We start from the raw sequence: 115,343 nt of genomic DNA, 5'->3' as shown, positions 1-115,343 counted from the left end.
GAAACTTCGGAACAATGTGACATATAAATTTATGCAAATAACGTATTTGACCGAAATTTAAACAAGTTCTTATATTTTCACCTTTTTTAAAAAGTCAGCCCGATAGGTTTCACTTAGACTCAGACTGGTATTTTTGTCGTTTTCATCTAAATGATGCAACACCATTTCGTTGTGATTGAAAAATTTTATCGCTTTTACGGCAACAATTTCTTTTTTGTTGATGCGGCAAAAATCAGCTTCGGGTAATTCATCCAAAAGCGTGTCGAATTTTACATTTTTTAAATTCAAAAAACGACCATCAACCAGCAATACGGTTTTATCACGGCTGTCGCCCAAAGCGGTTTTGATGTACAAAATTTGATTAAAATACAACAAACTTTTTCCTTTATCAGTATTCAATTGCATGAATTTCTTAGCATGAGCCGTATTTTCAAAACGCTCTACAGCTTTTGAAATGGCTTTTTGCAGACGTTCTAATTTTACCGGTTTGGTGATATAATCAACCGCATCAATCGTAAAAGCATCAGCCGCATAATCTTTGTATGCTGTACAAAAAACAACTAATTTGTCTTTTAACAACTCCGCCAGATGCAAACCATCGATTCCGGGCATTTCGATATCTGAGATTAATAAATCAAAATCGAGATTGGGAATTTCAGTCAGCAGTTTCTCCGGATTATTAAACGTTTTTACGATTTCTACTTCGGGAATTTGTTCGCACAACATCTTCAGGTACGTTAATCCCGGCAACTCATCGTCCAACAGTAAACATTTCAGTTTTGTATTCAAGCAAGTCAATCTTTAAATGAGCAATGTAAATATCGTTTTCTACAAACTTATCGAGCTTAAAATTATTTTTATAAATAATTCGCAAACGCTGTTCTAAGGTAGCATTCCCAATTCCGCTTCGTTCTTTTTTCAGTACTTTCTTATCGGAAATTTTGTTTGAAACCGTCATCGAAAAAGCATTATTTTTAAACTCAAAAATAACCGAAATAAAAGCATCAGGATTTTGCAAATCGGCATGTTTAAAGGCGTTTTCAATCAAATCTATCGAAATTAAAGGTGCCAATAATGGTTCTTCATACAATTTGTCTTCCTTATCAATATTGGTTTTTATCTTTAATTCAAAAAGCGGACTGATTTTAATTTTGTTAATTTCGATTAAATTCAGCGCAAAATCAATTTCTTCTTTTGGAGTAACAAATTTTTTCTTGCTTTCGTACAAAATATAATCCAGCACATTGGCTAATTTATCCAATGCAAAGTACGTTTGATAGGCATGTGACTGAATCGAATTTAAAATATTCTTGAAAAGATGCGGATTCAATTTTGACTCTAAGGTTTCCAGTTGCAAATCATTGACTCTTCTTTCCAGCGTGTAAAAATTACTTTCCAGTTCTTTTTTTTCTTTTTTGGCCTGCATTAAATGATACAATACAAAACCAATAATCGCTGTTAAAAGCAAAATAATGAGACCTAAAATATAGCCAATATTACTAGTTTCCTGCATACTATTGAACTTGTCTGTTAATTAATGAGCAGACACAAACTTCAATCCGATAATCGAAGCAATAAGTGTCATTAAAAAAAACAACCTCCAGAAACTGGCCGGTTCTTTGAAAACAAAAATACCAACTAAAACAGTTCCCACGGCTCCAATTCCGGTCCAAACGGCATAAGCTGTCCCGATAGGCAAAACCTGAGTTACTTTGTACAACAAAAACATACTTACCGACAGACAAACAAAAAAACCAATCATCCAATAGGTCGAAATAATTCCGGTTGTTTCTTTAGCTTTCCCAAGGCAGGAAGCAAACGCTACTTCAAACAGTCCTGCAATAACCAGCAAAATCCAATTCATTTTTGTACCATTTTTAAATAAAATACAAATATGAGAAAAGCTACCATAGGAATTATAAAAACCCCGAAGAATTAGCACCCCTTCAATGGTAATTTTTTGTTAACATACAGTGAAAGCTAGGGTATTATTTATGATTCCGGGCATTATTCACTACATTTGCGCCCGTTAAATATTCATTATGATCAAGTGGTTCAGTTTAGGATTCTGGGAATTAATTGCCCGTGTGGTCCTTCGAAATAAAATTTTAATGTTATCGATTATTGTTGCGATAACCGTTTTTCTAAGTATGCAATGGAAACATATCCATTTCACATTCACAGAAGCCAACATGTTACCAGAAGATAACATTGCTAACGTTGAATACAATGCGTTCTTAAACAAATTTGGCGAAGAAGGAAACCTGATTATCATTGGAGTAAAAGACAATAACTTTTTTACACCAAAAGCATTTAAAGCCTGGAACACTTTGATGAACAGCATCAAAGAAGACAAAGCAATTGATTTAGTTGTTTCAATAAATGACTTAAAAAAACTGCAAAAAAACGATTCTCTTCAAAAGTTTGAATTAATCCCTTTTGTTGAACAAAACAAAACAGCTGACAAAGCCTATCTTGAAAAAATCAGGAAAGAACTGTTTAATGACATGCCTTTTTACGAAGGTTTGTTATTTAACAAAAAATCAGGAAGTATTCGTTCGGCCATTTACATGGACAAGAAGATTGTAAATACCAAAGCCCGTAAAGATTATATTCTGGAAAAATTAGTTCCGGCAATTGAAAAATTCGAAAAAGAAACCAACATCGATTTGCGTGTTTCGGGTATGCCTTACATCCGAACTTTAAATGCAAAAACAATTACTGACGAAATCAGTCTTTTCATTGGCGCTTCGTTATTAGTAACTTCATTGTTATTCTTTTTCTTTTTCAGAAGTTTCAGAGCCACTTTAATCTCAATTGTCATTGTAATTATTGGTGTAATGTGGTCTTTTGGTTTCTTAGGATTATTCAATTACGAAATCACGGTTTTAACGGCCTTAGTACCTTCGTTAATTATTGTTATCGGGATTCCAAATTGCATTTTCCTGACCAATAAATACCATCAGGAATACAAGGTTCACCGCAATAAAGTCAAGGCTTTGCAAAGGGTAACTACCAAAATTGGGATGGCTACCCTAATGACTAATGTAACCACAGCCATTGGTTTTTTTACCTTCATTTCCTCAAACAATCAATTACTTATAGAGTTTGGAAATGTCACTTCCATCAACATTATGGCTTTGTTCTTCTTGTGCATCATAGTAATTCCTGTTTTCCACAGTTATATTCCTGCACCAAAAGACCGTCACATTGAACATCTGGATCGGGGATCGGTAAAAAGATTCATGGATTGGATTCTGCACAATGTAAAACACAGCCGTTTTTCTATTTATGTGGTTGCAGTTTCCTTGCTGGTTATCAGCATTATCGGAATTTATAAAATGCGTATTTCAGGCAGTTTGATTGAAGACATGCCTAAAAAAGAAGCTTTCTTCCAGGACATTGTTTTCTTCGAAAATGAATTTGACGGTGTGATGCCACTGGAAATCATGATTGACACCAAACGTAAAAAAGGCGTAATGAAACTCTCTACGCTAAAACGCATGGACGAATTAGAACAGGCAATTGATGAAATTCCGGAATTATCAAAACCAATCTCGATTGTTAATTTGGTTAAATATTCCAAACAGGCCTACTACAACGGAAATCCTGAATATTACGATTTACCAACTTCTCAGGAACAGGGATTTATTTTGTCTTATGCTAAAAATGCCACTAAAAATTCCAAAGAAAACCTGATGAAAAGTTATGTTGATTCAACGGGTCAGTTTGCCCGAATCACCACTTTTATGCGCGATGATAACGGCGGAGCTATTCAAAAAATTGAAGCCGAAATTCGCGAAAAAGCCGATAAAATATTCCCTGCTGATCGTTACAAGGTAACCATTACCGGAAAAGCATTGGTTTTTCAAAAAGGTACAGGTTACTTACTGGACAACTTGCTATCGTCTCTGGTTTTTGCCTTTTTCTTAACAGCACTTTTAATCGGATTTATGTTCCGTTCGTTCAAAATGATTTTGGTTTCTATCATCCCCAATTTACTTCCGTTATTGTTAACAGCAGGAATTATGGGCTTTTTAGACATTCCGTTAAAACCGTCCACCATATTGGTTTTCGGGATTGCATTTGGACTTTCGGTTGATGATACTGTTCGATTCCTGGCACAATACCGTGAAGAATTAAAGAAAAACAACTGGAAAATCCGCAAATCAGTTTACGCTACTTTCAACGATGCCGGTTTGAGTATGTTTTATACTTCTATTGTATTGTTCTTTGGATTTTCGGTATTCATGCTTTCCAGTTTTGGCGGAACCATAGCATTGGGCGGATTGATTTCGCTAACACTCTTATTCGGAATGTTATCTAACCTGATGTTATTACCTGCTTTAGTACTGACCCTAAACAAAACATTGGCAAACGAACAGGAATTTATCGAACCAAAAATTGATATTATCGAACACAGTGATGAAGAAATCGACGCTTTGAAAAAAACGAAATTATTATAAAAAACAATTAAAATGTTAATCGATCAACAAGTTACACTAGTAAACAAGTACATTGAAAAATCAATCGATTTTGGTTTTGAATACGCACCTAAATTAGTCGGCGGAATTATCGTTCTGGTAATTGGTTTGTGGTTTACCAAATTAGTTACCAAAGGAGTTGGAAGATCATTGGAAAAATCAAAAATTGACCAATCCCTGATTCCGTTCTTACGAAGTTTAACTAACATTACACTGAAGGTTTTAGTTGCCATTACCGTAATGGGTATGATTGGCATCCAAATGACATCGTTTGTTGCAATCCTTGGAGCCGCAGGTCTTGCAGTTGGTATGGCATTATCCGGAACATTACAAAATTTTGCCGGAGGTGTTATTATTTTGATTTTAAAACCATTTAAAATAGGCGACACTATCGAAGCTCAGGGATTTATTGGAACTGTAAAAGAGATTACTATTTTTTCAACATTACTTAACACCGCCGATAAAAAATTAGTGATTATACCTAACGGACCACTTTCAACAGGTGCATTAACCAATTTTTCTACTGAGCCCACTCGTAGAGTTGACTGGATTTTTGGAATTTCTCACGGTGATAATGTTGAAAATTTCAAAAAAGCCATTAATGATTTCATTGCCGAAGACAACCGAATCCTAAAAGAACCAGCTCCATTTATTGGATTAGCCTCTCTGGGGACTTCGGTTAATTTTACAGTAAGAGTATGGGTTAACGGAGCTGATTACTGGGGTGTTTTCTTTGATATGAATGAAAAAGTATATACCCGATTCCCTGATTACAACCTGAATATCCCTATCCCAACTACAGATAATCCAACTATTCCAAAGAAATAGAAAACAATTTCTAATCGATATACAACTTCCTGCCTTAAAAAAACAGGAAGTTTTTTGTTTAAAAAAAGCTTTTTCTTACAATTTATTTCGAAAAATGAATACATTTGAAATAGCTTAAATTATAGACCAATTCTAAAATGACCAAACCTTTATCCTTTCTTCTCTTAGTAGTTAGCTTTATTTGTCAGGCACAAAACACAACTAGTCAAGAAAAAACATATAAAACCACTGAAAATGACTCGATTTATATTTGTCCTTTTCCCAACAACTGTGGTTACTACAAAGGCGAAATAACCGAAAATAATGGAGTTAAAGAAGCAAACGGCAAAGGTAAAGCAAATTTACGAGGCGGAATTGCAGATGGGCAATGGGTAAAGAACCAATTAAATGGACAAGGAACATACAAAACCAAAGATGGTTCCGAAATTTCTGGCGAGTGGAAAGATGGCTTACTTAACGGAAAGGGAAGTAAAATATTTAAAAATGGAATTAAATATATAGGTGAATTTAAGAACCATAAATTTGATGGAAAAGGAACAATAACATTTGACAATAATGATAGTTATACTGGAGAATTGAGAGAAGACAAAATAGATGGTCAGGGAACCTACACTTTTGCTAATGGAAATAAATATAGCGGAGAATGGAAGGACGGTAAATTTAATGGTCAGGGGACGATGACTTTTGTAAATGGCATCAAATATATTGGTAATTGGAAAAATATTAGTTTAGATAGCATTGGCACTTTTCACACTCCAAATGGAGATAAATTTATTATCCAATGGAACGATGAAAACAAGAATAAACCAGAATTAAGAACATTTTCTAAAGACCCAAAATCCCCTAAAAAGTACAAGTTAGTTAGTCCATATTTCAATGGCAACGGAATTCGATTACACCAAAATACCCGTATTTACATCGGAGAATTTAAATTAGGAAAACAAAGTGGACAAGGAACACTTCTCTATCTAAATGGCTCCAAATATAGTGGACAATGGAAAGACAACCAATTTGAGGGCAAAGGTACACTCACAGATGTTTCTATAAATGAAACCTATATTGGAAATTTTAAGAATGGTAATAAGAACGGTTTGGGAACAATTAACTATACTAATGGTGAAAAATATTCCGGCGAATGGAAAGACGGAAGTCGAACCGGACAGGGAACTTATAACTGGCCTAACGGTGACAAATTCGTAGGAAACTTTATGAGAAACAGGCAAAATGGTCAGGGAACGATGTTTTATGCCAATGGAGAAAAATTTACAGGCGAATGGAAAAATAGTAAAGAATTTAACGGAATTCTATTCAAAAACAATGGAGAACAAAAATCCAGCTATCGTGATGGCATTTTAATAGAATAAAACCGCTACCACTTCATCAAAAAAAACACTCCTTTTTTTAGAAAAACAAAAAGTTTCTTAACAATACCAACAATTAGACAATAGTGTTTCATCGAATGGGCTATTGTGGAAAAAAATCTTATTTTTACTCATACCCGACTGATAAATTACATTGAAAAATGTTCCTTTGAAGAATCGGTTTTTAGATTTTTAATACCACTAACTAGCACACAAACAATATGGCACACACTAATTCAGAAACAGAAAGATTAGCTGTCGCTAACAACTATAAAAATTGGAAAAAATGGGGACCTTATTTAGCCGAAAGACAATGGGGAACCGTTCGTGAAGACTATAGTGAACACGGAGAGGCCTGGGAATTTATCGACCACGACAAAGCACGCAGCAATGCCTACCGCTGGGGAGAAGAAGGCATTGGAGGTTTTTGCGATTCCCGCGAAATTTTGTGTCTGGCTCCCGCTTTTTGGAACGGCAAAGACCCTATTTTAAAAGAACGTTTATTTGGTTTAACCAACAATCAGGGAAATCACGGGGAAGATGTCAAAGAATTGTATTTCCATCAGGTATCCACTCCTACTCACACTTACAATAAATACCTGTATAAATATCCGCAAAACGAATTTCCCTATAGCGATTTAGTCAACAACAACCGTCGAAGCCGCGACGAAAACGAATTTGAAATTCTGGACAGCAACACTTTTAAAGACAATGCGTATTTTGATTGTTTTATCGAATATGCCAAAGCCGGTATTGAGGATATTCTGATGAAAGTGACTGTAGTAAACAGAGGAAACGAAAAAGCAAAAATCCATGTATTGCCGCATTTTTGGTTTCGTAATTTCTGGAAACACAACAACCGACATCCGCGACCGAATATGGAATCAGTTTCCAATAATGCAATCCTTTCCAAAAGCAGCCGAATTGGTGACTTTTATTTTTACCATGAACATGGCGAGCAATTATTTTGTGAAAACGAAACCAATAACGAACGTATTTATGGATTTGCTAACGAATATGGATACGTTAAAGACGGCATTAACAACTATATTATCAACGGGCATCCAACAGTAAACCCGGAAAAAAAGGGTACTAAAATGGCTATTTGGTACCAATTAGATTTAAATCCGGGAGAAGAAAAAAGCATCCGAGTTCGTTTGAGCAATACTGAACTCGAAAATCCCTGGCATGATTTCGATGCTATTTTTGACCAACGGAAAACAGAATGCGAAGCCTTTTATAAGGAAACCATCAACGAAAGAATCCCTGAAGCTCACCGTGCTATTGCAAAAAGTGCTTTTTCGGGCTTGTTGTGGACCAAACAATTCTATTATTTCAACATCCACAAATGGCTCTTTGGTGGCAACGAAGAATCACCGGCACACCGAACTAATCTGCGCAATTTCAGTTGGCAACACCTCAACAACCGACACGTGATTTCTATGCCTGATAAATGGGAATATCCCTGGTATGCCGCTTGGGATCTGGCATTTCACATGGCATCTTTTGTTGAAATCGACCCTTGTTTTGCAAAACAACAACTGCTGTTAGTTTTACAGGAAAGCTACATGCACCCTAACGGACAAATTCCGGCTTACGAATGGAATTTTAGCGATGTAAATCCTCCGGTACATTCCTGGGCGGTGTGGACAGTTTACGAAAAAGACAAACTCCGTACCGGCAAAGCCGACACCTCCTTTCTGGAAAAAGCATTCTTAAAACTCACCATCAATTTTACCTGGTGGGTAAATCAAAAAGACACCAGCGGTACAGATATGTTTGAGGGTGGATTTTTAGGACTGGATAACATTGGGGTTTTCGACCGCAATCACATGCCCGAAGGGATTAAAAAAATGCAACAGGCCGATGCTACGAGCTGGATGGCCATGTTTTCATTGAATATGCTGCGCATGTCGCTCGAACTGGCAAAAACCAACAAAATCTACGAAGAAGTTTCGGCTAAATTTTTCCGACACTTTTTAAACATCGCCTGGGCGATGCACCATATTGGTAAAAAAGACATTTCACTTTGGGACGACGAAGACAACTTCTATTATGATGTTGTCGAAATGTCAAATGGCAAAACCGAACGTTTGAGAGTCCGTTCTTTAGTGGGTGTTATTCCTTTATTTGCAGTCGAAATCATGCACAAAGATTTGTTCGATCAATTACAGGATTTTAGAAGAAGAGCCAACGAAATCATCAGAACCAGACCGGATCTTGCTTCCTTAATTTCTAATTTAGAAAAAGCCAACCCAGACGGTAACTTCCTGTTTTCTATCATGCGTGGTTTTAGATTAGAGCATCTTTTAATTCGTTTACTGGATGAAAATGAGTTTTTATCCGAATTCGGAATTCGTTCACTTTCTAAATTCCACAAAGACCATCCGTTTGTTTTTAAACACCAGGGTCATCACCAAATTCAGTATGAACCGGGCGAAAGCCGTTCGGCTATGTTTGGCGGAAATTCTAACTGGCGTGGCCCTATCTGGATGCCATTGAATTATATGATTATTCAATCCTTGCGAAAATATTATACTTTTTATGGGCCAACATACATCTATGAATTTCCAACAGGTTCCGGAAACAAACTGAACCTCAATGAAATTGCCAACGAACTGACGAAACGATTAATCAAACTTTTTGAAAGAAACGAAAACGGTAAATTTCAATACCACGCCGACGATCAAGAAAATAAATTTGCTAACGACGAGCACTTTAGAAATGAACACTTTTTCTATGAGTTTTTTGATGGCGATACCGGAAAAGGTCTAGGTGCTTCACACCAAACGGGATGGACGGCACTTATTGCTAATTTGATTCTGGAATTAGAGAAGAATAGTTAAAATTTCAGAACATTCATATTGAAAATCCCGTCTCGTTTTTAGGAATGAGACGGGATTTTATGTTTCTGAAGCAATCCAGTGAGAAAATTCTGTTTTTAAAAAAATGTTTTTTATATTTGAGAAGAAACTGAAAGAAGAGTCTTCTTTTAGCTGGCTTGACATTGGTAGTAATTTGAATTTTATATTAATAATCATTAATTTTTTAAAAATGAAAAACTTCTATATATGTATTATTTTTCTTTTAAGTCTTAAAGGCTATTCTCAAGACTTTAATTACGGATTATTAATTGGTGGAAATTACTATGATATAGAAATTGATGGTCAAATTAGTGGAGGAGCAGCAAATAGTGATATCAATTTAGGGTTATTTGGAGAATATATTATGAATGAAAACTTTGGATTAAAACTATACGGTATCTACAATACAACAAACGAAGTTGCTAGTTACGATACACCCAATGCTGGACGAGTTTTTGAAAGAGTAAGATTAAAAACATTGCAAGCACACTTATTGACAAAATTTGATCTAAATAAAGAATACAACAAAGGATATTATTTAACAGGAGGATTTAGATTCACTTCCATTTTAGATAAAAACGCTCGTAAAGACCAAGAACTTCTTGAGGGCTTTTATAAAAAAACAAATGTAGGTGTTCTTCTTGGAATGGGGGTTAATTTTTCTAAATCTTTAAGTATAGAAATTTTAGCAGATCGAAATTTAACAAATACTTTGAATAGCGAAAATAACACAGCCAAAAATTATGGCTTTTATTTGAATTTACTATTCGATATAAGCACATTGATTTCAAAAAACTAACACCCCAACTACTGCTCGATTTCATCGAGTACCTACTTTAATTAAAAGAAAAATCGTGGCATTTACAACGCGATTATTCAAACCTAATTAACTTTAAATATTATATCCCGTACCTACGGCACTCAAAAATACACCGTCAATTGTGAATGGATTGAAATCCATCCCTACAAAATATATCAAACCTACGGCTCTTACTTTAATTAAAAAGATAATTTACCGAACAGATTCAATCATTTAGTTCCGTAGGAACGACATCTATTATAGCCCCGAAATTTATTTCGGGGTAAATAATTGAAGCACATTACAAAGTCCAATAGAGCAATGTCATTAAGTTAAGGAAGACACTCCCTGTTTTGTCATTCCGAAGAATGAGGAATCACACAAGCTGTTCACGTGATGTGATTTCTCCCTCTGGTCGAAATGACACAAAATACGCTTAACTTAATGATATTGCCCATAAGGACAATATATAAATCGGCAATATATTTTTAAATCTTCATGACGCTCTGTGTTTCCTTTGTGTGTCTTAGTGGAATAAACCTTTTGTTGATGATAAACTATAATTCCACTACACCCTAGCCCCGATAAAAGCGGCATCCTTTTACTTTTTTCTTTAAAAAGTAAAAGATAGAATGTCCCGATAGCTATCGGGAAGCGGGATTAAGCTCCCGAATACAGCCTTCCCAGCAATGGCATTTCCAAACAAATCCTTTATATTTGCAATGGAACACAGCACAATTTTAATGTCAATGCCATATAAAATGAGACACACAAAAGTTAAAGACTTACTAAACAGCACCACGACGCTTGAGGAAGTAAATGCTAAAGGATGGGTGAGAACTTTTAGAAACAATCAGTTTATTGCATTGAATGATGGTTCGACCATCAACAACATACAATGCGTAGTTGATTTTGAAAATACACCCGATGAAATTCTAAAAAGAATTACTACCGGAGCTGCGGTTTCAGTAACCGGAAGTTTAATAGAAAGCAAAGGAGCAGGCCAGAAATACGAAATTAAGGTTTCCGAATTAGAAATCTTAGGAGATTCTGATGCTGAGAAATTCCCGATGCAGCCTAAAAAACATTCGTTGGAATTCCTGCGTGAAAATGCACATTTACGCGTAAGAACCAATGCTTTTGGAGCGATTATGAGAGTGCGTTCGGTATTATCGTTTGCGGTGCACAGCTATTTCCAACAAAAAGGTTTTGTGTATGTCAACACACCAATTATAACAGGTGCCGATGCCGAAGGAGCCGGTGAAATGTTTCAGGTGACTTCGTTGCCATTGAACAATTTGCCAAAAAACGAAGAAGGAAATATTGATTACAAGAAAGATTTCTTTGGAAAACATACTAATTTAACGGTTTCAGGACAATTGGAAGGCGAAACTTTCGCGATGGCTTTGGGACAGATTTATACTTTTGGACCAACATTCAGAGCTGAAAATTCGAATACTTCACGCCATTTGGCTGAATTCTGGATGATTGAGCCGGAAGTAGCTTTCAATGATTTGAATGACAATATGGATCTCGCTGAAGATTTTATCCGCTATGTAATCAAATATGCTTTAGACCATTGTGCTGATGATTTGAAATTTCTGGAAGCAAGACTTTTGGAAGAAGAAAAATCAAAACCTCAGACAGAAAGAAGCGAAATGAGTTTGCTTGAGAAATTGAATTTCGTTTTAGAAAACAATTTCAAACGCATTTCTTATACCGAAGCCATAGATATTTTGAGAAATTCGACTCCAAACAAAAAGAAAAAATTCCAATATAGCATTGACGAATGGGGCGCCGACTTACAATCGGAACACGAGCGTTATCTGGTGGAAAAACATTTTAAATGTCCGGTAATCCTGTTTGATTATCCGGCTAAAATAAAAGCTTTCTATATGCGTTTAAACGAAGACGGAAAAACCGTTCGTGCTATGGACATTTTATTTCCGGGAATTGGAGAAATCGTTGGCGGTTCACAAAGAGAGGAACGTTTTGATGTTCTAATCGAAAAAATGAAAGCCTTAGGAATTAATGAAGAAGAATTATGGTGGTACCTCGATACCCGAAGATTCGGTAGTGCGGTTCACTCCGGTTTCGGACTCGGATTTGAAAGACTGGTATTATTTGTAACGGGAATGACTAACATACGAGATGTAATTCCGTTCCCGAGAACACCAATGAATGCTGAATTCTAAAAATGTTTATAGTTTATGGTTTTTAGTTATAACAACAAACCATAAACAACAAACCATAAACAAATTATGTTAAAACAATTTTTAAATTTAAAATTATCTCAAAAATTATCTCCACAGCAAATTCAGCTGATGAAGTTAATTCAATTGCCTACGCAGGCTTTTGAACAACGTCTTTTGGAAGAAATGAACGAAAATCCGGCTCTGGAATCTGGAAAAGAAGAAGAGGAATACGAAAAAGACGAGTTTGAAAACGATGATTATGATGATTACAATGACTCCGAAAGTATTGATGCCGATGACATTAATATTGACGAATATCTAAGCGACGACGATACTCCGGATTATAAAACACAAGCGAATAATTACAGCGACGACGATGAATCGCGCGAATCGCCACTGGCTGCACCTATCAGTTTTCATCAGGATTTAATCAATCAGCTGAACACCTTTATATTAGACGATCACGAAAGGGAAATTGCCGAATTTCTTGTAGGCAGCATTGACGATATGGGGTATATCCGCCGAAGCATTCCCGACATGGTTGACGATATGGCTTTTACCCAGGGAATTTATACCGATGAATACATGGTAGAACGCATGCTACATGTCATTCATGAATTAGAACCATCTGGTGTGGGCGCTCGTGATTTACAGGAATGTTTATTATTGCAGCTAAAGCACAAAACCCCAACGGATGCTGTTGAATTAGCCGCAGACATTATCGAAAATCAATTTGATGCTTTTACCAAAAAACATTACGACAAGCTGATTCAGAAATACAATATTTCGAATGAACAGCTTAAAAAAGCGATTTACGAAATAGAAAAATTGAATCCTAAACCGGGAGGAGGTTTTACCGGAAATCAAAAAATAACCGAAAATGTAGTTCCTGATTTTGCCATCCGAATTATTGATAACGAACTGGAATTAACCTTAAACGGAAGAAATGCTCCTTCATTGCACGTTTCTAAAGATTATCAGGAAATGCTGCAAACCTATAAAGATTCCCGTGATAAATCAGGGGCTCAAAAAGAAGCGGTTCAGTTTATCAAACAAAAATTAGACTCAGCCAAGTGGTTTATTGACGCTATCAAACAACGTCAGGAAACGCTGTTTGTAACCATGAATGCCATTATGCACTATCAGGAAGAATATTTCTTTGATGGAGACGAAACCAAGTTGAAACCGATGATCCTAAAAGACATTGCCGATATTGTAGGTCTTGATATTTCTACAGTTTCGCGTGTTGCCAACAGCAAATATGTAGAAACTCCTTATGGAACAAAACTGATTAAGGAATTTTTCTCGGAAGCGATGAAAAACGACCAGGGAGAAGACGTTTCGACATTGGAAATCAAAAAAATATTGCAAAATATTATCGAAGAAGAAAACAAGAAAAAACCACTTCCGGATGATCAGTTAGCCGAACTATTAAAAGAAAAAGGTTACCCAATTGCCCGAAGAACCGTTGCTAAATACCGGGAGCAATTGGATATTCCGGTGGCGAGAATGCGAAAAAAGATATAATATCCTGTTTTTCAAAAATTAATATAAAATTCCCTTTGTCAGTCTGAGCCTGTCGAAGACCTCGTTTAACAATACACTGGCACTTCGACAAGCTCAGTGTGACAGAAATATAAAATATAGTACTCGTTTTTCAAAAAAAGAAAGGCTGTTTCAAATCCATGAAACAGCCTCTTTCTATATAAATTCTAAATCTAATTATTCTTTCTTACTATCAATAATAGCACCCGTACCGGCACCAACACCCGCACCAGCCAAACCACCAATAATAGCCCCTTCGCCTTTTTTCTTACTGATAATAGCACCTGTTGCTGCACCTACTCCTGCACCAATAACGGCACCTTTAGCAGTACTACTCCATTTCTTTTTTTCCGGGGCTGCTGGAGCTGGCGCCTGATTATTCACAACCACTACTTCTTTCTCTTTAGCTGCTTGTTGTTTTTCCATTTCTATTTTCATAGAATCGATGGCTTTTTGCTTCACCATTTCCATTTTCATAGAATCAATACTTGCCTGTTTGATAGAATCTACAGTTGCCTGATTATCGTTCATCACGCCTTCCTTATCTGCTTTTTTACAGGAAATAATCATTAAAGAAGCTACTAATACATACATATATTTCATGACCTACATTTTTAAATATTAATACTAAACAAAGATACAGCCAACACCTATCAAAACCTTTTATATGATTCTGCTTATTTTTTACAGAATTTTAATTTTAGCTTCCGGAAAAACTTAATCTTCCTGACTTTTTTGCATGGCTTCAAAATAAGCTCCTCGGCTTAATGGTTCGTATTCTTCGGTTTCCCCTAACAACACTAATTTATCATTGGCTGTTTTTCTAAAGCTGTAATGTGCCAAATTACCTGTTCGGGTACATACCGCATGAACCTTTGTTACATACTCGGCTGTAGCCATCAAAGCAGGCATCGGTCCAAAAGGATTTCCTTTAAAATCCATATCTAACCCCGCCACAATAACACGAATGCCCTGATTAGCCAAATCGTTGCAAACGGTCACAATTTCGTCATCAAAAAACTGCGCTTCATCAATCCCAACCACATCACAACCCTGAGCCAGAATAGCAATATTAGCCGCTGCCGGAACCGGTGTGGAACGAATTTCATTCGCATCATGCGAAACCACCATATCCTGATGGTAACGTGTATCGACTTCGGGTTTAAAAATTTCTACTTTTTGTTTGGCAAATTGGGCTCTTTTTAATCTACGAATCAATTCTTCCGTTTTACCCGAAAACATCGAACCGCAAATAACTTCAATCCAACCAAACTGCTCTTTATGATTTACTGTATTTTCGAGAAACATTTTGTATTTTTCTGACTTAAAAAATGAATAGTTTTTATTACTTTGTAATCGTATAATCGACTTAAGATTTTATACTTTTACACTTTCTCAAAAGTAGAAAATTTTTAGCAATTCGAAGGTTTATGAGTGTTTTATTAAAAACAATCCTTGAAAGCCTTCCGCTATTGAATAAACTTAAAGACATTCGCCAAAATACATACTATAATTTAACTATTATGAAAAAAAGATTAGAAGCCGATTTAATTAGCATTGCCCACAGAATTTTACAACTAAAAGATAAATCCGACATCAATCAATTGTATTTGGAAACCCAAAAACTATATGAAAAACTCTCTGTTTTAAAATTTATAGACGAAAATTATGCCGATGTAAAACCGACAATAGGCAGCTATAGTGAAATTGAAAAAGAAATTGAAACTATTTTTGATAAAGAAACAGCTCTAGCAGAGGAAACTACTGCTGAAAAAACCGAAAATACTATTATTGCAGAAAATATAACCGAAGAAGCTATTGCAGAAACTACAGCAGAACAGGAAGAAGCAATTATCAGCCCGGAAACAGCAATAACAGAAGAGGAAACTATTTCTGAAAAGGAAGAAAATGAAGAGGACGATTTGATTTCGGACGAAGAAGAGGAAATCGAAGAAACCGAAGCAGAATTCAACGAACAGGAAGCTGCAATTGAGGAAGAAGTTGAAAACGAAACTACTGAAAACGAAAAAATAACAATTCCTGCTTTTAAAGCTGCTTTCGAACTTACACAAGAGCCGGAAGAAGAAACTAAAAAACCGGAAACAGTTCAAATTTCGTTTGAAGACTTATTAGGATTAAGCTACAACGAACCTGAATTTGTGAAAGTAGATGAAATCCCTGCTCCTGCTAAAGAAGTTGTTTTTGAACCAATCGAAACAGCTGAAACTCCGGTACAAAAAGCAGTAGAAACTGCCGAAAAGGAAACACCAAAAACCATTAGCTTAAACGAAAAATTCTCTAAAGGAATTGAAATCGATTTAAACGACCGCATTGCATTTGTCAAACATCTTTTTGGCAACAGCAACGAGGATTACAACCGCGTGATGAGTCAGTTAATCACATTTGATAATTTTTACGAAACCAAAAGTTTCATTGACGATATGGTAAAACCGGACTACAACAACTGGGAAGGAAAAGAAGAATATGAAGAACGCTTTATGGAAATCATTGAAAAAAAGTTTCTTTAAAACAAAATAACATTTGCTTTCAAAAAAAGTTAAACACCGATTTCACAAATTGACACGAAATCTAATCTGTTTCAATTACACGAATTTTCAACCTAATAGTTCGTGTAATTTAAATTCGAAGGCCATTACTTAAACTAATTTATGTCAAAATTATATATCGTTCCCACGCCCATTGGCAATCTTGAGGACATGACTTTTAGAGCTATTCGGATTCTGAAAGAAGTCGATTTGATTCTTGCCGAAGACACGCGTACCAGTGGAAAGCTCTTAAAACATTTTGAGATTAGTACTCACATGCACAGTCACCACATGCACAATGAGCATAAAACGATTGAAAATTTAATTTCACGATTAAAAGCGGGCGAAAATATCGCACTGATTTCGGATGCCGGAACCCCAGCTATTTCTGATCCCGGTTTTTTGTTAACCCGTGCCTGTGTTGAAAACGGAATTGCCGTAGAATGCCTTCCGGGCGCAACGGCTTTTGTTCCAGCCTTGGTCAACAGCGGCTTGCCCAACGATAAATTTGTTTTCGAAGGTTTTTTACCCGAAAAAAAAGGACGTCAAACCCGTTATTTAGAACTAGCCGAAGAAACCCGAACGATGATTCTCTATGTTTCGCCTCATAAATTAGTAAAAACACTAGCTGAATTTGTGACTTATTTTGGTGAAGACCGTCAAATATGTGTTTCCAGAGAACTCTCTAAATTACACGAAGAAAACCGCAGAGGAACGGCAAAAGAAGTTTTGGCGCACTTTGAAAAAACAGCTCCACGTGGTGAAATTGTTGTGGTAGTTGCCGGAAAAACGATTGTAAAAGAAGCCAAGAAAAATAAATTTCAAAAAGAAGAACAAGAAGAAGAATAACAATTATACAAAATGAATATAGAAGCTTTTATCTCAAAATTAAAACAAACTCCGGAAACCATCACTTTCCCTAAAACCATTGCAGTAATCGAAGCGAACTACAATTTTACGCCAACGGCTTTTCAGAACGGGAATACACATAACGCAGCAGGAACTAATTCCGGTTCTTGTAAATTATTTGCTTTTGCGCAATTACAAAATTTATCACAGGCGGAAACCTTAGCTTGTTTTGGTGCTTTTTACCGTGATGAAGTTTTAGGCGATCCGGAAGGAACGAATCACCAAAATATTAGAAATTTTATCACTCATGGTTGGGATGGAATTCAGTTTGAAGGGACAGCTTTGGAACTAAAATAAATCATTTATGATTGCAGAAATCTAAAATCTATCCCGATAGCTATCGGGACTAAAATCACAAATCAAATGCGTTGGACTCTTAAACCCAAACCTTCGGAAGACAAAATCAAACATTTGGCGCAGGCTTTAAATGTAGAAAATTTTGTCGCCCAATTATTAGTACAACGCGGGATTGAAACTTTTGAGGAAGCCAAACATTTTTTTCGTCCTTCGCTAGACCATTTGCACGATCCTTATCTGATGAAAGATATGGAAAAAGCAATTGAACGAATAGAAAATGCGATTGAAAATCAGGAACGCATTCTGGTTTTTGGCGATTATGATGTCGATGGAACTACTGCGGTTTCTTTAGTTTCTTCCTATTTAAAAAGTTTTTATCCTCATGTAGCAACTTATATTCCCGATCGTTATGACGAAGGTTATGGCGTTTCTTTTAAAGGAATTGACTTTGCCGACGACAACGGATTTTCGTTAATCATTGCGCTGGATTGCGGTATCAAATCCATCGATCATGTGGCTTACGCCAAAGAAAGAAATATTGATTTCATCATTTGCGACCACCACCGTCCGGGAGATACTTTACCCGAAGCCGTTGCAGTTCTCGACCCTAAAAGAACCGATTGTACTTATCCTTATGACGAATTATGCGGTTGCGGCATTGGGTTTAAACTCATTCAGGCTATCGGAATCAAACGAGAACAAACTATAGAAGATTTAGTACCCTATCTTGACTTAGTTGCCACCGCCATTGCTGCCGATATTGTCCCAATAACGGGCGAAAACCGGGTATTGGCGTATTTTGGTTTACAAGTTATTAACAACAATCCGAGACCGGGGATTAAAGCTTTAGTTCACCAAATCAAAAAGCAAACCTTAGACATTACTGATGTTGTTTTTATCATTGCTCCCAGAATTAATGCAGCAGGACGCATCAAACACGGCAATCATGCCGTGGAATTGTTAAGCGAATTTGACTTTGAACAAGCCCAACAATTTGCTTCTGAAATAGAACAATACAACGCTGATCGCAAAGATTTAGACAAACACATTACCAAAGAAGCTTTTCAGCAAATTGAACAAAACCAGGAACAGGAACATTTTACAACCGTTGTTTTTCAGGAAGACTGGCACAAAGGTGTCATCGGAATTGTGGCTTCCCGATTGATCGAAACCTATTATCGCCCTACCTTGGTTTTCACCAAAAGCGGAGATAAATATGCCGCTTCGGCGCGTTCTGTAAAAGGATTTGATGTGTATAATGCTTTAGAAGCCTGTTCGGAACATTTGGAGCAATTTGGCGGACACATGTATGCCGCCGGAATGACTTTGAAAGCCGAAAATTATGCTGCTTTTAAAGAAGCTTTTGAAAAACAAGTGCAAAAAACCATTCATCCTGACCAATTGATTCCGGAAATTGAAATTGATGCTGAAATTAATTTTTCGGACATTACTCCGAAACTCATTAGGATTTTAAAACAATTTGAACCTTTTGGCCCTATGAATATGACACCGGTTTTCCTGACTAAAAATGTCATCGATACCGGTTATGCTAAAAAATTAGGAGCAAATGAAGAACATTTAAAGCTCTTTGTAAAACAACCTCAGCATCCCGAAACGGAAGGAATTGCTGCGATAGGTTTTGGATTAGGAAACAAAATAGACTTAACTACAAATCAAAAACCATTTCAAATTGCTTATTGCATTGATGAAAACGAATGGAATGGTAATGTTTCAACACAATTACGATTAAAAAGTATTCAATAATGAATTCAAAAAAATTAGATAAAAAAGATCCTTACGCTGCCTTGCGCTACAAAGAATTTAATACTTTTTTACTGCTGCGCTTTGCGATGGTTTTTGCCTGGTCGATGCAGTTTATCGTTATCGAATGGGAAGTTTACAGCATTACTAAAGACGCACTATCTCTGGGAATTATCGGTTTAATGGAAGTCATTCCTGCTGTTTCATTGGCATTATTTGCCGGACATATTGTAGATCAAAAAGAAAAGAAAGGTTTATTAATGAAATGTATCTTTGGATTTTCGGTAATTAGTTTTGGTCTTTTCCTGCTCACCTGGCCTGCCGTAGTTGAAGGTTTTTCAAAACAAATTATATTATACCTCATCTATTTTCTGGTATTTTTAGGCGGTTTGGTCAGAGCGTTTCTTGGTCCAACTATTTTCTCGCTTTTATCCTTAATCGTACCGAAAAAAGTCTATCCTAATGCTGCCACCTGGAGCAGTAGTGTTTGGCAAATTGGTTCGGTTGTAGGACCTGCTGTAGCCGGATTTTCCATTACTTTAATGGGCGTTCACTGGTCATTATGTCTGGTTTTTGCCTGTTCGATTATCGCATTATTAGCCTTATCGCAAATAAGTGAAAAACCCATTTTAAATCCGAAAATTGGTGAGCCTGTAATGCAAAGCTTAACCGAAGGAATCAAATTTGTGTTTAACAATAAAACGGTTTTAGGAGCAATAACACTTGATATGGTTGCCGTCCTTTTTGGTGGCGCAGTTGCACTTTTACCCATTTTTGCTCAGGATATTCTAAAAGTTGGCCCGGAAGGTTTTGGTTTTTTAAGAGCAGCTCCGGCTGTGGGTGCTTTCCTGACCATGTTAATTACTGCTTATGTTCCTTTGAGTAAAAACGCCGGAATGAAATTATTAGGAGCTATTTTTGGCTTCGGAGTTTGCATTATTATTTTTGGACTTTCTACGCTGTTTTGGGTGTCGCTTTTTGCCTTATTTTTCAGCGGTGTTTTTGACGGCATTTCGGTAGTGATTCGTCAAACCATTTTACAAATCAAAACTCCTGACAATATGCGCGGAAGAGTTTCGGCGGTAAATTCTATGTTTGTTGGTTCTTCCAATGAATTAGGCGCATTTGAAAGCGGATTAACCGCCCGATTAATGGGAACGGTCACAGCAGTTGTTTTTGGCGGAAGCATGACTCTTTTGGTGGTTTTAACTACCGGAATTATCTCTCCTACTTTCCGAAAATTAGATTTAACTAAAGACATTGAAGAACACGAAAAAGAAGCATAACAAAAAATCCTGAAATCTTCTTTAATTTAACTATTCTTATTTAGAATTAATAAAAATAAAATAATTATATTTGTTTCTTACATTTTAAATTTATGGAACAAATACACCAAATCTATTTAAATAGTCTGGGAATAGCTTTTTTTTGGGAAAAAGAAGAAGGAAATATCCCTAACAGAGTGCAGTTAATATTCAAGGAAATTGGATTATTTTTCTCTATAAACGAACTCAGAGAGTTTGAGCATTTAATCGATCAGAGCATTACTAAAAACAGCTGCTGCGAAGGTTGTGCGCTAAAAAACAGTAATTGCAAATTTTTACTAAAAACTCCTTTATATCAAATTGATTTATCTGTATCTATGGACGAATTAAATAAGATTAAGGATTTGGTCAACGGAACTTTGTTCAGAATAAATTTAGAAAGTTATTTGAATGGCGAAGGAAAAAATTAATTTTCGAATTTTTTAATTTCAAAATTTTCTCCATCAAAAACACCATAAGTAAAATACGTAATCCAATCACCCAGATTAACATAATCGGAATTTTCGCCTACAGCATGAATCATCGGTAAATGACGGTGACCAAAAACCAGATAATTATAATGTTTGGTTTCTAACTTTCGTTTGGCATACAAAATCAGCCATTCGTTTTCTTCACCTAAAAATTTCACATCTGATTCTCCTGAAATCAACTTGTTTTTAACCGAAAGGTATTGCGCCAAACGCACTCCAATATCGGGATGTAACCACCTGAAAAGCCTTTTCGAAAAAGGATTGGTAAACACTTTTTTCATGCGTTTGTACCCTAAATCGCCGGGACCTTTCCCGTCACCGTGACCAATAAGAAAAGTTTTTCCGTTAAAAGTAAATTCCTGATTATCGTGATAAACCGGAATATTTAATTCTTTTTCAAAATAATCATCCATCCACAAATCGTGATTTCCTACGAAGAAATAAACAGGAATTCCGCTGTCGCGAATTTCGGCGAGTTTACCCAAAACACGCACAAAACCTTTAGGAACAACCGTTTTGTATTCGAACCAAAAATCGAATAAATCTCCTAAAAGAAAAATAGCTTCGGCATCTTTTTTCACTTCGTCAAGCCAGGCCACGAATTTCTGTTCTCTGGGAAAACTCAATTCGGCTGTAGGCGCTCCAAAATGTTGATCGGATGCAAAATAGACTTTTTTCATAGAGAAGTTATGAGTTATGCGTAGGGAATTTGGAATTTAAAAAATTAGAATTTCTACAAATTATCGCTGGCAAACCATTCCGCAAAGGAAGATTCCGTTTCCTGTAGTTTTAAAGAAAAAAGCGTGATTCCTGCCGGTAATCTGCGAATAATTCTTTGAGCAAAATCGACAACCATATTCTCACTGGTAGGCTGATAATCAACTAAAATCACATGATGTCCACGGTTTTTTAACTCCTGAGCCAACTCAACGTGCGGAGTTGTTTCATTAAAAACAGTAGCATGATCAAACTGATCTACAATTTCTTCTTTGACGATTTTTTTCAAATCCGAAAAATCAATCACCATCCCAAATTTTACATCATTTCGATTGGTAATAGGTTTTCCAATAACCGTTACAGACAATTTATAACTATGACCATGTACGTTTTTACACTTTCCGTCGTAACCGTATAAGGCATGACCGGTTTCGAAACTAAATTGTTTTGTAATTCTGATTTTACTCATCGATTTGAATTTTAGGTTGCAAATTTACGAATTAATAACTGTTTAAATAATAAATTCCAAATAAAGAAAAATTCCAAATTCCAATAGTTTTGAGTTTTTTATTGAATTTGGAATTTAAAAATATTGGAATTTCCTTTTTTTATTTCTTAAACTGTTCCAACGCATTTTTAGTAAAATCAGACAACACTAATTTTCCTGTAATCGCGGCTCTTTCTAACAAAAGTAACTCCCAATGCTCCGTTCCTTCCCAAAAGACTTTCTTCATTTCGAATAAAGCTTCTGAATTATACGAAGCCAATTTAGAAGCAAAATCAACAATAGCTTCATCCAAAAGTTCCGGAGTTTCAAAAACTTCAGCATACAATCCTTTTTGCTGTGCCCAAGTCGCCGACTTCCATTCGTGTGCTGCCAAAGTCATTTCGGTCATAGCTGTTTTTCCTATTTTTCTACTCACGGCAGGTTCTATGACAAAAGGACCAATTCCGATAGCTAATTCAGATAATTTTACGGAAGCATTATCTGTAGCAAAAACATAATCGCAGGCTGCCGCAATCCCTACTCCTCCCCCAACAGCTTTCCCGTGAATACGTCCAACAATGAGCTTAGAACAACGACGCATGGCGTTAATTAAATGTGCAAATCCGGAAAAAAACGCCAAACCTTCTTCCTGATTTGAAACCTGCAAAAGCTCATCAAAAGAAGCTCCGGCACAAAAAGCAGCCGTTCCTTTGCTCTTTAAAACAATAACATTAACAGCGTCATTAGCACTTAGATTATCAATTTCAGAAGTCAACAATTCCAATAATGCACGAGGAAAAGAATTACTTGCCGGATGACCAAACTCAACTGTAGCAATTTTATCTTCAATCGTAGTAATTAATGAACCTTTAGTTTCTTGCATATTCATTTTGGGATGGATTATCAGGTAAAGTTATAAATATTCAACAGAAAGAATAGTTTTTTTAAAAAGATGTTTTTTGAATTCTAAAAATACTATATTTGCAGCTCCATTTGGGGCTCTAGCTCCTTTGGCTAGAGCGTCCTGAAAGCATTCGGGAAGGCGACAGTTCAAAACAAAATCAGGGGGATTAGCTCATTTGGCTAGAGCGCTACGCTGGCAGCGTAGAGGCGACCGGTTCGAATCCGGTATTCTCCACTAAACAAAAAACCGCAAAACCTTATTAAAGATTTGCGGTTTTTTTATGTAAAAAGATTTAAAAATAGCTATTTAATTTCGATAATACTTATAGCATAACCACCAGCCGGAGCTGAAAACTGTGACAATGCAGACTTGTTATTGACTTTTATTTTTCGAATAGTATAAGCCTGCGGATTAGTTTTATAATGCGCATCTTTTGCATCAGCATAGATAGTAGCCTCGTATTTTTTGCCTTTTTCAAGGAAATCAAATTTAATGGTGGAAACACGTGAAGTTTCTCCATTTACATTGCCCACAAACCAATTGTTTGTCCCTTTAGCTTTTCTGGCAACAGTAATATATTCTCCCGGTTCAGCTTCTAAATATTTACTGTCACTCCAGTCCACAGCTACGTCTTTAATAAATTGAAAGGCATCAGCAAAACGCATGTAATTCTCTGGTAAATCGGCAGCCATTTGCAACGGACTGTACATAGTTACGTATAATGCCAATTGATTAGCCAAAGTGCTGTTTAAGTGAGAAGTATTCTCCGGATTTAATTTGCTAATATCCATTTCAAAAATACCCGGCGTATAATCCATTGGCCCGCCTATTAAACGGGTAAATGGCAAAATGGTAACATGATTAGGTTTAGAACCACCAAAAGCCTGATATTCGGTTCCTCTTGCTGATTCATTTCCAATTAAATTAGGATAAGTTCTGCAAATTCCTGTAGGACGAATTGCTTCGTGTGCATTGACCATAATTTTATAATCGGCAGCTTTTTCAATTGCATATTGATAATGATTTACCGTCCATTGATTATAATGATTTTCACCACGCGGAAGAATTGGACCAACATAACCGCTTTTGACAGCATCGTACCCATTGTCTTTCATAAACTGATACGCTTTATCTATATGACGCTCATAATTACGTGTAGAACCTGAAGTTTCATGGTGCATAATCATTTTAATCCCTTTAGATTTTGCATAATCACGAATTCCTTTTACATCAAAATCAGGATAAGGAGTTACAAAATCAAAAACATAATCTTTAGAATGACCAAACCAATCTTCCCAACCTTCATTCCACCCTTCTACTAAAACGGCATCAAATCCATTATTGGCAGCAAAATCAATGTATTTTTTCACATTAGCTGTATTCGCTCCGTGCTTACCATTAGGTTTTGATTTAGCATAATTAGTCACTCCCAATTGTACTGTAGAAAAATCATCTGTATAAGCCCAGGAACTTTTCCCAGTAATCATTTCCCACCAAACCCCAACATATTTAACCGGTTTAATCCAGGAAGTATCTTCTATTTTACAAGGATCATTCAGATTCAAAGTCATTTTTGAAGCCAAAATTTCTCTGGCATCATCACTAACCATAATGGTTCTCCAAGGCGAATGATCCGGTGCCTGCATATAGCCTTTGTCTCCATTAGCATCTGGTGTTAACCAGGATTCAAAAACCATATTTTTGTCATCCAGATTCAGGTGCATACAAGAATAGTTGATTAAAGCTGCTTCATGCAAATTGATGTACAATCCATCGGCTGTTTTCATCATCAAAGAAGTTTGAACTCCTGTAGGCGAAAAAGTTTTTTGAGATACGTTTTCGGTAGTGGCCTTTGTAGTTAAACCTCTAATTTCAGATAATTTTGATGTAGTATAATCATATTCCTGAGTATCATAATCACCCGGCAACCAAAAAGCAGTGTGATTTCCCGCCATAGCAAATTGTGAACGCTCTTCTTTGATTACAAAATAAGTCAGATTCTTTTGTGCAGGAAATTCATAACGAAATCCAAGTCCGTCATCAAACAAACGAAAACGAATAATCAACTGTCTTTCGCTAACTTTTTGATTTAAAGTTACCACTAACTCATTATAATGATTGCGAATTGAGGCTACTTCGCCCCATACCGGTTTCCACACCTCATCAAAAGTGCTGGTTTTTGAATCTGCAACTATAAAATTGTTTAATAATGACTGAGCATCATTTTTTAGTTCTAATCCTAATTTACTGGGTTTTACAACAACTTTCCCTTTGTAATTTAAACTGTAAACAGGCGTACCATCACTTTGCAGAGAAAACTCCATTTGGAATTTTTGGTTAGGTGATTTTAACTGCTGCGCAAAAGTGGTATGTACTAATGCAAAACAGCACAGCGTTAATAAATAGAATTTCTTCATTTGGTTATATTAATAGATTAATAATTTGCTTAAAAAAGCATTCGATAACCAAATTTATACTGATTTCATCCGACTAATTTTTATTGATAAAAAATGGTAGTCAAAAACAGCATAAAAACACCACAACTAACTGATTTACTTTAAATTAAACAAAAATTAAAGAATCAAAAAAGTAGTAAATCTGTAGTTTAAAAACCAACATTTATTCTCAAAAAAAGAAGATAAACTATAAGCAAAAAAAGAAAATTACTTATTTGTTGATTCTATACGCATCACATTGGCCTCAAACTCATCGCGAGGTCCTAAAGCTTTATTTCTCAATTTAGTTCTGTAATTATAAATAGTTGATAATGAGTAACGTAAAAATTCAGCTATTTTCACACTGTCTGAAATCCCTAAACGAATTAATGCAAAAATTCGCAGCTCGGTATTCATTAACTCGCCTTGTTTTAATTTAATATCCTCATTGTCAACCAACAAATTATTGAAATCTTCAATAAAGTTAGGAAAAAGTAACAAGAAAGTTTTGTCAAAGTTGTGATAAAATTCTTTTAATTCTTCTTCGATAAATTCTTTCGATTTTATCACTTTTACCAATTCGGCAGTTTTTCCACTGCTGACAATGACATTTAGTTTTCGACGGTATTCGTCTAATTTACTGATATAAACCGAACACTGATCCATATAGCGACCGATGTAAATTTCTTTTACCAAATTAGCTTCTTTGAGTGTATTATTAGTTGCATTGAGTTTTTCATTAAAAAGATGCAATTCATTATTCAACGCAACTAATTGAGCATTTGTCGAACTGATTTCCTGCTTGGCTTTCGACAATTTTTTCATCTGCTTGAACAACAAAAACAAAACAACCATCAGAAACAACGATAAAATACTGGCACTGACTAAAAATGTAATTAATTGATTGCGATTAGTATCATTTTGTTTTTGATAAGCATCATTAATGATGGGCATCATCTTTGAAATTTCGTAGGTTCTTAAACGTGCGTTACAAAAAAGAGCGTCGTCCAGAGAACGTTTGATGTACTTGTAAGCCCGGTCAATGTCACCTTCTTTGTACATCATAAATGCTAACGAACGAAGGGAAATATATTCTTTTTTCTCTAATTGCAAATCGGAAATAGCCGAGAGAATCAACCATTTTTTTTCCTGTTCAAAATCCTTTTTTCTAAAATACGTTTGTGAAATTATGTATGCAACTACTGCTTTATCAGTATTATTATCATCCATTTTAGAAAAATAATTTTCTAAAAGCTTAATAGTTTCATCGTATTTTTCTTTTTCAAAAAGTTTGTTCGCCTGAGTAATAAAATAGGAATTCGAACCAACAGAATCCGACTGAAATGTTGAATCCCGGTACTTCATAGTCAATTCATCATACCTTCTTTTTTCCTGATTTGATGCCGCATATTCAGCCATATTAAGGTAAATAGAACTATTTACGCCATAATACAAACTCTTAATTTCGGGAGTGGACTTGATATCAAACCGATACAATATATCCGTGGCTTCTTTGTACATACCCAAAGTTCCCATTATGGAAGCCAAATTGATCTTTGCCGTATTTATCTTAGTTAAATCTTTCAGAGTATTGGCTACAGCCAGACTTTTTCTGGCGTAATTTAAAGCAGAATCCGATTGATAAAACTTAAACTCCGTAAACAACTTTTCATAAATTTCATACTTATGAACTTCTGTAGAAGTCAGTTTCAACAGGCTGCGAAGCTTATTTATTTCAGCCTCTTTTTTACTATGATAAAATTCACTTTTGTCTATAGTAGCATCTAACTCTTCTAATAATGAGTCTATTCCTGTTTGAGAAAAAAGAAATATTGGAGAAAAAACAATAAGGATGGAAGTCCAAAATTTAAACATTGCAGCGGTTTTAGTTTATGTTAAATTAAAACTAATTTATTAAATATTCCTTATTTTAAGGACTTTTTTTAAGTCAGAAAAAATAGTATTTATAAAAAAATGAATTTAAACTATCTAAAAATATAGGAAACACTAATCGAGCCGTAAAAATAACCGATGTTCCTGTAAAATTTAATTTCTTTTCCTCTGTAAACAAAAGCATACGAAAGGTTCAAATTTTTTCTTCGATACCTTATACCTGTTTCTGCATTGAAGCGAAACGGAATAATATCAAAAGTAACCGGACTGTTATCATTAAACAGACTTCCCTGAATGGTCGCATCGTAAAACTGATAATTAACAGAAGGCGATACATAAAAATACAATTCATTTTCTAATGAATTATTGGTTTTATTTAATGAAGCTCCATAAAAATTAGAATCCGAAAAAGGGACTAATTTCCTGATTCCGATTCTGCTAACAACCCCCGTTGAAAGTGATGTAAATATAGTTCCTAATTTAGCCTCAGACTGCCATTGAAAATCAATTCTTTTACTTTTCATCGAATTAAAAAGCGGCTTTGAAAACATAAAATAAGTTTGAATTCCCAAAGTATTTTTAATTTGATATTCCCATTCTTCAAAAGCAGTATAATTAAACAATTTGTGTGTACCTGATTGTATTTTGTCAGCAAAAGAATTAGGCCCTACATACCCTGCCTGAATATGCTTTTTAAACACCACCCGATTAACATAAAAATTAGTAGTAGCAAACTCCCCAAAAAGATAACCCGCAAAAGGTCTGTCAAACATTTGCTCTTCATCCTTATAGATAAATCTGGGGCTGTACATATACTGTCCTATTCGGATTTCATTGATTTTTTTCAGAAATTGTGGCTTTACCTTTTTAGACAAATACCTATAAAAAACTTCCAAACCATTGGTATAATACTGATCATTTTTAGAAGAAGTATATAAATCATTATCAGTAACCAACCCTATTTCAACACTGGAATCCTGACCCAATAAGCTAATCGGGAACAACAATAAAAAACAGACAAATAGTACTGCTCTCTGTCGCATCTAATATTCGATTTTTCCAACCGTACGCATCACACGCATGATTTTATCCTTCCTTCTGTTAATATAAGAAGACGAACTGGTTGCAGTATATTTTCTGGGATTGGGCAAAATGGCTGCAATTCCGGCTGCTTGTTTTCGCGTTAAATTGGCTGCATCTTTTCGGTACCAGTGTTCAGCTGCGGCCTGCGCTCCATATACGCCATTACCCATTTCGATACTATTGAGATAGACTTCCATAATACGTTCTTTTCCCCAAATCAACTCAATCAAAACCGTAAAATAAGCTTCTAGACCTTTCCTGATATAACTTCGACCCTGCCACAGAAAAACATTTTTGGCTGTTTGCTGCGAAATAGTACTTCCTCCCTTTATTCTTCGGCCTCTTTCGTTGTTTTTGTACGCTTTTTGCATGGCTTTAAAATCAAAACCGTTGTGGGTTAAAAACAAACCGTCTTCGCTGGCAATAACCGCTTTTTGTAAATTGACCGAAATATTTTCTAAAGGTTCCCAATCATGACTGAAATAAACCGGCTTTCCCGCTGCTTTATTTTCTATAGCCCGAATAAGCATCAAAGGAGTAAAAGGCACCGGAACAAACTTAAAAAAGACCACAGAAAACAAAGAAAGCCCAATAAACCACAAAATTATTTTGAACAAAAACACTCTCAATCGAGCCATAAAACCTTGAGATTGTTTTTTCACAGGTCTTTTACCTGACGAATTTGAAGTAATTTTTGTTGCCATTGATCTCTGCTCTTAACGCGGTTTTCTTTAAAAGATTTTAAAACCCTAACACCCAAAATCCATTAGAATTTTATAAGAAGTAAAATTACTTTTTTTAGCTAATCATCCAATAGATTTATGTTTATTTCTAATTCATTTTAAATTAAGTTAAAAAAAATCTGTTGCAATTAAATTAAACTATTTTTATACTTCCAAAACAATAGCAGTTTAAAAACAATGACACAAAATAGAATGACAGCCCAATTATTATGGCAATTAGGACGATTAACCGCTCTGGGAATATCTAATGACAGCAAAAATATTGTTTACAAAGTCAACACGCCTTCGGTAGCAGAAAACAAACAAAATACCAAACATTACTATATTCCTATAGACGGAGGAAATCCAACGGAAATTGAAAATACAGATACCATTTTAAACAATAAAAATATTTCACCGGATGGCAAATACCTGCTTTTGCATCAGGAAGTAAAACTACAAAACATTTTGGGCAAAGATTTTTATCCGGAACTGGAAAAATCCGAAGTACAAATCTACGATTCCCTAAACTATCGTCATTGGGATACTTGGAACGAAGGCAAATTCAACCATGTTTTTTATAAAGAAAATAAAGATGATGCTCCGCAAATTGACATCATGGAAAAAGAACTTTTTGATTGTCCGCAAAAACCCTTTGGTGAAGACGAAGATTACATCTGGTCTCCCGACAGCAAAAGTATCCTGTATGTTTCCAAGAAAAAAACTGGAACAGAATACGCCATTTCTACCAATAGTAATATTTTTCAATACGAATTAGAAACGGCAAAAACCACTAATCTCACCGCTGATAATTTAGGTTATGATGTTGCTCCGCAATTTTCGACATCGGGAATCCTGGCCTGGTTACAAATGCAACGCGATGGCTACGAAGCCGATAAAAATGACATTATCATTCTCAAAAACGGAATAAAAACCAATCTTACTGCGCATTGGGATGGAACTGTAGATAGTTTCCTCTGGAGTGAGAACAACCAAAAAATTTACTTTATTGCCCCAATTGACGGAACCAAACAACTTTTTGAAGTTAATCTTCCTGAAAAAACCGAATCCCAACCTCAAATTCAACAAATAACTGATGGCTATTTTGATATTAGCAAACTCATTGGTTTTAACAACAATAAAATCATTGTTTCCAGAGAAGACACCAACCACGCAGCTGAAATATTTTCTTATGATTTACTGGGAAAAAACTGGCAACAAATCACCAATATCAACACCGAAATTTACAATACTATTGCTTTAAGCAAAACCGAAAAAAGATACGTAACCACTACCGACGGCAAGAAAATGTTGGTTTGGGTCATTTTTCCGCCTGATTTTGATGCTTCTAAAAAGTATCCTACCTTACTTTATTGTCAGGGCGGTCCGCAAAGTGCCCTGAGTCAGTTTTATTCTTTCAGATGGAATTTTCAATTAATGGCCGCCAATGATTATATTATTGTAGCACCTAACCGCCGTGGAATGCCGGGGCACGGAGTGGAATGGAACGAGCAAATCAGCAAGGACTGGGGCGGACAAGTGATGGACGATTACCTTTCGGCCATTGATGCTGTTTCTCAGGAAACTTATGTAGATACAAACCGTTTGGGTTGTGTTGGTGCCAGTTATGGTGGCTATTCTGCATTTTATTTAGCGGGAATTCACAACAATCGTTTTAAAACTTTCATTGCCCACGATGGTGTTTTCAATACCCAAAGCATGTTTGGAACTACCGAAGAAGTATTTTTTAACAACTGGGATTTTGGTGGCACTTACTGGGAAAAAGATAACGCAGTGGCACAAAAAGCCTATAACGAATTCAATCCTATAAATTTTGTAGAAAAATGGAATTCGCCTATATTAATCATTCAGGGAGGCAAGGATTTTCGGGTTCCTATTGGTCAGGCACAGGAAGCTTTTCAGGCGGCACAATTGCGGGGCATTAAAAGTCGTTTTCTCTATTTCCCTAACGAAAACCACTGGGTGCTCAGTGCGCAAAATGCTCAAATCTGGCAGAAAGAATTCTTTAAATGGCTGAAAGAAACTTTATAAAATCAAAAAAACAAATGGGAAGCAAAAACAGTAATATCCCGGTAAAAGTATTTATCAGTTATATGATTCTAGTTGCACTTGTAGCAAGTGTGGGCTGGATTTTATATTCTGAAAACAGAGATTATTCTAAAATTGAAAATAAAATAGCATTCGAAAAAAACAAAGTTTTAAAAGTAAGCCAACTTTTCTCGAATGTGTACCAAACAGAAAGTTTAGCCCGAAAAACCATTCAGTCCAATTCAGAAGCCGACTATAAAAATTACATTCTCGAAACTGATTCTTTACAAAAGAGAATCAGTTCTTTAAAAAAAACGCTTGCAAGCGAATACCAAATTAAATTATTGGATAGCGTGACGGTTTTGCTTACCGAAAAAACGCAAAACATCAAGCAACTCAAAGCCATAAAAAACAAAACATCTGATGAAGCCTCAGTAAACACAGCCATCAAAGAATTAACCCAATTAGAGTTTTCGCTGAGTAAATTAAAACTGGAAGATTTTACCAAAAACCCCGAAAACCTGAGCAGTTACCACCGCAAAGTTTTACAAAACTACATTGACTATCTCAATCAAAACATTCCTGACGACAACAGCAACACCTTAACAAAAAAAGAAACCGATTCTATTTTAGCCGCTTCCAAACGATTGCTGAGCAAAGTAAAACTGGAAACCGAAAAGAAAAAAGAATCCTTAAATATTCAGGAAAGTAAATTACTTACGAATGAACTTTTAATCTCAGACCAACTTAGAAAAGTACTCCGAATTATTGAACAGGAAATCCTGACTTCATCAATAAAAAACAATACCGAGAAAGAAAGATCACTCAAAAAAATCAACCAAATTGTGACTTATGCCGCAATTTTAGGTTTATTGCTTACTATATTCTTTTCGATATTAATTACCAGTGATTTTTCGAAAACACAATCCTATAAAAAACAACTGGAAATTGCCAATTTTAAAACCCAAAACTTACTTAAAAACAGGGAACAACTTATCTCAACGGTGAGTCATGATCTAAAAACGCCTTTGAGTACCATAACAGGTTATGCCGAATTATTAGGCAATTCAACCTTAACCAGCAAGCAGAATTATTACACGAACAACATCAAAAATTCTTCGGAATACATTTCGAGATTAGTACAGGATTTACTGGACTTTTCCCAAATTGAAGCAGGGAAAATCAACCTGGAAAAAAATCCGTTTTCCTTAGCCGAAACCATCAACGAAGTGGCTAAAAATATACAATCGGTGTACCCGAAAAAAAATATCGACTTGCAAATTTCGATAGACAAAAAACTCCAGACTCCTATCATAGGCGATGTTTTTCGTTTAAAACAAGTTTTGATCAACATCATTGGAAATGCTTATAAATTTACCCCTGAAGGTTATATCAAAATAGTCGCCTCAGTAAATTCAGCTGAAAATACAGCATTGATAAGCATCGAAGATTCGGGAATCGGGATTGAGAAAGAAAGTCAGAATTTAATTTTTGAAGAATTTGCCCAAGCCAATGAAAATATTGAAAAAAAATATGGCGGAACCGGTTTAGGATTAGCCATTTCTAAAAAAATCATTACTCTTTTAGGCGGTGAACTGTACCTGAAAAACAGTTCTAAAAAAGGAAGTTGTTTCGAAATAAGTTTAGCCGTTACCTTTGACAAAGAAGCAACAGAGGAACAAATTAACCAATCGATTTACACGCCAATCTGGCAAAACAAAACTATTGTAGTAGTTGACGACGATACTAATTTACTGCAACTCACCACCGAAGTTTTAAAACAATATTATCAGGTAGTTTCTTTTTCAAACGCAGACGAAGCACTGCAAAATTTAGCATTTAAAAATTTTGACGTACTAATCACCGATATTCAAATGCCCGAAAAAGACGGATTTAAACTTATTGAAGAACTGCAAAAAATGACTGCTTACAGCAATCAGCCTCTGATTGCCGTTACCGGAAGAACCGATTTAAGTGAAGACATTTACACCAACGCAGGATTTATTACCGTACTTAAAAAACCGTTTTCACCGAATATATTGTTGCAAACTATTGACGCTGTTTTTGGTAAAACAACACTTCCTATCAATCAAAACGAACTTAAAAACAAGCCAAATCCAGAAGAATTATTCTCATTAACTTCCTTAAAATCATTTTTAAAAAACGACGAAGAAGCTGTAAAAACAGTACTTCAATCCTTTATAAACACTACCAATTCGAATCTTATCCTGCTCGAAAATGCTATTGAAACCGCAGAATACCAGAAGATAAAAGAACTCGCTCATAAAATGGCGCCAATGTTCAAACAGATTGAAGCTACTGAAATTGCTCCCATTTTAGATTTACTGGAAACTCATAATCTTTCCAAAACGGAATTGACTATTCATTTCTCTGATTTAAAAATCAAAATCGAGGAATTATTTACAGCTCTTGAAAAGGAGATTTAATTTATATTGTACAATTTCAATTTGTTGTACAGGGTTTTGCGGGTAATTTTCAACAATTTTGCTGCTTCTGATTTATTGTTTTTGGTTTTGGCCAAAGCATTTTCTATGGCTTCTTTTTCATTTTCTGACAAAGAAAATGGTGCTGTTCTGTCTTTTTTTGGATGAAAAAATTCTGCTGGCAAAACGGCACTTTCAATAAAATCGCCCTGAGTGAGTAAGGTTGCGCGTTTAACACAGTTTTGCAATTCTCTCAAATTGCCGGGCCAATCGTAGTTTTGAAAAATACTCACTACTTCTTTAGAAAAACCAATCACTTCTTTACCTAATTGCGCATTGGCTTTTTCCAAAAAGAATTCAGCAAACAAAATTAAATCTTCTTCCCGCTCATTCAACGAGGGAGAATGAATCGAAAATTCATTAATCCGATGGTATAAATCTTCTCTAAAATCACCATTTTTAACTGCTTGCCGCAAATCTTCATTTGTTGCAGTAATAATTCGAATATCAACCGCTATTTCTTTATTGCTCCCCACAGGTTTTATTTTTCGTTCCTGCAAAGCACGCAACAATTGAATTTGGTTTTCATAGGACAAATTGCCTATCTCGTCCAGAAAAAGCGTACCTCCGTTAGCGGCTTCAAAATAACCTGTTTTATCTGAAATAGCTCCCGTAAAAGATCCTTTTAAATGCCCGAAAAATTCGCTGGCTGCCAGTTCTTTCGGAATAGCACCACAATCTACAGCAATAAAATTATGCTCTTTTCGGCGACTTTGTTGGTGAATACTTTGCGCAATTATTTCTTTTCCGGTACCGCTTTCGCCAATTATTAATACCGACATATCTGTTGGACTCACCAGTTTGATATGCTCCGATAATTTTTTGGAAGCAGCAGAAATACCCTGAACATATTCCGTTGCAACAGTTGATTTTGTTTCCTGAACCGTTTTTGGCTTAGTTATTTTGTCGGTCTTTTGTATTGTAAAAGCATTATTGATAACCGCCAAGACTTCATCTGGATTGAATGGTTTCGAAATGTAATCGGAAGCACCATTTTTTATGGCTTTAACAGCCGTACTTACCTCTGAGTAACCAGTCATCAAAATCACAGGAAGTTGTAAAAAAGCAGCTTTAAACTCTCCCAGCAATTCAATTCCGTCGGCATCCGGAAGTCGTAAATCAGTTAAGATCAAATCAAATGCTTCCGCTTGAATTGCTAAACGCGCTTCGGCTGCTGAAAAAGTAATTCTAACCTCAAAATTATTCTTGATTAGAAATTTCTCTAACAATTTACAAAACGAAATATCATCTTCAATAATTAAAATCTTCAACATTAGACAAGCGCTTTTTGTGCTAAATTAAGGCTAATATTATTGTATTTTCATAAAATTATGTAAAAAAAGAGGCTGCTCTTTCGAACAACCTCTTTAAAAAACAATAAGCTAATTCGCGTGCTTATTTTTTCAACCAGTTTCCATTAACATCCATAAAAACAGTAGCCAATTGGTCTTTAACTGGGATTTCTAAACTTTTATTATTTCTGAATCCATTTTCCGGTTTCGTCAGCATACAAAGCGCCTTCTTTGTCACCCACTTTTACTACTAATTGGTACTCTTTTTTAGCATTTACAGCAGCCTTATTCAATACTGCATCCGGATACGCTTTCTTTAAAGCCTCAGTAACTGCTGCCGGAACTTCTTCTAATTTAATTTCAGTAAAGGCAGCCACATCCTGAGCTACTGCAGCTTGTTCAGCCGGGGCGGCTTGCTCTTCCTGAGCACTCATTGTTGTTAAACCTCCTAATACAATTGCAACTGATAAGATTAATTTTTTCATAATGTATCTATTTAAAATGTTATTGTTATTTATTCTTAATGATGTAATGTTTTATTTCTGAATCCATTTTCCGGTTTCGTCAGCATATAAAGCACCTTCTTTGTCACCCACTTTTACTGCAAGTTGGTATTCTTTTTTCTCGTTAACCGAAGCTTTATTCAATACTGCTTCCGGATACGCTTTCTTTAAAGCCTCAGTAACTGCTGCCGGAACCTCTTCTAATTTTATTTCGGTATAAGTTGGTGTTGCCGGTGTTGCTTGTTCCGTTGTGTTTGTTTCTGCTGCCGGAGTTGACTTTTCTGTCTGTTCCTGAGCACTCATTGTTGTTAAACTTCCTAATACGATTGCGGCTGATAGAATTAATTTTTTCATAATGTGTATAATTTAAAGTGTTATTATTGTTTTACACTTTGGACAATGAAATTATTATACCAGTATTTTTTCTACCCAAACAAACACTATTAAAATACTAAAAAACAGCAACTTACATTGTTTTTGTTTTTTATGTTCTATAAAAAAGTGTGTAAATTGTATCTAAAGTGTATCTTTTTTACACAGTTTAGGGTATAAAAAAAGCCGTCACGAAATATCGGGACGGCTTAATTTTATAATCGAAAGTGCTTTATTCCGGCTCGTTCATTTTAAATGTATCCATAAAAGCAGTGGTATAATCACCCGCTATGTAACGAGGATCATCCATTAATTGTCTATGGAAAGGTATTGTTGTTTTGATTCCTTCGATTACGAATTCGTCTAATGCTCTTCTCATTTTGCTGATTGCTTCTTCACGAGATTGTGCAGTAGTGATCAATTTGGCAATCATCGAATCGTAATTTGGCGGAATAGTATAACCTGAATATACGTGAGTATCTAAACGTACTCCGTGTCCACCCGGCATGTGTAATGTAGTAATTTTTCCTGGTGAAGGTCTAAAATCATTGTATGGATCTTCAGCATTGATACGACATTCAATAGCGTGTAATTGTGGTAAATAGTTTTTCCCCGAAATTGGAATTCCGGCAGCTACCATAATTTGCTCACGAATCAAATCGTAATCAATTACCTGCTCAGTAATAGGATGTTCTACCTGGATACGCGTGTTCATTTCCATGAAGTAGAAATTACGGTGTTTATCCACTAAAAACTCTACTGTTCCGGCACCTTCATATTTAATATATTCAGCTGCTTTTACCGCTGCTTCCCCCATTCTTTGACGTAAATCATCAGTCATAAATGGCGAAGGAGTTTCTTCAGTTAACTTTTGGTGACGTCTTTGTACTGAACAGTCTCTTTCAGAAAGGTGACAGGCTTTACCGTAAGCATCTCCAACAACCTGAATTTCGATATGACGTGGTTCTTCGATTAATTTCTCCATGTACATTCCGTCATTTCCAAAAGCAGCAGCTGCTTCCTGACGGGCACTTTCCCATGCTTTATGAAGATCTTCTTCTTTCCAGATAGCACGCATTCCTTTTCCACCACCACCGGCAGTAGCTTTCATCATAACAGGATAACCTATTTCTTTAGCTACTTTTTGTGCTTGTTCAAAAGATTCTAAAATCCCTTCAGAACCTGGAACACAAGGAACACCCGCTTCGATCATAGTAGATTTTGCCGAAGCCTTATCTCCCATTCTGTCAATCATTTCCGGCGCAGCTCCAATGAACTTAATTCCGTGTTCCTGACAAATTTTTGAAAATTTAGAATTTTCCGAAAGAAATCCGTATCCCGGATGTATTGCATCAGCATTAGTAATTTCGGCTGCGGCAATAATATTTGACATTTTCAAATAAGATAAATTACTTGGCGCAGGCCCTATACAAACCGCTTCATCAGCAAACTTTACGTGCAAACTTTCTGCATCGGCAGTAGAATAAACAGCAACTGTTTTAATTCCCATTTCTTTGCATGTTCTAATTACACGAAGTGCAATTTCTCCTCTATTTGCAACTAATATTTTTTTAAACATCTTTTAAAAGTTAGAAGTTAGAAGTTAGAAGTCCCGATAGCTATCGGGAGAAATCAGGAAAGCAATTGATTAGAATCTATATATTGATTAAAATTCAAATCTGCAATCTAAAATCTGTAATCTAAAATCTTAAATTTATGATGGATCTACTAAGAATAATGGTTGATCAAATTCTACCGGAGACATGTCATCAACTAAAATTTTAACGATTTTTCCGGAAACTTCCGATTCGATTTCGTTAAATAATTTCATTGCTTCGACTACACAAAGCACATCACCTTTTGCAATAGAGCTACCTACTTCAACAAACATTGGTTTATCCGGAGAAGGTTTTCTGTAGAAAGTACCAATCATTGGTGACTTAATAGTGATATATTTTGAATCATCAGTGGCTGGGGCAGCGGCAACAGGTGCAGCAGCGGCAGGTGCAGCAGGAGCCGCAATAATTTGTTGTACCGGAGCCTGAGCTGGCAATTGTTGTACATAAGTCGGTTCCGGAGCAGCAGTTTCTAAAGTAGTTCTAATGGTAATTTTAACATCATCCATTTCTAACTTTACCTCAGCAACACCAGAGTTAGATACAAATTTAATTAGGTTCTGAATTTCTTTTAAATCCATAATATTTGTGATTTTAGTTTAAATTTATTTTTTGTTGTATGCCCATTTCAGATATATAGAACCCCAGGTGAATCCTCCTCCAAATGCAGCAAAAATAATAGTATCTCCTTTCTTAAACAAATGTTCGAAATCATTTAAAACCAAAGGCAAGGTTGCCGATGTAGTATTTCCATATCGTTCGATATTCATCAGGACTTTAGATTCCTCTAAATTCATTCTACTTGCAGTAGCATCAATGATGCGTTTATTAGCCTGATGCGGCACTAAGTAAGCAACATCTTCATTAGTAAGATTGTTTCTTTTCAGGATTTGTTCACTCGCATCGGCCATATTGGTTACAGCATATTTAAATACCGTTTTTCCGTCCTGTCTTATACTGTGTCTTTTCTCCTGAACTGTTTCAATTGTTGGTGGATGTAATGATCCTCCCGCATCAATTTTAAGAAAATCACGACCTACACCATCACTTCTTAAATATTCGTCCTGCAATCCTAAACCTTCGTAATTTGGCTCGAATAATACCGCTCCTGCACCATCTCCAAAAATGATACAAGTTGTTCTATCTGTATAATCAACGATAGAAGACATTTTATCAGCACCTATTAATAATACTTTTTTATATCTTCCTGATTCGATGTAAGCGGCCGCAGTTGACATTCCGTATAAAAAACTGGAACAAGCTGCCTGTAAATCATAGGCAAAAGCGTTTATCGCACCTATTTGGGTTGCAACATAAGCACCGGTTGCTGAAACCTGCATATCCGGAGTTGCGGTTGCCATTAAAACTAAATCAATTTCTAAAGGATCTATATTGGCTTTAGCAATTAAATCTTCCGCTGCTTTTATCGCTAAAAAGGAAGTTCCTTTATCAGCATCTTTTAAAATTCTTCTTTCTTTTATCCCTGTACGCGAAGTAATCCATTCGTCGTTTGTGTCAACCATTGTTTCAAGAACCTGGTTTGAGAGTACAAAATCAGGAACATAAGCTCCAACAGCAGTAATTGCGGCCGTAATTTTATTCATTTTATTCGGATATTTTTCCTTCTGTTTTTACACAAAAGAAAACGTTTAAAAAGGGGTTAAAAGTACAAAAAAAATCTAAACCCTTTATCTTTAAAAACCTCTTATTTAACGAAAATCACAAACAACAAAAAACTCTCACAATGTGTGAGAGTTCTCGTATTATCTATAAAAACGTATTATGCAAAAGTAGCTTCTGACTTATCAATAACCACTTGTCCTCTGTAATACATTTTACCTTCGTGCCAGTAAGCTCTGTGGTATAAGTGAGCTTCTCCTGTAATAGGACAAGTAGCGATTTGCGCTACAGTAGCTTTATAATGTGTTCTTCTCTTATCTCTTCTTGTTTTCGAAGTTTTTCTCTTAGGATGTGCCATTTTACTATATTATTTATCCGTTAATAGTTGCTTTAATTTGTCCCAACGCGGGTCTATGTTTTCTTCTTTATTCTCTTCTTTTATTTCTTTAACCTGTAATTCACTTAATTTATCCAAGACTTCTGTCTTTAAACTTCCGTCTTTGACTCCGGGATGAACTCGTTTTAAAGGCACTGATAAGACAATCATCTCATAGATATATTGTGCAATATCTATCTCAAATTCACCAAAAGGCAAAATCAACAACTCTTCATTATCATTATTAAACACTTCTCCAAAACGTACAATTAATTTCATTTTACCTTTAATTGGCAAATCAAAATCTTCTCCCGTTAGATCACAAGGCACATTAACCGTACCTTTATGCTTGAAATTCAACTCAAGCATATTGCTTTTCTTCTCTAAAACTACAGCTACTTTGATATCTGAATTTTGAAATTCATCATACTCAAAGTTCTCAAAGAACGCATTATTTATTTGATACTCAAAATGATGTTTCCCCAGCTTTAAGCCCACGAAAGGAATTAAAAATTCTTTTGTCCTGTTCATTTCAACAAAATTTTGCCCTATTCCGAAGTTTCGGAACGGGAGTGCAAAGATATAAAATTATTGTAAATCCAATAAGCTTATTAATCTTTTTTTATTTACATTTATTTTTCCTTAACTTTTAGCGGCTTTTCAGTCATTTCTTCATACTGAATCCTTGAACGATAGACATCTAAAGCCAAATACACCGCTTCTTTAAACGAATTAAAATCCGCAATTCCTTTTCCTGCGATATCGTAAGCCGTTCCATGATCCGGAGAAGTTCTCACCTTACTCAAACCAGCCGTAAAATTAACTCCTTTTCCAAAAGACAAAGTCTTAAACGGCACCAATCCCTGGTCGTGATAAGTAGCAACAACCGCATCAAATTTTTCATAATGACCACTTCCAAAAAAACCATCTGCTGCAAAAGGACCAAAAACCATCGTTCCTTTATCAAACAGCCTTCTTAAAACCGGTTTTATCAGTTCCTCATCTTCTTTCCCAATCACACCACCATCACCACAATGCGGATTCAAGCCTAAAACAGCAATTTTCGGATTACTAATACTAAAATCACGTATTAACGATTGTTTTACCGTTTCAATTTTCTTCACAATCAAATCTTCCGTCAATCGGGAAGCCACTTCATTTATTGGCACATGATCCGTCAGCAAGCCTACTCTCAAATCATCATGCACCATAAACATCAAAGCATCTCCGTCCAACTCCTGATCCAAATAATCCGTATGCCCCGGAAACTTAAATTCCTCCGATTGTATATTGTATTTATTAATTGGAGCCGTCACCAAAACATCTACCAATCCTTCCTTCAAAGCTTTTGTCGCCGCAACAAAAGACTTAATCGCATACTCACCCACCTTATCATCATTCACACCCAAATTCAAATCAACACCTTCTTTCCAAACATTCAACACGTTGATTTTCCCAGGAACAAGCTGATCTAATTTATCAATTCCATGCAAAACCACAGCAGATTCGAGATTTCTTTTTATAAAAGACAAAATCTTTACATTAGCAAAAACTACAGGCGTACAAAGCTCCAACATTCGAACATCTTCAAATGTTTTCAAAACCACCTCGCTTCCAATACCGTTTAAATCTCCAATAGAAATTCCAACGATAATATTTTCTGCTTTTTTAATCATATCCCCAAGTTTTTATTGCTAATTTTGAACTGCAAATTTAGTAAAATAAAACAAGAATGTTTACAGGAATAATAGAAACCCTTGGGACTATCCAGGAAATAAAACACGAAAAAGACAATATACACGTAACGATTAGCGCTTCGATTACAAATGAACTCAAAATAGACCAAAGCGTAGCACATAATGGCATCTGCTTAACAGTAGTAACCATAGCAGACAACAAGTACACCGTAACCGCCATTGACGAAACCATAAAAAAAACCAATTTAGGCGAATGGAAAAAAGATGACTTAGTCAATCTGGAAAGGGCCATGAAACTAGGCGATAGACTGGACGGACACATTGTTCAGGGACATGTGGATCAAACCGGAACCTGTATTTCGATTGAAGAAACCAACGGAAGTTGGCTTTACACCTTTGAATACGACGACAAACTAAACAATCTAACCATCGAAAAAGGCTCTATTACCGTAAATGGAGTAAGCTTAACTGTTGTAAATTCTAAGAAAAATCAATTTAGTGTAGCCATTATCCCTTACACTCACGAACACACTAATTTCAAAAAATTCAAAGTGGGCTCAAAAATTAATTTAGAGTTTGATGTTATTGGGAAATATGTATCTCGATTATATGCTAACAAAATTTAAAAACAAAACTGAAACTAAAAAAGAAACGCTCAACTATATCGAGCGTTTCTTTTTTACTACAGAAATATAAATTTTATAAAAGCCAAATAAAAAACATAACATCATTAACATCATCAAACCATTATCAATAGGCAACCCGGGCGGTGAAGGAGGACACACAGGACAAGGAGGTTCATCCTCCTGAGCAACAAGCCCAAACCCTACAAGCAAACAGCTTATTAAAAAAAAATACTTATTTAACATTTCTCTCATATAATGGAAAAAAAATGTTTAGAAACCGTCAATATAATGATTATATAACCGTTTGCAATTCTCACAAACTAAACATCAGAAGCAAAGATATAGTATTTATATTAATTTCACACAAAAGCAAAACCCTTTAAAACGTTAATTTTAAAGGGTTTTTATCGATTATTAAACCACTTACACCGACTATTCTTTATATAAATCCTCAAACACACTAATAATTTCGAAAAAAACAAAAACCAAATTCAAATTCCGCCCCCTCATTCGTCCCCTGAAAAAACAAAAGCCTTACAAACTGAGTGTTTATAAGGCTTTCTAAGTATTAACTGTGGTCCCACCTGGGCTCGAACCAGGGACCACCTGATTATGAGTCAGGTGCTCTAACCAGCTGAGCTATAGGACCGGTTAAGAGTTTGCAATATTACTACTATTTTTTGGTTGTTCCAAATATTTTTAACTTAGTTTTTCAGTACAATTAAACACCAAAACAACTTAAACAAAAAACAAACTGATAATTAAAACACTAGCAGCTTATTTTACACTTTGACATAATTCTATTAAAACCCCATTAGTACTTTTAGGATGCAAAAAGACAACCCACTTATTATCTGCTCCTTTTTTTGGAATTTCATCCAAAACAACAAAACCTTCTGCTTTTAATCTTTGAATTTCATCCTGAATATTTTCAACCTCAAAAGCAATGTGATGAATTCCTTCCCCTTTTTTCTCTATGAATTTCGCAATTGGACTTTCCGGATTTATTGCTGACAAAAGTTCTATCTTATTAGTATCTGTTTTAAAAAAAGAAGTCAGCACGTTTTCGCTTTCCACTTCTTCCAATTTATAAGGAGAAACTCCCAACAATTTTTCAAACAAAGCATTCGAAAAATCCATATCCTTTACTGCAATTCCTATATGATCCATTTTTTTCATAAAATTCCAGATTTTAAATCACACAAACTTCTAAACTAATTTTAAAGATACTTATACTCCCTTAATAATTCCCTAAAAAGTTTTAATTCCAATAATTATAATCGTTATTTTGTATTTCTAAATTTTAAATTACATGTTGAAAAACAAACTAAAATATATTTCGATAATTATATTACTAATCACTATAGTAAGTTGTGCCAAAAGAGGTTCTATTACCGGCGGATTAAAAGACACTATCCCACCTGGTCTAAGAACGAGTTTCCCAAAGAATTTCAGCAGTAATTTTAACGAAAAACAAATCAAATTAGAATTTGACGAAATTGTAATTCTTAAAGGCATAAGCAAACAATTAGTGATTTCGCCACCCATGAAATACGAACCGTTGATTATTCCAACAACAGCAAGCAAATACATTACCATAAAAATAAAAGACACACTCAAATCCAACACTACCTACAGTTTTAATTTCGGGCAGAGTATAACCGACAACAACGAAGGAAATCCGCTCAACCAATTCAAATATGTTTTTTCCACCGGAAGCTACATCGATTCTTTAGCACTTAGCGGAAAAGTAAAATATGCTTTTGAAAAAGAGGCAGAACCCTTTATTTCAGTTATGCTCTACGAAGCTAACGATACTTTTAACGATTCGATAATTTACAAAGAAAGCCCAAGATACATCACTAACACCTTAGATAGTTTAAAAACATTCCGCCTGGAAAACCTTAAAGAAGGAAAGTATTTCATGGTGGCATTAAAAGACCTTAACAAAAATAATAAATTCGACCCTAAGACGGAGAAAATAGGATTCATAAAAGATTTTATAACTATCCCAAACGATACTGTTTTCGAAATAGAATTGTTTCAGGAAAACATCCCTTTTAAAGCATTCAAACCCACACAGGAAACTGCAAACCGACTCTTAATGGGATACGAAGGTGATCTTTCTAAAGCCAAAGTAAAACCTCAAATCAGCTTAAAAAACAACAACGAAATACTGGCTAGCATTGTTACTAAAATGCCAAAAAAAGATTCGCTCCAAATTTGGTACAAACCCATCAAAACCGATTCTTTAAAAGTAGCCATCAGCCACAATCAATACGAGAAAGAATTTAGCCTTAAAATCAGAAGCCCTAAAAAAGACAGTCTAAGCATTAATGCAATAAATCCGGTGAGTTTTAAAGATGTTTTTGCAATAGAATCATCAACTCCTTTAGTTCAGTTTGACGAAACAAAAATTAAATTGATTGACGGCGATTCTACCGCAATCAAATTCACCAAAAACTATGACGAATTCAACCAAAAATTATATTTGGATTTCAAAAAAGAGCCTGCTAAAAAGTACAACTTCACCATTCTGCCAGGTGCATTAACTGATTTTTACGAACACACAAACGATACCTTAAGTTACCAAATCAGCACTAAAGAATTAGAGCAATACGGAAACCTAAAAGTAAAACTGGAAAACGTAAAATCATTCCCTGTAATTCTGGAATTATTAAAGTCAAGCGGAGAAGTTGTTACCAGTGAATACCTTGAAAAAGACACCACAATAGATTTCAAGCTCTTAGATCCAGCTAAATTCACTCTTCGTGCTATTTACGACACTAATAAAAATAATCAATACGATCCCGGAAATTATTTAGAAAAAAAATACGCCGAAGAAGTTATTTATTTTTCGGGAGAAATTGACGTAAGAAGCAATTGGGACGTAGAACAAACTTTCGATTTAAGCATCCCTTACACGCCTCCTCCAATCGAAAAAAAGGACTTAAAAAAGAAGAAAAAACAATATTAAAGCAGCTGAAAAGCATCGCTATCATTCAAAAAGCCGAGTTTTTGTCTGGCATCAAGCATTTTTTGTTGGTCTAGTTCAGCTATAAAAACATTTTCTTCCTCCGTTGGAGCCACTATATAATCGCCCAGACAATCCAACAACTGAGAATGTCCGGAATAATGATGCGCATTATTATCCAAACCAATTCTATTGACACCAATGGTATAAGCCATATTTTCAATTGAACGGGCTTTTAACAATGCGTCCCAGGCATTTACTCTTTTTTCCGGCCAACTAGCTACATACAACAACAAATCATAATTTTCTACATTTCTGGAAAAGACCGGAAAACGCAAATCATAACAAACCATCAGGCAAATTTTCCAACCCAGATAATCCACAATTAGTTTCTGATTACCCGCTGTATAAACTCTGTCTTCACCAGCCAACGTAAACAAATGCCTTTTATCATAAAACTGAATTTCTCCCGAAGGAAATACAAACAACATTCGGTTATAAAATTTACCTGATTCCTCAATAACCAAACTTCCCGTTATAGCCACGTTTTTGGCTTTCGCCAAAGATTGCATCCACAACACCGTTTCGCCCTGCATGGTTTCAGCAACAGCCTCAGGATTCATAGTAAAGCCTGTAGAAAACATTTCAGGAAGCACAATTAAACCAACAGACTCATTTATTCCATTGATTTTTTCTTCGAAATGAACTCGGTTTGCTATTGGGTTTTCCCAAACTAAATCGGATTGAATAAGCGCTATTTTCATATGAAAAAGTTATTACACAAAGATACACAAAGTTGCCGCAGAGATTCACAAAGTTTGTTCCAACAAAAAAGCGCATTCAAATCAATGAATGCGCTTTTAAAATATATTGAAAAAATTATTATCCTTTCAAGCTAGCTGACATATACTCTCTGTTCATACGAGCAATGTTTTCAAGAGAAATTCCTTTTGGACACTCGATTTCACAAGCACCTGTATTAGTACAGTTACCAAATCCTTCATCATCCATTTGGCTTACCATGTTCAGTACACGATCAACAGCTTCTACCTGACCCTGTGGCAATAAAGCAAATTGAGAAACTTTTGCAGCAACGAATAACATTGCAGATGAGTTTTTACAAGTTGCAACACAAGCTCCACAACCAATACAAGTTGCAGCATCAAAAGCAGCATCAGCGTCTTTTTTGTTTACCGGAATCGTATTAGCATCGATAGTATTTCCTGAAGTATTTACCGAGATAAATCCTCCTGCGTGTTGGATTCTGTCAAAAGAACTTCTGTCAACAACTAAGTCTTTCACAACCGGGAAAGCAGCAGCACGGAATGGCTCAATAGTGATAGTATCACCATCTTTAAACATACGCATGTGCAATTGACAAGTAGTAACTCCTCTGTCCGGTCCGTGAGCTTCTCCATTGATAAATAAAGAACACATTCCGCAGATACCCTCGCGACAATCGTGGTCAAAAGCTACCGGCTCTTCACCAGCATTGATTTGTTGTTCGTTGAATACGTCAAGCATTTCAAGGAATGACATATCAGGTTCAATTCCGTCGATTTTATAATCAACCATTTTCCCTTTATCCTGGGCGTTTTTCTGACGCCATATTTTTAATGTAAGTTTCATTTTGTCTAAGTATTAAGTATTAGAAACAAGTATCAAGACTTTTCTAAATACTATTTATAACTACGTTGAACTAGTTTAATGTTTTCGTAATTCAATGGTTCTTTGTGTAACACTGCATCACTTGGTTTTCCTTTGTATTCCCAAGCAGCAACATAAGCAAAGTTATCATCATCACGAAGTGCTTCCCCTTCTTCAGTTTGGTATTCCTCACGGAAATGACCTCCACAAGATTCTTTACGGTGTAAAGCATCTTTAGCAAACAACTCTCCTAATTCTAAGAAATCGGCAACACGAATTGCTTTTTCTAATTCCTGATTGAATTCTTTATCTGTTCCAGGTACTTTTACATCTTTATAAAACTCTTCACGTAAAGCAGCGATTTCTTCCATTGCTTCAGTTAAGCCTTTTTCATTACGAGCCATACCTACTTTATTCCACATAATTTTACCTAATTTTTTGTGGAAATAATCAACTGAATGCGTTCCTTTATTATTGATAAAGTTAGCAATCAAATCTTTTACTGATTTCTCAGCTTCTTCAAACTCAGGTCTGTCTGTAGAGATAGGTCCCATTTTGATATCCGGAGCTAAATAATCTCCAATTGTGTAAGGCAATACGAAGTATCCGTCAGCCAAACCTTGCATCAAAGCAGAAGCTCCTAAACGGTTAGCTCCGTGGTCAGAGAAGTTAGACTCTCCAATTGAGAAACATCCAGGAATTGTAGTCATCAAATTGTAATCAACCCAAGTACCACCCATTGTATAGTGAACCGCAGGGTAAATCATCATCGGAGTTGTATACGGATCTTCGTCTACAATTTTATAATACATTTGGAACAAGTTCCCGTATTTACTTTTTACAATTTCAGTACCTAATTTAGTTACCAAAGCTTTATCATTAGCATCTAAACCTTTTACATAAGCAGCTTCAGTACCATAACGTTGAATTGCCGCAGCAAAATCCAAGTAAACCGCTTCTCCTGTTTTGTTAACACCAAAACCGGCATCACATCTTTCTTTAGCAGCACGAGAAGCTACGTCACGAGGCACTAAGTTACCAAAAGCAGGGTATCTTCTTTCTAAGAAATAATCTCTGTCAGCTTCAGCTAAATCAGTTGCTTTTTTCTTTCCTTCACGAATAGCCTGTGCATCTTCTAATTTTGCAGGAACCCAAATACGTCCGTCATTACGAAGAGACTCAGACATCAACGTTAATTTTGACTGGTGATCTCCTGAAACCGGGATACAAGTTGGGTGAATTTGAGTATAACAAGGGTTTGCGAAGAACGCTCCTTTTTTGTGGATTTTCCAAGCTGCAGTAGCATTAGAACCCATTGCATTTGTTGACAAGAAGAATACGTTTCCGTAACCTCCTGAACCAATAACAACTGCGTGAGCTGAATGTCTTTCGATTTCACCGGTAATTAAGTTACGAGCGATAATACCTCTTGCTTTTCCGTCGATAATTACTAATTCAAGCATTTCATGACGGTTGTACATTTTGATTTTTCCACGACCAATTTGACGGTTCATTGCAGAATAAGCTCCTAACAATAATTGTTGTCCTGTTTGACCTTGTGCATAAAATGTACGGGAAACCAAAGTTCCTCCGAAAGAACGGTTATCCAATAATCCACCATATTCACGAGCCAATGGCACCCCTTGAGCCACACATTGGTCAATAATATTAGCAGAAACTTCAGCTAAACGGTGTACGTTAGCCTCACGAGCACGGTAATCTCCTCCTTTTACAGTATCGTAAAACAATCTGTAAACTGAGTCACCGTCTCCTTTATAATTTTTTGCTGCGTTGATTCCCCCTTGTGCCGCAATAGAGTGCGCACGACGTGGTGAATCCTGGAAACAAAATGCTTTTACGTTATATCCTAATTCTGCTAAAGTAGCAGCTGCAGAACCTCCAGCTAATCCTGTTCCAACAACAATAATATCTAAATTACGTTTGTTAGCAGGGTTTACTAAATTAATATGATCTTTATAATTTGTCCATTTGTCCGCAATTGGACCATGTGGAATTTTTGAATCTAATGCCATTATAATTGAATATTAATGATTGAAATGATGAAATAATGCAATAAACACGAATCCTAAAGGAACGATTACAGAGAACCATAATCCGAAATTCTTCATTCCTTTAGTGTATTTATTGTTTTGTCCAATAGATTGGAAAGAAGAACTAAATCCGTGACGCAAGTGTAATGATAACAACACAAAAGACAAAGAATACAATCCGGTACGTACAGGATTAACAAATTTCTCAGCTAATTCATGAAAATAACGTGTTTCATCAGCCGGATTAAACTCTACATATTTATAAACCATTTCCGGAACCCAGAAATCATAAAAATGTACCGCTAAGAAAGCCAAAATAACAGAACCTGAAATGATCATGTTACGTGAAGCCCAACTTGCATTTGCAGCGCCATTGTAGCTTGCATATCCTATTGGTCTTGCTTTTTTGTTTTGGATATCCAACACAAATCCCATGATGAAGTGAAAAACAACACCTACAATAAGAATAGGTTGAATAACAAACTGAACCAAAGGATTGGTTCCCATGAAATGAGAAATCGAATTAAACACATCGGCACTAATCACCGAAGTCAAATTAATTAAAAAATGCTGTGCCAGGAACAACATCAAAAAAAGTCCTGAAAGTGCCATAGCTACTTTTTTTGCTATTGACGATTTCAATAATCCAGATTTTGCCATAATATTTTAGAATATAGTTTTAAAAAGTACACAAAAATAGAGTAATTAGGAACGAACTACAACCTTTTCGTTCTTATTTAGAAACGTTATAAAGTTTTTAACTAAAAACAGCGTTTTTCAACAAGAAATAACATTTTAATAAATTGATTTACAGCATTTTAAACAATTTTAATTCATAAAAAAACGACAAATCGACCCAAAAAACAAATTAATTATTAGCATTCAGAAGCCTAAAAAATATACATTTAATAATTTTTACATTCAAATACTTTTAAATCAACAAAAAACACAAAATCAAGCTATTTTGTGTACTAAAAAAAACGGCTTTTCCAAAGCGTCATTTTATCTTTGCGAATTCAAAAAAATGACAATGAAAACAGGAATTGACGCACTCTCATTTGACGTAGCTAAACTACATTTACCTATAAAAACATTGGCTGAAGCCAGAAACATAGAACCCGAAAAACTGGAAAAAGGTCTGGGATTAATCAAAATGACTTTACCCGATACGCATCAGGACAGTGTGGTCTTTGCAGCAAATGCCCTTACTAAGTTAATTCAGGACAACCAAATTAACTTAAACGAAATTGCACGTATCTATGTAGGAACCGAAAGTTCCATAGACAGCGCAAAACCTATAGGATCTTATTTAGTGGATTTGATGGAGCAAAAATTTGGAGAAAATACGCTAGCCGAATGTGATGTAGTTGATTTTACCTTTGCCTGTATTGGCGGTGTGGATGCGATGCAAAACTGTCTTGATTTCATCAAATTAAATCCAACAAAAAAAGCCGTTGTAGTAACTACCGATTTTGCTAAATACGATTTGAATTCTACCGGCGAATACACACAAGGAGCTGGAGCAGTTGCCATGCTAATTACAGCAAACCCAAGAATTATTGCTTTCGAAAATCACTGGGCGACCAATACCAAAGGTGTTTTTGACTTTTTCAAACCTTTTAGAACAGTTTCAAAAGAAGCAATTAGCGGAAATACAAACAACGAATCTTGGTTTGAAAACTTAGAAGCTGAAATCGAAATCCACAAAGACCAGCCTGTTTTTGACGGACAATATTCAAACCAATGTTATATGGACAGAACCCGAAATGCTTATTTCTCGTTCAAAAAACTAAAACAAACTTCGACTACACTTTATAATTCATGGAACAGCATCATCATGCACCTGCCTTATTCGTTCCAAGGTCGTAGGATGTTATCTGAAATTTATGCTTTGGATGCTGAAAATTCAATTATCTCAGGCGAAGAAACTCCAGCCGAGTACCAAACGAAACTGAAAGAAACCAGCAAAACTTCGGAATACAAAAATTTTGTTGAAGAAAAATTAATGCCTGCTGAATTAGCTTCTTCATTAATCGGAAACTTATACACCGGTTCTATTTTCATGGGATTCCTTTCTACTTTAGCACATTTTTATGATTCGAAAAAAGAAATTTCAGGAAACACTTTTGGATTCCTGGCTTATGGAAGCGGATCTAAATCTAAAGTTTTCGAAGGAATTATTCAGGACGAATGGAAATCAGCAATTGCAAATACAAAGCTTTTTGAAACTTTAGAAAAAAGCTTCGAAATTGATTTTGACACTTACGAGAAATTGCATAAAAAAGAACAAAAACAAAGTATTCAAGCTCCTAAACAAGAATGGATTTTAGATCGAATCGAAAAAGAAATCCCGACATTAATTGGTGCACGCTATTACAAATGGATTGATTAAATTTGTGTAAAAACATTTAAGCTCATAAATTACTTTGAAATTTTAAAACCATAATCTATCATTCAGTTTGTCATTCCGACGAAGGAGGAATCTCATCAAACTGCTTACGTAACGGAGATTCCTCCTTCGTCGGAATGACAAGATTGTGGTTATTTCTATTATAGTATTTTAAAAGTTTAAATAATACAAATAAAAACTTTTTCCTATGAAATACCATCCGATTGATCGCCATTTATTCATAAAAAACCGTAGCAAATTCACGGCTCAAATGAAGCCTAATAGTCTGGCTGTTTTTAATTCCAATGATATTTATCCCGTTAGTGCCGACAGCACTTTGCCTTTTGCGCAACACCGTGATATTTTTTATTTAAGCGGAATCGATCAGGAAGAAAGTATTTTACTCCTTTTCCCTGATGCTCCTTACGAACACCAAAAAGAAATCTTATTCCTGAAAGAAACCAGCGAACTCATCGCTATTTGGGAAGGCGCTAAATTAACCAAAGACGAAGCTTTTACCGTTTCAGGCGTAAAAACGGTTTACTGGCTACAGGATTTTGAAAAAGTCCTGTTCGAACTAATGACTTATTGCGATACTATTTATATCAATACCAACGAACATTACCGTTCGCACGTGGAAACCGAAACCCGTGAGGCGCGTTTTGTGAAATGGTGGAAAGAAAAATATCCGGCACACGCCGTTGCAAAAAGCAATCCTATTTTGCAACGACTCCGTTCTGTTAAAGAAAAAGAAGAGTTGGATTTGATTCAGCACGCCTGCAATATTACCGAAAAAGGTTTTCGAAGAATCCTCTCTTTTGTAAAACCAAATGTGATGGAATACGAAATCGAAGCCGAATTCATCCACGAGTTTATTCGCAATCGTTCCAAAGGTTTTGCTTACACCCCTATTATTGCCTCAGGAAACAATGCCAACGTACTGCATTATATCGAAAACAACAAACAATGCAAAGCCGGCGATTTGATTCTGCTGGACGTTGCAGCCGAATACGCTAATTATTCCAGTGATTTAACCCGAACCATTCCAGTTTCCGGTCGTTATTCCGAAAGACAAAAAGCGGTTTACAACGCAGTTTTAAGAGTAAAAAACGAAGCTACTAAAATGCTGACTCCGGGAACACTCTGGAAACAATACCAAGCCGAAGTTGGTAAAATCATGAGTTCGGAATTACTTGGTTTAGGATTATTGGACAAAGCCGATGTACAAAACGAAAACCCGGAATGGCCAGCCTATAAAAAATATTTCATGCACGGCACTTCACACCACATGGGACTCGATACCCACGATTACGGCATTCTGACCGAACCAATGCAAGCTAATATGGTCTTTACCGTAGAACCCGGAATCTACATTCCCGAAGAAGGTTTCGGAATCCGACTGGAAGACAACGTTGTTATTCAGGAAAAAGGAGAACCATTTAATTTGATGAAAAACATTCCTATTGAAGTGGAAGAAATTGAACATTTAATGAATGCTTGATTTTTTAGAGCAAAGAAAAAAGAAACAAGAGAAAAGACGGTTTACAGAAATGTGAACCGTCTTTTATTTTAACATATAAGACATTTAAGCATTAAAAATCTCCAAAACTTATGTGACTTATGTGTTTCAAAAAAACTATTTTTGCCTTATAAATTCCATCGAAATTGAATTCCATTCTCTTTAAAAATACTCGTATTTCTTATACTGATTCAGGAAAAGGTACCGCTGTAATTTTACTCCATGGTTTCTTGGAAAACCAACAAATGTGGGACAATTACGTTTCAGTTTTCGCTAAAAAAAACCGCGTAATTACAATTGATTTATTGGGTCACGGTGAAACAGAATGTTTGGGTTATGTGCATTCAATGGAAAACAACGCTGATATAGTTCATGCTGTTTTAACCAAATTACACATTCGAAAAGCTATTTTTGTAGGGCATTCCATGGGCGGTTATGTGGCCTTAGCTTTCGCAGAAATGTATCCTGATTATATAAAAGCTTTGGTTTTATTGAATTCCACTTCAAGAGCAGACAGTGACGAAAGAAAAGCCAATCGAGACCGTGCTATTAAAGCGGTAAAACAATCTTTTACAAATTTTATTTCGCTTTCTATTGCTAATTTATTCAGCGAAGAAAACCGTGAAAGACTCAAAGACAAAATAGAAACAGTAAAAAACGAAGCCTTAAAAACACCTCTACAAGGTATTGTTGCCTCATTGGAAGGAATGAAAATCCGTATGGATCGCGAAGTGTTATTACATTTAACTCCTTATCCAAAAATGCTTATTCTGGGCAAAAAAGACCCTGTTTTAAATTACGAGGAAAATTTAGAACAAATTGAAGAAACCGATGTACAATTAGTCACTTTCCCTGACGGACACATGAGCCATATTGAAAATGAAGCAGAATTGACTAAGGTATTAGCAGACTTTTTTAAGAAAATTTAAATCATTCCTGATTTTAAATAACCTCTTGTCACTAGCTCACTTTTATCTTTTAAGTGATGCATTTTACCTTCTTTCATCAGTGCTAATCTAGTAGAAACTTTTATCACATTTTCATAATTATGATCCGTAATAACAATCCCTTTTGCCTTTGATTTTTTAGTTATTAACGTATTAACTTTTTCAATCATTAGCGGAGACAAACCATTGTAGGGTTCATCAAGCAAAACAAATTTTGTTTCTTTATAGAGAATTAATTTAATCTCTAAATACCGTAATTCTCCACTTGATAAATGCTTGATTTTTTTGTTTCGGATGGCTTGAATCATTTCGTCTTCATAAAAATGCTCTAATTTATCTTTTGTTATTGATAATCGAATTGCTTTTTCTACAGAGAATCCATTTGGAATAAAATTGTCCTGAGGCAAATAACTAACCTCAGTTAATAAGTCCTTCGTTTTTGACTTCGGCGAACCATCAATACGAACAAATTTAAAATCAGCAGTTACAATACCGAAAAGTATTTTTAGAAAAGTAGATTTCCCGGAACCATTTCTTCCTAAAATCCCAATAATATCATTCGTTTCACATTTTAAATATAAATCTGAAATTATATTCTTTCCATCATATCGTTTTTGAATACTATCAACTTCTAATACACTTCTAAGCATACAAATGTTTTATTAGATTAACAATCCAAATTAACAAAACGGAGAAAACAACATTCATAAAAAAACTACTAATCAATAATTTAAACTTTGAAATTCCATTATTAGAATAAAATAGATATTCATTTTTTGAATTCACTTCTTTCATTAAAATACTTATCCAAAAACCCAAAATGACAACTATGATTTTGAAGCTTTCAAAACCTCCAAAAACCCATCCCAAAAGACTTACCGATAACGTTATTACCAAAGTACTCTTGTAAAATTCGAAAATATTTACTTGCTTTCTAAAAAATTTATCCATTACACTTTCTCTTCAAACGGAATCGTTTCATATAAAATCTCTTTTAACAACAAGACAATTTGTTCCAGATAATTAGCCATCATTTCATCGTTAATCATTTGTTGAACATCTTTATCTTCTTTAAAATTAAAAGGTAAAAATCCTGATTTTAAATTTTTAAACGAAATAATTCCTGCTTCAATCGGTTTTCCGTTAGCTTCATTTTCATACATGAAAGCATAAGCCAAAACCTGAATAATTTTATCATTTTTAAGCTCCTGAGTCAATCCATTCCAGGTTTTCAAAGTCACATTTGCCTTATCAACTTTTCCGGTTTTATAATCAATAATTCGAATATTTCCGTTGCGTTCTTCAATTCGATCGACATTTCCTTTGATTAATACCGGAAAAGGTAAATCCCGATGCTTCAGTTCTCGCTGAAATGTTTGCTCCAAAGCAATGATTTTAATCGCGTCACCTTCTTTTATACTTTCCAGTTCTACTTTCAGGAAATTAAAAACATTGCGTTTTGCCACTTCAAAAGCCAAAAGATTGCGCCCTTTTTTAATTTCTCCTTCCTTATAAACTATTTTAAACTGCTTTAAAACTTCGGCATCAATCAATTTAAAACAATTCTCAATGTCAGACTCCGAAATAAATTTACCAATAAAAGGAGTATACAAAGCCAATAATGTCTCGTGAATTATGGTCCCTAAAGTGTTCAAAGCAATATTCTCCTCTACTTCTTCCACTTCCCTGATTCGTAATATTTTCTGGAAATAAAACTGAATCGGATTCCTGATATAACTTGTCAATGCCGAAGGCGAAAAACCTTCTTCTGCAATTTTTTTCAAACGCCCCATTACCGCCGGAGATTTTTCAATTATCATTGGCTTATAAGCCGTTTCGGGTAAAATGGCATTATAAATTTCATGAGACAAATTATGATTGGGTTGCTTTTCAACTTCTAATTGGGTTATAAACCTGCTCTTTTCTCCAGCATCCAAACCTTCACTTTCGGTATTGTACAATAAGTAAATATTCTTAGCTCGTTGTAACAAATGATAAAAGTGATAAGTATAAATCGCATCTTTTTCTTTAAAAGTAGGCAATCCTAACTCTCTTTTCACATCATAAGGGATAAATGAATTCTGGGATTTTCCCGCCGGGAATTTGCCTTCATTCATCGAAGTCACAATCACAGTCTCAAAATCCAAAACACGACTTTCTAAAACTCCCATAATTTGCAAACCATTCAGCGGTTCCCCTTCAAAAGAAACTTCAGCCAGATCAATTACCTGCTTATAAATGGCATGCAAAGTTTCTATTTTGTCAATATGTTGGTGTTTGGAATAATAATTAATCAGCTTGTTAATGATTTTAAAAATAGCAAAAACAAAGGCTTTGGTTATTTTTTCTTCTTCATTGTCATTGTTCAAATTATTTTTTATAGTCAATAATAATCTTGAAACCGTCTGTAGAACTGCAATAGAACCGTCTTCCCATTTTTGAAACAACAAAGCAAATAAATCAGTTGGATTCGCATTCAATTCCATCATTTTTTGATGGCTAATAAAAGTGTAATTATTCTTATTGATAACATCAACCAATGCAGTAGTTTGGGCATAAGGTTCTACCAAAGGATGGGTCAGAATATCCAAAACGTCTTTATAATACAACACATAACTTTTAGCATTTCTGGACAAAGCATTGGTGTGCATTTTAAACAATTTGGCAATCAAAATCTGGGCAGGATTGTTTTTACCCGAATAACCCATGGTAATATTCAAAGCGCCTACAGTTGACGGCAAAGAATATAACAGCGGCACTAAAAGATTTTCTTCACCAAGTACAATTGCCACTTTATCCAATGATGTCATTGGATTATCATCAATAATTTTCTCAATAATACTTCCTGAAATTTTGGCCTGACCAATACTTTTGGCTGTCCCAATAATTTGAATATTTTTAGTTTGCGAAAAATCATCAACAATCCATTCAAAAGGATTTGATTTATAATGTTTCCAATTTTCTTTAAATCGACGCAAGAACAAGCCTGCATCATGATAGGGATCATTGAGGAAAGTTTTATCAGAGTCCCAATAAATTTTAGCTTGGTCATTAGCTATCAAATGCTGAATAATTTTTTCTTCAGAAGCATTAAGCGCATTAAATCCTGCAAAAACAAATTGTTTTCCTGTAATAGAATTCGAAAAATGATTGAGATTCTCTACCGCTTCCCTATAAATTAATCCCTGATAACCAATCCCTTTATTCAATAAATGCTGATATAAAGATTGGTAATAATGAGGTAATAATTTCCAAAAATCAATATAATTCTCAAGTAGTTTCGTTTTGTTCTCAACCTCAATTCCCCATCTTTTTATATCTTCAATATCTTTGAGGTATGACAAAACATGAGTTGGATCTAACAAATAACGATCTATTTCATTAAAATCCTGTAGCAGTGTTTTTGCCCAATTGGCAAATAATTCAAAAGACTGTTGGCTGCCTTTTTCGGTAACAGATAAATAAACTTCGTAAAATTCAAATAATAATTCTATTGGATCAACAGCGCGAATACTGGCTACATCCTGAATAAAATCTTCAACACTAATAACATTAGGAGCAAGGATAGTATTGGGAACTTGCTTTTTAAGTGCTTCAATCAAAAAGATTTTAGCTCTTTTATTTGGCAAAACCACTATGGTATTAACCAACTCAGCTGAATATTTTTCGATTAAAATTTGAGCTATTTTATCTAGAAAAGTACTATTTATCATAATATAAAAATAAAAAAACGCCCCGATAAATCGGGGCGTTTTCAATAATTATTTAGAAGAAATTATTTGATTAATTTCACTTCAGTTCTTCTGTTTAACGCTTTACCAGCAGCAGTTTTGTTAGTAGCAACCGGCATAGACTCACCATATCCTACTGATTTCAATTTACTAGAAGAGATACCTCTGTCTAATAAAGCATTTCTAACTGCAGCAGCTCTAGCCTCAGAAAGTTTTTGGTTGAAAGCATCAGAACCATCGCTATCTGTATGTCCTTCAATTAAGAATTCAGAGTTAGCATAGTTTTTAAGAAGAGCAGCCATAGCGTCTAATCTCTTAGGAACGTCAGCAGATTTGAATGTAGATTTTCCAGAGTTGAAATAAATAAATCTAGCTTGAGATTTAAGAGCATCCATAGCTTCTTCAGTTACTTCTGGACAACCTTTGTTACTAGCTGGACCAGCAACTTCAGGACAAGCATCATCTTTATCAGCTACACCATCTTTATCAGTATCTGGCCATGGGCATCCTGCATTTTCTTTAGGACCTGCAACATTAGGACATTTGTCATCTTTATCAGCTACACCGTCTTTATCAGCATCAGGACAACCTTTTAACGAAGCCAAACCAGCTACATTAGGACAAGCATCTTCAGCATCAGTAATTCCATCACCATCAGCATCAGGACAACCTTTTAAAGCAGCGATACCAGCAACTTCCGGACAAGCATCTTCAGAGTCGATAATTCCGTCACCGTCAGTATCAGGACATCCGTTGAATTGTTTTAAACCAGCAACTTCAGGACAAGCATCTTCTTTATCGTAGATTCCGTCTCCGTCAGTATCTTTTCCTCCAAATTTGAAAACGATACCTGCTGTGTGTTGAAAGTGAGAACGTTGTAAAGCATCAGAACTATCAAATGCTTTTTTATAAGTTGTACCTAATTCTAAACCAACATTTTCAGTAAACCAAAAAGTTAATCCAGCACCTGCATTTACAGTTCCAAAACTACTATCTCCTAAGAAAGTATAACCCCCACCTAAGTGTAAACTTGGATCAATAACTTTAGATTTAATTAATTCCTTGAAACTGTATCTCACTTTTCCATCAATTCCATAGTACATTAAATCACCTGGATTTGTTACAACCATTCCTCTAGAATCATGACCTGGAGCAGTTGGATCAAAAACCACTAATTTATCAATCTTATTAACAGAACCTTGAAGCCCAACAGAGAAACCACTCCCCACATAACGAGATACACTTAAATAGGATACCGAAGGAAGAATATTCCAGTTATTTTTCACATCAAATGGTTGAGAAAAATGTTGTTGGAACCAACCAACATGTTCAGGACCTGCACTAGTTCTAGTGTCTACAGCATTTACCCCAAAAGCAATAGCCCAAGGGTTGTTACTATCCTGTGCCTGAGAGCTCACACCCATCATAATCAGTACAGCAACAAAAAGTTTGTTAAGATGTTTCATACTTAAAAAATTTAATTACAATTTAGTTAATTATCAACAAAAGTAACGCGTAATTCTTTAACTACAAAATAGAATGTTAAAAAAAAGTTGTGTTTCACCTCTAATTAATCAATAAAAACACACTATCAATCTACCCTAAACAGCAACAAACTCAATAGTGCAATGAGATTAAAAAAAATCACATCAATTTATGAACTAAACTTCTTAATAACAGACAGTCATCATTTTTATAATAAAAAAATCACAAAAAAGCTCTGAATATAAATTATTACATAAAACTAAACCTCAACAACCTCAATTTCCTGACTTATATACACCAATACTTTCTTTTGAACATTAAACCCCATCTGCTCAATTGCAAATTGATAATCTTCTAATTGCCTCTTGTATTTTGAATTATGAATTCCTGTCTTATAATCTAATAAAAAGACTGCATTCCCAGATGCAATTACTATTCTGTCAGGTTTTACTACACTGCCTTCTTTCTGAATAATGGTTTGCTCATTCAACACTTCATTTCCTTCTGCAAAAAACAATTTCAATTCTGAATGATTCACAATTTCCAGAATCGTTTTATAAACCAATTCCTTTTGAACTAAATTAATCAAGCCATTTTCTATTGCCTTATCAACCGCCAAATCCACATCATTTATTGTTTTTACAAAAGACAAAATTTCGTGTACTACATTACCATACTCAATCGACTCCTGTTGATGTGTTCCCCACATTAAAGCTTCTCTCTGAGCAATTTTAATATTCTTAGGATGTAATGTTTCAACAACATTTTCAATTGGCTTCGAAACATCTATATGCTTAGCTTTCGAAGAAATTTTTACCGCATTCCCAAATTCGTATTCCAATTTATCCTTATCAAAAACTCCTTTACTCATCAAATAATTAATAAAAAAAGTACACATGTTGTTTTTAGGAACCTCGTCTTTTTTAGACAAATTCATATTCGAAATCACATACAATTGTTCCTCTGCACGTGTCAACGCTACATAAAGCACATTGACATTATCCAACAATTCTTCCTGCTTTTTTTGATCGTACACCGATTTCGCCTCTTCACCAAAACCCTCTACAGCACTACTATTATCAATCAACGCCTTTGGCAGACCTAAATCCATTTCTTCGGCACCGAGCCATAGTTTATCTTTAGGTTTACGACTGTAATCTTCTTCGGCAAAAGGCATAATTACCACAGGAAATTCCAATCCTTTCGATTTATGAATTGTCATAATTCGAACCGCATTGTTTCCCTCTGGTGATGGAATACTAAACTTAGAACTATTTTTATCCCAAAAAACCAAAAAATCAGCTATTCCGGATTGGTTTCGCACATCACGCTCCAAAACGATATCCAGAAAATATTGTATGTAAGCGTTTCCTGAATTGCCTTTCAAAAATTTCGAAACAATAATTTCAACCGCTTCATAAAGCGACTTTTTTCGAATGTTTTGAAACGAAAGTGAAACATCAAACTGCATCAGCCATTTTTCGAAATCGACTTCCTGTTTTTGTCCCATTCCTTTAGCAATGAAATCATGAACAGCCATTTGATCCTGAATATTTTCGGCTATATAATGTAAAAAATAAGCTTTCGATTCTAAATCAGAATTATTTTTAAGGTATTTTAAAAGATGAATAATCAACCGGACTTCGGTTGCATTTTGAATCATCAAAGTTTCCGAAGACAACAATGGAATATTTTGCTCCGTTAAATAATTGGCAATCGCAATTCCCTGATCACGTTTACGAGTTAAGATCACAATATCTTTATATTCAAAACCTTGTTGTAAAACTTTCTGAATTGTATTTAAAGTTGCCGAAACAAACAATTCGGTTTTATCCAATAACTCTTCATCTTCTTCTGTTGCTTCTATTTTTGGGATAAAAGAAATATTAACATAGCCTCCTGTTTTATCATTTCGTTTTTGGTGACTATGATTCTCATATAAATCCTTATAATCAGGATGCTCAAATTCCGACGAGACTAACTTGAAAAAATCGTTATTGAATTCAATTATCTGAGAATAAGAACGGTAATTTTTATCTAAATGTTCTAATTTTTTATCGGGATTATTAAACGGGTTATTGTCTTTGCTGAGTTCGATAAATTGTTCAGCCTTTCCTCCACGCCAACGATAAATAGATTGTTTTGGATCACCCACAATCATCAAGGTTCCTTTATTTCCATAATCATCCTGACCCGAAAGCGCATTATCAATGAGCGGAATCAAATTTTGCCATTGCATCTCTGAAGTATCCTGAAATTCATCTATAAAAAAGTGGCGATAACGCTCCCCTAATCGTTCATAAATAAAAGGAGCCGGCTGATTTTGAATTTCACGATGAATTATCGCATTAAACTCTGATATCGAAAGTACATTTTGTTCTTCCTGAATTTTAGCCAATTCATTACTCACGGTATTCAGCAATGAAAGCGGCGTGATGTTTTTAAGAAAAGCATTGTAGAAATCTCTTTTCTCGAAATTTTTATAAATCGTTCCCAGAATTTGCAATAATTCAGGAATTATATTTTCAATTAAAGCGCGGTCTTGAGCCGTTTTGTTAATTGCTATATCCTCAAACTCATAGAACTTTTTATTCTTAGGATTATATTTTCCATCCCGAATACTCGCTAAATGATTCGGGAAAGTGCCTCTGGAAAAAGATTTTAAATCAATTCCGTTGTTCTCAATTAACAACAAAGCCCCTTGCGCAAAACCAATATTTTCTTTTTCTAAATCTTTACAAACTGCGATTAATTTCTTTTTAATTTCGACAAATTCAGCAATGGATTTATCATGAAATTGAGTAATTTCATTTCGATTATTTTCGTTCAAAACCAGTTTTCCCGTTTCCATTATTTCTCTCGAAATATCCCAGGATTTATCGTCATCGGTTTTTTCCATTGTAAAATCGATGAGCAATTTTGTCAAGGTTTCATCTTCACCGGCCTGAGCAATAATAGCATCGATAGCTTCGGTTAATAAATTTTCAGTATCCAAAGTGACTTCAAAAGTCATCGGTAAATTCAAATCGTGAGCAAAAGCACGGATGACTTTATGGGTAAACTTATCAATGGTTGAAATATCAAAAGCCGCATAATTATGAATAATATGCTTGATAATTTGCTGCGATTTAGTTTTGATTTGGATTAGCGAAAGTTGGGTATCAACAGCCAAATCCTGCATTAAATCCTGTGCTTTTCCCGAAGGTTCATCCTTAGCAAATTCAGACAAACTGCCCACAATTCGGCTTTTCATTTCGTGCACCGCTTTATTGGTAAAAGTGATGGCCAGAATATTTCGATAGGCATCATTTTTTGGAGAACTAAGAATAATTTTGAGGTATTCTTTGACCAAAGTATAGGTTTTTCCGGAACCGGCTGATGCGTCGTAAATAGAAAAGGAAGGTCTTTGCATGTAAATTTTTGATTGCTAATTAACGATTTTAGATTTCAGAACAAAACAACTTGCTTTGAATTTGCCCTAGCCCCGATAGTCCCGAAACTTCGGGAGAAAATCCTTTTCCTGTCTCTTCTTTAGAGACAGGAAAAGATTGAAACGAATAGCGGGAATAGCTTCTAAAAAAACTTAGACTATTTAGGTTTTCTTAATTTTGCTTATTTAATGCTTAAAAGTAGTATTTTTGCAGTATGGAAACAAACAGACAGAAAAAAATAGGCGGAGTTATCCAAAAAGACTTAGTGGATATTCTTCAAGGTGAAGTGCGAAAAAATGGAGTGAGTAATTTGGTTATCTCGGTATCAAAAGTATCGGTAACTACTGATTTATCTGTGGCCACAGTATATTTAAGCATTTTCCCTCAGGAAAAAGCACAGGAAACTTTGAACGGAATTAAATCGAATACACCGTTAATTAAACACGATTTGGCTCAAAGAGTTCGCAAACAATTACGCAGAGTTCCTAATTTGGTTTTCTTTATTGATGACTCATTGGACTATATCGAAAAAATTGACAATGCGTTGAAAAACCAGGAAAACCCAATTGAAAACAGGGATTTATTAGAAAAAAGAAGACAGTTCTAGCACTTGAATTTTCCATTATACATAGCCAAACGCTACATTCGCAGCAATAGTAAAAACAATGCTATCAATATTATTAACCGCATTGCGAGCATGGGAATTATTGTTGGTGCCATGGCTTTGTTTGTGGTATTATCGGTTTTTAGCGGGCTGAAAGTTTTTAGTCTTTCGTTCAGTAACGACATTGACCCTGATTTAAAGATATCGAGTACTTTAGGAAAGTCTTTTTTTGTTACTCCCGAACAAGAAACCGAAATCAGGAAAATTGAAGGTGTAGCGGCTTATTCTAAAATTATAGAAGAGCGCGTTTTATTTACTTTTGACAACAAACAGGAAGTAACTTACCTTAAAGGCGTTGACAACAATTACTCCAAAGTTAACAATGTCAACAAAATTCTCTACAACGGTCAATGGCTTGAAGACAATACTTATCAGGTAGTTGTTGGTTTTGGTTTTGTCCAAAAACTTTCTTTAGGATTACTGGACTTCAATAAACATCTGGAAGTTTTAGTCCCAAAAGCCGGCAAAGGCAATATTGAAAGTGCCGAAGAAGCTTTTAATTCATCGGAGATTTTCCCAATTGGCATTTATGCGATTAATGAAGATTTAGATTCCAAATATGTTTTTGCAAACTTAAGTTTAGCGCAAGAATTATTAGAATACAAATCCAATCAGGTTTCGGGAATTGAACTCAAAGAAAAACCTAATTCCGATGAAGCCGCCATCATCGAAAAACTAAACAGCATTTTTAAGGGAAAAGTAACCGTTAAAAACAGAGCCCAACTCAACGAATCTTTATACAAAATGCTCAATACCGAAAATATAGCGGTGTATTTGATATTTACCCTTGTGATTATTGTTGCACTTTTCAACTTAATTGGCGCATTGATTATGATGATTCTGGACAAAAAAGGAAATTTAAAAACCCTTTTTAATCTGGGAACCGAAATCAAAAATCTACGTAAAATATTCCTGCTTCAAGGCACTTTATTGAGCCTTTTTGGAGGACTTATTGGTCTGGCTATAGGAATTATAATTGTGCTTTTACAACAACATTTTGAGTGGATTATGATTACTCCAACTTTAGCTTACCCAGTAGTTTTTTCACTTGAAAATGTATTAATTGTAATGGGAACAATTGTTTCTCTGGGTTTTATTGCTTCACTTATTGCAAGTAGCCGAGTAAGTGAGAAGTTGTTAGAATAAACATTTTTAAACTAACTTCTTTTATATAGAAACCACAACAACAATAAACTTGTTATGAAAAATAACTGCGGCCAGCTATTTTTAAATCCTGCTTTTATATTTGAAATAAAATTTTCTCTATCGTATTTTAACTGATGTATCGAATTTAAAAAGAAGTATAATACAGATAAAACCAAAAGAATTGTTGAAACATCATCACGCATCTCTCTTGTGTATTCTTTTCTAAAAAACAGCCTACAGGAAATAGAAACAATCCATAAAAAAAAGACAACACGTCCAAATACAACTATATATTTACTTTTTTTCTCTGGATTTCCCATAATTATTTCGAGTATAGATTAATTTATTTTGTAAATATAAAACTATTAAATCAACAGCTTGGAATCGCTTCAAATTTATTCAAAAAAACTAACTGACAGTTGTTTAAAAGATCATTAAACCACCTCATAACCCGAATACGCCTCTTCAATCTCATTCAAAACAGCGAATAATTCTTCAGGGTGATCCAGAGTAACCAGTTTTTGTTTATAGGTTTTAAACGAATGAATTCCTTTGAAATAATTGGTATAATGCGGGCGGGTTTCTACAATTCCTAATCGTTCTCCTTTCCATTCCATTGCCCAGGTTAAGTGATTGCGAACGGCTTCTACTCTATCAGAAACAGTTGGTTTAGCCAAATGTTCTCCTGTTTTGAAGAAATGCTTGATTTCGTCAAAAATCCATGGATAACCAATAGCAGCACGACCAATCATGATTCCGTCAATTCCGTATTCATTTTTATAATGCAATGCTTTTTCCGGCGAATCAATATCTCCGTTTCCAAAAATAGGCATAGTAATTCTCGGATTATTCTTCACTCTGGCAATGTGCGACCAGTCGGAATGACCTTTGTACATTTGCGCACGGGTTCTGGCGTGAATACTTAAAGCAGCAACACCAATATCCTGCAAACGCTCAGCAACCTCATCAATATTAATCGAATTATCATCCCAGCCCAAACGGGTTTTTACCGTCACCGGAAGATTAGTACTATCAATTACCGCTTTAGTCAAACGCACCATCAAATCCACATCTTTCAAAACTCCGGCACCGGCACCCTTACAAACCACTTTCTTTACAGGACATCCAAAGTTGATATCAATCAAATCCGGATTCACAGTTGTAACAATTTTTGATGATAAAGCCATCGCTTCTTCGTCACCACCGAAGATTTGAATTCCAACAGGGCGTTCGTAATCAAAAATATCCAGTTTCATTCTGCTTTTGATGGCATCACGAATTAATCCTTCCGAAGAAATAAATTCAGAGTACATCATATCGGCTCCGTGCATTTTACACAAACGACGAAATGGCGGATCACTCACGTCCTCCATAGGTGCTAATAACAGTGGAAAATCCGGTAATTCTATGTTGCCAATCTTAATCATCTTCTCAATTTTGCTGCAAAATTACGTTTTTTAGATGAAACGATAAAAGAAGAAACAGGAAAGACTTCGTTATAAAGCGTTTAGTTTATAAATTATAAGCTTTGAAGCTATTGAATTTAGCGTATATTTGCAGATTAATTGCCTTGTTTTTTAAGGTTAGATTTGGGCTTTTGCTACAAAAACGACTCGACTTGGCATGTGATAAATATTGATACAAACTGAAGATGAAACAGATAAGAAATTTTTGCATTATTGCTCATATTGACCACGGAAAAAGTACTTTGGCAGACCGTTTGCTTGGGGCAACTCAAACCGTTACGGCTCGTGAGGAAAAAGCGCAGTTACTGGACAACATGGACTTGGAGCGCGAACGTGGGATTACAATTAAGAGTCACGCGATACAAATGGAATACACTTACAAGGGAGAAGAATATATTCTGAACTTAATTGACACTCCTGGACACGTGGATTTTTCGTATGAAGTTTCTCGTTCCATTGCAGCTTGTGAAGGTGCTTTGTTGATTGTAGATGCAGCACAAAGTATTCAGGCGCAAACCATTTCAAACTTATACTTGGCTTTAGAAAATGACCTGGAAATTATTCCGGTTTTGAATAAAGTAGATTTACCATCAGCTAATCCTGAAGAGGTAAGTGATGATATTATTGATTTATTAGGATGTAAATTAGAAGATATTATTCATGCTTCAGGGAAAACCGGTTTTGGTGTCGAAAATATTTTAGCTGCCATTATCGAAAAAATCCCTGCTCCAAAAGGAAATAAAGAAGAACCACTTCAGGCTTTGATTTTCGATTCTCATTATAATCCGTTCCGCGGAATCGAGGTTATCTTCCGTGTGGTAAACGGAGAAATTAAAAAAGGGCAAAAAATCAAATTCATGGCTACCGGCAATGAATATTTTGCTGACGAAGTAGGAACATTGAAATTAAACCAGGTTCCTAAAAATGTGATTTCGACCGGAGATGTAGGTTATTTAATTTCAGGAATTAAGGAGGCAAAAGAAGTAAAAGTAGGTGATACGATTACCGATGCCAAAGTTCCTACCACTAATATGATTACCGGTTTTGAGGATGTAAAACCAATGGTTTTTGCCGGAATTTACCCTGTTGACACCGAAGACTATGAAGATTTGCGTTCTTCGATGGAAAAACTACAACTGAACGATGCTTCGCTTGTTTTTACTCCTGAAAGTTCGGCGGCTTTAGGTTTTGGTTTCCGTTGCGGATTCTTAGGAATGTTGCACATGGAAATTATCCAGGAACGTTTAGAGCGTGAATTTGACATGACTGTAATTACTACAGTTCCTAACGTTTCGTATCATGCGTTTACTAAAAAAGAACCGGATACCATTCTAATTGTAAACAATCCTTCCGACTTGCCGGAACCATCAAAACTGGACAGAGTTGAAGAACCGTTCATTAAAGCAACCATCATTACCAAAGCCGATTTCGTGGGTAACGTAATGAGTTTGTGTATCGAAAAACGCGGCTTGATTACCAATCAGACCTATTTGACAACCGATCGTGTGGAATTGAATTTTGACATGCCACTGGCTGAAATTGTATTTGATTTCTACGACCGTTTGAAAACCGTTTCTAAAGGATATGCTTCTTTTGATTATTCTCCAATTGGAATGCGAACTTCTAAATTGGTTAAACTTGATGTTCTTTTGAACGGACAAAATGTAGATGCCCTTTCCGCTTTGATCCACGAAGACAACGCCTACAACATTGGTAAAAAAATGACTGAAAAATTGCGTGAATTAATCCCAAGACAGCAATTTGACATCCCAATTCAGGCGGCAATTGGAGCTAAAATCATAGCTCGTGAAACGATTAAAGCACTTCGTAAAGACGTTACTGCCAAATGTTATGGTGGGGACATTTCTCGTAAGCGTAAACTTTTGGAAAAACAGAAAAAAGGTAAAAAACGTATGCGCCAAGTAGGAAACGTTGAAATTCCTCAAGAAGCGTTTATGGCGGTTTTGAAGTTGAATGACTAGATTTTTTTAGAAAATAGAATAAAGAGTAAAGAATATAGAGAAGACCTGATGATGAAAATTGTCAGGTTTTTTTGTTTTGAGCAAATTTATAAATATCTATAAACTTAGTAACTTAGCTTCTCAAAAAACTCAGAAACTTCAAAAATAAAAAATGGACGAAACCCCAAAACGATTTGACCGCATTGTTGCTATTTTAATTCAATTGCAATCCAAAAAAATTGTAAAAGCACAGGAATTGGCGAATCGGTTTGATTGTAGCTTACGAACCATTTATCGTGACATTCGTACACTAGAAGCTTCGGGAGTTCCTATTTATAGTGAAACTGGCGTTGGTTATGCTTTAATGGAAGGTTATAGATTGCCGCCGGTCATGTTTAGCCGTGAAGAAGCCAGTAGTTTTATTGCTGCCGAAAAATTAATGCAGAAATTCACAGACGAAACTCTGGGAAATCATTATGCTTCGGCGATGTACAAACTAAAAGCGGTACTTCGAAGTGATGATAAAGATTGGGTTTCAAACATTGAATCGAATGTTTTGATGCAATCTTCAGAGAAGCTTTTTAATGACAAATCGCCAAATACTTTAGCCACTCTTTTTGAAAGCATTGCCGAAAAAACACAAGTTGTTCTTTCTTATGAGACTTTTAATTCTGATCAAATTACAGAAAGGAAAATTGAACCCGTAGGTGTTTTTCATGATAACAACAATTGGTATATGTTAGGTTATTGCCATTTACGAAAAGATTATCGTCAGTTTCGGGCTGATCGCATTCATGGAATTCAAAAAACAGAAACTTTATTTTCATTAGAACACAATTCATTAGAAACCTATTTGGATAAAAACAAAACTGTCCCTACTACTAAAATCCGAATTCTTGTAGAGAAAAAAATCGTAAAATATTTGGCTTACGAACGAAAATACTACGGCTTTGTTTCTGAACAGGAAATTGATGGAAAAATCGAAATGACTTTTATGTCTCGTGATACTTTGGAAGGGTTTTCACGCTGGTATATGATGTTTGGAGATTATGCTACTATTTTAGAACCCGCAAGTCTAAAAACCAGAATTTTGGAATTACTGGAAATCAACAAACAACGACTTTTATAAAAAACTCCTAAGATGAAATTCACCTTAGGAGTTCGAATAATTTATCTTTCCCAGAAAAAAGGAGGCTCAATATTTAAGGCTCTTAAATAAACATAAGCCTGACCTCGATGATGTACTTCGTTATCAATAAAATATAAAATGTTATGAATAATTGGGAATTCGTATTGTCCAAAAAGATTAAAAGTTTCATTAAAATCTTCAATTGATAACTGCTCCCAATATCTATTAATTTCGTCAGTAGCTTCATCCCATTTTTCAAGATATTGTGCTTTCAAAATCAGCTTTTCAGAAGCTTCAGTATAAGGCTGGATATCGCGATTTACAATTCCTTTGAGCGCCGGAGCCGCAATTGCTAAAAGTTCATCGACTAATTTCGCAAACGGACGCATTCCACCAATTGAAAATTCAAAAAAATCTTTTTCAGGAAACAATTCAATAACCCTGCGTGTTAAGGCACGATGTCCTTGCCAGTGTTTCAATAAATCTTCAGGAGTAATAACTTGAGCTGCTAGTGTTTTCATAATTTTAAAGTTTATATTTTTATTTCTTCAAAAGTAGATACGGCTGGTGACAACAGTTTGTCAGTAGTATTTTCAATTTTTATTTTTTTTATAAAAACTACATCCTCAAATAGATTTCTTTTATATGGTCAAAACCTCTACAACTTTGTATCTTTGCGCCTTTGAAACTTACAAACTATGATCGAAGATAAAAACCCGCAACGCACCAGCATAGCTCAATTGGGCGAATTTGGATTGATAGACCATTTGACTAAAAACTTTGAAATCAACCAGGCTTCTACCTTAAAAGGAATTGGTGATGATGCCGCTGTTTTGGATTTTAAAGACAAAAAAGTAGTGGTTTCAACTGATATTATGGTTGAAGGCGTTCATTTCGACTTGGCTTACATGCCATTGAAACATTTGGGCTACAAAGCTGTCGTTTCAAATGTATCTGACATTTGTGCTATGAATGCGAAAGCTACTCAAATTACAGTTTCTATTGCCGTTTCGAATCGTTTTCCACTGGAAGCTTTGGAAGAATTATTTCACGGAATTACATTGGCAGCCAATGAATACAAAGTAGATGTTATTGGTGGCGATACTACTTCTTCTCAAAAAGGATTAATTATCAGCATTACTGTTTTAGGTGAAGCTGACGAAGAAGAAATCGTATATCGAAATGGTGCCAAACCCACTAATTTATTAGTGGTTACCGGAGATATTGGTGCAGCTTATATGGGATTACAGGTTTTAGAAAGAGAAAAACAGGTTTTCCAGGTCAATCCAAATTCGCAACCTGATTTAGAATTATATACTTATTTAATTGAACGTCAGTTAAAACCGGAAGCCCGCAAAGATGTTCGCACTTTATTGCACGCTTTAGAAATAAAACCAACATCGATGATTGACATTTCAGACGGATTATCATCTGAAATTATTCATTTGTGCAAGCAATCAAAAGTGGGATGTAATTTATATGAAGACAAATTACCATTAGACCCACAGTTTATCAATGTTTGTGAAGAATTTGATATTGACAGTACAACAGTAGCCATTAACGGCGGCGAAGATTACGAATTATTATTTACCATTCCGATTGAAGATTTTGACAAGATCAAAGGAAATCCTAACTTCTCAATTATCGGACACATGACCGAAGAAGCTGAGGGAATCCATTTAGTTACCCGCGCTAACACTAAAATCCCACTAAAAGCAAGAGGATGGAACGCACTTAGCGAATAAAAAATCGACTTATAAGACCACAAGCGGTAATCTGAAATTTGTTTTTGGATTACCGCTTTTTCATACACTATTTTGGTGTAAAAAACCTTCAAAGCAAAAAAACAAAATAAGAATAAATTTACAATATTTTTTTCCCCTTTAAAACATCCAAAAAACGGAATTACAAATCAAATGAGAAGAACCAATTACAACTATCCCTGATAGTATTAAAGGAATTAAACAAAAAAACTCCTGTATAATCAAGCCATTCGGCACTTATTGAATAAAGCCGTAATTTGGCTATTAATTATTCATCCAAAAAAAGGGAATTCTCTGTCTTTCTACAACTTATACAACACTCTTTTCTGAATTATTTTTTTGACCTAAAATTTTATTAAGAATATATTTATTCGTAACTTATATTATAATTTACACAATTAATCCAATAAATAATTGTACAATAAACAATTATTTGTTTATTAAATTAACTATTTATCAACAGGGCTAAAAATAACTGAAACTCAATTTTTCAACTACACATTCACTACTTTTTTTGCAACACCAAAAACAACAAACCATTGATTTTCAGTGTATTTACAATGAAAAAATCACTCATTTAACTACATTTTTATTGTTGTTAAAATTGAGGCTGTTAAATCCATATAATTTTACATTATCGAAATCGAAATAGTGTTACCAAACTAAAAACGAAAAGCGCATAACGATTTTGTAAAACCAAAATTATTAACAACCAAAAACAAAAAATTATGGTCAAAATGAAAAACAGCATGTATTACATTTTACTACTATGTAATATGCTATTTATTGTACCAAACCTGGTTGCTCAAACTGCAACTAAAAAAATTTCCGGTCTTGTTGTAGATCAAAAAGGAGAACCACTAATTGGAGCAAGTGTATTAATCAAAGGAACAACCATTGGTACAATAACAGATGTAAATGGTGCCTTTAGCTTACCGTCAACAGGCAACTCCCCTGTATTGCAATTTTCTTTTATCGGATTTGCTTCGAAAGAAGTTCCGGCTAATGAACAAAATCTTCGGGTAGTTCTTACTGAAGATCTTAATGAACTAAAAGAGGTCGTAGTACAAGTAGGTTATGGTACCGTGAAGAAAAAAGACGCAACGGGTTCAGTATCCCAAATCTCAGCCAAAGAATTCAACAAAGGAGTCAACGTAACTCCGGAGAGTTTAATCAGTGGTCGTATTTCGGGTGTTAATGTAACCGGTGGCGGAGCTCCCGGAGCAAAAGCCGATATCAGAATCCGTGGAGGTTCCTCTTTATCAGCATCAAACGAACCCTTAATTGTATTGGATGGACTTCCTTTAAGCAATGCCGTGCCAAGTGGTGCGACAAGTATTCTTTCTACAATCGATCCAAATGATATTGAATCGTTTACGGTTTTGAAAGATGCTTCTGCAGCGGCAATTTACGGTTCACGTGCTGCTAATGGTGTAATTGTTATTACTACTAAAAAAGGAACTAAAGGCGGAGTGAAAGTAAATTTCAGTTCACAATTAGGTGTGAATACGGTAGCCAATCAGGTAGATGTTTTAACTGCTGATCAGTTTCGTGCATTAGTAAACGAGAAAGGTTCTGATGCTCAAAAAGCTTTATTAGGAACAGCTAATACAAACTGGCAGGATGAAATTTTCCACACCTCATTAACCATGAATAACAACATCTCTGTAAGTGGTGCTTTGTTTAATAAGTTACCAATAAGATTATCTGTAGGGAATGTTGATAATTCGGGGCTTTTAAGAAATACTTCTTTTGAGAGAACTACAACTTCTATCTCTTTAAATCCTGTTTTATTTGATAATCATTTACGAATTGACATTAGCGGAAATATGTCTTTTGGTAAAAATCAATTTCAGGACGAAGGAGCTGTAATAGGAAGTGCAATAGGTTTTGACCCAACTCAGCCGGTTTATGACGCCAATTCCCGTTATGGAGGTTATTTTGAATGGTTAGAACCTAATGGAAATTTACCTTTATTACCAGCAAGAAATCCTGTATCAAGACTCAATCAGGATGAAAGAAGAGCTACTTCTACCAGAAAATGGGGGAATATCAGATTAGATTATAAATTGCATTTCTTCGAAGATCTAAGAGTAGTTGCTGAAGCGGGTATTGATAGATTTGATAGCAAAGGATATACTGAAGTGAGTACGCAAAGTCCTTTAGGATTCCAGCCGAATGCTTTTACTTCAGGTAACTGGGTCAATTTAGGAAATTACTCCCGTTATACTGATATGCTTCAAAATAAAAACCTAAATACTTACTTTAATTACACTAAAGATGTAGGCAAGTTTAAAATTGATGCAACAGCGGGTTACAACTATCAATTATTCCAAAAAGAAAAATACGAATCTGGAGAAACCAGACAGCCAAATCCTAAAGAAGACGTTATTACAGATCCGAATATTAACCTTCAATCTTATTTTGGACGTTTGAATTTAGGGTATGATAGCCGTTATTTATTAACATTAAACTATAGACGAGACGGAACTTCCCGTTTTTCTGAAGCTAACCGATGGGGGAATTTTGCAGGAGCTGCTTTTGCATGGAATGTTGCCGAAGAATCTTTCTTAAAAGACAATGAAACTTTATCAAGCTTAAAATTAAGAGTTGGTTACGGAACAACAGGACAACAGGATATTTCGGCTCAGTATGATTACTTACAAAGAGTAACGCTAGGCACAATAAGCTCACAGTATATTTTTGGAAACACCATTTATTCAACTGCCAGACCGGAAGGTTACAATGAAAACATCAAATGGGAAGAATTAGCCGAGATGAACCTTGGTATTGATTATGGTTTTTTTAATGATAGAATCACAGGTTCGCTTAACTATTTTGATAAAAAATCAACCGATTTATTAGCTGAAATTGCCGTTCCTGACGGAGCTAACATTAGAAATCAAGGTTTCTTTAATATTGGTAGCGTAAGAACCAAAGGAATTGAGTTTAACATTCAGTCTGATATTATTAAAAATGATAATCTGACTTGGAATCTTGCTTTCAACACCACTTATATCGATCAAAAAATTGACCAGTTAGGAATTACAGTTCCTGGTTTTCAAGGTTATTTTACAGGAGATAACATTGCCGGTGGTGGTGGAAATAAAATCCAAATCAACTCGGTAGGGTTTACACCTAATTCGTTTTTTCTATACGAACAGTTGTATGATGCCAATAAAAAACCAATTGCAGGAGCTTATGTTGACAGAAATGGCGATGGACAACTAGATGATGGTGATCGTTACAGAGCTAATAAACCGGCACCAGACTATACTTTTGGTTTATTCTCAACGGTAAACTACAAAAATTTTGATTTCACAATGAACTGGAGAGCCAGTTTAGGAAACTATATTTTTGATAACGTAAGTTCTAATTTAGGCTATTCAGACGCTGGTTTAAGAAGACAAACCGATTTGTCTAACGTAAGTACTGATTACCTTAATACAGGCTTCACTTTTGAAGATAATGGTACTTCAAGATACCTGTCTGACTATTATTTAAAAGATGCTTCTTTTATAAAACTGGACAACGTAACCATTGGCTACACTTTTGATAAAAAAGTATTTAAAGTGGCTTCAGTACGATTTACAGCAGGAGTTCAAAACGTTCTTGTACTTACAAAATACAACGGTTTAGACCCGGAGAAATTCAACGGAATTGATAATAATGTGTATCCAAGAGCAAGAACTTTCTTGTTTGGAGTTAATGCGAATTTCTAATTACTAAACTGAAAAACAAATTTTAAAAAGAAATAAAATGAAAATAGCATTTAAACATATATCTTATTTTTTCCTGTTGATTTTAGGATTAAATATGGCGCTTACTTCGTGTTCAAACGACTTAAACGTAACACCCGACGATGACGATGAATTTTTATCGGAAACCTTTTTTGAAAATCCGGAATCTTACAAACAAGTATTAGCTAAACTATATGCCGGTTTGTATGTGGGAGGAAATGATGGTGATGGAACGGCAGATATTGCCGGACTTGGAGGTGACTTCAGTAGTTATTTAAGATTGTTGTTTGTGGTACAGGAATTACCAACTGACGAAGCCATTATTGCTTGGGCCGATGGAACTTTACCTACATTAAACACCCAAAACTGGTCACCTGCCAATGAATTTTTAGCAGGAACTTTTTCAAGAGCTTTCTATCATATCAGTGTGGCTAATGAATTTTTAAGACAAACAACGGATGAGAAATTAACAGCCCGAGGTGTTGATGCAAGTCTAAAAGCTGAAATTGCCACTTTTAGAGCCGAAGCCCGTTTCTTAAGAGCATTTTCATACTATAATTTAATGGATTTGTTCGGAAATGTGCCTATTACTACTGAGAATGACCCAGTTGGTTTTTTCTATCCGGAACAAAAAACAAGAGCCGAAGTTTTTGCTTTCATCGAATCGGAATTAAAAGATTTGGATAACAGCCTTGCCGCTTCAAGAACCAATGAATACGGAAGAGTGGATAAAACGGCAGCTAAATTTTTATTGGCAAAAATCTATTTGAATTCTAAAGTTTATACCGGAACCGACAGATTTAATGAGGCCGGAACTGTTTGTGCTGACATCATCAACAATTCAGGATATACTTTTGCAAATGTTCCGTATCGTTATTTATTCTCCGCTGATAATAATACCAATGGTGCTCAAAATGAATTTATTTTCCCAATTGTAAGTGACGGAAACGCTATTAGAGCAACCGGTGGTGGTATGAGTTTTATTTTGCACGCCTCTATCGGAGGAAGCATGGATGCCGCATCCAGAGGTATGGACGGAGGATGGTTTGGAATCAGAACCCGCAAAGAGTTTGTTGCTCTTTTCCCTGACGCCACTGCCACCGCCGACAAAAGAGGTACTTTTTATACCGATGGACAAACACTGGATATTGCCAATATTGGAACTTTTACCAATGGATATGCGGTAACAAAATACATCAACAAAAAAGCAGATGGTACTGCGGCTCAAAGAAATGATATTCCGGATACTGATTTTCCAATGTTTAGATTATCTGATGTTTACTTAATGTATGCCGAAGCAACCGTTAGAGGAGCTGCTTCAGGAAATACGGCAACAGCTGTGGGCTACATCAACCAACTGAGAGACAGAGCCGATGCTCCATCGATAAGTGCTTCCGACTTAACTCTTGATTTTATTCTGGATGAAAGAGGACGAGAATTATTCTGGGAATGCCACAGAAGAACCGATTTAATTCGTTTTGGAAAATTTACCGGAGGAAGTAAAATCTGGCAATGGAAAGGCGGAACCGTAAATGGTACTGCAACTGAATCCTACAGAGATTTAATGCCTATTCCTTCCCGAATTATTCAGGCAAACCCAACATTAGAACAAAACACAGGCTATACCAACTAATTTTTTAATTTACAAAACGATGCAATTGAAAAATATATCTAAAATAGTAATCGCGTTTATTAGCATCTTAGCCGTTTCATGTAACGCTGATGATGTCGATAACAGACCCGTTCTGGAGAGTGTTTCAGCTCCCGAAATGACCTTACCCCTAACAGGAAAAACATTTGTACTTACCGAAAACAATGCTAACAACGAAGCCGATTTGTTCAAATGGACTGCTGCGGAATATTCTCATGATGTAGTGGTTAGTTATACATTGCTTATCGATGCAAAAGATGGCGATTTTACCAATGCTCAAACATTAGCAAGCACAAGTGATATTAGTCAGGCATCTGTTAGTGTAAAAACGCTAAATCAGGCTGCAATTGAACTTGGTGCAGTTCCCGGAACCGCTAAGTTGTTTGATGTAAAAGTAAAATGCAATGTTGCAGGAAGTACAGCAATGGAAACAGAAGAAACAATTACCATAAGCATTACTGCCTATTCCGGATTACTGGCTTATCCATTTACCGACTGGTATTTAGTAGGAGATGCCACAGTTGCTGACTGGAATAACAACAATGGAAACCAACCAATGTTTAGAAGCGGAAGCAATGCGAAACTGTATAAATACACCGGTTATTTCAAAGCAGGCTACTTCAAAGTAATTTCAACTTTAGGAAGTTGGACACCGATGTATGGTATGGGCGATGGAGGAAGTCTTGTGTACAGAGCAACAAATGCTGATGCCGATCCGGCAAGTTTCAACATTCCAACAGCGGGTTATTATACCTTTTCAATGAATCTACAAACCCTGACTTATACTTTGGTTCCTTATAATGCTTCAGCGGCAACCACCTACACAACCATTGGTTTTATAGGTTCTTCAAGAACAGGAACTGATGCAGGATGGGGAGAAGATACTGATATGGTTCAATCCACTTTTGACCCTCATATCTGGACACTGACCATCAGTTTATTTGACGGAAAAGGTAAGTTTAGAGCTAATAACGCCTGGGATGTAAACTGGGGTGGTGATACTGCTTTTTCAGGATACACCGCTAACGGAGCCAGCGGAGGTGATATTCCGGTATCCAAATCAAAATACAAAGTCTATTTTAATGATTTAGACGGAAGTTATCTGATGTTACCTAATCAACAATAATACTTTTTGTTCAATATAAAAAGGGTTGCCTTTAACCGGGTAACCCTTTTTTAATCCAACTATTTATGAAAAAAATTACTTTGTTTTTTTTATTGTTGTCATCAATTTGTATTGCTCAATTTACCACTACTCCTTCCCCTGCAATTGCAAATGCAAATGTTACTCTTAATTTTAATAAAACAGGAACTCCTTTAGCAACTTATTCGGGTACGCTATACGCTCATATTGGTTTAACCGTAAACGGAACAAGATGGCAAAATGTAAAAGGTAGTTGGGGAAACAACACCACACAACCCGCCTTAACACTAGTCTCCGGAAGCAATTATAAACTAGAAATAACTCCTGATTTATATAGCTTTTTTGGTATTCCAACATCAAGTGCCATTACTGAAATTTGTGTAGTCATTAGAAACGATGCCGGGACTATGCAAACAGCAGATACCTTTTTTAATGTAGGCGCTTTTCAGGCAACATTAACCGCTCCTTTGCAAAATAGCTCTACAATCATTACTTCCGGGGAAAATTTTACCATATCGGCTGCAAACACAAATGGGAATGCCAACTATACTCTTTCGGCTAACGGAATTAATATTAATTCAGTGACTACAGCCGCATATAGTTTTACACATTCAAACATAACCACAAACCAAAATTATGTATTGGAAATTACTCAGGGAACAACAACCGTAACTAAGAAATTTGGCGTTATTGTTAATCCGGGGACTATTTCTGAAACTATGCCTTCTGGTTTGGAAGACGGCATCAACTATAATAATTCCGATACTTCTAAAGCAACTTTGGTACTGGATGCTCCTTTAAAAGATTTTGTTTATGTAGCCGGTAGTTTTAATAATTGGCAACCCAATAATAACTATGCCATGAAAAAAGACCCAGTTTCAGGAAAATTTTGGTTAGAATTAAATGGTTTGACATCCGGAACAAAATACAGCTATCAATATTGGGTTGTTGATGCAACTCCTCTGGCAAATTCTCCTGCTATGGTCAAAACAGCCGATCCTTATTCCACTTTAGTTTTATCGCCTTTTGATGATCCTGCAATTCCGGCCGCATCCTATCCTAACTTACCGTCTTATCCAACAGCTCAAGAACGTGAAGTTACAGTTTTACAAACTGGACAATTGTCTTATCCGTGGAGTGCTGCTACTACTAATTTTGTGAAACCTGAAAAAGAAAAATTGGTGGTTTATGAAGTTCTAGTCAGGGATTTTGATGCAAAAAGAAACTATCAAAGTTTAATTGACCGAATTGATTATTTCAAAAATCTGAAAATAAACGCCATTCAATTAATGCCGGTAATGGAATTTGAAGGCAATGAAAGTTGGGGCTACAATACTTCTTTTCACATGGCTTTGGATAAATTTTATGGAACATCCGATAAATTAAAAGAGCTTATCGATAAATGCCATCAAAACGGAATTGCCGTAATTCTTGATGTTGCTTTGAATCATGCCTTTGGCAGAAATCCAATGGTGCGCATGTGGATGAATGATCCTGACAGTGATGGTTGGGGAAGTCCTTCAACTGAAAATCCTTATTTTAATACGGTGGCGAAACATTCGTATAATGTTGGCGAAGACTTTAACCATCAACAATCCAGAACCCAATATTATGTGCATCGTGTAATCAAACATTGGATTGAAGAGTATAAAATAGATGGTTTTCGATGGGATTTAACCAAAGGTTTTACGCAAAACTGTACCGCATCGGATGAAAGTTGTACCAATGCTTACCAACAAGACCGGGTGGATGTTTTAAGATCCTATGCCGATTATTCCTGGAGTTTAGACCCAACGCATTATACTATTTTTGAACATCTGGGAACCGATGCCGAAGAACAACAGTGGGCCAATTACAGAGTTGAAGAAACACCTAGCAAAGGAATTATGTTATGGGGAAAAATGACCAATGAATACAATGAACTTTCTATGGGATATCCTTCAAACATTGCAAGAATGAACAGCAACAGCAGAGGTTTTAGCAAAAACAGATTGATGGGTTATGCCGAAAGTCATGATGAGGAACGCCTGATGTATAAAAATTTACAATTTGGAAATAATAGCAATGCAACTCATAATGTGCGAAACCTAAATACGGCATTATCCAGAATGTCGGCTGTTGGAGCAGTTTCCTTATTGATTCCCGGGCCTAAAATGATTTGGCATTTTGGCGAATTAGGCTATGACGATTCTATATTTACCTGTAATAATGGCACTGTAAATTCTCCAACAGATGTTAGCTCTGGCGATTGTAAATTAGACACCAAACCACAAAACCAATGGACAAATAATTGGCTGAACAATGACAATCGATTTAAAATTTATGCCGACTGGTCCAAAATAATCAAACTAAAAACTCAGGAAGCTGTTTTTTCGGGAACAGCAACCATTACAAATTCCAGTTCATTAACTAAAAACATCAAAATATCAAATACTTCATTGCTAGCCAATAGTTTGAAAGAGGTAGTAATTCTGGCTAATTTTGATGTGACAACTCAAAATGTAGCCACCGGATTTCCTCATACCGGAGAATGGTACAATTTGATGGATAATACAACATTGAATGTAACCAATGTAAATGCTCCTATTGCAATTCCGGCCGGTCAATTCCGAATTTACGGCAATAAACCCGCTTTTTCAGCTGATGTTCCATTTGCATTGCCATCGGATAATTTTACTGTCGAATCCAAATCAGAAACTTGTGCCAATAAAAACAACGGCGAAATAAACATTTCAGCAGCGCAGACTTACAATTATACAGCTCGCATCAACGGAACAAATTACAATTTCACAAACAGTCTGAACGTTCCCAACTTAGCTTCAGGAAATTACACGGTTTGTATTACTATCGATGGAAAAACCTTCGAACAATGTTTTAATGTAACCATAAACAAAGGCGCTTCTTTAACTGCTAAATCGACATATTCTTATAATAAAATTGCTGTAGAAATTACCGAAGGAACGCTTCCTTATCAAGTTTTTCTTAATGACAGTCCGCAATTTGAAACCGATTCGGCTAATTTTACTGTTGCCGTACAACAAGGAGATGTACTGCTGGTAAAATCGGCTAAACCTTGCGAGGGAATGTACACCAAAAAGATAGTTGGCGAAATAGAAAATACTATTGGCTATCCTAATCCTGCTCAGGATTTGTTTACAATTTTGACTCCAACTTCTACTAAAAAAGTAATCATCGAATTGTATTCATCTGCCGGACAATTAATTTCAAAAGAAGACTATGTTGTAGTTGACCAAAAAACACAGCTTAATCTGGAAAAATTAGCCAGTGGAATCTATATCGCCAAAGTATATTTAGAAAATCCTGTACATATAACCGTCATAAAAAAATAAACATGAGAAATACAATCTATTCCGTTTTCATGAGTTTGCTGTTGTTTTCTTGTGGCAGTGATGATTCAGCAACAGGGGAAACTAAAAATACAGCTCCGGGTATTCCGGCATTAGTAGCTCCGGCAAATGCTACCCTTTGTATTGACAATGCGGTTAATTTTGCCTGGAATGCCTCAACTGATGCAGAAAACAATCCTATTGTTTATCAGCTACAAATTGCAACTGATAACCAATTTACACAAATTGTGAAAACAGCCGAAGGAGCAGCAATTGGGCAAACAATAACTTTAACCAAAGGAACGGCCTATTATTGGAGAGTAAAAGCAACCGACAGCAAGAATGCCTCCAGCAATTATTCAGCAACCTATAGTTTTTATACCGAGGCTACGGCTGTGACCAATCATTCACCCTTTTTGCCTCAATTGTTACAGCCGGAGATTAATTCTTTCGTCAATTCGGCAACGGTCAGTTTAAAATGGACAGCAACTGATGTTGATACTGATGATATTCTTAGCTACGATGTGTACCTGGGAACGGCAAATCCTCCTGTGACAAAAGTGGGAAGCAATTTATCAACGACTTCCCTGACGATAAACTCCTTGCAGAATGCCACAAATTATTATTGGAAAGTAGTGGTAAAAGACAATAAAGGAGCAGAAACAGTTGGTCAAATTTGGCAATTTAAAACGAATTAATTTCTACAAATATGAATCTTAAAGAATATAATAAAAAGTCGAGAATAGTAAAGGCAGTCATGCTGTTACTGCTTTTGTTTTCATTAGACACTATTGCTCAAATTCAAAGGGTGGAACCTGCGTTTTGGTATGCCGGAATGCATAATCCTGAACTACAAATTTTATTTTATGGTAAAAATATTGCCGAAAATGAAGTGGCTGTTTCCAATGGAATTGCAATCAAAGCCATTCAAAAAACAGAAAACCCAAATTATCTGTTTGTGACTATCGACACAAAAGACGTTCCGGCACAAGAGCTGCTATTTTCATTTTCGAAAAACAAAAAAGTAGTTTTTACTAAAAAATATGCTTTAAAACAGCGAAGAGAAAATTCCGCTTCACGCAAAAGTTACGATGCTTCGGATATGATTTATTTGATTATGCCGGATCGTTTTGCTAATGGAAATCCAAAAAACGACAGCCAAAAAACACTGACTGAAAAAGCAAACAGAAACAATCCGTCCGGAAGACACGGCGGTGATATTGCAGGAATTATTCAAAATTTGGATTACATAAAAGAATTGGGAGCTACGGCACTTTGGTCAACACCACTTTGCGAAGACAACGATGCTCAGGGTTCTTATCACGGATACGGTCAATCGGATGTGTATCAAATTGATTCCCGTTACGGAACGAATGAAGATTATCTGAAATTATCATCCGAATTGCATAAAAGGGACATGAAACTCATTATGGATTATGTGACCAATCATTGGGGAGCACAACACTGGATGATAAAGGATTTACCAACCTACGATTGGATTCATCAATTTCCCGGATATGCGCAAACCAATTATCGAATGACTACTCAATTTGATCCTAATGCTTCTAAAATGGATGCTAAAATGTGTATGGACGGCTGGTTTGTTCAATCCATGCCCGATCTGAATCAATCGAATCCATTGGTGTTGAATTATTTGATTCAAAATGCCATTTGGTGGATTGAATATGCTGATTTAGATGGATTTCGTGTAGATACTTATTCCTATAATGACAAAGAAGGAATTGCCAAATGGACTAAAGCCATCACCGATGAATACCCTAATTTTAATATTGTGGGTGAAGTTTGGATGCACGATCAGGCTCAAATGGCGTATTGGCAAAAAGACAGTAAAGTGGCTGCGATTCAAAATTATAATTCCTATTTACCCAGCGTAATGGATTTTACGTTACACAATGCAACCAGCGTGGTTTTCAACGAAAATCAGGCAGATTGGAATAACGGACTTATTAAAATCTATGATAATTTCACCAATGATTTTCTGTATCCAAATCCAAATAACTTGTTGACTTTTGTTGAAAATCACGATACGCAACGCTTTAACGAAATCTACAAAAAAGACTTTAAAAAATACCAAATGGCAATGACGCTACTTGCCACTGTACGTGGAATTCCGCAGTTGTATTATGGCTCTGAAATTGGTATGGCAGGTAATAAAAACGAAGGCGATGGGGCAATTCGTCTGGATTTTCCCGGAGGTTGGCAAGGTGACAACAACAATGCTTTTGTCAAAAATGAACGAACTGCTCAGCAACAACAATTTTTTGATTTTACCTCCAAATTATTTCAATGGAGAAAAACCAATGAAGCGGTACATTTTGGAAAAATGACACATTATATTCCCGAAAATAATCTCTATGTCTATTTTAGATACACTGATAAGAACGCCGTTATGGTGATTTTAAATAACGGATTGAATTCAAGAAAAGTCGAAACGAAACGTTTTGAGGAAAACATAAAAGATTTCAAATTAGGGAAAGATGTTCTGACCAACAAATCATTTGATTTAAAAGCAGATTTCAGTATCGAAGCACAATCAGTTTTGTTGTTAGAATTGGAATAAAAAAGTAGTAGTTTTGTCTGGTACTATATTTCAGGATAGTACTTTTTAGATAAACACTATGATGGTATGAAAATAAACAAATGGATTATTGGGATTTTGTTGGTTGTTATTGGTGCTTGCAATAACAAAGAGCAACTTATCAAAGAACAGCCAGAAAATGTAGTTACCCCTAAAAATATGGTTTGGGTTCCGGGAAATACTTTTACACAGGGAGCAAAGGAAAACGACCGATTGGCATTAGAGCATGAGAAACCGGCTCATAGTGTGAGTGTAGATGGCTTTTTTATTGACATTACCGAAGTCACCAATGCCAGTTTTAAAAAATTTGTTGATGAAACGCATTATGTAACTACTGCCGAAAGATCTATTATATGGGAAGAATTCAAAAAAAGCCTGCCGGAAGGAACGCCAAAACCGGCCGATTCATTATTGCAACCGGGTTCTTTGGTTTTTAATGATAAGGTAAAGAATGTTACCAATTATACTGACTTTCGCCAATGGTGGAAATGGCAAACTGGAGCGAATTGGCGTCATCCCGAAGGGAAAAATTCCAACATCATAGGAAAGGATAATTATCCGGTAGTTCACATTTCTTATGAAGATGCTCAGGCTTATTGCAAATGGGCAAAACGCAGATTGCCCACAGAAGCTGAATGGGAACTGGCAGCTATGGGGAATTTAAAAAACAGCATTTACACTTGGGGAGATGACCAATCAAAAATGGATAAAAAAGCCAATACCTGGCAGGGAGATTTTCCAAATTACAACGCTAAAAGTGATGGTTATTCGGCTTTAGCGGCGGTAAAATCATTTGCTCCAAATTCTTTAGGGATTTATGATATTGCCGGTAATGTTTGGGAATATACCAAGGATTGGTATAATGTGAATTATTATCAGGAGTTGATTTCAAAAGGAGAAACCACACACAATCCACAAGGTGCAGCTGAAGCTTTAAACCCAAATAATCAATATGAAAAAGAAAAAATCATAAAAGGAGGTTCTTTTTTATGTAACGAATCCTATTGTTCCAGTTTCAGGATTTCTGCCCGAATGGGAATGGCAGAAGGTTCCAGTTCGAACCATGTTGGTTTTAGGACAGTTATCGATTTAAAAATGCTTCAAAAGGATTGATTTTGAAAAACTAAAACTATAAAACCGTCCCGTTTTAAAAAAAGCGAGACGGTTTTTTTTGTAGTTTCGTTATTGATTATCCTATTTTGAATTTTTGCATTCACCAATAGCATTTATGAATAACCATTTTTGTCGATATATTTTTCTGGGATTGTTATTGTGTTTTTGCGTGCAGATAAACGCACAACAATCTTTTGTGTTTTCTTCAATCGATTCTAAAAATGGACTTTCCGAAAACAGGGTGCGTACTATTTTGCAACTTCAGGATGGGCGTATGGTAATCACTACCGAAGGCGTAACCAATATTTATGACGGAACTTCTTTTAAATATTTGCATCTAAAGGCTAATGCCATTTCACGGTTAACGGGCTATTCAGGATTCCATCACGGTTATGTCGACAAAGATTATGTTTGGATAAAAGACAAAGGAAAACTGATGGCTATCGATATTAAACAGGAACGTTTTGTATCGAAACCGGATAGTGTATTACACTCATTAGTTATTCGTGAGCCTCTTGCTGATTTTTTTGCTGATGTTTATCACAATTATTGGGCTCTTACTTCTTCCGATAAGTTGTTATTTCGAAATGCTAAAAACGGAAAGACTTCCATTTTTCTCAATCATGTTTCAACTCCCAACGGAATAAAAGACCAATTGTATGATGTGGCTGTTATCCAGCAACAGCTTTTTCTTTTTTATAAAAATGGATTGATCGTTTGTTATGATTTGAAAACAGCAAAAAAGCTGTATCAAACCAATTCTTTGTCAAATCAAGAGCAGAACAAATACAATAATACGTTGATGGTTGTTCAGTCGGACAATTCATTATATCAGATACGAAATGGATCTTCTGGTCTGATGTTAGCTTATGATATTAAAAAGCGAACGCATACTAAAATTCTTCAAACCGACTATTGGCTCAATACCATTTCTGTGGATAGCAAAGGTAATTTATGGGTGAGTTGTGCCATCGGATTATGGTTTATTGACAAAAATCTGAAAGAAAAACATTTTATTCCATCGTTCAAGTTGGTTGATGGAACTGAAGTTAATACCGAAGCCAGTACGCTTTATAACGATTCACAAGGCGGACTCTGGATTGGGACATTCAATCATGGATTATTGTATTATCATCCCGACCGATTTAAGTTTAAGAATGTTGGGAAAACTTTTTTTGGAACACAACCAAAAGATATTGATGTGACTTGTTTTCAGGAAACAACGCAAAATACAATTCTGGTAGGAACCAAAAATGGACTTTACACTTATTCTCCTAAAACTTCTAAGCTTGCTGTTTTTTTGGGATTTCCAGCCGATGCTGATTGTGTTTCGATGACCAAAGATGCTCAAAATCGAATTTGGATATGTACCAGAAATAAAGGAGTGTATTGTTTACAAAACAATCAGATTAAACGTATTGATCAACTCGTTGGAAATTGCAATTACATTGTAGAAAAGCCGGACAGACAATTTTTAGTAGCAACATCAGCAGGTTTGGGTGTTTTTAATCCTGTGAATGGTTTTTTTCAACCACTGCAATTGACGTTAAATGACGAGCGATTAGCTTCAGTTTCTCAGTTAATTCCATTTGATAAAAATTCTTTTTTAGGAAGAAGCAACGCTGGATTGTTTGTTTATAATTATAAAAAGAATAGGATTAGTCAGCCTTTAAAAGAACTTTTGAAGGATAAAAACCAACAATACAGCTGTATTTTTAAAGACAGCCGTGGAATAGTGTGGATTGGCACTCAGGATGGATTAGATGTTTGGAAACCGTCAACGAAGGAACTGCATACGCTTTTTACGGATGATGGTTTGGTAAATAACAGTATTAAAGGTATTGTCGAAGATAAACAGGGTAGAATATGGGTTACAACCGCCGGAGGTGTTTCCCGTATTGTAGTGAATGCTAACGAAAAACAGCTTCGTTTTTCGATGGCTAATTTCAATCATTTTGATGGTGTACTAGAAAATGAATTTACAGTCTCGGCAGTTTTTGCATCTGATAAAGGGCAATTGTATTTGGGCGGTGTAAATGGTTTCAATAGTATTGATTTACAAAAGCCCTGGTCATTCAAACAATTACAAAAACCATTGTTTACCGGTTTAAAGCTTTTTGGAACTTCAGTAAAACCGGGTGAATCTTACGATGGCAATACAATCTTAAAAAATGCAATTGCTGCGACTAATAGTTTAGAATTCAATTACAATCAGAATTTTATAAGTATTGATTTCTCGGCATTGAATTATGTTAATCCTACGCAGACTTATTACCGTTATCGTTTGGAAGGGGTTGATGAAAATTGGCGAGAAATAGTAGCTCAAAACGGTACCGGAACTGCTGTTTACACTAATTTGGCTCCCGGAAATTATGTACTGAAAGTCAATGCTGCCAACAATAGTAAGGAATGGTCGAATGAATATGCTCAAATCACTATTGTTGTAAACCCGCCTTTCTGGAAAACGCCTGTCGCTTATGCGTTGTATTTGCTCATCATCGTATTGTTGTTTTATTTATCGCTCACTTATTATAAACGATGGACAAAGCAAAAATTAATTCGGGAAAATGAAGAAAAACTAAATGAACTAAAGTTTAATTTTTTTACCAATGTCAGCCATGAATTTAGAACACCACTTACATTGATTATTACACCGCTGGAATCTATTTTGAAAGAAATAAAGGACTCCAGAATTAGTTTAGTTTATCGTCATGCATTGAATTTACAGCATTTGGTGAATCAATTATTGGATTTTAGACGATTAGAAATTTCAGGTGAAAAACTGAATTTGACTTTTGGTGATTTGGTAGATTTTGTAATGCAGTTCGAAGATTTGTTTGGCAAATTAGCTGAAGAAAAACAGATTGATTTTTCGATACAATCCGAAAAACCAGAGTTATTTATGTATTTTGATAATGACAAATTATATAAGGTAATCAATAATTTACTGTCCAATTCCTTCAAGTTTACTTCTGCTGGAGGAACTGTTAGAATACAATTGTCACTGCCAAAATCAACTCTGAAATCGGATATTGTTCAGTTAGAAGTTATTGATTCGGGTTCGGGTATTGCTGAAAAAGATTTGCCTAATGTCTTTAATCGTTTTTATCAGGCTTCAACAACTCAGGGAGGAAGTGGCATCGGTTTGCATCTTGTAAAAGAGTATGTGGAATTGCATTTGGGAGCAATTACTGTTGAAAGTGAGCCCAATCTAAAAACAGTATTTGCTTTTACAATTCCCTTAGATCTTGCTCCGGAAAAAGCGCATTCTGAAACTCTTGTTGTTCCAGAAGATAAAATCGATAATCAGTTGATAACAACATCAAAAAAAGAGACCCTTTTAGTCGTAGAAGACAATGAGGATTTGAGACGTTTTTTGCTGACGGAGTTATCCAATAAATACGAAGTTTTTGAAGCTGCTGATGGTGAAGTTGGAGAAAAATTAGCGTTATCCAAATCCCCTGATTTGATTATAAGCGATGTGATGATGCCTAAAGTTGATGGATTTGAGTTGTGTAAACGCATCAAATCGAATGTGCAAACTTCGCATATTCCGTTGATATTATTGACTGCTCGTACATCTGAAGATCTTAAAATGACCGGTTATCAATCGGGAGCCGATGAATATTTGGCTAAACCCTTTAATCTGGAAATACTGTTGCTTCGAATTGAGAAATTGATTGTACAGAAAAATCAAAGGCAATCGGCCTTTTCGAAAAAATTAGAAGTGAACCCAAAAGAGATTACCATTACTTCCATTGACGAACAATTGATAGAAAGAGCGCTCGTTTGCATGGAAAAAAACATGGATAATCCCGATTATTCCGTTCAGCAGTTTAGTCAGGATTTGGGTATGGATCGCACGGTGTTGTATAAAAAAATGCAATCCATAACAGGGCTTGCCCCTTCGGAATTTATTCGTTCCATCCGATTAAAAAGGGCTGCCCAACTTTTAACTCAGGGAAATTATCCTGTAGCTGAGGTAGCGGAAAAAGTGGGTTTTAATACGCAGAAATATTTCAGCAAATACTTTAAAGAATCTTTTGGAGTCTCTCCGTCAAAGTATGCTCAAAATGATAATAATACATAAAGTAATAAACAACGAAATGTACCAATGAAAACAACATATCGTACCCATTCGTTTAAGTGAATATAAATAGCTTTGGTTCATATTGATTAACTAAAAATAAACCAAATGAAAAATGCATTTCTGAATAGAAACTGCCAGTACTTGCTGTTGCTTGTGGCGTTTTCTGTTTCGTCATTGACGGCTCAAAATTATCAAAAAACGACTTTAGGGATAAAAACTAACTTTCAATCTATGGATGTTGAGGTTCAGCTTTTTAGCCCGAGTATTGTTCGTGTTTTAAAATCACCCGAAGGAGTCGCTTTCAAGAAAGAAAGTTTATCCGTAAACAAAAAACCACAACAAACTAAATTCACCATCCAGCAGCAGGGAGATGTAATTTCGTTAAAAAGCGAAAAACTAAAAGTAGCTATTGATGTAAAATCGGGTAAGATATCTTTCAATACCCTAGCCGGAGCATCTCTTTTAAATGAGACAGCATCTGGTGCAACTTTTACTGATTTTAATGATGCAGGTTCTAAAACCTATAGTATCAATCAATTATTTACCTTGGATAAAGAGGAGTCTATTTATGGTTTAGGTCAGCAACAACGAGGCAAATTATCGCTGCGTAATACAAAAATCAACATGGTACAAGGCAATGTGGATGATTATGTCCCTTTTCTTGTTTCTACAAAAGGCTACGGATTGTTCTGGGATAACTATTCACCAACAGTTTTTGAAGACAAGCCGGAAAGTACATCATTCAAATCTGAAGTTGGCGATTGTATTGATTATTATTTTATGCTTGGCGAAAATATTGATGGTGCTATTGCGGGTATGCGCGAACTTAGCGGACAGGCTCCAATGTTTCCCTTATGGACTTTTGGTTATTGGCAAAGTAAAGAACGTTACAAAAGCCAAAATGAGTTGGTAGGCGTAGTGAGTAAATACCGTGAACTGGGTGTTCCATTGGATGGAATTATTCAGGATTGGCAATATTGGGGGAATAATTATTTATGGAATGCCATGGAATTTCTTAATACTGAATTCCCTCAACCAAAGAAAATGGTGGATGATATTCACAACATGAATGCACACGTCATTATTTCTATCTGGAATTCTTTTGGACCACAAACCAAGCAATTTAGAGAAATGCAACCAAAAGGAATGTTGTTGAATTTTGGTACCTGGCCTCAATCCGGATTAGAAACCTGGCCGCCTAACCGTGATTATCCATCCAGTGTTCAGCCTTATGATCCGTACAATCCGGAAGCTCGTGATATTTATTGGAAATATTTGAATAAAGGTCTTTTCTCGTTGGGAATTGATGGTTGGTGGATGGATTCATCAGAACCGGATCATATGGATTTCAAAGCTTCTGATTTTGATATAAAAACTTATTTGGGGTCATTTAGAAAAGTGCGTAATGCTTTTCCATTGATGACCGTAGGTGGCGTTTCAGAACACCAACGTGCAGCAAGTGCTGACAAAAGAATCTTTATTCTTACTCGTTCTGCTTTTGCCGGTCAACAACGTTATGGAGCGAATACCTGGTCGGGCGATGTCAATTCGTCCTGGCAATCGTTACGCAATCAAATCCCGGCTGGTTTAAACTTTTCTATGAGTGCAATTCCGTATTGGAATACAGATATTGGAGGTTTTTTTGCAGGTGCTTATAAAAAAGGATGGGGTGACGGAACTCAAAATCCATCATTTCAGGAATTGTATGTTCGCTGGTTGCAGTTTGGCGCATTTACTCCGATGATGCGTTCGCATGGTACCGATATTCCTCGTGAAATATATAATTTTGGTAAAAAAGGCGAAATAATCTACGATGCAATAGCCAAAACAATTGATTTGCGTTATTCGTTGTTACCTTATATTTATTCTGCAGCCTGGGACATTACCAATAGTCAATCGACTATGATGCGTGCTTTGGTAATGGATTTTAACGACAAGAAAGTGGTTGACATGAATAATGAGTATTTGTTTGGTAAATCAATATTAGTAGCCCCGGTTGTGAATGCCCAATATACTCCGGAAACTATTGTAAAATCAAATGAAGAAACCGGTTGGAATAAAAATAATGATGCTAATGGTACTAAATCCCAAGCTGTAACTTTTACCCAGGCTAAATCGACCAAAGTGTATTTGCCGGAGGGAACTGCCTGGTATGATTTCTGGACCAACGAAAAAATGAATGGTGGTCAGGAAATAGAAAAAGCAACAACTATTGATGAAATTCCTTTGTTCATTAAAGCAGGTAGTATTATTCCATTTGGACCAAAAGTGCAGTTTGCTACTGAGAAAAAATGGGATACGCTTGAAATCCGTGTTTACACTGGAGCTAATGGCGATTTTACTTTATACGAAGATGAGAATGACAATTACAATTATGAAAAAGGCGACTATTCTACCATAAAATTCCAATGGAATGATAAATCCCAAACTTTAATCATTGGAAAAAGAAATGGAAGTTTTAAAGGTATGCTGGAAAACAGAACTTTTAATGTTATTTTGGTTGAAAAGGGAAAAGGAGCAGGAATGACAAGTACGGCTATTTTCGATAAAACAATTAGTTACAATGGAAAGGAAAAAGTGGTAAAATTCTAAGTTATTGTTTTATACCAATTATAAAATATTGAGGCTGTCTGAAAAGGCAGCCTCTTACAAAACTAATTTTTTATCGTTGCTAAAGGCAAACTAAACTTAAAAGTACTCCCCTTACCTATTTCGCTTTCTACCCAAATTTTGCCCTGATGTTTTTTTATAAATTCACTGCAAAGTAATAAACCCAATCCGGTTCCTGTTTCGTTGTCTGTCCCTTTTTGAGAAACTCTCCCATTGATTTTAAACAATTTTTCTTTGATACTTTTAGGAATTCCGACACCACTATCTGTAACAGAAATCTCGGCTTTTTGAGGATATTTTTTCATTTCCACTTTGATTTCGCCATGTTTATCAGTAAACTTAATTGCATTGGTAAGCAAATTACGTACAATGGTGTCAATCATATTCTTATCGGCTTCGACTTCGATAAACTCGTCAGCATCAAACAAAAGACGGATATTTTTATTCAATGCTGCATTTCTATTGAGTTCCAGATTGTCCTGAATCAGGGCGTTCAACGCAATTTTCTTCGGATTAAACTCAATCATACCTGTTTGTACTTGTGACCATCCTAAGAGATTTTCCAGCAGTTTGTAACTGTTTTTATTGGATTGACAGAGCATATCGGTAATCTCCTTGATTTCTTCAAGACTGTATTGTTCAATATTTTCGGTTAATATTTCTGAAAGTCCAACCGAAGATCCTAAAGGCCCACGCAAATCATGAGCTATAATAGAAAAAAACTGATTTTTATCTTTTAAAAGTCGTTGGATTTTAAGGTCTTGTTTTTCTTTTATCAGTAATAAAAAACCAACCGTACTCGTTAACGAAAGCAAAAACAGGGTAGCATTATAGAGACTATCAAAAACCCCGTGAGCAAAAAAATCAGTTTGAGGATTGAAAAAATTATAAATGATTCGAATTACCAATAAAATTTCAAATCCTGCAAAACACAAACCATAGAAGGTTCTGAAAAAATTATGTTTTTTATCCGTAAAATAGCTAATCGTTGGTTGTAAATAAATAGCAAATAAACCAATCGAAACAATTAACACACGGGTATTGATAGTACTTTCTAATACTGTTGCTATATTAAAAACTATTGCTGCCAGAATTGTTAGTCCTATTTGTATCCTAAAGGAATGCTTTGATCTTGTTTTAAACATAGAAAGTATTGCTATTGTTTCATAACAACAGGCCGAAAAAACAATCATGTTAGCTATGTTAATCGAAAGAAAATCAGGAATATTATTTCTTAAAAAAAGGAATACCCAACCTATAGTCAGCAATAATTTACCAAGGCCATAATACTTTAATATCTTTTTATTTTCGGAAGTAGCATACGAAAACGAATAACTAAATATCAAAATACAAACCAATAGGTTTCCTAAAAAATAAAGTTGGAAAACAGTTTTTGGGTCTAACAGCAAAAATTGAGACATTATAATTTTATTTTATTAAAAAACCGAGGAGATAAATGTACGAATTAAGAGAACAACCCAATCTTATTTGTCCGTATTTTTTCAATGTTTATCGCACATTTAAAGAACCTTATCACAATAAAAAATTAAGAAGATTTAAACAACTTTCTTAAAAAATATGATTTATATTTGGCTAACATAAAATGTATGTACTATGGAATTCAAATCTAGAAACCCTTTTTTAAACAATAAAAGTTTCTCGCCTACCTCAAGAGCAGAAGAAGTTCACGAAGCCACAGTTATTGGTTATGACCAGAATATGACTATTTCGGGGACTATTAACAAAACTGTTTTATTATTTTTATTACTTACAGCAGCTGCCATGGTAACCTGGTGGATGACATTTAACGGCATGAACCCTATTGTTCCTGCTATTGGAGGAGCTATCGTTGGTTTTGTTTTAGTAATTATTTCCGCCTTTAAGCCACAATATTCAGCTTATTTAGCACCCGGCTATGCCGTATTTGAAGGTTTATTCATTGGAGGAATTTCGGCTATTTTTGAAGTAAAATATCCCGGAATTGTTATTCAGGCTGTGGGAGCTACTTTTGTCACCTTTGCCGTTTGTTTAGGATTGTACAAATACCAAATTGTAAAAGTAACCGAACAATTCAAATCGGTTGTTGTAGCTGCTACACTGGCTATTGCTACTTATTACTTAATTTCCTGGTTATTTTCTTTATTTACAAGTTACCAGCCGGTACATCACGGCAATTCGCCATGGAGTATTGGTATTAGTGTTTTTGTAATTGTGATTGCGGCTTTGAATTTATTCCTTGATTTTGATCGAATCGAAGAAGGAGCACAACAAAGAATGCCTAAATACATGGAATGGTTTAGCGCTATGGGATTAATGATTACCTTAGTTTGGTTGTATATCGAATTCCTGAGATTGCTGTCTAAACTTTCCAGCAAAGACTAATTATCCCAATAATTTTACTAAACCGCCAATTCGCAGATGATACAATTTGTAAATTGGCGGTTTTGCTTTTAAAAAGCAAATTTCAATTGAACTGCAACCACTGCTTTTTTTACTTCGGTATTTAAATTACTCATGGAAATTCCCAGCAACCGAACCGAATCTTTCATTCGTTCCTGATACAGTAACTCCTTTACATTCTCTAAAATTAATCCTTTATCGGCTATAAAATAAGGCAGGGTTTTACTGCGGGTTTGCTGTGTAAAGTCGCTGTATTTTATCTTTAGAGTGACTGTTTTTCCCGAAACATTATGCTTTTTAAGTCTCCGTTCTAAACTGCCGGCAATAAGTTCTAATTGTTCCAACATAAAAATCTCGGAAGACAAATTAGTTTCAAAAGTATGTTCGGCAGCAACTGATTTGGCAATACGACTCGATTTCACCTCACTATTATGAATCCCGCGCACCACATGATAATAATAACTCCCTGATTTTCCGAAATGTTTTTCTAAAAACTCTAAAGATTTACTTTTTAATTCCAATCCGGTAAAAATGCCCAATTGGTACATTTTCTCCGTTGTTACTTTGCCCACACCATAAAATTTTCGAATGGGCAAAACTTCTAAAAACGGAATCACTTCATCAGGAGTTACTGTTTTCTGCCCGTTGGGTTTATTGTAATCACTGGCAATTTTGGCAACAAATTTATTAATAGAAATTCCTGCAGAAGCCGTCAAACCTACCTCATTAAAAATACGATTTCTGATTTCCTGAGCCAATAAACTGGCACTGGGATTCCCTTTTTTATTCTGGGTTACATCAAGATAGGCCTCGTCAAGCGAAAGCGGCTCTATCAAATCAGTATAATCACGGAAAATTTTATGAATTTGATTCGAAATTTCTTTATAACGCTCAAATCGGGGGCGGACAAAAATAATTTCCGGACAGTACTTTTTTGCCAAAACACCACTTATTGCCGAACGAACACCAAATTTCCTGGCCTCATAACTGGCTGCTGCCACTACACCCCTGCTTTCTGATCCACCCACAGCAATAGGTTTTCCTCTCAATTCCGGATTGTCCATTTGCTCTACTGAAGCAAAAAAAGCATCCATATCGATGTGTATGATTTTTCTATGAGGATTTATTTCGACCATAAAACAAAATTATATTCTATTTCCCAAAAGAAAATCAATAAACTCAAAATATTTGATACTTTTGAACATTCAGTCAAAACTACCTTTTTAAATTTATTTATAAAATGTTAGAAATAGAAAGAAAATTTTTAGTCTCTTCCGATTCTTATAAAAAAGAAGCTTTTTCTAAAAAACGCATTATTCAGGGTTATTTGAGTTCCAATCCGGAGCGCACAGTTCGTGTTCGAATAAAAGAAAACAAGGCTTATTTGACTATAAAAGGCAGCTCAAACGCAAGTGGTATGTCGCGTTTTGAATGGGAAAAAGAAATTGCTGTAGATGAAGCTAAAAATTTATTATTGCTTTGCGAAAAAGGCGTAATTGACAAAACCCGTTTTGAAGTAAAAGTAGGTTCTCACACCTATGAAGTGGATGAATTTTACGGAGAAAACGAAGGTCTGGAAATGGCAGAAATAGAACTAAAATCAGAAACGGAAGAATTTGAAAAACCGGACTGGCTGGGAAAAGAAGTAACGAATGACAAACGATATTATAATTCGTATTTAAGCAAAAATCCGTATCAAAATTGGTAATTGGAGATTACTTTACAATCTCTTCAATGGTAACAATCATCGAGCCTGCACCTCTGTTTCGGGCAATTTCCATAAAAGCTCTTTTAGTTAAATCAATTTCTCTGGATCTTACAAAAGGACCTCTGTCAACCACCTCAACAATAACTGATTTGCCATTGGCTTCATTTGTAATTCTTAATTTGGTTCCAAAGGGAAATTTCTTGTGTGCTGCCGTATAATCGTTGTTATTAAATCTTATACCGCTTGCTGTACGTTTACCATTAAATTTATCAGCATAATACGAAGCATGAACACTTTTTTTATAGACTTTTAACTTCCCAACTACTTCATCCTGAATGGTATCTCTTACAATATCTTTTTTAGCTACAAATGCAAAACCTTTTACCGTATCCTTAGCAGGATTAGCCTTAGCGGATGAAACCGTTTTTAACTTAGCCGAATTTTGAGCATGAGCAAAAAAAACAGTAATAAATAGCAAAAGTAGTGTTATTGATTTTTTCATATTAGCTTTTTAGTTCGAATCTATTTAAAAACAAAAACCGGATAAAAAAAGTCCTTTTCAGGACTTTTTAAGATTTTATTGCATCCATAACGACCATGGAATTCTGCTTAATATAAGCAATAATCCAAATCCGTAAAAAATAGAAAAAGTTTTAAATTTTGATTCGCTTGTAGTCAACTTTTTATGCTTAGACCAACCAATTGTAATTAAAACAATAGCGATAATATTAATCAATGGATGCTCTAATGAAGTTAATCGCAACATTTTGTCGGACATTTGTCCCAGAGAATTTAACCCAAGTGGTGAAACAAAATACAAAATCAAACCGATTAATAATTGAGTATGGGTTCCTATTAATCCAAAAATTGCAATCTTTCTGTCTTTGGCAGTAAACTCTTTTTTTGATGCTAAACCGATGACAGCGTTAATCACTGCAATCACTAATAATAAAAGCGCTAAATAAGCCCAGCCTGAATGAAATTTTTGAATGAATTCGTACATGTTTTTGATGTTTTTTTTAACAAATATAAACAAAAAAGGTCTAAAAAAAACCTCATTATACTAAAAGCAAATGAGGTTTTTATTCGTATAATTTAGCTATTTTCAAAACAACAACTGATAATCAGTTATTTACATCAAATCACTAAAGTGTTATTTATTTCTTAAAAAATGTCCTAATAACGAAGCAGTTGAACTATCGTGATTTTTCACTTCATTCGAATTGATTTCGTCCAGAATAGAATTAGCTAATTGTTTTCCAAGTTCTACTCCCCATTGATCATAACTGAAAATATTCCAGATGAATCCCTGAACAAAAATTTTATGCTCGTATAACGAAATCAACGAACCTAATGATTTAGGCGTCAATTTTTGAATCAGGAAAGTGTTAGTAGGCTTGTTCCCTGCAAAAACTTTAAATGGCAAAAGAAACGCAGCTGCTTCCGCCGAAAGTCCCTGTTTATCAAACTCAGCCTGAACTTTTGATGCGTCTTTTCCGCTTAACAACGCTTCGGTTTGAGCAAAAAAGTTTGACATTAACTTATCATGATGATTGTTATCACCATACAAAGGCTGAACATAACCAATAAAATCGGTTGGAATCAACTTTGTACCCTGGTGAATTAATTGAAAAAAGGCGTGTTGTGCATTGGTACCTGGTTCTCCCCAAATAATAGTTCCGGTTTGATAATCAACTTCTTTTCCATCACGACCCACACTTTTACCGTTACTTTCCATTGTTCCTTGTTGTAAATAAGGCGCCAATTTTTGTAAATATTGTGTGTACGGAATCAAAGCTTCACTTTCTGCTCCAAAGAAATTATTATACCAAACACTTAATAATGCCAGAACAACCGGAATATTTTTATCAAAATCAGCCGTTTTAAAATGCTCATCCATTGCATTGGCTCCATTCAACAATTCATCAAAATTATCAAAACCTACCGCTAAACTGATTGATAAACCAACAGCACTCCAAAGTGAAAAACGTCCTCCAACCCAGTCCCACATTGGAAATACATTGTCAGGATTAATACCAAATTCGGTTACTTTTTGCAAATTAGTAGAAACCGCCACAAAGTGTTTGGCCACATCTTCCTGAGAAGCCGATTCTAAAAACCATTTTCTAATTGTTTCAGAATTTGTCAAGGTTTCCTGAGTGGTAAAAGTTTTAGAAACAATTACAAAAAGAGTCGTTTCCGGATTCAATTTTTTGATGATTTCATTTACGTGATCGCCATCAACATTGGAAACAAAATGAACATTCAGATGGTTTTTATAATATTGTAAAGCTTCAACAACCATTGCCGGTCCTAAATCAGAACCGCCAATACCAATATTGACTACATCAGTAAAAGCTTTTCCGGTATAACCTGTTTTTTTACCCGAAGTAATTTCGTTAGTAAAAGCTTTGATCTTATTTTTTACTTCATAAACTTCAGGGATTACGTTCACTCCGTTTACATGAATCACCGCCGATTCTTTGGCTCTTAATGCGGTATGAAGCACTGCTCTGTTTTCGGTCTGATTGATTATTCCTCCTCCAAAATAATCCTCAATTCCGGTTTTAAGCCCCATTTCATTAGCCAATTCAAGCAATAAAGCCATTGTTTGCTGATTGACAATATTTTTAGAATAATCAATTAAAAAATCATTCCAAAGAATGCTGAATTTTTCCGCTCTGGAAGCATCCTGCTGAAACATTTCCTGCATAGAAACATTTTGTAATTGTTCAAAATGTGCTTGCAACTTCTTCCAAGAAGCCGTTTTTGTTGGGTTTAGAATACTTAAAGCCATTTATATTTTTGTTTTTAGTGTTTTAGATTTGGGCGTAAAAATACTGAAATTAGTTGTAATAGCAGAAAGGATTCCAACTATATCACAACAAAACCCGACCAGTTTTTTCCATAAAAAAACAGGAAATACAAGCTACTACACATTGTTTTTCCTGTTTTGATTTACTTCTTTTTTTAATTATAAATTCCCAATACTATCCAATTCCCGCTTTAAAGGTTCGATAACACTCAAAAATCTCGCCTTGTTCCTGCTTTCCATTGGTGTTCCTGTAGGCAATTTTAATTTTAAAGCATCAACCTGTACTCCATTTTTCCAAAAACGATAACACACATGCGGTCCTGATGCTAAACCTGTGCTTCCCACCCGACCAATAACATCGCCCTGATTAACATGTTGACCACGTCTTACTAAGATTTTTGACATGTGTAAATACTGCGTTGAATAAGTACCATTGTGTTTTACTTTTACAAAATTCCCGTTACCGGCGGTATATCCCGTTGTTTCTACCACACCTGCCGCTGTAGTCATAATAGGCGTCCCCGTAGGAGCAGCATAATCGGTTCCTTTGTGTGCCTTCCAGCGGTGTTGCACAGGATGAAATCTGTTCATTGTAAATCGGGAAGTAATTCGGCTGAACTTAATGGGTGATTTCAGAAAGAGATTTTTCATTGTTTTTCCTTCTTCGTCATAATAATCCACTTTCCCTGAAGCCTCATTTTGTACAAACGGAAAAGCATACATAATTTTTCCTTTGTATTCAAAAAATGCACCTTCGATGTTACTCACACCATTATAAATTGAATCGTTGATATAGCGTTCATTGAAAGCAATCCCAAACCGATCACCTTTCTTTAATTTGAAAAAATCAATTGACCAGGAATAAATTTTAGTAATTTGACTCGCCAGATTAGCATCAACACCTGAATTTGAAAGCGTTTCCGATAAAGATCCTTTTAAAACACCGGTAATTACTCTCCGTTTATAAGTTACCGGACGCAGTTTCTTATAAGCTACTACTGCCGAATCACGAAGATCAAAAACATAATACATCAAATCATTAGGCTCATAGACAAAAACCTGAAGTTTATTGGTCTTGTCTTTAGAACGCAACATCGTAAAAGCCTTATCAGGTCTAATAACACGTACATCAAAAGTGTCTTTTATCTCGTTTACAATTTCATAAATTTTTCGGTCGCCAATATTTTGTCCATTAATAATTGTTCCAAAAGTATCTCCTTTTTTTACGGTATCCTGAACCACATTAAAATCGGAGAAATTAAATCCAAAATCAGAATTATCTTTTTTTTGCTTCTGCTTATCAACTAACTGCTTTTTAACGGTTTTAGAATCTGTTTTTTTACAGGATACTACTAAAGTCAGTGCAATTATAATTATTAAAAAATATTTCAAACTGTTGCTATTTATTGTATTCTACATTTATTCTTGTCCCCAATTTGCTAATTCAGCTTCACTCCATAATTCCGGAAAAAATATTCTTTTTTGATGCTTTGGGTGCATGTATTTTCTCCAATCACTGCCTCCTGTTGCCTCTCCATCGCCCATTCCACTCTCATCAATATACTTTATTGCTACATTCAAATGCTGCATTACCCATGTAATATTGACTGTGTAATCTAAATGACGCATAGCCTCTTTTAAAGAAGGTAATTCCTGATCCTCAACGGAGAGCTGTTTGTACTTTTGCCAGATATTTTTTGTTTTATATTCTTCCATACAATTCAAAAAAATGGCTTTGTATTTTTTTTCGAATTCTTCTAAAGTATAGGTTTTGTTTCCAGTTTCAGCATCCGTTCCAGCTGCCTGCCAATAGAGAATAGTAAACGCATTTTCATTAGAAATAGTATTATCAAATGATGCTCTGAAACGGCTGTCAATTAAATTAACCAAATCAGTTGTACCAAACTCTATTAAGCGATATTGCGCACTTTGAAAGCCACTGGCCGGAGTTAATGTATTTCTAAATTTCATGTATTGTTCTACATCCATCCCTTTTTCCATAATAGAAAAAGAAGTGGTCAGCATATCAAAATAACGGCTAATACGCATTAATCTGTCCGTAAAAAAATCGGCTTGAATTTCCTGAGCGTGGGCAATCTGATCAATCTCCCAAAGCACCATCTTGAATATCAATTCATTAATTTGATGATACAGAATAAAAACCATCTCGTCAGGAAGTACCGTTCTTTGAATTTGTAAATTTAACAATACATCTGTATGAATATAATCCCAGTAAGTAACCGGTTTAGACCAAAGCAAACCTTCTAATTGCGTATCCGTTTTTTGATCAATGGACGCATATTTATCCTCAATTTGCTTTAAAATACTTGCTATACCGGAATTCGCACTCATTTTTTCTTTATTTTAAAAGAGCTTTTCAATCCTTTAAAAGCGTCTAAATCAGCTTTGAGTGAACCTACTGCTAAGTCGGCCTTAATACGCACCGGCAATCTGTTCTCGTCATCTGAAACCCAAATGGTTAAACTCTCCTCTTCTTTAAAAACCCTACCCGATTGGACTAAAGGCTTAAAAACCATAGAAGTCACTACCCCAAATTTAGTTGTAATATCCTGACGACCGATAAATTTTAACTTAAATTTTGTGGTTTCATCATCAAAAAACATATCTATTGCCACATACTCTCCGGGATGGATCTTGTCAATAGTAGGATAATTTCGTAAATAGTAAAAAGCAGAGAGTATATCCTGAGTATTTTTTGGTATCACAAAAGTCTTTTCGGTTTTTCTCTTATAATCTTTGACCGTTACCTTATGCTCTGACTGATTAAAAAATCCTTCCTGATTTTTAGTGTAACCACCTTCATCAATCTTGCGTACAAACTGATACGGATTTCCTGTCTCTTTATCAATATAACTTTCGTAGGTATCATTTACTTTAAAAAAAAAGCGTGATACTCCGGTGGTATAACCTTTGCCTACAACATGGAAAACTTTTTTATTATTTACAACAGCATCTTTTACTTCAAGTGTTGCAAAACCGGCATTAACAAATCCGTAGTGAACCCGAAACTTAAACCATTCGCCTACGCCGTAAGAATCATCAGAATGAGAATCAAAACTGGTTATTAAAATCAATAATGAGAGTAGCATTATCTTTTTCATAATTTACTTTTTTATTGATTCAATTTGCAAATTTTGTTCCAAATATATTAAAACAAAAAAACTCAGTCAAATAATGACTGAGTTTTTATGCTATTAACCAACCAAAAAATTATAAATTATTAAATTTATATAAACCAAAAGGAAACCACCCCTTTTGTTTTGATATGACAAAGATACGGCAAGAAAATGCGATTTCTACAGTAAAAATGCAGTTTAACATAATTTTAAAACAAGATTCGGAAGCATCGCTGTTTTTTTTTACATATCATAAAAAAAGACGTGATAAAAAATTAAAGTGTTAATTTTACTTTTGTATCGAGAATTAAAAAACCAATCATTCCCGTCCTAAAACGCTTTTGTTAACAAAAAAAAGTCGCAGTTTTAGGCAAAAACCGCGACTTTAGTCAACTATTAATTTCTTTTATTTTTCTTTTTTGGAGATTAAAAAGGAAATCCAACACTAAACCAGGTATAACCACTATTAGTTTCCGGAGACCAACTGCGTTTTATTTCAATAGGACCTATAGCGGTTTCCAAACCATAACCCAAAGCATATCCTGAAATTTTAGGAATTGAAACCCAATCGACCGTTTCAAAAATATCTTCTCCTATATTAGCATAATTAGCCGTAAAATTAATATGGTTGTTTTTAAATATTTCACAATCCAAAGTCAGCGTAGATTTGACATAACTGTTCCCTCCTAAACTAAGAAAATCGTATCCGTAAAAATGGCTGAAATTATTTTCGACATTATAACCATATCCTCCAAGAATAAAATTAAAAAAAGACACACTTTTATTCCCTATTGCAAAACCTGCTTCTGTTTGAATTTTAAATGCCAATGATTTAAACAAAGGGATGGCTATTCCAAAATTAGCCTTAGCAATAGAAAACGGCGTAAATTCCTTAGTATAATCAGAAGAAAAAAGATAAGAATGAATATCTCCTGAAAAACTCCAGCCTTTTCTTGGAAAAAATTTATCATCCATGGAATCAAAATCCAAACGCCCAAAAACACTCAGATAATTACTCTTGTCAATTACAGGATCAATAGTACCCAAAGTACGCGAATTAATACTCAAATATTTGTGCTCAACACCTGCTCCTATTAAAAAACGTCTGGCAAACATAGTTTGCAAATACACCTGATTTGTCAAATCAAACAAATCTACATTCAAACTATTGATGCCTAAATCATCAAAATTAAAATTGGTTATTTGTCCTTCAATGTTTCGGTTAAACGTATTCAGATACGATTTGAATCCCAAACTTATATTGTATCCATTTTCGACATAATAATCAAAATTATACCTGAAATTATCTCCCAAAATAACATCCAGCGAAGCAACATCATTTTTAAAAAAATTCTTTTTATGAGTTAAATTAACTAAAACAGCACTTTTATAAAGTCCGTCATAATGCAAACCAAATTTCAAATAAGTATCTGTTGGATTTTCCTTTAAAACCAAATTCAAATCGTCTTTGTCATTATTTTTTTCGAATGAATAATCTATAGCACTAAAGTTTTCGGTGGCATTGAGATTATTTATCCCTTTTTGTAATTGATCATAACTGATTTTTGTCCCCGGTTTAAATCGTAATTTCCCATACACATAATCCTTAGTGTAATTTTTTAACTTATTACAATTAATTTCTTCAATTTGCAAACTGTCAAGCTGATTTTTTAATTTGCTTTTCTTATAATTTCCTGAATTAACCCCTAATTGCTTTAAACGTTCAAAAACTGAAAAAGCCGCCTCTTCCCCTTTACTCAAAATATCCTGACCACTATCAAAAGACATCACACCATAATTTCTTATATCAGGTCGAATGTAAATATCGGTTTTCAAAATATTCTCCTTCATCTTATCTACAGAATGGAGATTCGTAATTTGGACCAAAATTTTTGTAGCATCATTAAGTGCTTTTCGATCCAACAAATCATTTTGCACATCCACCCCAATAATGATATCAGCTCCTAATTTCCTGACCTCATCTATAGGATAATTATTCATAACTCCACCGTCAACTAAAAAACGATCCTGATATTCTACCGGAGAAAACAAAGACGGAAATGCCGAACTGGCAATCATAGCTCTTGCCAGATTTCCTTTGTTCAAAACCACCTGTTCTCCTGTTTCAATATCCGAACCAATACATAAAAAAGGAATAGGCAACTCATTAAAATCTCTGACATGCCTAACGTTTCGGGTAATTCTACTCAATAAATTAAAGTTATATAAACCTTTAGAAAGCGCATCTGGAATTCCTATTTTATAGCTGTTAAATGGCAAAACAAGCGCATAAACATCATCGTTTCTTTTCTCATAAAAATTCTTTGTCTCTCTGGGAATATAATCACTTAGCAATTCGTCAAAATTAGTGACTTTAAAAATCGAATCAAGCTGAGCCGCATTATAACCCGCAGCATACAAACCGCCTACAACAGCTCCCATACTGGTTCCTCCAATATAATCAATCTTAATCCCCGCCTCTTCAATTACTTTAAGAACTCCTATATGAGCAAATCCTTTTGCACCGCCACCACTTAGCACCAGTCCTATTTTTGGTCGGTCCTTTCTTTGTGAAAAAACAGTCAAACCACTAAAAAAAACAAGCAATAAAAGGATGTATTTTTTCATAAAACAATCTTCGTTTTTAAGATTCAACAACTAAAATAAGATCAGGGAGTTGTGGTTTTGTAAAAATCGGTAATTTTTTTGGCTTTTGATACTCCCACAACGTCCGAAATTTCTTTTTCTGTTGCTAATTTCAATCTTTTAACACTTTTAAAATGCTGAATTAACATCAACATGGTTTTTTCGCCAATTCCCGGTATGGATTCTATCGAAGAATTCAATGCCGATTTACTTCTTTTATCCCGATGATGTGTAATTCCAAAACGATGCGCTTCATTTCGCAATTGCTGAATAACTTTCAAGGTTTCCGATTTTTTATCCAGATATAACGGGACAGAATCACCCGGATAAAACAACTCTTCTAATCTTTTGGCAATGCCAATGATACTGATTTTTCCGCGCAAACCTAAATCGTCAATACTTTTTAATGCCGAAGACAACTGTCCTTTCCCTCCATCAATAATGATTAGTTGCGGCAAAGGCTGTTCTTCGTCTAACAATCGCTTGTAACGACGATAGACCACTTCTTCCATCGAGGCAAAATCATTCGGCCCTTCAACAGTTTTTATATTAAAATGGCGGTAATCTTTTTTACTTGGTTTTCCGTCTTTAAAAACCACACAGGCCGAAACAGGATTCGTCCCCTGAATATTGGAATTATCAAAACATTCAATATGTCTGGGTTCCACCGGCAAACGCAAATCTTTCTGCATCTGCGCCATAATCCTATTAGTATGTCGGTCAGGATCTACAATCTGTAATTGTTTTAGCTGTTCGATTCGGTAAAATTTAGCATTTCGGACAGACAAATCTAAAATTTGCTTTTTATCTCCTAGTTGCGGCACGGTAACTTTGATGTTTTCGCCAAGATCAACCGCAAAAGGCACAATGACTTCTTTAGACAATAATTGAAATCTTTCCCGCAATTCGACTATTGCCAATTCCAGTAATTCTTCATCAGTTTCGGCTAATTTTTTCTTGATTTCCAGGGTATGGGAACGAATAATCGAACCATGAGAAATTTGTAAAAAATTCACATAAGCGGCACTTTCGTCAGAAACAATAGAAAACACATCAATATTAGTAATTTTAGGATTCACAATCGTAGAACGCGATTGGTAATTCTCTAAAACCTCAATTTTTTCTTTGATTTTTTGGGCTTCTTCAAATTGCATTTGCTGTGCCAAATCCATCATCAGTTTTTTGAAATCTTTCAAACTCTCTTTGAAATTTCCTTTCAGAATTTCCCGAATAGCGTTGACCTGTTTTTGATATTCTTCTAATGATTCGTAGCCTTCACAAGGGCCTTTGCAATTTCCAATATGGTATTCGAGACACACCTTGAACTTGCCACTTTCAATATTGGAATCGCTCAAATCAAAATTACACGTACGAAGCGGATACAATTCTTTGATTAAATCCAAAATGGTATTTACAGTCTTAAAACTGGTATAAGGACCAAAATATTCCGAACCGTCTTTGACCATTCTTCTAGTGGAAAATATTCTGGAAAAAGGCTCTTTCTTAATACAAATCCAGGGATAACTTTTGTCGTCTTTTAAATTGATATTGTAACGGGGTTGCAAGGTTTTAATCAAATTGTTTTCCAGCAAAAGCGCGTCGGTTTCGGTAGGAACTACAATGTGTTTGATAGTCACAATTTTTTTGACCAAAACATTGGTTTTAGCCGTATCATGAATTTTATTAAAATAAGAAGCAACCCTTTTTTTTAAATTTTTGGCCTTACCTACATAAAGAATTTTGCCTTCTTTATCATAATATTGATAAACACCCGGACTGTCCGGTAAAGTTTGAATTTGAAGTTCGAGAGCTGTTTTTGGCATTAGAATTTGATTTCAAAAAAGAATAGAAAAACATCGAAAAGCCCAAAACCATATGTTTTAAAAGCTGTGATTTGATTTCTAATCAAATTTACGAATTACAAATAATTATTTCTACTTTTAGTTTTTAATTCCACAGTACAAAATCAAAAATGGGAAACACTAAAAAAGAATTACGTTCCAAATACAAAACACTGCGAAAACAGCTTTCTGAAAACGAAAGAGAAGAAATGAGTTTAGCTATTGCCAATCAATTATTGAAACTACCCATTTGGGATAAAAATTATTTCCATGTTTTTTTACCCATTGCTGAACATCAGGAAATAGACACCGAATTGATTTTGCATCTGCTTTCAGGAAAAGACAAAAACATTCTGATTTCGAAATCGGATTTTGAAACACGAAAAATGACTCATTTTCTTTTGACCGACAATACTAAAATCAAAAAAAACGAATACAACATTCCGGAACCTGTTGATGGCATAGAAGTTCCTTCTGACAAAATAGAAGTTGTTTTTGTCCCGCTTTTAGCCTTTGACAAAAAAGGACATCGTGTGGGCTACGGTAAAGGTTTTTATGATAAATTCCTGAGCGAATGCAAGACTGAAATTATCAAAATCGGTCTTTCATTTTTTGAAGCCGAAGATTTAATAGAGGATGTTCACGAAGGCGATATGCAACTGCATTATTGTGTAACTCCGAACAGTATTTATGAATTTTAGATATAAAAAAAGACCCGACAGCTTTTGGAAATCTGTCGGGTCTGTATTTTTAAAATTATATTATTCGTGTTTATGAAATGCTTTTTTATTAAAGACAATTAAAATCCCTACTCCGGTAGAAATAGCCACATCGGCAACATTAAAAATAGCATTAAAAAAGGTAAAATCCCTGCCTCCCCATATAGGTAACCAGCCTGGCAAATTCCCATGCCAAAAAGGAAAGTAAAACATATCGACTACTTTTCCGTGAAAATAAGTACCATAAGGCTCATTTGAAAACAGTGTTGCCAATTGCGAAGTGCTGTCGTCAAAGATAACTCCGTAAAATACTGAGTCAATAATATTTCCAAAAGCACCTGCCAAAATTAACGCAATAGCCACAACTAAATAATTACTACTGTGCTTTCTTTCGACAGAATCCCATAACCAGTATCCTATTCCTCCCACAGCAACTAATCGGAACAAGGTAAGGAATAATTTCCCATAAGTTCCGGGAATTTGGGTTCCCCATGCCATTCCTTCATTTTCAATAAAATGAATTTTAAACCAATTGAAAATTTCAACTTCTTCTCCTAATATAAAATTAGTTTTTACATATATTTTGGAAATCTGATCAACTATTAACACTAAGAAAATAAGCAGATAGGCTTTTCGTAATGACATTTTAAAAATTTTAAGTGCGTAAAAATAGATAAATTATAAAAACTTAAATTCCAAATTCCAAAACTAAGATTGGAATTTGGAATTTGAAATTTGGAACCTGAAATAGAATTATCGTTGCATGTTTTTTGCCTCAATACTCATCGTTGCATGAGGAACAATTTTCAATCTTTCTTTACTGATTAATTTACCTGTTACTTTGCAAATTCCATACGTTTTATTTTCCACACGGAATAAAGCGTTCTTTAAATCGCGTATGAATTTTTCCTGACGAATTGCTAACTGAGAGTTGGCCTCTTTAGACATGGTTTCACTACCCTCTTCGAAAGCTTTGAATGTTGGAGATGTATCATCCGTACCATTATTCAAATCGTTCATGTAAGCACTTTTTATCAAATCTAAATCAGCTTGTGCTTTCTCAATTTTCTTTTGGATTATCTCTTTGAACTCTGCCAAATCGGCGTCTGAGTATCGTGTTGCTTCATCTACCATAATCAATATTATTTAGTAATCGTTATTTTAGTTTTAATGTCATCAAATTCAATTTCTGTGCCATTCTCAATTTGAGTTTCAAAAACCAACTCTTCAGTTAATGTTTCCGATTTAATGTAAGCATTGTTGTGTTTTACAGCAACTTCTAAAGCTGGATTATTTTGCAAACTCACCTTAATCTTATCCGTTACTTCAAATCCGGAATCCTTTCTGATGTTTTGAATTCTATTGACTAACTCTCTCGCAATTCCTTCATTTTTCAATTCATCTGAAATTGTTATATCCAGAGCTACAGTTATTCCATTAGAATTAGCAACCAACCAGCCTTCAATATCCTGAGAAGTTATTTCTACATCCTCTAATGATAAAGTTACATCTTTTCCTGCGATAACAATAGCTATGCTTCCTTCCTTGTCTAATTTGTTAATCTGCTCAGAAGAAAAACCTTGTATCTCTTTGGAAATCAATCCCATATCTTTTCCAAAACGTGGGCCAAGTGCTTTAAAATTAGGCTTAATCTGTTTTACCAATATACCCGAAGCATCGTCCAAAAGTTCAATTTCTTTCACGTTTACCTCTGCTTTTATCAGGTCGGAAACCGCCTCAATTTCTGCTCTCTGACGCTCGTCAAGTACCGGAATCATTACCTTTTGCAATGGTTGACGCACTTTAATCATCTCCTTCTTACGTAGTGATAAAACCAGTGATGAAATCGTCTGTGCTTTCTGCATTTTGCTCTCTAACGATTTATCAACAAAGTTTTCAACGTATTTTGGAAATTCCGCCAAATGTACACTATCAAATTTTTCTGTTTGTGTAGCCTGCGTTAAGTCTCTGTAAAGCTTATCCATAAAGAATGGAGCAATAGGAGCACTTAATTTACTTACGGTTAACAAACAAGTATAAAGAGTCTGATAAGCTGCAATTTTATCTTGCGCATATTCCCCTTTCCAGAAACGACGACGACACAAACGAACGTACCAGTTACTCAAATTTTCCTGAACGAAATCAGAAATAGCACGAGCAGCTTTGGTTGGCTCATAATCCGCATAAGCTTCATCAACTAATTGGATTAAAGTATGTAATTCAGATAAAATCCAACTGTCAATTTCAGGTCTTTCGTTCAACGGAACTTCCGCTTCATCAAATTTAAAACCATCAATATTGGCATACAAACTAAAGAAAGAATAGGTATTATAAAGTGTTCCAAAGAATTTACGTCTTACCTCAGCCACACCTTCAATATCAAATTTCAGGTTATCCCAAGGATTCGCATTGGCAATCATGTACCAGCGTGTGGCATCAGGACCGTATTCCTTTAAAGTTTCAAAAGGATCAACAGCATTCCCCAAACGTTTAGACATTTTTTGTCCATTTTTATCCAAAACCAATCCGTTCGAAACTACATTTTTATAAGCAATGTTATCAAAAACCAAAGTTCCGATAGCGTGTAACGTATAAAACCATCCTCGTGTTTGATCCACTCCTTCGGCGATAAAATCAGCCGGGAATGATTTATTATTATCGATTAATTCTTTGTTTTCAAAAGGATAATGCCATTGCGCATAAGGCATAGCTCCTGAATCGAACCAAACGTCAATCAAATCAGCCTCACGTTTCATTGGTTTTCCGGATGCCGAAACCAAAGTAATTCCGTCCACTACATTTTTATGCAGGTCAACCAAATCATAGTTAGCCTCACTCATGTTTCCAATTTCAAATCCTTTGAATGGATTTGCTGATTGAACACCGGCAGCAATTGCTTTTTCAATTTCGTTGAACAATTCTTCCACCGAACCAATCAGGATTTCTTCCTGTTTGTCATCGGTTCTCCAAATTGGCAATGGAATTCCCCAATATCTTGAACGCGATAAGTTCCAGTCATTAGCATTTTTCAACCAGTTTCCAAAACGACCTTCTCCGGTTGCTTTTGGTTTCCAGTTAATAGTTTCGTTTAGGTCGAACATTCGGTCTCTTACCTCCGTGATTTTGATAAACCAGGAATCCAAAGGATAATATAAAATAGGCTTATCCGTTCTCCAGCAATGTGGATAACTGTGCACGTATTTCTCTACTTTGAATGCTTTATTTTCTTCTTTTAATCGAATAGCAATCTCCACATCAACCGAACGTTCCGGCGCCTGATCGGCATCATAATATTCGTTTTTCACATATTTCCCGGCAAATTCACCTCCCACATGTGAAGTAAATCTTCCCTGTAAATCTACCAATGGAACCGGTGTACCATTTTCGTCCAAAACCAACATTGGCGGAACTTCAGGCGTAGCTTCTTTAGCCACCTTAGCATCATCAGCACCAAAAGTTGGAGCCGTATGTACAATTCCCGTTCCATCCTCGGTAGTAACGAAATCTCCCGAAATTACTCTAAAAGCATTTTCAGGATTTTGATAAGGCAAAGCCCAAGGCAATAATTGCTCGTAACGGATTCCTACTAAATCAGCACCTTTTGCTTCAGTTATAATTTTGTATGGAATCTTTTTGTCACCAGCTTTGTAATTGTCAAAATCAGCAGCTTCTTCAGTAGCGAAATACGCTTTCCCGAATTGTTTTCCAACTAAATTTTTAGCCAAAATCACATTAATTGGCTCAAATGTATATTGATTAAAAGTCTTTACTAAAACATAATCGATTTTTGGACCCACAGTCAAAGCAGTATTCGATGGCAAAGTCCAAGGCGTAGTCGTCCAGGCTAAAATATGAACCGTCCCAAAACCTTCTAAAAATGAAGGTAAAGTTTCTGAAATCGCTTTGAATTGCGCTACAATCGTAGTATCGGTTACATCGCGGTAAGAACCCGGTTGGTTCACCTCATGCGAAGATAATCCTGTTCCCGCTTTTGGGGAATAAGGCTGAATGGTGTAACCTTTGTACATCAAATCCTTGTTGTAGATTTGTTTCAAAAGCCACCAAACAGACTCCATATATTTGGGTTTGTAAGTCACATACGGATCTTCCATATCTACCCAATAACCCATTTTTTCGGTCAAATCATTCCACACATCCGTATAACGCATTACGGTTTTTTTACAGGCTTCGTTATATTCGGCTACCGAAATGCTTTTCCCGATATCTTCTTTAGTAATTCCTAATTCTTTCTCAGTACCTAATTCTACCGGTAATCCGTGAGTATCCCAACCTGCTTTACGCTTTACCTGAAATCCTTTTTGGGTTTTATATCTGCAAAAAATATCTTTAATCGCACGTGCCATTACGTGGTGAATTCCAGGTAATCCGTTTGCCGAAGGCGGTCCTTCAAAAAACACGTAAGGTGTAGCACCCTCACGGGTTGTTACACTCTTTTCAAATATATTTTCTTTCTTCCAAAAATCGAGAACTTCCGACGCTACTGTTGGCAAGTCAAGTCCTTTGTATTCAGTAAATTTTGTACTCATTTTATCCTTTTCTTAATCGAGGTGCGAAAGTAAGGAATTTTGAGGAAATTAGAGAAAAGAGAAAAGAAAAAAGAGGGAATAAACACAATTATAGAAGGTTTTTATCATTGTTTAGAGGATTTTTGCTAAGGAATTGATTTAATATTAAAACAATTGCACAAAGTGAGGACACTTTGCGCAGCTGGAGAGCAGTGACTTTGTTGCTCTGACTTTTACCACAAACTTGTCATCCTGACGAAAGAAGACCGAGCAATCAATGTCATTAAGTTAAGGAAGACACACCTTGTTTTGTCATTCCGAAGAATGAGGACTCGAGCGATAGCGAACAGGCAAAGCAATCCAATCGAGCAGATTTGCAGTAATCTTTTTCGTGAGGATAGCGCGGATTTGCAATCCGTGCCCACTCCAATTGGCAACTAAAACAAATCTAACAAAATCACTTCTAGCTCATAATCTAATGCTGCATAGTTTCTTGCTGAACTAAAATAATAATCCTCAGGAAGTGTCACAATTTTTTCTTTTACGGGATTATTGTGAATGTAATTTACCTTTTGTTTGATAAACCAATTACTTTCAACAATTTCAGCATGATAACCATCTTGCCAGACTTTGTATGCTTGTTTTCTCTTAAGATGCTCACAAGATTTTTCAAAATACGCCAATAACCACTCTCTTCTGCTTTCCGGCTCTTCTTCTATAGTTTTTACAATTTCTTTGGAAGTAAATTTCTTGAAATCCCGCATAATATCCGACAAGATAAAACCATCAATACCTTTGCACAACAAATGCAAATGACTCGACATTAAACAATAGGCATAAATTTCTAAACCTTTCTTGTTTTGACAATACTGCAATGCGTTGGTAATAACATATTTTTGATTTAGTCTTGTAAAAATATCTACCCAACCTACTGTTGTTATCGTTATAAAATAGGCTTGGTCTGTTGTTGTAGCTTTATATTTTGTTGACATTTTTTGACTTAAAGGTATGAAAAAAGCCATATCGATTTTTTGATATAGCTTTTTTGACTTTTTTTGCTTGCTCAACTTTGCGGGCACGGATTGCAAATCCGCGCTATCCAACCGAGACATTCATTGTAAATCCGAGCGGTCGGGTATTGATTGACTTGCATTAAAAAAGCTTTCTGCTTGCTTCCAATACATTAAAGCCTCTGATTTTTTTTCTTTTTGGAGCCACATTTCAACATAATCCCAATGATTTCTAACCAGAACAGTTTTATTATTAAAATCAGGACTTACAATTGCTTTCTGCATTTTCAGCCCTTTGCTATTATACTTTATTGGTTTGAATCCCATTGATTGGTTGTTTTTATAATTTTGGTTCTCGACACTTGCTGCTTACGTTCCCGCGCTACACACAGGTTGAGGTTAATAATTATTTATTTTCTGTTTTGCCGAATCTTCCAAATACAAAACAATTTTCAAATTTAGCCTAAAGCCCAACTTGCTTGTAGCGTGTGTTGGCAGATGTTTTTTTATTTAAATATCTGTGGATTAAATGCTAAAATTATTCCCCAGCCAGCAATATTAAATCCAAAAACAGTCATTAATAAACCAATTATAAATTTTGTACTAGATGAACTTTCTTTTACAATAAATCCAATTTTTTCCATTGGAGATTTCTTTTGAAACAATCTTTTAGAAACTAACATAGATTCTTTTACTTCTAAATCTTCAACATTCTTAAATACAATTTTATGTATTCCAGGATTTTCAATTTCAAATTGATAAAATTCTGTCGCTAATTTTCCTTTATGACGAAATTTGAATTTTAAATCTTTTTCAATTGTATCTAGTTCTGTTTCGTTATTTGTTATTATTGCTTCAAAATTCCCCTGATTATTTGCATAACCTCCTCCAACTACACAAATTGAATATAAGCCAGATTTTTCAAAGTTTATTTCGTTTTCTGTTATTTTTAATTCTCCAATAATTTTACTTCTATATTTTTGGAGAAGCATTTTGCCTCCAAAAAAAAACATTACTAAACCAATTATTCCAATTATAAAAAATATTACTTGCATTCCATTCTTTGTATTTAATTCAACTTTAATTTATTTATTTATTTTTCGGTTTTTTCCTCTATCGTGCGAAAATATCTGCCAACGTTCTGGCGCTACAAGCAGTTTGGGATTAAATTAAGCCCTATTTTCGGATTTGCCAAATCTTCCAAATACAAACCAATTTTTCCATTAAGCCAAATCCCCAAATTGCTTGTAGCGTGTGTTGGCAGTAGTACTTTATCTTTCTAATTCTTCATGTCTAAATTTCAGTCCATATTCTGAAAAATATTTGCTCATAGATTTTAGAAGACTATTAAAGTTCTTATTGAATAAATCGTAATTTGATTTTTGGTCAGCATAGTATTCTTTTGTAACCTTATCAGAGTTTTCTACCGCTTCTTTATAAGCTAAATTTGGACTGTACCCAGCTTCATTTAAAAGCGAAATTTTTATAAATCCAAAATGTTTCTTGAATGTTTGTCTTACTAAATGACTGCTAGAAACAATATCATTTGCATTTTCAATAATGTCAGTGTTTTTGATGTGAAAGAGAACTAAGTTATGATAATCTGAATATAGTTTTCTATGCGCTGTTTCAACTAATAGTTGGTATTCAGTCATAACTTGTGCAAGGTCTTTTCCAATAAAGTCCCCGAAACTTTGAGAGTGTAAATCTCTAATTTCTAAACATCTTTCAAAAAATTGATTTAATACCTGAATAGATTTTTCGTCAATAATCGAGCTTTGTTTCGATAGAATTGAAAGTTGAGCATTAATTGTTGATAATTCTTTTCTAAAATGTTGTTGAACAATTTCCGTAACTTTTGTTAATTCTGGCAAGTCTTCAATATTAGCTTCATTTTCAATTTTTTTCTTATAATATGATTTTAATAAATCAAGCAAGAAATAAAAAGCAATTCCACCGAAAAAGGTTATCATTTCGTCCATTTGTTATTGTGTATTACTGCCAACTCGTTTATACTCGCTACAAAGTAGCGCCTATACACCCAAAATCGGGTAGATTGTCGCTACTTTACAGCTTGTTATTTTTTTCGCTAATATATAAATAATTCTTACAAAACAATTTATTTATTAATCATTTCCTTTAAAGTTTCGAGCTGGATTTCCAGTTTGTGGATATAGTCGTTTTTGGCTGCCAATTCTTTTTTTAGGGCTTTTTCCTGTATGGTTTCAAAGCGGTAGGGCAGGTATTCGCCCAGCTGCGCCAAGAAATTGTGCTTGAGTATCAGGCTTAGTTTCCACAAAACGGCAAATTGCAACGAATCTTTCTTAAAATAATCCCTTAATCCTTTAGAGCCTATACCCATTGCCTGAGCAATGCTGCTTTTGGTTTGGGTTTGCTGCATAATGTGGTAATGGATAAAATTCCCTATAGGAGGGTATTGCTCGGCTTGGGTTGGTTTAGTATTATCAGGCATAAGGTGCTATTTTTTAGATTGATAGTTTCAAATATAGGTAAAATTACTATAGTTTTTTAGCTTCATAGTACCTAAAAACTCCTTATATCGAACTTAAAACATCTCTTTTAGTACTAAAAAGCACCTATATCCTACTTAAAAACTCCTTTTAGATACTAAAAAAGTAGCTATAGCAAACCTAAAAACTCCCTTTTAGTACTTAAAAATTATCTATAACGAACCTAAAAACTACTTTTAGACACTAAAAAAGTACCTACAACAAACCTAAATGGTTCTTTTTAGACATAAAAAAAGCCCCATTTGTACAATGGGACTGGAAATGATGGTTAGCAGCTTAATAAACCACCCCGCCCTCTGGGCACCCCTCCGGAGGAGGGGAAGTCGCGTAATTTCCCCTCCTCCGGAGGGGTGCCTGAAAGGCGGGGTGGCTTTTCTATATATGGAAACCAGACCTTTTTAACAGCATTAATTTTTAATTACTATGCCACTGGAGGTGCCGGAGGTGCTGTAACCGGCTCAGTAGTAGTTTTAGTTATAAAACGGGTTTTGAGTTTATCGACTATGCTGTCGGCACCCAGTACTCCTGCATCGGCAGCAGCCCCAAAGGATTTATACAAACTAAGTGCGGTATTATAGGCTTCGCTACCCACCAGCATTTTAGTATCCTCAATGCGTTCGCACAATTGGTTAGCTAATCCCGAGATTTCGTCCATTTGGGCAAACAGCGTCAGGTCGTTTTGCATATTAGGTACCGAAATATAGCCGGGAACGAGTGTGGCATTGTTTACCGCTGCATTGAGCGCATCTTCGGCAAAGGCTTTGTTGTTGACATCAATGGCGTTTAAGGATTTTCTTTCCTCGGCAGTAAGCCCCACCAGAAAAGGCAGGTTGGTTAAAATGGTTTGAAAAGCGGCTTTTACTGCTGTTAGTTGCGCTGCCGTAGCCGTAGTGTTTACACGGTTGTTCAATAAATTTGACATAAAATAATGGTTTAATGGTTGATAATTAATAAGATTATACTCCCAAAGCTAAACTATTATTCTTTTGGTTTGTAGTTTTTTTAGTTCTTTTTTTGATTTTTTTATAAGTGATGCACTACGAAAACGAAAGACGAAGGGACACGCCCGATAAAAATCTAAGTAAAAACCGCCTTTACAACCTCCGTCGATTTTAGTTTTTTTAAACAAATGG

Annotated in this window: 90 protein-coding genes and 2 tRNA genes; 38 read left to right on the top strand and 54 right to left on the bottom strand. The window is 35.2% G+C overall.

Features of this window, described 5'->3' with window-relative positions:
- Positions 1–69: 69 nt before the first annotated feature.
- The 3 genes from IEV84_RS04585 to IEV84_RS04575 are packed head-to-tail and all read right to left on the bottom strand — an operon-like array spanning position 70 to position 1,864.
- Positions 70–789: a LytR/AlgR family response regulator transcription factor gene (locus IEV84_RS04585; protein ID WP_188492852.1), complete on the bottom strand. Its 720-nt coding sequence runs from the start codon at positions 787–789 to the stop codon at positions 70–72.
- The gene (locus tag IEV84_RS04580; protein WP_188492850.1) at positions 752–1,513 is read right to left on the bottom strand and encodes a sensor histidine kinase; all 762 of its coding nucleotides are present in this window, start codon (positions 1,511–1,513) and stop codon (positions 752–754) included. Before IEV84_RS04580 ends, IEV84_RS04585 begins: the two co-directional genes overlap by 38 nt.
- A 21-nt stretch (positions 1,514–1,534) precedes the next feature.
- Positions 1,535–1,864 (bottom strand): DMT family transporter, encoded by a 330-nt coding sequence (locus IEV84_RS04575; protein ID WP_188492848.1) that lies wholly within the window; start codon positions 1,862–1,864, stop codon positions 1,535–1,537.
- Between the two features lie 178 nt (positions 1,865–2,042).
- Here IEV84_RS04575 and IEV84_RS04570 point away from each other — a divergent pair, with 178 nt between their 5' ends.
- From IEV84_RS04570 to rpoN, 7 genes are all read left to right on the top strand, one after another.
- Complete coding sequence (locus tag IEV84_RS04570) at positions 2,043–4,466, top strand: efflux RND transporter permease subunit (protein WP_188492846.1); 2,424 nt, start codon at positions 2,043–2,045, stop codon at positions 4,464–4,466.
- Between the two features lie 12 nt (positions 4,467–4,478).
- Positions 4,479–5,312 (top strand): mechanosensitive ion channel family protein, encoded by an 834-nt coding sequence (locus IEV84_RS04565; RefSeq protein WP_229732598.1) that lies wholly within the window; start codon positions 4,479–4,481, stop codon positions 5,310–5,312.
- Between the two features lie 137 nt (positions 5,313–5,449).
- Positions 5,450–6,676 carry an MORN repeat-containing protein gene (locus IEV84_RS04560; protein ID WP_188492844.1) on the top strand — a complete coding sequence of 409 codons (1,227 nt, stop codon included), beginning with the start codon at positions 5,450–5,452 and terminating at the stop codon, positions 6,674–6,676.
- Positions 6,677–6,894: 218 nt separating this feature from the next.
- Positions 6,895–9,519 (top strand): MGH1-like glycoside hydrolase domain-containing protein, encoded by a 2,625-nt coding sequence (locus IEV84_RS04555; RefSeq protein ID WP_188492842.1) that lies wholly within the window; start codon positions 6,895–6,897, stop codon positions 9,517–9,519.
- 103 nt (positions 9,520–9,622) lie between these two features.
- Positions 9,623–10,336 (top strand): outer membrane beta-barrel protein, encoded by a 714-nt coding sequence (locus IEV84_RS04550; RefSeq protein ID WP_188492840.1) that lies wholly within the window; start codon positions 9,623–9,625, stop codon positions 10,334–10,336.
- Between the two features lie 761 nt (positions 10,337–11,097).
- Positions 11,098–12,531, top strand: a complete 1,434-nt coding sequence (gene asnS, locus IEV84_RS04545; RefSeq protein WP_188492838.1) for an asparagine--tRNA ligase — start codon at positions 11,098–11,100, stop codon at positions 12,529–12,531.
- A 66-nt stretch (positions 12,532–12,597) separates the two neighbouring features.
- Positions 12,598–14,058, top strand: coding sequence for an RNA polymerase factor sigma-54 (gene rpoN, locus IEV84_RS04540; protein WP_188492836.1), 1,461 nt, complete (start codon positions 12,598–12,600; stop codon positions 14,056–14,058).
- Between the two features lie 195 nt (positions 14,059–14,253).
- Here rpoN and IEV84_RS04535 read toward each other — a convergent pair whose 3' ends face one another.
- Both IEV84_RS04535 and IEV84_RS04530 read right to left on the bottom strand, forming a co-directional pair.
- Positions 14,254–14,679 carry a YMGG-like glycine zipper-containing protein gene (locus IEV84_RS04535; protein ID WP_188492834.1) on the bottom strand — a complete coding sequence of 142 codons (426 nt, stop codon included), beginning with the start codon at positions 14,677–14,679 and terminating at the stop codon, positions 14,254–14,256.
- Between the two features lie 114 nt (positions 14,680–14,793).
- Positions 14,794–15,384: a thymidine kinase gene (locus IEV84_RS04530; RefSeq protein WP_188492832.1), complete on the bottom strand. Its 591-nt coding sequence runs from the start codon at positions 15,382–15,384 to the stop codon at positions 14,794–14,796.
- Between the two features lie 215 nt (positions 15,385–15,599).
- Here IEV84_RS04530 and IEV84_RS04525 point away from each other — a divergent pair, with 215 nt between their 5' ends.
- From IEV84_RS04525 to IEV84_RS04500, 6 genes are all read left to right on the top strand, one after another.
- Positions 15,600–16,604 carry a DUF8457 domain-containing protein gene (locus IEV84_RS04525; protein WP_188492830.1) on the top strand — a complete coding sequence of 335 codons (1,005 nt, stop codon included), beginning with the start codon at positions 15,600–15,602 and terminating at the stop codon, positions 16,602–16,604.
- A 141-nt stretch (positions 16,605–16,745) separates the two neighbouring features.
- Positions 16,746–17,471, top strand: a complete 726-nt coding sequence (gene rsmI / locus IEV84_RS04520) for a 16S rRNA (cytidine(1402)-2'-O)-methyltransferase (protein WP_188492828.1) — start codon at positions 16,746–16,748, stop codon at positions 17,469–17,471.
- A 12-nt stretch (positions 17,472–17,483) separates the two neighbouring features.
- Positions 17,484–17,828: a HopJ type III effector protein gene (locus tag IEV84_RS04515; RefSeq protein ID WP_188492826.1), complete on the top strand. Its 345-nt coding sequence runs from the start codon at positions 17,484–17,486 to the stop codon at positions 17,826–17,828.
- Positions 17,829–17,894: 66 nt separating this feature from the next.
- Entirely contained in the window at positions 17,895–19,592 is a 1,698-nt protein-coding gene (gene recJ, locus IEV84_RS04510; protein ID WP_188492824.1) for a single-stranded-DNA-specific exonuclease RecJ, read from the top strand.
- Entirely contained in the window at positions 19,592–20,875 is a 1,284-nt protein-coding gene (locus tag IEV84_RS04505) for an MFS transporter (RefSeq protein WP_188492822.1), read from the top strand. The genes recJ and IEV84_RS04505 overlap by 1 nt, the downstream gene beginning before the upstream one ends.
- A 92-nt stretch (positions 20,876–20,967) precedes the next feature.
- The gene (locus IEV84_RS04500) at positions 20,968–21,324 is read left to right on the top strand and encodes a hypothetical protein (RefSeq protein ID WP_188492820.1); all 357 of its coding nucleotides are present in this window, start codon (positions 20,968–20,970) and stop codon (positions 21,322–21,324) included.
- Here the strand turns inward: IEV84_RS04500 and IEV84_RS04495 are convergent.
- The 3 genes from IEV84_RS04495 to IEV84_RS04485 form a co-directional block, all read right to left on the bottom strand.
- Positions 21,321–22,064 (bottom strand): UDP-2,3-diacylglucosamine diphosphatase, encoded by a 744-nt coding sequence (locus tag IEV84_RS04495; protein WP_188492818.1) that lies wholly within the window; start codon positions 22,062–22,064, stop codon positions 21,321–21,323. The genes IEV84_RS04500 and IEV84_RS04495 overlap by 4 nt on opposite strands.
- Positions 22,065–22,117: 53 nt before the next feature.
- Complete coding sequence (locus IEV84_RS04490) at positions 22,118–22,570, bottom strand: 6-pyruvoyl trahydropterin synthase family protein (RefSeq protein ID WP_188492816.1); 453 nt, start codon at positions 22,568–22,570, stop codon at positions 22,118–22,120.
- Between the two features lie 139 nt (positions 22,571–22,709).
- Positions 22,710–23,477 (bottom strand): enoyl-CoA hydratase/isomerase family protein, encoded by a 768-nt coding sequence (locus IEV84_RS04485; RefSeq protein ID WP_188492814.1) that lies wholly within the window; start codon positions 23,475–23,477, stop codon positions 22,710–22,712.
- A 175-nt stretch (positions 23,478–23,652) separates the two neighbouring features.
- On the opposite strand from IEV84_RS04485, the gene IEV84_RS04480 reads away from it, so the two are divergent.
- Positions 23,653–23,726, top strand: a tRNA-Ala gene (locus tag IEV84_RS04480).
- Between the two features lie 68 nt (positions 23,727–23,794).
- Here the strand turns inward: IEV84_RS04480 and IEV84_RS04475 are convergent.
- From IEV84_RS04475 to mtgA, 4 genes are all read right to left on the bottom strand, one after another.
- Positions 23,795–25,909, bottom strand: coding sequence for a glycoside hydrolase family 97 protein (locus IEV84_RS04475; protein WP_188492812.1), 2,115 nt, complete (start codon positions 25,907–25,909; stop codon positions 23,795–23,797).
- A gap of 246 nt (positions 25,910–26,155) precedes the next feature.
- Positions 26,156–27,802: a SusR family glycan utilization regulator gene (gene susR, locus IEV84_RS04470; RefSeq protein WP_188492810.1), complete on the bottom strand. Its 1,647-nt coding sequence runs from the start codon at positions 27,800–27,802 to the stop codon at positions 26,156–26,158.
- 110 nt (positions 27,803–27,912) lie between these two features.
- Positions 27,913–28,863, bottom strand: a complete 951-nt coding sequence (locus IEV84_RS04465) for a lipid A deacylase LpxR family protein (protein ID WP_188492808.1) — start codon at positions 28,861–28,863, stop codon at positions 27,913–27,915.
- Complete coding sequence (gene mtgA, locus IEV84_RS04460; protein WP_188492806.1) at positions 28,864–29,607, bottom strand: monofunctional biosynthetic peptidoglycan transglycosylase; 744 nt, start codon at positions 29,605–29,607, stop codon at positions 28,864–28,866.
- A gap of 216 nt (positions 29,608–29,823) precedes the next feature.
- On the opposite strand from mtgA, the gene IEV84_RS04455 reads away from it, so the two are divergent.
- A complete protein-coding gene (locus IEV84_RS04455) occupies positions 29,824–31,677 on the top strand; it encodes a S9 family peptidase (RefSeq protein WP_188492804.1) in 1,854 nt (617 codons plus the stop codon).
- Positions 31,656–34,121, top strand: a complete 2,466-nt coding sequence (locus tag IEV84_RS04450; RefSeq protein ID WP_229732593.1) for a hybrid sensor histidine kinase/response regulator — start codon at positions 31,656–31,658, stop codon at positions 34,119–34,121. The genes IEV84_RS04455 and IEV84_RS04450 overlap by 22 nt, the downstream gene beginning before the upstream one ends.
- Here IEV84_RS04450 and IEV84_RS04445 read toward each other — a convergent pair.
- The 9 genes from IEV84_RS04445 to pdxA form a co-directional block, all read right to left on the bottom strand.
- Positions 34,118–35,452, bottom strand: coding sequence for a sigma-54-dependent transcriptional regulator (locus IEV84_RS04445; protein WP_188492802.1), 1,335 nt, complete (start codon positions 35,450–35,452; stop codon positions 34,118–34,120). The two genes, IEV84_RS04450 and IEV84_RS04445, sit on opposite strands and share 4 nt — an antisense overlap.
- A 200-nt stretch (positions 35,453–35,652) precedes the next feature.
- Positions 35,653–35,955: a hypothetical protein gene (locus IEV84_RS04440; RefSeq protein ID WP_188492801.1), complete on the bottom strand. Its 303-nt coding sequence runs from the start codon at positions 35,953–35,955 to the stop codon at positions 35,653–35,655.
- 51 nt (positions 35,956–36,006) lie between these two features.
- On the bottom strand, positions 36,007–36,327 hold the full coding sequence (locus IEV84_RS04435) for a hypothetical protein (protein WP_188492799.1): 321 nt from the start codon (positions 36,325–36,327) through the stop codon (positions 36,007–36,009).
- Positions 36,328–36,577: 250 nt separating this feature from the next.
- Positions 36,578–37,924 carry an acetyl-CoA carboxylase biotin carboxylase subunit gene (accC, locus tag IEV84_RS04430; RefSeq protein WP_188492797.1) on the bottom strand — a complete coding sequence of 449 codons (1,347 nt, stop codon included), beginning with the start codon at positions 37,922–37,924 and terminating at the stop codon, positions 36,578–36,580.
- 135 nt (positions 37,925–38,059) lie between these two features.
- On the bottom strand, positions 38,060–38,542 hold the full coding sequence (gene accB / locus IEV84_RS04425) for an acetyl-CoA carboxylase biotin carboxyl carrier protein (protein ID WP_188492795.1): 483 nt from the start codon (positions 38,540–38,542) through the stop codon (positions 38,060–38,062).
- A 24-nt stretch (positions 38,543–38,566) separates the two neighbouring features.
- Positions 38,567–39,565 (bottom strand): beta-ketoacyl-ACP synthase III, encoded by a 999-nt coding sequence (locus IEV84_RS04420; protein ID WP_188492793.1) that lies wholly within the window; start codon positions 39,563–39,565, stop codon positions 38,567–38,569.
- A 176-nt stretch (positions 39,566–39,741) separates the two neighbouring features.
- Complete coding sequence (rpmF, locus tag IEV84_RS04415) at positions 39,742–39,939, bottom strand: 50S ribosomal protein L32 (protein WP_035659528.1); 198 nt, start codon at positions 39,937–39,939, stop codon at positions 39,742–39,744.
- 9 nt (positions 39,940–39,948) lie between these two features.
- Positions 39,949–40,488 carry a YceD family protein gene (locus IEV84_RS04410; protein ID WP_188492791.1) on the bottom strand — a complete coding sequence of 180 codons (540 nt, stop codon included), beginning with the start codon at positions 40,486–40,488 and terminating at the stop codon, positions 39,949–39,951.
- Between the two features lie 101 nt (positions 40,489–40,589).
- A complete protein-coding gene (gene pdxA, locus IEV84_RS04405; protein ID WP_188492789.1) occupies positions 40,590–41,633 on the bottom strand; it encodes a 4-hydroxythreonine-4-phosphate dehydrogenase PdxA in 1,044 nt (347 codons plus the stop codon).
- A 56-nt stretch (positions 41,634–41,689) separates the two neighbouring features.
- Here pdxA and IEV84_RS04400 point away from each other — a divergent pair, with 56 nt between their 5' ends.
- Positions 41,690–42,280: a riboflavin synthase gene (locus tag IEV84_RS04400; protein ID WP_188492787.1), complete on the top strand. Its 591-nt coding sequence runs from the start codon at positions 41,690–41,692 to the stop codon at positions 42,278–42,280.
- Between the two features lie 33 nt (positions 42,281–42,313).
- On the opposite strand, the gene IEV84_RS16630 is transcribed toward IEV84_RS04400, so the two are convergent.
- From IEV84_RS16630 to mce, 3 genes are all read right to left on the bottom strand, one after another.
- Positions 42,314–42,523 (bottom strand): Fjoh_0651 family PID-CTERM protein, encoded by a 210-nt coding sequence (locus IEV84_RS16630; protein ID WP_505661222.1) that lies wholly within the window; start codon positions 42,521–42,523, stop codon positions 42,314–42,316.
- Between the two features lie 332 nt (positions 42,524–42,855).
- Positions 42,856–42,929 (bottom strand) — tRNA-Ile (locus IEV84_RS04395).
- 128 nt (positions 42,930–43,057) lie between these two features.
- A complete protein-coding gene (mce, locus tag IEV84_RS04390) occupies positions 43,058–43,459 on the bottom strand; it encodes a methylmalonyl-CoA epimerase (protein WP_188492785.1) in 402 nt (133 codons plus the stop codon).
- A gap of 133 nt (positions 43,460–43,592) precedes the next feature.
- Here mce and IEV84_RS04385 point away from each other — a divergent pair, with 133 nt between their 5' ends.
- Positions 43,593–45,257 (top strand): Ig-like domain-containing domain, encoded by a 1,665-nt coding sequence (locus IEV84_RS04385; protein ID WP_188492783.1) that lies wholly within the window; start codon positions 43,593–43,595, stop codon positions 45,255–45,257.
- Here IEV84_RS04385 and IEV84_RS04380 read toward each other — a convergent pair.
- The 4 genes from IEV84_RS04380 to IEV84_RS04365 all read right to left on the bottom strand — a co-directional run bounded on the left by IEV84_RS04380 (position 45,254) and on the right by IEV84_RS04365 (position 49,612).
- Positions 45,254–46,018, bottom strand: coding sequence for an amidohydrolase (locus IEV84_RS04380; protein ID WP_188492781.1), 765 nt, complete (start codon positions 46,016–46,018; stop codon positions 45,254–45,256). The genes IEV84_RS04385 and IEV84_RS04380 overlap by 4 nt on opposite strands.
- 118 nt (positions 46,019–46,136) lie before the next feature.
- Positions 46,137–46,883 carry a succinate dehydrogenase/fumarate reductase iron-sulfur subunit gene (locus IEV84_RS04375; RefSeq protein ID WP_066325411.1) on the bottom strand — a complete coding sequence of 249 codons (747 nt, stop codon included), beginning with the start codon at positions 46,881–46,883 and terminating at the stop codon, positions 46,137–46,139.
- A gap of 50 nt (positions 46,884–46,933) precedes the next feature.
- Complete coding sequence (locus IEV84_RS04370; RefSeq protein WP_188492779.1) at positions 46,934–48,934, bottom strand: fumarate reductase/succinate dehydrogenase flavoprotein subunit; 2,001 nt, start codon at positions 48,932–48,934, stop codon at positions 46,934–46,936.
- A gap of 12 nt (positions 48,935–48,946) precedes the next feature.
- Complete coding sequence (locus IEV84_RS04365; RefSeq protein WP_188492777.1) at positions 48,947–49,612, bottom strand: succinate dehydrogenase cytochrome b subunit; 666 nt, start codon at positions 49,610–49,612, stop codon at positions 48,947–48,949.
- A gap of 370 nt (positions 49,613–49,982) precedes the next feature.
- On the opposite strand from IEV84_RS04365, the gene IEV84_RS04360 reads away from it, so the two are divergent.
- From IEV84_RS04360 to IEV84_RS04350, 3 genes are all read left to right on the top strand, one after another.
- Positions 49,983–51,344, top strand: coding sequence for a hydroxymethylglutaryl-CoA synthase family protein (locus tag IEV84_RS04360; protein WP_188492775.1), 1,362 nt, complete (start codon positions 49,983–49,985; stop codon positions 51,342–51,344).
- 205 nt (positions 51,345–51,549) lie between these two features.
- Positions 51,550–52,842 carry an aminopeptidase P family protein gene (locus tag IEV84_RS04355; protein ID WP_188492773.1) on the top strand — a complete coding sequence of 431 codons (1,293 nt, stop codon included), beginning with the start codon at positions 51,550–51,552 and terminating at the stop codon, positions 52,840–52,842.
- A 164-nt stretch (positions 52,843–53,006) separates the two neighbouring features.
- The gene (locus IEV84_RS04350; protein WP_188492771.1) at positions 53,007–53,789 is read left to right on the top strand and encodes an alpha/beta fold hydrolase; all 783 of its coding nucleotides are present in this window, start codon (positions 53,007–53,009) and stop codon (positions 53,787–53,789) included.
- Here IEV84_RS04350 and IEV84_RS04345 read toward each other — a convergent pair.
- The 4 genes from IEV84_RS04345 to IEV84_RS04330 all read right to left on the bottom strand — a co-directional run bounded on the left by IEV84_RS04345 (position 53,786) and on the right by IEV84_RS04330 (position 62,435).
- Positions 53,786–54,457: an ATP-binding cassette domain-containing protein gene (locus IEV84_RS04345; protein WP_188492768.1), complete on the bottom strand. Its 672-nt coding sequence runs from the start codon at positions 54,455–54,457 to the stop codon at positions 53,786–53,788. The two genes, IEV84_RS04350 and IEV84_RS04345, sit on opposite strands and share 4 nt — an antisense overlap.
- Positions 54,458–54,757: 300 nt before the next feature.
- Positions 54,758–57,520, bottom strand: coding sequence for a PD-(D/E)XK nuclease family protein (locus IEV84_RS04340; protein WP_188492767.1), 2,763 nt, complete (start codon positions 57,518–57,520; stop codon positions 54,758–54,760).
- A gap of 62 nt (positions 57,521–57,582) precedes the next feature.
- On the bottom strand, positions 57,583–59,004 hold the full coding sequence (locus tag IEV84_RS04335; RefSeq protein WP_188492765.1) for an OmpA family protein: 1,422 nt from the start codon (positions 59,002–59,004) through the stop codon (positions 57,583–57,585).
- A gap of 278 nt (positions 59,005–59,282) precedes the next feature.
- Positions 59,283–62,435 (bottom strand): UvrD-helicase domain-containing protein, encoded by a 3,153-nt coding sequence (locus tag IEV84_RS04330; protein WP_188492763.1) that lies wholly within the window; start codon positions 62,433–62,435, stop codon positions 59,283–59,285.
- 233 nt (positions 62,436–62,668) lie between these two features.
- Between IEV84_RS04330 and rbfA the strand changes: the two genes are divergently transcribed.
- Positions 62,669–63,061, top strand: a complete 393-nt coding sequence (gene rbfA, locus IEV84_RS04325) for a 30S ribosome-binding factor RbfA (protein WP_188492761.1) — start codon at positions 62,669–62,671, stop codon at positions 63,059–63,061.
- Positions 63,062–63,064: 3 nt separating this feature from the next.
- Positions 63,065–64,264, top strand: a complete 1,200-nt coding sequence (locus tag IEV84_RS04320; protein ID WP_188492759.1) for an ABC transporter permease — start codon at positions 63,065–63,067, stop codon at positions 64,262–64,264.
- 11 nt (positions 64,265–64,275) lie between these two features.
- Here IEV84_RS04320 and IEV84_RS04315 read toward each other — a convergent pair whose 3' ends face one another.
- Together IEV84_RS04315 and dusB are read right to left on the bottom strand one after the other, a co-directional pair.
- Positions 64,276–64,584, bottom strand: a complete 309-nt coding sequence (locus IEV84_RS04315) for a hypothetical protein (protein ID WP_188492757.1) — start codon at positions 64,582–64,584, stop codon at positions 64,276–64,278.
- A 114-nt stretch (positions 64,585–64,698) separates the two neighbouring features.
- Positions 64,699–65,691, bottom strand: coding sequence for a tRNA dihydrouridine synthase DusB (dusB, locus tag IEV84_RS04310; RefSeq protein WP_188492755.1), 993 nt, complete (start codon positions 65,689–65,691; stop codon positions 64,699–64,701).
- Between the two features lie 224 nt (positions 65,692–65,915).
- Here dusB and lepA point away from each other — a divergent pair, with 224 nt between their 5' ends.
- Together lepA and IEV84_RS04300 are read left to right on the top strand one after the other, a co-directional pair.
- A complete protein-coding gene (gene lepA / locus IEV84_RS04305) occupies positions 65,916–67,712 on the top strand; it encodes a translation elongation factor 4 (RefSeq protein WP_188492753.1) in 1,797 nt (598 codons plus the stop codon).
- A gap of 151 nt (positions 67,713–67,863) precedes the next feature.
- Positions 67,864–68,820, top strand: coding sequence for a helix-turn-helix transcriptional regulator (locus IEV84_RS04300; protein WP_188492751.1), 957 nt, complete (start codon positions 67,864–67,866; stop codon positions 68,818–68,820).
- Positions 68,821–68,861: 41 nt separating this feature from the next.
- Here IEV84_RS04300 and IEV84_RS04295 read toward each other — a convergent pair whose 3' ends face one another.
- Positions 68,862–69,341: a DinB family protein gene (locus IEV84_RS04295; protein WP_188492749.1), complete on the bottom strand. Its 480-nt coding sequence runs from the start codon at positions 69,339–69,341 to the stop codon at positions 68,862–68,864.
- A 177-nt stretch (positions 69,342–69,518) separates the two neighbouring features.
- Here IEV84_RS04295 and thiL point away from each other — a divergent pair, with 177 nt between their 5' ends.
- From thiL to IEV84_RS04245, 10 genes are all read left to right on the top strand, one after another.
- The gene (gene thiL, locus IEV84_RS04290) at positions 69,519–70,565 is read left to right on the top strand and encodes a thiamine-phosphate kinase (RefSeq protein WP_188492748.1); all 1,047 of its coding nucleotides are present in this window, start codon (positions 69,519–69,521) and stop codon (positions 70,563–70,565) included.
- A gap of 746 nt (positions 70,566–71,311) precedes the next feature.
- Positions 71,312–74,305 (top strand): SusC/RagA family TonB-linked outer membrane protein, encoded by a 2,994-nt coding sequence (locus tag IEV84_RS04285; protein ID WP_229732591.1) that lies wholly within the window; start codon positions 71,312–71,314, stop codon positions 74,303–74,305.
- Positions 74,306–74,342: 37 nt separating this feature from the next.
- Entirely contained in the window at positions 74,343–75,956 is a 1,614-nt protein-coding gene (locus tag IEV84_RS04280; protein WP_188492746.1) for a RagB/SusD family nutrient uptake outer membrane protein, read from the top strand.
- Between the two features lie 25 nt (positions 75,957–75,981).
- Positions 75,982–77,100, top strand: a complete 1,119-nt coding sequence (locus IEV84_RS04275; RefSeq protein WP_188492744.1) for a SusE domain-containing protein — start codon at positions 75,982–75,984, stop codon at positions 77,098–77,100.
- A 65-nt stretch (positions 77,101–77,165) separates the two neighbouring features.
- On the top strand, positions 77,166–80,468 hold the full coding sequence (locus IEV84_RS04270; RefSeq protein WP_188492742.1) for an alpha-amylase family glycosyl hydrolase: 3,303 nt from the start codon (positions 77,166–77,168) through the stop codon (positions 80,466–80,468).
- 2 nt (positions 80,469–80,470) lie between these two features.
- The gene (locus IEV84_RS04265) at positions 80,471–81,163 is read left to right on the top strand and encodes a glycoside hydrolase family 78 protein (RefSeq protein WP_188492740.1); all 693 of its coding nucleotides are present in this window, start codon (positions 80,471–80,473) and stop codon (positions 81,161–81,163) included.
- 11 nt (positions 81,164–81,174) lie between these two features.
- Positions 81,175–83,046 (top strand): glycoside hydrolase family 13 protein, encoded by a 1,872-nt coding sequence (locus tag IEV84_RS04260; protein ID WP_188492739.1) that lies wholly within the window; start codon positions 81,175–81,177, stop codon positions 83,044–83,046.
- Positions 83,047–83,112: 66 nt separating this feature from the next.
- The gene (locus IEV84_RS04255; protein WP_188492737.1) at positions 83,113–84,177 is read left to right on the top strand and encodes a formylglycine-generating enzyme family protein; all 1,065 of its coding nucleotides are present in this window, start codon (positions 83,113–83,115) and stop codon (positions 84,175–84,177) included.
- Between the two features lie 196 nt (positions 84,178–84,373).
- A complete protein-coding gene (locus IEV84_RS04250) occupies positions 84,374–88,267 on the top strand; it encodes a hybrid sensor histidine kinase/response regulator transcription factor (protein WP_188492735.1) in 3,894 nt (1,297 codons plus the stop codon).
- Positions 88,268–88,372: 105 nt separating this feature from the next.
- Positions 88,373–90,859, top strand: coding sequence for a glycoside hydrolase family 31 protein (locus IEV84_RS04245; protein WP_188492733.1), 2,487 nt, complete (start codon positions 88,373–88,375; stop codon positions 90,857–90,859).
- A 62-nt stretch (positions 90,860–90,921) separates the two neighbouring features.
- On the opposite strand, the gene IEV84_RS04240 is transcribed toward IEV84_RS04245, so the two are convergent.
- On the bottom strand, positions 90,922–92,298 hold the full coding sequence (locus tag IEV84_RS04240; protein ID WP_188492731.1) for a sensor histidine kinase: 1,377 nt from the start codon (positions 92,296–92,298) through the stop codon (positions 90,922–90,924).
- 193 nt (positions 92,299–92,491) lie between these two features.
- Here IEV84_RS04240 and IEV84_RS04235 point away from each other — a divergent pair, with 193 nt between their 5' ends.
- Positions 92,492–93,259 carry a Bax inhibitor-1/YccA family protein gene (locus tag IEV84_RS04235; RefSeq protein ID WP_188492729.1) on the top strand — a complete coding sequence of 256 codons (768 nt, stop codon included), beginning with the start codon at positions 92,492–92,494 and terminating at the stop codon, positions 93,257–93,259.
- A gap of 68 nt (positions 93,260–93,327) precedes the next feature.
- On the opposite strand, the gene dinB is transcribed toward IEV84_RS04235, so the two are convergent.
- Positions 93,328–94,413: a DNA polymerase IV gene (gene dinB, locus IEV84_RS04230; protein WP_188492727.1), complete on the bottom strand. Its 1,086-nt coding sequence runs from the start codon at positions 94,411–94,413 to the stop codon at positions 93,328–93,330.
- 104 nt (positions 94,414–94,517) lie between these two features.
- Between dinB and IEV84_RS04225 the strand changes: the two genes are divergently transcribed.
- On the top strand, positions 94,518–94,985 hold the full coding sequence (locus tag IEV84_RS04225) for a CYTH domain-containing protein (protein WP_188492725.1): 468 nt from the start codon (positions 94,518–94,520) through the stop codon (positions 94,983–94,985).
- A 7-nt stretch (positions 94,986–94,992) separates the two neighbouring features.
- On the opposite strand, the gene IEV84_RS04220 is transcribed toward IEV84_RS04225, so the two are convergent.
- The 8 genes from IEV84_RS04220 to uvrC all read right to left on the bottom strand — a co-directional run bounded on the left by IEV84_RS04220 (position 94,993) and on the right by uvrC (position 105,406).
- Entirely contained in the window at positions 94,993–95,487 is a 495-nt protein-coding gene (locus IEV84_RS04220) for a septal ring lytic transglycosylase RlpA family protein (protein WP_188492723.1), read from the bottom strand.
- Positions 95,488–95,562: 75 nt separating this feature from the next.
- Positions 95,563–95,988: a hypothetical protein gene (locus IEV84_RS04215; RefSeq protein WP_188492721.1), complete on the bottom strand. Its 426-nt coding sequence runs from the start codon at positions 95,986–95,988 to the stop codon at positions 95,563–95,565.
- Between the two features lie 150 nt (positions 95,989–96,138).
- Positions 96,139–97,782 (bottom strand): glucose-6-phosphate isomerase, encoded by a 1,644-nt coding sequence (gene pgi, locus IEV84_RS04210; RefSeq protein WP_188492719.1) that lies wholly within the window; start codon positions 97,780–97,782, stop codon positions 96,139–96,141.
- A 177-nt stretch (positions 97,783–97,959) separates the two neighbouring features.
- The gene (locus IEV84_RS04205; RefSeq protein ID WP_188492717.1) at positions 97,960–99,192 is read right to left on the bottom strand and encodes a peptidoglycan DD-metalloendopeptidase family protein; all 1,233 of its coding nucleotides are present in this window, start codon (positions 99,190–99,192) and stop codon (positions 97,960–97,962) included.
- A 27-nt stretch (positions 99,193–99,219) separates the two neighbouring features.
- Complete coding sequence (locus tag IEV84_RS04200) at positions 99,220–100,152, bottom strand: tryptophan 2,3-dioxygenase family protein (RefSeq protein WP_188492715.1); 933 nt, start codon at positions 100,150–100,152, stop codon at positions 99,220–99,222.
- Positions 100,149–100,922, bottom strand: coding sequence for a DUF3108 domain-containing protein (locus IEV84_RS04195; protein WP_188492713.1), 774 nt, complete (start codon positions 100,920–100,922; stop codon positions 100,149–100,151). The genes IEV84_RS04200 and IEV84_RS04195 overlap by 4 nt, the downstream gene beginning before the upstream one ends.
- Before the next feature lie 441 nt (positions 100,923–101,363).
- Positions 101,364–103,565 carry a patatin-like phospholipase family protein gene (locus tag IEV84_RS04190; protein ID WP_188492711.1) on the bottom strand — a complete coding sequence of 734 codons (2,202 nt, stop codon included), beginning with the start codon at positions 103,563–103,565 and terminating at the stop codon, positions 101,364–101,366.
- A 41-nt stretch (positions 103,566–103,606) separates the two neighbouring features.
- A complete protein-coding gene (uvrC, locus tag IEV84_RS04185) occupies positions 103,607–105,406 on the bottom strand; it encodes an excinuclease ABC subunit UvrC (RefSeq protein WP_188492709.1) in 1,800 nt (599 codons plus the stop codon).
- A 149-nt stretch (positions 105,407–105,555) separates the two neighbouring features.
- On the opposite strand from uvrC, the gene IEV84_RS04180 reads away from it, so the two are divergent.
- Positions 105,556–106,125, top strand: coding sequence for a 5-formyltetrahydrofolate cyclo-ligase (locus tag IEV84_RS04180; RefSeq protein ID WP_188492707.1), 570 nt, complete (start codon positions 105,556–105,558; stop codon positions 106,123–106,125).
- A 60-nt stretch (positions 106,126–106,185) separates the two neighbouring features.
- Here the strand turns inward: IEV84_RS04180 and IEV84_RS04175 are convergent, their stop codons facing one another.
- From IEV84_RS04175 to IEV84_RS04135, 9 genes are all read right to left on the bottom strand, one after another.
- The gene (locus IEV84_RS04175) at positions 106,186–106,788 is read right to left on the bottom strand and encodes a lipoprotein signal peptidase (RefSeq protein ID WP_188492705.1); all 603 of its coding nucleotides are present in this window, start codon (positions 106,786–106,788) and stop codon (positions 106,186–106,188) included.
- Positions 106,789–106,896: 108 nt separating this feature from the next.
- Positions 106,897–107,277, bottom strand: coding sequence for a TraR/DksA family transcriptional regulator (locus tag IEV84_RS04170; RefSeq protein WP_071184521.1), 381 nt, complete (start codon positions 107,275–107,277; stop codon positions 106,897–106,899).
- 8 nt (positions 107,278–107,285) lie between these two features.
- Positions 107,286–110,690: an isoleucine--tRNA ligase gene (gene ileS / locus IEV84_RS04165; RefSeq protein ID WP_188492703.1), complete on the bottom strand. Its 3,405-nt coding sequence runs from the start codon at positions 110,688–110,690 to the stop codon at positions 107,286–107,288.
- A gap of 416 nt (positions 110,691–111,106) precedes the next feature.
- A complete protein-coding gene (locus tag IEV84_RS04160) occupies positions 111,107–111,661 on the bottom strand; it encodes an REP-associated tyrosine transposase (RefSeq protein WP_188492701.1) in 555 nt (184 codons plus the stop codon).
- Between the two features lie 120 nt (positions 111,662–111,781).
- Entirely contained in the window at positions 111,782–111,964 is a 183-nt protein-coding gene (locus IEV84_RS04155; protein ID WP_188492699.1) for a hypothetical protein, read from the bottom strand.
- A 221-nt stretch (positions 111,965–112,185) separates the two neighbouring features.
- Entirely contained in the window at positions 112,186–112,734 is a 549-nt protein-coding gene (locus IEV84_RS04150) for a hypothetical protein (RefSeq protein ID WP_188492697.1), read from the bottom strand.
- A gap of 216 nt (positions 112,735–112,950) precedes the next feature.
- Complete coding sequence (locus IEV84_RS04145; RefSeq protein ID WP_188492695.1) at positions 112,951–113,661, bottom strand: hypothetical protein; 711 nt, start codon at positions 113,659–113,661, stop codon at positions 112,951–112,953.
- A 137-nt stretch (positions 113,662–113,798) separates the two neighbouring features.
- Entirely contained in the window at positions 113,799–114,152 is a 354-nt protein-coding gene (locus IEV84_RS04140) for a hypothetical protein (RefSeq protein WP_188492693.1), read from the bottom strand.
- A 479-nt stretch (positions 114,153–114,631) separates the two neighbouring features.
- On the bottom strand, positions 114,632–115,132 hold the full coding sequence (locus tag IEV84_RS04135; protein WP_188492691.1) for a hypothetical protein: 501 nt from the start codon (positions 115,130–115,132) through the stop codon (positions 114,632–114,634).
- Positions 115,133–115,343: the final 211 nt, after the last annotated feature.

Origin of the sequence: Flavobacterium palustre, from assembly GCF_014639535.1 — a bacterium.
Taxonomy (GTDB): Bacteria; Bacteroidota; Bacteroidia; order Flavobacteriales; family Flavobacteriaceae; genus Flavobacterium; species Flavobacterium palustre.
Note: the sequence above shows the minus strand (reverse complement) of the source record. Positions and strands in the feature narration are given on the sequence as shown.

Bases quoted from the DNA above. Each gene is read 5' to 3' on its own strand.
- IEV84_RS04580 (WP_188492850.1), bottom strand. From the start codon at position 1,513: ATGCAGGAAACTAGTAATATTGGCTATATTTTAGGTCTCATTATTTTG.
- IEV84_RS04575 (WP_188492848.1), bottom strand. From the start codon at position 1,864: ATGAATTGGATTTTGCTGGTTATTGCAGGACTGTTTGAAGTAGCGTTT.
- IEV84_RS04570 (WP_188492846.1), top strand. From the start codon at position 2,043: ATGATCAAGTGGTTCAGTTTAGGATTCTGGGAATTAATTGCCCGTGTG.
- IEV84_RS04565 (WP_229732598.1), top strand. From the start codon at position 4,479: ATGTTAATCGATCAACAAGTTACACTAGTAAACAAGTACATTGAAAAA.
- IEV84_RS04560 (WP_188492844.1), top strand. From the start codon at position 5,450: ATGACCAAACCTTTATCCTTTCTTCTCTTAGTAGTTAGCTTTATTTGT.
- IEV84_RS04555 (WP_188492842.1), top strand. From the start codon at position 6,895: ATGGCACACACTAATTCAGAAACAGAAAGATTAGCTGTCGCTAACAAC.
- IEV84_RS04550 (WP_188492840.1), top strand. From the start codon at position 9,623: ATGTTTTTTATATTTGAGAAGAAACTGAAAGAAGAGTCTTCTTTTAGC.
- asnS (WP_188492838.1), top strand. From the start codon at position 11,098: ATGAGACACACAAAAGTTAAAGACTTACTAAACAGCACCACGACGCTT.
- rpoN (WP_188492836.1), top strand. From the start codon at position 12,598: ATGTTAAAACAATTTTTAAATTTAAAATTATCTCAAAAATTATCTCCA.
- IEV84_RS04535 (WP_188492834.1), bottom strand. From the start codon at position 14,679: ATGAAATATATGTATGTATTAGTAGCTTCTTTAATGATTATTTCCTGT.
- IEV84_RS04530 (WP_188492832.1), bottom strand. From the start codon at position 15,384: ATGTTTCTCGAAAATACAGTAAATCATAAAGAGCAGTTTGGTTGGATT.
- IEV84_RS04525 (WP_188492830.1), top strand. From the start codon at position 15,600: ATGAAAAAAAGATTAGAAGCCGATTTAATTAGCATTGCCCACAGAATT.
- rsmI (WP_188492828.1), top strand. From the start codon at position 16,746: ATGTCAAAATTATATATCGTTCCCACGCCCATTGGCAATCTTGAGGAC.
- IEV84_RS04515 (WP_188492826.1), top strand. From the start codon at position 17,484: ATGAATATAGAAGCTTTTATCTCAAAATTAAAACAAACTCCGGAAACC.
- recJ (WP_188492824.1), top strand. From the start codon at position 17,895: ATGCGTTGGACTCTTAAACCCAAACCTTCGGAAGACAAAATCAAACAT.
- IEV84_RS04505 (WP_188492822.1), top strand. From the start codon at position 19,592: ATGAATTCAAAAAAATTAGATAAAAAAGATCCTTACGCTGCCTTGCGC.
- IEV84_RS04500 (WP_188492820.1), top strand. From the start codon at position 20,968: ATGGAACAAATACACCAAATCTATTTAAATAGTCTGGGAATAGCTTTT.
- IEV84_RS04495 (WP_188492818.1), bottom strand. From the start codon at position 22,064: ATGAAAAAAGTCTATTTTGCATCCGATCAACATTTTGGAGCGCCTACA.
- IEV84_RS04490 (WP_188492816.1), bottom strand. From the start codon at position 22,570: ATGAGTAAAATCAGAATTACAAAACAATTTAGTTTCGAAACCGGTCAT.
- IEV84_RS04485 (WP_188492814.1), bottom strand. From the start codon at position 23,477: ATGAATATGCAAGAAACTAAAGGTTCATTAATTACTACGATTGAAGAT.
- IEV84_RS04475 (WP_188492812.1), bottom strand. From the start codon at position 25,909: ATGAAGAAATTCTATTTATTAACGCTGTGCTGTTTTGCATTAGTACAT.
- susR (WP_188492810.1), bottom strand. From the start codon at position 27,802: ATGTTTAAATTTTGGACTTCCATCCTTATTGTTTTTTCTCCAATATTT.
- IEV84_RS04465 (WP_188492808.1), bottom strand. From the start codon at position 28,863: ATGCGACAGAGAGCAGTACTATTTGTCTGTTTTTTATTGTTGTTCCCG.
- mtgA (WP_188492806.1), bottom strand. From the start codon at position 29,607: ATGGCAACAAAAATTACTTCAAATTCGTCAGGTAAAAGACCTGTGAAA.
- IEV84_RS04455 (WP_188492804.1), top strand. From the start codon at position 29,824: ATGACACAAAATAGAATGACAGCCCAATTATTATGGCAATTAGGACGA.
- IEV84_RS04450 (WP_229732593.1), top strand. From the start codon at position 31,656: ATGGCTGAAAGAAACTTTATAAAATCAAAAAAACAAATGGGAAGCAAA.
- IEV84_RS04445 (WP_188492802.1), bottom strand. From the start codon at position 35,452: ATGTTGAAGATTTTAATTATTGAAGATGATATTTCGTTTTGTAAATTG.
- IEV84_RS04440 (WP_188492801.1), bottom strand. From the start codon at position 35,955: ATGAAAAAATTAATCTTATCAGTTGCAATTGTATTAGGAGGTTTAACA.
- IEV84_RS04435 (WP_188492799.1), bottom strand. From the start codon at position 36,327: ATGAAAAAATTAATTCTATCAGCCGCAATCGTATTAGGAAGTTTAACA.
- accC (WP_188492797.1), bottom strand. From the start codon at position 37,924: ATGTTTAAAAAAATATTAGTTGCAAATAGAGGAGAAATTGCACTTCGT.
- accB (WP_188492795.1), bottom strand. From the start codon at position 38,542: ATGGATTTAAAAGAAATTCAGAACCTAATTAAATTTGTATCTAACTCT.
- IEV84_RS04420 (WP_188492793.1), bottom strand. From the start codon at position 39,565: ATGAATAAAATTACGGCCGCAATTACTGCTGTTGGAGCTTATGTTCCT.
- rpmF (WP_035659528.1), bottom strand. From the start codon at position 39,939: ATGGCACATCCTAAGAGAAAAACTTCGAAAACAAGAAGAGATAAGAGA.
- IEV84_RS04410 (WP_188492791.1), bottom strand. From the start codon at position 40,488: ATGAACAGGACAAAAGAATTTTTAATTCCTTTCGTGGGCTTAAAGCTG.
- pdxA (WP_188492789.1), bottom strand. From the start codon at position 41,633: ATGATTAAAAAAGCAGAAAATATTATCGTTGGAATTTCTATTGGAGAT.
- IEV84_RS04400 (WP_188492787.1), top strand. From the start codon at position 41,690: ATGTTTACAGGAATAATAGAAACCCTTGGGACTATCCAGGAAATAAAA.
- IEV84_RS16630 (WP_505661222.1), bottom strand. From the start codon at position 42,523: ATGTTAAATAAGTATTTTTTTTTAATAAGCTGTTTGCTTGTAGGGTTT.
- mce (WP_188492785.1), bottom strand. From the start codon at position 43,459: ATGAAAAAAATGGATCATATAGGAATTGCAGTAAAGGATATGGATTTT.
- IEV84_RS04385 (WP_188492783.1), top strand. From the start codon at position 43,593: ATGTTGAAAAACAAACTAAAATATATTTCGATAATTATATTACTAATC.
- IEV84_RS04380 (WP_188492781.1), bottom strand. From the start codon at position 46,018: ATGAAAATAGCGCTTATTCAATCCGATTTAGTTTGGGAAAACCCAATA.
- IEV84_RS04375 (WP_066325411.1), bottom strand. From the start codon at position 46,883: ATGAAACTTACATTAAAAATATGGCGTCAGAAAAACGCCCAGGATAAA.
- IEV84_RS04370 (WP_188492779.1), bottom strand. From the start codon at position 48,934: ATGGCATTAGATTCAAAAATTCCACATGGTCCAATTGCGGACAAATGG.
- IEV84_RS04365 (WP_188492777.1), bottom strand. From the start codon at position 49,612: ATGGCAAAATCTGGATTATTGAAATCGTCAATAGCAAAAAAAGTAGCT.
- IEV84_RS04360 (WP_188492775.1), top strand. From the start codon at position 49,983: ATGAAAACAGGAATTGACGCACTCTCATTTGACGTAGCTAAACTACAT.
- IEV84_RS04355 (WP_188492773.1), top strand. From the start codon at position 51,550: ATGAAATACCATCCGATTGATCGCCATTTATTCATAAAAAACCGTAGC.
- IEV84_RS04345 (WP_188492768.1), bottom strand. From the start codon at position 54,457: ATGCTTAGAAGTGTATTAGAAGTTGATAGTATTCAAAAACGATATGAT.
- IEV84_RS04340 (WP_188492767.1), bottom strand. From the start codon at position 57,520: ATGATAAATAGTACTTTTCTAGATAAAATAGCTCAAATTTTAATCGAA.
- IEV84_RS04335 (WP_188492765.1), bottom strand. From the start codon at position 59,004: ATGAAACATCTTAACAAACTTTTTGTTGCTGTACTGATTATGATGGGT.
- IEV84_RS04330 (WP_188492763.1), bottom strand. From the start codon at position 62,435: ATGCAAAGACCTTCCTTTTCTATTTACGACGCATCAGCCGGTTCCGGA.
- rbfA (WP_188492761.1), top strand. From the start codon at position 62,669: ATGGAAACAAACAGACAGAAAAAAATAGGCGGAGTTATCCAAAAAGAC.
- IEV84_RS04315 (WP_188492757.1), bottom strand. From the start codon at position 64,584: ATGGGAAATCCAGAGAAAAAAAGTAAATATATAGTTGTATTTGGACGT.
- dusB (WP_188492755.1), bottom strand. From the start codon at position 65,691: ATGATTAAGATTGGCAACATAGAATTACCGGATTTTCCACTGTTATTA.
- lepA (WP_188492753.1), top strand. From the start codon at position 65,916: ATGAAACAGATAAGAAATTTTTGCATTATTGCTCATATTGACCACGGA.
- IEV84_RS04300 (WP_188492751.1), top strand. From the start codon at position 67,864: ATGGACGAAACCCCAAAACGATTTGACCGCATTGTTGCTATTTTAATT.
- IEV84_RS04295 (WP_188492749.1), bottom strand. From the start codon at position 69,341: ATGAAAACACTAGCAGCTCAAGTTATTACTCCTGAAGATTTATTGAAA.
- thiL (WP_188492748.1), top strand. From the start codon at position 69,519: ATGATCGAAGATAAAAACCCGCAACGCACCAGCATAGCTCAATTGGGC.
- IEV84_RS04285 (WP_229732591.1), top strand. From the start codon at position 71,312: ATGGTCAAAATGAAAAACAGCATGTATTACATTTTACTACTATGTAAT.
- IEV84_RS04280 (WP_188492746.1), top strand. From the start codon at position 74,343: ATGAAAATAGCATTTAAACATATATCTTATTTTTTCCTGTTGATTTTA.
- IEV84_RS04270 (WP_188492742.1), top strand. From the start codon at position 77,166: ATGAAAAAAATTACTTTGTTTTTTTTATTGTTGTCATCAATTTGTATT.
- IEV84_RS04265 (WP_188492740.1), top strand. From the start codon at position 80,471: ATGAGAAATACAATCTATTCCGTTTTCATGAGTTTGCTGTTGTTTTCT.
- IEV84_RS04260 (WP_188492739.1), top strand. From the start codon at position 81,175: ATGAATCTTAAAGAATATAATAAAAAGTCGAGAATAGTAAAGGCAGTC.
- IEV84_RS04255 (WP_188492737.1), top strand. From the start codon at position 83,113: ATGAAAATAAACAAATGGATTATTGGGATTTTGTTGGTTGTTATTGGT.
- IEV84_RS04245 (WP_188492733.1), top strand. From the start codon at position 88,373: ATGAAAAATGCATTTCTGAATAGAAACTGCCAGTACTTGCTGTTGCTT.
- IEV84_RS04240 (WP_188492731.1), bottom strand. From the start codon at position 92,298: ATGTCTCAATTTTTGCTGTTAGACCCAAAAACTGTTTTCCAACTTTAT.
- IEV84_RS04235 (WP_188492729.1), top strand. From the start codon at position 92,492: ATGGAATTCAAATCTAGAAACCCTTTTTTAAACAATAAAAGTTTCTCG.
- dinB (WP_188492727.1), bottom strand. From the start codon at position 94,413: ATGGTCGAAATAAATCCTCATAGAAAAATCATACACATCGATATGGAT.
- IEV84_RS04225 (WP_188492725.1), top strand. From the start codon at position 94,518: ATGTTAGAAATAGAAAGAAAATTTTTAGTCTCTTCCGATTCTTATAAA.
- IEV84_RS04220 (WP_188492723.1), bottom strand. From the start codon at position 95,487: ATGAAAAAATCAATAACACTACTTTTGCTATTTATTACTGTTTTTTTT.
- IEV84_RS04215 (WP_188492721.1), bottom strand. From the start codon at position 95,988: ATGTACGAATTCATTCAAAAATTTCATTCAGGCTGGGCTTATTTAGCG.
- pgi (WP_188492719.1), bottom strand. From the start codon at position 97,782: ATGGCTTTAAGTATTCTAAACCCAACAAAAACGGCTTCTTGGAAGAAG.
- IEV84_RS04200 (WP_188492715.1), bottom strand. From the start codon at position 100,152: ATGAGTGCGAATTCCGGTATAGCAAGTATTTTAAAGCAAATTGAGGAT.
- IEV84_RS04195 (WP_188492713.1), bottom strand. From the start codon at position 100,922: ATGAAAAAGATAATGCTACTCTCATTATTGATTTTAATAACCAGTTTT.
- IEV84_RS04190 (WP_188492711.1), bottom strand. From the start codon at position 103,565: ATGAAAAAATACATCCTTTTATTGCTTGTTTTTTTTAGTGGTTTGACT.
- uvrC (WP_188492709.1), bottom strand. From the start codon at position 105,406: ATGCCAAAAACAGCTCTCGAACTTCAAATTCAAACTTTACCGGACAGT.
- IEV84_RS04180 (WP_188492707.1), top strand. From the start codon at position 105,556: ATGGGAAACACTAAAAAAGAATTACGTTCCAAATACAAAACACTGCGA.
- IEV84_RS04175 (WP_188492705.1), bottom strand. From the start codon at position 106,788: ATGTCATTACGAAAAGCCTATCTGCTTATTTTCTTAGTGTTAATAGTT.
- IEV84_RS04170 (WP_071184521.1), bottom strand. From the start codon at position 107,277: ATGGTAGATGAAGCAACACGATACTCAGACGCCGATTTGGCAGAGTTC.
- ileS (WP_188492703.1), bottom strand. From the start codon at position 110,690: ATGAGTACAAAATTTACTGAATACAAAGGACTTGACTTGCCAACAGTA.
- IEV84_RS04160 (WP_188492701.1), bottom strand. From the start codon at position 111,661: ATGTCAACAAAATATAAAGCTACAACAACAGACCAAGCCTATTTTATA.
- IEV84_RS04155 (WP_188492699.1), bottom strand. From the start codon at position 111,964: ATGCAGAAAGCAATTGTAAGTCCTGATTTTAATAATAAAACTGTTCTG.
- IEV84_RS04150 (WP_188492697.1), bottom strand. From the start codon at position 112,734: ATGCAAGTAATATTTTTTATAATTGGAATAATTGGTTTAGTAATGTTT.
- IEV84_RS04145 (WP_188492695.1), bottom strand. From the start codon at position 113,661: ATGGACGAAATGATAACCTTTTTCGGTGGAATTGCTTTTTATTTCTTG.
- IEV84_RS04140 (WP_188492693.1), bottom strand. From the start codon at position 114,152: ATGCCTGATAATACTAAACCAACCCAAGCCGAGCAATACCCTCCTATA.
- IEV84_RS04135 (WP_188492691.1), bottom strand. From the start codon at position 115,132: ATGTCAAATTTATTGAACAACCGTGTAAACACTACGGCTACGGCAGCG.